The organism is Kitasatospora sp. RG8, assembly GCF_017813315.1.
GTDB lineage: Bacteria > Actinomycetota > Actinomycetes > Streptomycetales > Streptomycetaceae > Kitasatospora.
In genome coordinates, this window is sequence record NZ_JAGIYX010000002.1 from 225955 (window position 1) to 341297 (window position 115343).

88 protein-coding genes and 3 pseudogenes (2 of these 91 only partly in view) are annotated in these 115343 nt (G+C 73.9%); 57 read left to right on the top strand and 34 right to left on the bottom strand.

Annotated elements, in window-relative coordinates; translation table 11 throughout:
* Both J5Y04_RS03955 and bfr read left to right on the top strand, forming a co-directional pair.
* Positions 1 to 481, top strand: the 3' portion of a protein-coding gene (locus J5Y04_RS03955; protein WP_209410358.1) for a DUF3105 domain-containing protein. The gene continues 152 nt to the left of window position 1, outside the view; only the last 481 of its 633 coding nucleotides appear in the window; its start codon lies beyond the left edge, outside the window; its stop codon occupies positions 479 to 481.
* 148 nt (positions 482 to 629) lie between these two features.
* A complete protein-coding gene (gene bfr / locus J5Y04_RS03960) occupies positions 630 to 1109 on the top strand; it encodes a bacterioferritin (RefSeq protein WP_209410359.1) in 480 nt (159 codons plus the stop codon).
* 34 nt (positions 1110 to 1143) lie between these two features.
* Here the strand turns inward: bfr and J5Y04_RS03965 are convergent, their stop codons facing one another.
* Entirely contained in the window at positions 1144 to 1977 is an 834-nt protein-coding gene (locus tag J5Y04_RS03965; RefSeq protein WP_209410360.1) for a ZIP family metal transporter, read from the bottom strand.
* A gap of 590 nt (positions 1978 to 2567) precedes the next feature.
* Between J5Y04_RS03965 and J5Y04_RS03970 the strand changes: the two genes are divergently transcribed.
* From J5Y04_RS03970 to J5Y04_RS03990, 5 genes are all read left to right on the top strand, one after another.
* Positions 2568 to 2849 (top strand): hypothetical protein, encoded by a 282-nt coding sequence (locus J5Y04_RS03970; protein WP_209410361.1) that lies wholly within the window; start codon positions 2568 to 2570, stop codon positions 2847 to 2849.
* Positions 2801 to 4321, top strand: coding sequence for an Ig-like domain-containing protein (locus J5Y04_RS03975; protein ID WP_209410362.1), 1521 nt, complete (start codon positions 2801 to 2803; stop codon positions 4319 to 4321). Before J5Y04_RS03970 ends, J5Y04_RS03975 begins: the two co-directional genes overlap by 49 nt.
* A gap of 254 nt (positions 4322 to 4575) precedes the next feature.
* Positions 4576 to 7257, top strand: coding sequence for a glycosyl hydrolase (locus J5Y04_RS03980; protein ID WP_209410610.1), 2682 nt, complete (start codon positions 4576 to 4578; stop codon positions 7255 to 7257).
* Positions 7258 to 7776: 519 nt separating this feature from the next.
* The gene (locus J5Y04_RS03985; RefSeq protein WP_209410363.1) at positions 7777 to 8355 is read left to right on the top strand and encodes a sigma-70 family RNA polymerase sigma factor; all 579 of its coding nucleotides are present in this window, start codon (positions 7777 to 7779) and stop codon (positions 8353 to 8355) included.
* Between the two features lie 112 nt (positions 8356 to 8467).
* A complete protein-coding gene (locus J5Y04_RS03990) occupies positions 8468 to 10678 on the top strand; it encodes an MMPL family transporter (RefSeq protein ID WP_209410364.1) in 2211 nt (736 codons plus the stop codon).
* Positions 10679 to 10831: 153 nt separating this feature from the next.
* Here the strand turns inward: J5Y04_RS03990 and J5Y04_RS03995 are convergent, their stop codons facing one another.
* A complete protein-coding gene (locus tag J5Y04_RS03995) occupies positions 10832 to 13666 on the bottom strand; it encodes an AAA family ATPase (RefSeq protein WP_209410365.1) in 2835 nt (944 codons plus the stop codon).
* 211 nt (positions 13667 to 13877) lie between these two features.
* Between J5Y04_RS03995 and J5Y04_RS43145 the strand changes: the two genes are divergently transcribed.
* The 5 genes from J5Y04_RS43145 to J5Y04_RS04020 all read left to right on the top strand — a co-directional run bounded on the left by J5Y04_RS43145 (position 13878) and on the right by J5Y04_RS04020 (position 20933).
* A complete protein-coding gene (locus J5Y04_RS43145; protein ID WP_209410366.1) occupies positions 13878 to 16748 on the top strand; it encodes a helix-turn-helix transcriptional regulator in 2871 nt (956 codons plus the stop codon).
* A 245-nt stretch (positions 16749 to 16993) separates the two neighbouring features.
* Positions 16994 to 18697: an aminotransferase class V-fold PLP-dependent enzyme gene (locus J5Y04_RS04005; RefSeq protein WP_209410367.1), complete on the top strand. Its 1704-nt coding sequence runs from the start codon at positions 16994 to 16996 to the stop codon at positions 18695 to 18697.
* Between the two features lie 370 nt (positions 18698 to 19067).
* On the top strand, positions 19068 to 19610 hold the full coding sequence (locus J5Y04_RS04010; RefSeq protein WP_209410368.1) for a hypothetical protein: 543 nt from the start codon (positions 19068 to 19070) through the stop codon (positions 19608 to 19610).
* 86 nt (positions 19611 to 19696) lie between these two features.
* Positions 19697 to 19993 (top strand): tail fiber domain-containing protein, encoded by a 297-nt coding sequence (locus J5Y04_RS04015; protein ID WP_245204218.1) that lies wholly within the window; start codon positions 19697 to 19699, stop codon positions 19991 to 19993.
* A 286-nt stretch (positions 19994 to 20279) separates the two neighbouring features.
* On the top strand, positions 20280 to 20933 hold the full coding sequence (locus tag J5Y04_RS04020) for a 2OG-Fe(II) oxygenase (RefSeq protein WP_307852910.1): 654 nt from the start codon (positions 20280 to 20282) through the stop codon (positions 20931 to 20933).
* A gap of 591 nt (positions 20934 to 21524) precedes the next feature.
* On the opposite strand, the gene J5Y04_RS04025 is transcribed toward J5Y04_RS04020, so the two are convergent.
* On the bottom strand, positions 21525 to 22499 hold the full coding sequence (locus J5Y04_RS04025) for a YafY family protein (RefSeq protein WP_209410370.1): 975 nt from the start codon (positions 22497 to 22499) through the stop codon (positions 21525 to 21527).
* A gap of 94 nt (positions 22500 to 22593) precedes the next feature.
* Between J5Y04_RS04025 and J5Y04_RS04030 the strand changes: the two genes are divergently transcribed.
* A complete protein-coding gene (locus J5Y04_RS04030; protein ID WP_209410371.1) occupies positions 22594 to 22995 on the top strand; it encodes a RidA family protein in 402 nt (133 codons plus the stop codon).
* Positions 22996 to 23423: 428 nt separating this feature from the next.
* Positions 23424 to 23672 carry a hypothetical protein gene (locus J5Y04_RS04035; RefSeq protein WP_209410372.1) on the top strand — a complete coding sequence of 83 codons (249 nt, stop codon included), beginning with the start codon at positions 23424 to 23426 and terminating at the stop codon, positions 23670 to 23672.
* A gap of 86 nt (positions 23673 to 23758) precedes the next feature.
* Here the strand turns inward: J5Y04_RS04035 and J5Y04_RS04040 are convergent, their stop codons facing one another.
* Complete coding sequence (locus J5Y04_RS04040) at positions 23759 to 26008, bottom strand: M48 family metalloprotease (protein WP_209410373.1); 2250 nt, start codon at positions 26006 to 26008, stop codon at positions 23759 to 23761.
* Entirely contained in the window at positions 26005 to 26496 is a 492-nt protein-coding gene (locus tag J5Y04_RS04045) for a hypothetical protein (RefSeq protein ID WP_209410374.1), read from the bottom strand. The genes J5Y04_RS04040 and J5Y04_RS04045 overlap by 4 nt, the downstream gene beginning before the upstream one ends.
* 283 nt (positions 26497 to 26779) lie before the next feature.
* On the opposite strand from J5Y04_RS04045, the gene J5Y04_RS04050 reads away from it, so the two are divergent.
* The gene (locus J5Y04_RS04050; protein ID WP_245204219.1) at positions 26780 to 27148 is read left to right on the top strand and encodes a hypothetical protein; all 369 of its coding nucleotides are present in this window, start codon (positions 26780 to 26782) and stop codon (positions 27146 to 27148) included.
* A 271-nt stretch (positions 27149 to 27419) separates the two neighbouring features.
* On the top strand, positions 27420 to 27893 hold the full coding sequence (locus tag J5Y04_RS04055; RefSeq protein WP_209410376.1) for a hypothetical protein: 474 nt from the start codon (positions 27420 to 27422) through the stop codon (positions 27891 to 27893).
* A gap of 40 nt (positions 27894 to 27933) precedes the next feature.
* Here J5Y04_RS04055 and J5Y04_RS04060 read toward each other — a convergent pair whose 3' ends face one another.
* Positions 27934 to 29352: a BTAD domain-containing putative transcriptional regulator gene (locus J5Y04_RS04060; protein ID WP_209410377.1), complete on the bottom strand. Its 1419-nt coding sequence runs from the start codon at positions 29350 to 29352 to the stop codon at positions 27934 to 27936.
* Positions 29353 to 29484: 132 nt separating this feature from the next.
* On the opposite strand from J5Y04_RS04060, the gene J5Y04_RS04065 reads away from it, so the two are divergent.
* The 3 genes from J5Y04_RS04065 (at position 29485) to J5Y04_RS04075 (ending at position 34241) form a co-directional block, all read left to right on the top strand.
* On the top strand, positions 29485 to 32490 hold the full coding sequence (locus J5Y04_RS04065; RefSeq protein ID WP_209410378.1) for a BTAD domain-containing putative transcriptional regulator: 3006 nt from the start codon (positions 29485 to 29487) through the stop codon (positions 32488 to 32490).
* Positions 32491 to 32796: 306 nt separating this feature from the next.
* The gene (locus tag J5Y04_RS04070; RefSeq protein WP_209410379.1) at positions 32797 to 33669 is read left to right on the top strand and encodes a BTAD domain-containing putative transcriptional regulator; all 873 of its coding nucleotides are present in this window, start codon (positions 32797 to 32799) and stop codon (positions 33667 to 33669) included.
* A 110-nt stretch (positions 33670 to 33779) separates the two neighbouring features.
* Entirely contained in the window at positions 33780 to 34241 is a 462-nt protein-coding gene (locus J5Y04_RS04075; protein WP_209410380.1) for a hypothetical protein, read from the top strand.
* A 208-nt stretch (positions 34242 to 34449) separates the two neighbouring features.
* On the opposite strand, the gene J5Y04_RS04080 is transcribed toward J5Y04_RS04075, so the two are convergent.
* Positions 34450 to 35541 (bottom strand): vWA domain-containing protein, encoded by a 1092-nt coding sequence (locus tag J5Y04_RS04080; RefSeq protein WP_209410381.1) that lies wholly within the window; start codon positions 35539 to 35541, stop codon positions 34450 to 34452.
* 328 nt (positions 35542 to 35869) lie between these two features.
* On the opposite strand from J5Y04_RS04080, the gene J5Y04_RS04085 reads away from it, so the two are divergent.
* From J5Y04_RS04085 to J5Y04_RS04095, 3 genes and pseudogenes are all read left to right on the top strand, one after another.
* Positions 35870 to 36058: a hypothetical protein gene (locus J5Y04_RS04085; RefSeq protein ID WP_209410382.1), complete on the top strand. Its 189-nt coding sequence runs from the start codon at positions 35870 to 35872 to the stop codon at positions 36056 to 36058.
* 104 nt (positions 36059 to 36162) lie between these two features.
* Positions 36163 to 36987 (top strand): xanthine dehydrogenase family protein subunit M, encoded by an 825-nt coding sequence (locus J5Y04_RS04090; protein ID WP_209410383.1) that lies wholly within the window; start codon positions 36163 to 36165, stop codon positions 36985 to 36987.
* Positions 36984 to 39783: pseudogene (locus tag J5Y04_RS04095) on the top strand (molybdopterin-dependent oxidoreductase). The gene J5Y04_RS04090 and the pseudogene J5Y04_RS04095 overlap by 4 nt, the downstream one beginning before the upstream one ends.
* A gap of 113 nt (positions 39784 to 39896) precedes the next feature.
* Here the strand turns inward: J5Y04_RS04095 and J5Y04_RS04100 are convergent.
* Positions 39897 to 41240 (bottom strand): NAD(P)/FAD-dependent oxidoreductase, encoded by a 1344-nt coding sequence (locus J5Y04_RS04100; protein ID WP_209410384.1) that lies wholly within the window; start codon positions 41238 to 41240, stop codon positions 39897 to 39899.
* A 350-nt stretch (positions 41241 to 41590) separates the two neighbouring features.
* On the opposite strand from J5Y04_RS04100, the gene J5Y04_RS04105 reads away from it, so the two are divergent.
* Positions 41591 to 41842 (top strand): hypothetical protein, encoded by a 252-nt coding sequence (locus J5Y04_RS04105; RefSeq protein WP_209410385.1) that lies wholly within the window; start codon positions 41591 to 41593, stop codon positions 41840 to 41842.
* A 166-nt stretch (positions 41843 to 42008) separates the two neighbouring features.
* Here J5Y04_RS04105 and J5Y04_RS04110 read toward each other — a convergent pair whose 3' ends face one another.
* Positions 42009 to 42956, bottom strand: coding sequence for a helix-turn-helix domain-containing protein (locus tag J5Y04_RS04110; protein WP_209410386.1), 948 nt, complete (start codon positions 42954 to 42956; stop codon positions 42009 to 42011).
* Positions 42957 to 43053: 97 nt separating this feature from the next.
* On the opposite strand from J5Y04_RS04110, the gene J5Y04_RS04115 reads away from it, so the two are divergent.
* Positions 43054 to 44085: a trans-acting enoyl reductase family protein gene (locus tag J5Y04_RS04115; RefSeq protein WP_209410387.1), complete on the top strand. Its 1032-nt coding sequence runs from the start codon at positions 43054 to 43056 to the stop codon at positions 44083 to 44085.
* A 103-nt stretch (positions 44086 to 44188) separates the two neighbouring features.
* Here the strand turns inward: J5Y04_RS04115 and dnaE are convergent, their stop codons facing one another.
* Complete coding sequence (dnaE, locus tag J5Y04_RS04120) at positions 44189 to 47746, bottom strand: DNA polymerase III subunit alpha (RefSeq protein WP_209410388.1); 3558 nt, start codon at positions 47744 to 47746, stop codon at positions 44189 to 44191.
* Between the two features lie 369 nt (positions 47747 to 48115).
* Between dnaE and J5Y04_RS04125 the strand changes: the two genes are divergently transcribed.
* Genes J5Y04_RS04125 through J5Y04_RS04135 form a run of 3 tightly spaced genes read left to right on the top strand, consistent with a single transcriptional unit; the run spans position 48116 to position 50746 of the window.
* The gene (locus J5Y04_RS04125) at positions 48116 to 49078 is read left to right on the top strand and encodes a hypothetical protein (RefSeq protein ID WP_307852911.1); all 963 of its coding nucleotides are present in this window, start codon (positions 48116 to 48118) and stop codon (positions 49076 to 49078) included.
* Between the two features lie 20 nt (positions 49079 to 49098).
* A complete protein-coding gene (locus J5Y04_RS04130) occupies positions 49099 to 49866 on the top strand; it encodes a hypothetical protein (protein WP_245204220.1) in 768 nt (255 codons plus the stop codon).
* Positions 49844 to 50746 (top strand): inositol monophosphatase, encoded by a 903-nt coding sequence (locus J5Y04_RS04135; protein ID WP_209410390.1) that lies wholly within the window; start codon positions 49844 to 49846, stop codon positions 50744 to 50746. Before J5Y04_RS04130 ends, J5Y04_RS04135 begins: the two co-directional genes overlap by 23 nt.
* 154 nt (positions 50747 to 50900) lie before the next feature.
* Here J5Y04_RS04135 and J5Y04_RS04140 read toward each other — a convergent pair whose 3' ends face one another.
* Positions 50901 to 52103 (bottom strand): SLC13 family permease, encoded by a 1203-nt coding sequence (locus J5Y04_RS04140; RefSeq protein WP_307852912.1) that lies wholly within the window; start codon positions 52101 to 52103, stop codon positions 50901 to 50903.
* A 289-nt stretch (positions 52104 to 52392) separates the two neighbouring features.
* On the opposite strand from J5Y04_RS04140, the gene J5Y04_RS04145 reads away from it, so the two are divergent.
* A complete protein-coding gene (locus J5Y04_RS04145; protein ID WP_209410391.1) occupies positions 52393 to 58320 on the top strand; it encodes a TIR domain-containing protein in 5928 nt (1975 codons plus the stop codon).
* Between the two features lie 103 nt (positions 58321 to 58423).
* Here J5Y04_RS04145 and J5Y04_RS04150 read toward each other — a convergent pair whose 3' ends face one another.
* The 6 genes from J5Y04_RS04150 to J5Y04_RS04175 form a co-directional block, all read right to left on the bottom strand.
* Positions 58424 to 59608: an ABC transporter permease gene (locus J5Y04_RS04150; RefSeq protein WP_245204311.1), complete on the bottom strand. Its 1185-nt coding sequence runs from the start codon at positions 59606 to 59608 to the stop codon at positions 58424 to 58426.
* A 64-nt stretch (positions 59609 to 59672) separates the two neighbouring features.
* Positions 59673 to 60485: an ABC transporter ATP-binding protein gene (locus J5Y04_RS04155; RefSeq protein ID WP_209410392.1), complete on the bottom strand. Its 813-nt coding sequence runs from the start codon at positions 60483 to 60485 to the stop codon at positions 59673 to 59675.
* Positions 60482 to 62221: a peptidoglycan-binding domain-containing protein gene (locus J5Y04_RS43150; RefSeq protein WP_209410393.1), complete on the bottom strand. Its 1740-nt coding sequence runs from the start codon at positions 62219 to 62221 to the stop codon at positions 60482 to 60484. The genes J5Y04_RS04155 and J5Y04_RS43150 overlap by 4 nt, the downstream gene beginning before the upstream one ends.
* Positions 62222 to 62341: 120 nt before the next feature.
* Entirely contained in the window at positions 62342 to 63007 is a 666-nt protein-coding gene (locus tag J5Y04_RS04165; RefSeq protein WP_209410394.1) for a hypothetical protein, read from the bottom strand.
* Positions 63007 to 63924, bottom strand: a complete 918-nt coding sequence (locus J5Y04_RS04170; protein WP_209410395.1) for a hypothetical protein — start codon at positions 63922 to 63924, stop codon at positions 63007 to 63009. Before J5Y04_RS04170 ends, J5Y04_RS04165 begins: the two co-directional genes overlap by 1 nt.
* A gap of 127 nt (positions 63925 to 64051) precedes the next feature.
* The gene (locus J5Y04_RS04175) at positions 64052 to 64387 is read right to left on the bottom strand and encodes a hypothetical protein (RefSeq protein ID WP_209410396.1); all 336 of its coding nucleotides are present in this window, start codon (positions 64385 to 64387) and stop codon (positions 64052 to 64054) included.
* A 736-nt stretch (positions 64388 to 65123) separates the two neighbouring features.
* Here J5Y04_RS04175 and J5Y04_RS43885 point away from each other — a divergent pair.
* Positions 65124 to 65318: pseudogene (locus J5Y04_RS43885) on the top strand (helix-turn-helix domain-containing protein); the annotation flags it as partial.
* A 264-nt stretch (positions 65319 to 65582) separates the two neighbouring features.
* The gene (locus J5Y04_RS41360; RefSeq protein ID WP_245204221.1) at positions 65583 to 66239 is read left to right on the top strand and encodes a helix-turn-helix domain-containing protein; all 657 of its coding nucleotides are present in this window, start codon (positions 65583 to 65585) and stop codon (positions 66237 to 66239) included.
* 228 nt (positions 66240 to 66467) lie between these two features.
* On the opposite strand, the gene J5Y04_RS04185 is transcribed toward J5Y04_RS41360, so the two are convergent.
* Both J5Y04_RS04185 and J5Y04_RS04190 read right to left on the bottom strand, forming a co-directional pair.
* On the bottom strand, positions 66468 to 69221 hold the full coding sequence (locus tag J5Y04_RS04185) for an FtsX-like permease family protein (RefSeq protein ID WP_209410398.1): 2754 nt from the start codon (positions 69219 to 69221) through the stop codon (positions 66468 to 66470).
* A complete protein-coding gene (locus J5Y04_RS04190; RefSeq protein ID WP_209410399.1) occupies positions 69218 to 70006 on the bottom strand; it encodes an ABC transporter ATP-binding protein in 789 nt (262 codons plus the stop codon). The genes J5Y04_RS04185 and J5Y04_RS04190 overlap by 4 nt, the downstream gene beginning before the upstream one ends.
* 386 nt (positions 70007 to 70392) lie before the next feature.
* Between J5Y04_RS04190 and J5Y04_RS04195 the strand changes: the two genes are divergently transcribed.
* From J5Y04_RS04195 to J5Y04_RS04235, 9 genes and pseudogenes are all read left to right on the top strand, one after another.
* The gene (locus tag J5Y04_RS04195) at positions 70393 to 71259 is read left to right on the top strand and encodes an S-methyl-5'-thioadenosine phosphorylase (RefSeq protein ID WP_209410400.1); all 867 of its coding nucleotides are present in this window, start codon (positions 70393 to 70395) and stop codon (positions 71257 to 71259) included.
* Between the two features lie 26 nt (positions 71260 to 71285).
* Positions 71286 to 71594, top strand: a pseudogene (locus tag J5Y04_RS04200) (DUF664 domain-containing protein); the annotation flags it as partial.
* A 329-nt stretch (positions 71595 to 71923) separates the two neighbouring features.
* Positions 71924 to 72661: a two-component system response regulator CseB gene (gene cseB, locus J5Y04_RS04205; RefSeq protein WP_307852914.1), complete on the top strand. Its 738-nt coding sequence runs from the start codon at positions 71924 to 71926 to the stop codon at positions 72659 to 72661.
* Between the two features lie 5 nt (positions 72662 to 72666).
* On the top strand, positions 72667 to 73992 hold the full coding sequence (locus tag J5Y04_RS04210) for a HAMP domain-containing sensor histidine kinase (RefSeq protein ID WP_209410401.1): 1326 nt from the start codon (positions 72667 to 72669) through the stop codon (positions 73990 to 73992).
* A 177-nt stretch (positions 73993 to 74169) separates the two neighbouring features.
* Positions 74170 to 74967 (top strand): ABC transporter ATP-binding protein, encoded by a 798-nt coding sequence (locus tag J5Y04_RS04215; protein ID WP_307852915.1) that lies wholly within the window; start codon positions 74170 to 74172, stop codon positions 74965 to 74967.
* A 109-nt stretch (positions 74968 to 75076) separates the two neighbouring features.
* On the top strand, positions 75077 to 77647 hold the full coding sequence (locus J5Y04_RS04220; protein WP_209410402.1) for an ABC transporter permease: 2571 nt from the start codon (positions 75077 to 75079) through the stop codon (positions 77645 to 77647).
* A gap of 304 nt (positions 77648 to 77951) precedes the next feature.
* Positions 77952 to 78824, top strand: a complete 873-nt coding sequence (locus J5Y04_RS04225) for a heavy metal-binding domain-containing protein (RefSeq protein ID WP_209410403.1) — start codon at positions 77952 to 77954, stop codon at positions 78822 to 78824.
* 1 nt (position 78825) lies between these two features.
* Positions 78826 to 79689 (top strand): heavy metal-binding domain-containing protein, encoded by an 864-nt coding sequence (locus tag J5Y04_RS04230; protein WP_209410404.1) that lies wholly within the window; start codon positions 78826 to 78828, stop codon positions 79687 to 79689.
* Positions 79682 to 80074: a hypothetical protein gene (locus J5Y04_RS04235; RefSeq protein ID WP_209410405.1), complete on the top strand. Its 393-nt coding sequence runs from the start codon at positions 79682 to 79684 to the stop codon at positions 80072 to 80074. The genes J5Y04_RS04230 and J5Y04_RS04235 overlap by 8 nt, the downstream gene beginning before the upstream one ends.
* A gap of 200 nt (positions 80075 to 80274) precedes the next feature.
* Here the strand turns inward: J5Y04_RS04235 and J5Y04_RS04240 are convergent, their stop codons facing one another.
* Positions 80275 to 81099 (bottom strand): TIGR03619 family F420-dependent LLM class oxidoreductase, encoded by an 825-nt coding sequence (locus tag J5Y04_RS04240; protein WP_307852916.1) that lies wholly within the window; start codon positions 81097 to 81099, stop codon positions 80275 to 80277.
* A 400-nt stretch (positions 81100 to 81499) separates the two neighbouring features.
* Positions 81500 to 81913 carry a VOC family protein gene (locus J5Y04_RS04245; protein ID WP_209410406.1) on the bottom strand — a complete coding sequence of 138 codons (414 nt, stop codon included), beginning with the start codon at positions 81911 to 81913 and terminating at the stop codon, positions 81500 to 81502.
* A gap of 262 nt (positions 81914 to 82175) precedes the next feature.
* On the opposite strand from J5Y04_RS04245, the gene J5Y04_RS42800 reads away from it, so the two are divergent.
* On the top strand, positions 82176 to 82607 hold the full coding sequence (locus tag J5Y04_RS42800; RefSeq protein ID WP_307852917.1) for a DUF397 domain-containing protein: 432 nt from the start codon (positions 82176 to 82178) through the stop codon (positions 82605 to 82607).
* A 222-nt stretch (positions 82608 to 82829) separates the two neighbouring features.
* Here J5Y04_RS42800 and J5Y04_RS04255 read toward each other — a convergent pair whose 3' ends face one another.
* Entirely contained in the window at positions 82830 to 83693 is an 864-nt protein-coding gene (locus tag J5Y04_RS04255; protein WP_209410407.1) for an alpha/beta fold hydrolase, read from the bottom strand.
* A gap of 44 nt (positions 83694 to 83737) precedes the next feature.
* Positions 83738 to 85027 (bottom strand): MFS transporter, encoded by a 1290-nt coding sequence (locus J5Y04_RS04260; RefSeq protein ID WP_209410408.1) that lies wholly within the window; start codon positions 85025 to 85027, stop codon positions 83738 to 83740.
* Between the two features lie 283 nt (positions 85028 to 85310).
* On the opposite strand from J5Y04_RS04260, the gene J5Y04_RS04265 reads away from it, so the two are divergent.
* Both J5Y04_RS04265 and rox read left to right on the top strand, forming a co-directional pair.
* Entirely contained in the window at positions 85311 to 86096 is a 786-nt protein-coding gene (locus J5Y04_RS04265) for a phosphotransferase enzyme family protein (RefSeq protein WP_245204223.1), read from the top strand.
* A gap of 187 nt (positions 86097 to 86283) precedes the next feature.
* Entirely contained in the window at positions 86284 to 87711 is a 1428-nt protein-coding gene (gene rox / locus J5Y04_RS04270; RefSeq protein WP_209410409.1) for a rifampin monooxygenase, read from the top strand.
* A 28-nt stretch (positions 87712 to 87739) separates the two neighbouring features.
* Here the strand turns inward: rox and J5Y04_RS04275 are convergent, their stop codons facing one another.
* Positions 87740 to 88489 carry a bifunctional 2-polyprenyl-6-hydroxyphenol methylase/3-demethylubiquinol 3-O-methyltransferase UbiG gene (locus tag J5Y04_RS04275; RefSeq protein WP_209410410.1) on the bottom strand — a complete coding sequence of 250 codons (750 nt, stop codon included), beginning with the start codon at positions 88487 to 88489 and terminating at the stop codon, positions 87740 to 87742.
* A gap of 175 nt (positions 88490 to 88664) precedes the next feature.
* On the opposite strand from J5Y04_RS04275, the gene J5Y04_RS04280 reads away from it, so the two are divergent.
* Positions 88665 to 89234 carry a GNAT family N-acetyltransferase gene (locus J5Y04_RS04280; RefSeq protein WP_209410411.1) on the top strand — a complete coding sequence of 190 codons (570 nt, stop codon included), beginning with the start codon at positions 88665 to 88667 and terminating at the stop codon, positions 89232 to 89234.
* Positions 89235 to 89334: 100 nt separating this feature from the next.
* A complete protein-coding gene (locus tag J5Y04_RS04285; protein WP_209410412.1) occupies positions 89335 to 89733 on the top strand; it encodes a nuclear transport factor 2 family protein in 399 nt (132 codons plus the stop codon).
* A gap of 115 nt (positions 89734 to 89848) precedes the next feature.
* On the opposite strand, the gene J5Y04_RS04290 is transcribed toward J5Y04_RS04285, so the two are convergent.
* Both J5Y04_RS04290 and J5Y04_RS43890 read right to left on the bottom strand, forming a co-directional pair.
* Positions 89849 to 90895, bottom strand: coding sequence for a cytochrome P450 (locus J5Y04_RS04290; RefSeq protein ID WP_148646527.1), 1047 nt, complete (start codon positions 90893 to 90895; stop codon positions 89849 to 89851).
* Between the two features lie 79 nt (positions 90896 to 90974).
* Positions 90975 to 91052 (bottom strand): tryptorubin family RiPP precursor, encoded by a 78-nt coding sequence (locus J5Y04_RS43890; RefSeq protein WP_350540985.1) that lies wholly within the window; start codon positions 91050 to 91052, stop codon positions 90975 to 90977.
* Positions 91053 to 91832: 780 nt separating this feature from the next.
* Here J5Y04_RS43890 and J5Y04_RS04295 point away from each other — a divergent pair.
* Together J5Y04_RS04295 and J5Y04_RS04300 are read left to right on the top strand one after the other, a co-directional pair.
* Positions 91833 to 93593 carry a hypothetical protein gene (locus J5Y04_RS04295; protein ID WP_209410413.1) on the top strand — a complete coding sequence of 587 codons (1761 nt, stop codon included), beginning with the start codon at positions 91833 to 91835 and terminating at the stop codon, positions 93591 to 93593.
* 136 nt (positions 93594 to 93729) lie between these two features.
* Positions 93730 to 95382: a hypothetical protein gene (locus J5Y04_RS04300; protein WP_209410414.1), complete on the top strand. Its 1653-nt coding sequence runs from the start codon at positions 93730 to 93732 to the stop codon at positions 95380 to 95382.
* 125 nt (positions 95383 to 95507) lie between these two features.
* Here the strand turns inward: J5Y04_RS04300 and J5Y04_RS42805 are convergent, their stop codons facing one another.
* The 3 genes from J5Y04_RS42805 to J5Y04_RS04310 all read right to left on the bottom strand — a co-directional run bounded on the left by J5Y04_RS42805 (position 95508) and on the right by J5Y04_RS04310 (position 96643).
* Complete coding sequence (locus J5Y04_RS42805; RefSeq protein ID WP_256463452.1) at positions 95508 to 95630, bottom strand: hypothetical protein; 123 nt, start codon at positions 95628 to 95630, stop codon at positions 95508 to 95510.
* Positions 95627 to 96055 (bottom strand): hypothetical protein, encoded by a 429-nt coding sequence (locus J5Y04_RS04305; RefSeq protein ID WP_209410415.1) that lies wholly within the window; start codon positions 96053 to 96055, stop codon positions 95627 to 95629. Before J5Y04_RS04305 ends, J5Y04_RS42805 begins: the two co-directional genes overlap by 4 nt.
* Before the next feature lie 150 nt (positions 96056 to 96205).
* Positions 96206 to 96643 (bottom strand): DUF5997 family protein, encoded by a 438-nt coding sequence (locus J5Y04_RS04310; protein WP_209410416.1) that lies wholly within the window; start codon positions 96641 to 96643, stop codon positions 96206 to 96208.
* Positions 96644 to 96700: 57 nt separating this feature from the next.
* On the opposite strand from J5Y04_RS04310, the gene J5Y04_RS04315 reads away from it, so the two are divergent.
* Together J5Y04_RS04315 and J5Y04_RS04320 are read left to right on the top strand one after the other, a co-directional pair.
* Positions 96701 to 97552 (top strand): LysR family substrate-binding domain-containing protein, encoded by an 852-nt coding sequence (locus J5Y04_RS04315; protein WP_209410417.1) that lies wholly within the window; start codon positions 96701 to 96703, stop codon positions 97550 to 97552.
* 26 nt (positions 97553 to 97578) lie between these two features.
* Entirely contained in the window at positions 97579 to 98571 is a 993-nt protein-coding gene (locus J5Y04_RS04320; RefSeq protein WP_209410418.1) for a phosphotransferase family protein, read from the top strand.
* A gap of 103 nt (positions 98572 to 98674) precedes the next feature.
* On the opposite strand, the gene J5Y04_RS04325 is transcribed toward J5Y04_RS04320, so the two are convergent.
* A complete protein-coding gene (locus J5Y04_RS04325; protein ID WP_209410419.1) occupies positions 98675 to 99655 on the bottom strand; it encodes a hypothetical protein in 981 nt (326 codons plus the stop codon).
* Positions 99656 to 99770: 115 nt separating this feature from the next.
* Positions 99771 to 100124 carry a metal-sensitive transcriptional regulator gene (locus J5Y04_RS04330; protein ID WP_305852807.1) on the bottom strand — a complete coding sequence of 118 codons (354 nt, stop codon included), beginning with the start codon at positions 100122 to 100124 and terminating at the stop codon, positions 99771 to 99773.
* 170 nt (positions 100125 to 100294) lie between these two features.
* Here J5Y04_RS04330 and J5Y04_RS04335 point away from each other — a divergent pair, with 170 nt between their 5' ends.
* From J5Y04_RS04335 to J5Y04_RS04365, 7 genes are all read left to right on the top strand, one after another.
* A complete protein-coding gene (locus tag J5Y04_RS04335; protein WP_148646520.1) occupies positions 100295 to 100570 on the top strand; it encodes a heavy-metal-associated domain-containing protein in 276 nt (91 codons plus the stop codon).
* 190 nt (positions 100571 to 100760) lie between these two features.
* The gene (locus J5Y04_RS04340; RefSeq protein WP_209410420.1) at positions 100761 to 103010 is read left to right on the top strand and encodes a cation-translocating P-type ATPase; all 2250 of its coding nucleotides are present in this window, start codon (positions 100761 to 100763) and stop codon (positions 103008 to 103010) included.
* 136 nt (positions 103011 to 103146) lie between these two features.
* Entirely contained in the window at positions 103147 to 103665 is a 519-nt protein-coding gene (locus tag J5Y04_RS04345; protein WP_209410421.1) for a histidine phosphatase family protein, read from the top strand.
* Positions 103666 to 103826: 161 nt separating this feature from the next.
* On the top strand, positions 103827 to 104567 hold the full coding sequence (locus tag J5Y04_RS04350) for a Mut7-C RNAse domain-containing protein (RefSeq protein WP_209410422.1): 741 nt from the start codon (positions 103827 to 103829) through the stop codon (positions 104565 to 104567).
* A gap of 203 nt (positions 104568 to 104770) precedes the next feature.
* On the top strand, positions 104771 to 106975 hold the full coding sequence (locus J5Y04_RS04355; protein ID WP_209410423.1) for a BTAD domain-containing putative transcriptional regulator: 2205 nt from the start codon (positions 104771 to 104773) through the stop codon (positions 106973 to 106975).
* A 224-nt stretch (positions 106976 to 107199) separates the two neighbouring features.
* Positions 107200 to 108381: a sulfite oxidase gene (locus tag J5Y04_RS04360; RefSeq protein WP_209410424.1), complete on the top strand. Its 1182-nt coding sequence runs from the start codon at positions 107200 to 107202 to the stop codon at positions 108379 to 108381.
* 69 nt (positions 108382 to 108450) lie between these two features.
* Positions 108451 to 109938 carry a rhodanese-like domain-containing protein gene (locus J5Y04_RS04365; RefSeq protein WP_209410425.1) on the top strand — a complete coding sequence of 496 codons (1488 nt, stop codon included), beginning with the start codon at positions 108451 to 108453 and terminating at the stop codon, positions 109936 to 109938.
* A 247-nt stretch (positions 109939 to 110185) separates the two neighbouring features.
* On the opposite strand, the gene J5Y04_RS04370 is transcribed toward J5Y04_RS04365, so the two are convergent.
* A complete protein-coding gene (locus J5Y04_RS04370) occupies positions 110186 to 110881 on the bottom strand; it encodes a type 1 glutamine amidotransferase domain-containing protein (RefSeq protein ID WP_209410426.1) in 696 nt (231 codons plus the stop codon).
* Positions 110882 to 111129: 248 nt separating this feature from the next.
* Between J5Y04_RS04370 and J5Y04_RS04375 the strand changes: the two genes are divergently transcribed.
* Together J5Y04_RS04375 and J5Y04_RS04380 are read left to right on the top strand one after the other, a co-directional pair.
* Complete coding sequence (locus J5Y04_RS04375; RefSeq protein WP_209410620.1) at positions 111130 to 112032, top strand: LysR family transcriptional regulator; 903 nt, start codon at positions 111130 to 111132, stop codon at positions 112030 to 112032.
* Between the two features lie 242 nt (positions 112033 to 112274).
* The gene (locus J5Y04_RS04380; RefSeq protein ID WP_209410427.1) at positions 112275 to 112856 is read left to right on the top strand and encodes a hypothetical protein; all 582 of its coding nucleotides are present in this window, start codon (positions 112275 to 112277) and stop codon (positions 112854 to 112856) included.
* Positions 112857 to 113005: 149 nt separating this feature from the next.
* On the opposite strand, the gene J5Y04_RS04385 is transcribed toward J5Y04_RS04380, so the two are convergent.
* Positions 113006 to 114586 (bottom strand): hypothetical protein, encoded by a 1581-nt coding sequence (locus J5Y04_RS04385; RefSeq protein WP_209410428.1) that lies wholly within the window; start codon positions 114584 to 114586, stop codon positions 113006 to 113008.
* On the bottom strand, positions 114583 to 115343 hold the 3' portion of the coding sequence (locus tag J5Y04_RS04390; protein WP_209410429.1) for an ATP-binding cassette domain-containing protein. Its footprint extends 169 nt past the window's final position; only the last 761 of its 930 coding nucleotides appear in the window; the start codon falls outside the window, past its right edge; the stop codon is at positions 114583 to 114585. Before J5Y04_RS04390 ends, J5Y04_RS04385 begins: the two co-directional genes overlap by 4 nt.

The following is a 115343-nucleotide window of genomic DNA, read 5'->3' on the forward strand; positions in this document are numbered from 1 at the left end:
GGCCGTGACCTCGGCGTCGGACAACGCCCCCAAGGCCGCGGTCACCATCGCCGGCGTCCAGACCTTCGGCACACTGGGACGGACCCACGTCCAGACCCCGGTGAGCTACCCGCAGACACCCCCCGTCGGCGGCGACCACAACCCGCTCTGGCTCAACTGCAACGGCAACGTGTACACCAAGCCCGTACCGAACGAGAACGCCGTGCACTCCCTGGAGCACGGTGCGGTCTGGATCACCTACAACAACAAGGCCGGTCCGGCCGACGTCGCCGCTCTCGCCGCCAAGGTGGAGGGCAAGCCGTACTCGTTCATGAGCCCCTACCCGACCGAAGCGGGGACGATCACGCTCACCGCCTGGAGTACCCAGCTGGTGGTGGACAGCGCGAGCGACCCCCGCGTGGACGCCTTCCTGACCCAGTACGTCCAAGGCCCGCAGACGCCGGAGCCCGGGGCGCCGTGTACCGGGGGACTCACTCCGTAGCCGCGTCGCCTGCCGACGAGGCGTGCTCCGCCACTCACTCGCTGCGATGGTTCGGTGTGCGCCGCGCGGCGCTTGCACCGGCACGGGGCGGGCCGTTTCCTGGAATCAGGGCGGGCCGTTGCCGAGAGCAGGAGGAGGAGAGGCCGCGATGCAGGGTGACCAGGAGGTTCTCGAATTCCTCAATGAGCAGTTGACAGCTGAACTGACCGCGATCAACCAGTACTTCCTGCACGCCAAGATGCAGGAGAGCTACGGCTGGGTGGCGCTCGCCAGGCACACCCGGCACGAGTCCTTCGAGGAGATGAATCACGCCGAGAAACTGACCGACCGGATCCTCCTCCTGGACGGGCTGCCGAACTACCAGCGGCTCTTCCACGTCCGGATCGGCCAGAGCGTCAAGGAGATGTTCGAGGCGGACCGCCAGGTGGAGGTCGAGGCGATCGACCGGCTGCGGCGCGGCATCGTGGCGATGCGCACCAAGAACGACGTCACCTCGGCGAACCTCTTCGAGGCCATCCTGGCCGACGAGGAGGAGCACATCGACTACCTGGACACCCAGCTCGCACTGCTGGAGAAACTCGGGGAGCCGCTGTACGTGGCGCAGCTGATCGAGCAGCCGGGGAGCTGATCGCGGCACTGGTGGGTGGGGAGCGGTGCGGGCCTCACACACCGGCGGCGATGACGACGGCGTCGGTGGCGAAGCCGACCAGCAGGCCGAGCAGGATCATCCAGGTGACCAGCTCCTTCATGCCGACGCGCCGGGCCACGGCGAGGAGTTCGATGACCACGTAGAGGATGGACCCCGCGGCGAGTCCGAGGAAGGCGATGCCGAGGGTTTCGTTGACCACCTGCCGGCCGATGAGGGTGCCGACGAAGGTGGGACCGCCGCCGATGAGGCCGAGCAGTGCGAGGAAGCCCCAGGAAGGGCGTTCACCCTCGGCGGCGAGCGGGGCCACGATGCCGAAGCCCTCGGTCGCGTTGTGCAGCCCGAAGCCGATGACCAGCAGGAGGGCGAGGGAGATTTCGCCCTTGGCGGCGGAGTTGCCGATGGCCAGCCCCTCTGCGGCGTTGTGCAGTCCGATGCCGGTGGCGATCATCAGGGCGAGGTTCGCGGCGCGGGAGCGGGCCCGCGGGGACAGCTCCTCGGTCACGGCCGATGCGCCCGGCCCCTTGGAGAGCGGGGCGGGCGGTGCTCGGTGGCGGGCGATCCACCGGTCGTAGTACACGAGGCCGAGAAGTCCGACGGCGAGACCGGCGGCGAGCACCAGGCCGAGCTTGGCGGCGGTGAGCCAGTGACGGTCGCCGAGTGCGGCGTCGGTCGGCTCCCAGGCGGCGGTGAGGACGTCCCAGAGCAGGAAGATCAGGATGCCGATCGCGACCGCGTTGAGGCCGGCTCGCAAGCGTGGGGCGGGGTTGCGCAGGCGCCCGATCGGTAGGCCGAGGTAGATGGTGAAGCCTGCGATGGCGCCGAGTAGGGCGATCTGCGGACCGGACATGGCGGGCTCCGAGGAAGCGCTGCGGCAGGGCGGGTTCAGGCTGCTGATAAGGCTTACCTAACAAGCCTTCCCCGATCCGACCTCGGCCGCACCCCAAGGTGACCGAGGCCGAGCGCAGGACCTTGTCCGACGCGGTGAACTCGCTGGGCGAACCGCTGTCGAAGCCGGGTGCGGGGCGTGGGGTGCCGGGTGCCGTGTGCGGGGTGCCGGGCACGGGGCGTGGGGCGTGGGGTGCGGGATATGGGCCGAACGGTGCGAGTTTCGCGCGCGAACGGAGGCTCGGCGGGTGAGCCCCGTGACCGTCCCGGCCCCTGCGGTCACAGACTGTGCTCGCCCTGACGGCTGCACGAGAGGACGGACCTGTGAAACCCGCATCCCGGCGGAGACCGATCCCGCTCAGACGGCCGCTCGGCGCGGCCCTCGCCCTCTCACTGGCGATCGGTCCGCTGTTGTCGTCCGCGTACGCGTGGGCGGATGAAGGCCCGGCCGTATCCGCGAGCCGCGGCGGGAGCGACCAGCCGCGCGACCGCACGACCCGGCCGGGGCCCTCCACCCCCAGGGTGGTGCGGCCGCAGGTCAGAGCCCCCGGCGTGTACGTCATCGACGCGGACGCCGCCGCGAGCAGCTCGACCACGTTCGGCGAACCGTCCATCGCGATCAACCCGGCCAACCCCCACCAGATCGCCATCACCCGGTTCGCGTCCGCCGGATCCGCCTGGAACAACAACGCCGACCTGCTCTACTCCAGCGACGGCGGGATCACCTGGACCGACGAGGCGACCATCCCGGTGCCCCCGGGGGTCGCGAACACCTCCGGGGGCCCGTGCGACCAGACCACGGCGCGGGCAGCCTCAACGTCGGTGCCGAGGTGAACGTCTCCACCTCGACCAACGCGGCGCTGCCGTCGGTGGCCGTGCTCGGCGACGGGACGGTCGGCGTCCTCTACCTGACCTCCGACGGGAACAACACCAGCGGCTTCCCCACCTTCTCCGCACACCTCTCCCGGAGCACCGACCACGGGGTCACCTTCACCGACACCGTCCTGCAGACGTACACCACGCAGGTCGGCACCGCCGGCGCCCCCCGCGAGCGGCTGTTCGGCGACTTCCAGCAGCTCAAGGCGGTCGGCAACACCTTCTTCGGCGCGTTCATCGGCAACCTCAACGGCGTGAACCAGACCACCGCGCAGCCGACGGACACGATCTTCTTCAGCGTGCCGCAGGCCACCACGTCGACGCTGGCCTCGTCCGTCGACCCGTCCGTCTACGGGCAGCCGGTCGCGTTCACCGCCACCGTCGTCCCGCCCCCGGACGGCGGCACGGTCACGTTCAAGGTCGACGGCACCCAGCTCGGCAGCCCGGTGGCGGTCAACACCACGACCGGGGCGGCGACCTCGGCCGGCACCGCCGCCCTGGGCGTCGGCACCCACAACGTCGACGCCACCTACAACGGCGACCCCAACTACCAGGGCGACACCGCGATGACCCTGGTCCAGACGGTCAACCAGGCCTCCGTCACCACGACACTCGCCTCCTCGGCCAATCCGGCGGCGTTCGGGCAGCCGGTGACCTTCACCGACACCGTCTGCGCGGCGCCCCCGAGCACCGACCCGACCCTGCCGCCCTCCGGCACGGTCACCTTCCGGGACGGCACCACGCTGCTCGGCACCGGCACCCTCGCCCCCGGTGGCGGGGCACACTGCGCACAGGCCACGCTCACCTGGTCCAACCTGCTGCCCGGCACCCACACGATCACCGCCTCCTACGGCGGTGACGGGAACTACCTGGCCGGCCCGTTGGAGAGCCTCACCCAGACCGTGGCCTGCACCCGGACCGTCACCGGCACCACCGGCGCGGTGCTCGCCACGACCGGCAGCACCTGCGTGCTGAACGCGACGGTCAACGGCCCGGTGCTCGTCCAGCCCGGCGCGGCCGTGTTCGTCTCCAACTCCACTGTGGCGAACGGGATCAGCTCGCGCGGGGCGACCCAGTTCGGGGTCTGCGGCAGCCGGATCACCGGCGCGGTCAACGTCGCCGAGACCACCGGCTTCACCCTGATCGGGGACCCGGATGACGACGGATGCGCACCGAACCAGATCAGCGGCGGCATGTCGCTCGGCAACAACCGGGGTGGCGTCGAGCTGGTCTCGAACCAGATCGGCGGAACGGTCTCGGTGAGCGGGAACACCGGCCACGGCCCGTTCCCGGAGGACAACGGCACCGAGCTGGAGGGCAACACCATCGGTGGCACCCTCACCTGCAGCGGCAACAACCCGGCGCCCGTCAACGACGGCCACCCGAACACGGTGAGCCACGGCAAGCTGGGGCAGTGCGCCAACCTGTGATCGCGATCTGAGGAAGGGGCGTGGAAGGGGCCCGGTGCCGTCCGGGCCCCTTCCACACGTCCCGGCCCGACGCGGCCTCTCCCCAACTGGTGCTGTGGGGAGGATCTTTAACCACCCATTACGCGCAGCCCACTTCCCGCGGTGCCATGACAGGCGTCAGGCTTCACTCTGCTTCGCCGGGGCGCGCGACCGCGCGTGACCGGCCCTATGGGGAGGACCGCATCGTGCCCAAGAGGCAACGACGACGGCTGCTGATGTCCGCCGTCACGCTCACCGCGTTCGGACTGACCACCACGCAGGCCCTGGCCGCACCCGCGCCGGCGGCGCCCGGCGCCAAGCCGGTGCCCGTCCAGCGCCTGACCGAGACCGGCCAGAAGCACGCCCAGAAGATCCGGGGCGAGGCCGCCGCCGGCCAGGCGTTCACCGCCAAGCCCAAGGCCGAGGGCGGCGGCGAGGACGAGGGCGACGAGGCCGAGAACTCCGCCGAAGGCACCGCGCAGTACACCGAGGCGCGCACCGCCCCCGGCGTCGTCGCGCCCGGCGCGTACGGCGCCGCCTGGGCGCAGCTCCAGTCGATGCCGCACACCGCCGGATCCTGGGACCACGTCACCGAGAAGCCGTACAACTCGGACGATCCGCGCTACCGCGACGTCAACTCCAACTCCAGCGGCGGCTCGGGGATGGTGACGGGCCGGATCACCGGCATCGCGGCCGACAAGGACGGTTACGTCTACGCGGGCGGGGCCAACGGAGGGGTGTTCCGCTCCCGCACCGGCGGTGGCCACTGGGAGCCGATCGCCGACAGGCTGCCCACGCTGTCCACCGGCACCCTGGACCTCGACGCGGGCGGGCGGCTCTGGTACGCCACCGGCGAGTCCAACACCGGTGCCACCTCGTACGTCGGTACCGGCGTGTACGTGCTCTCCGACCCCAGGCACGGTGAGTTCCAGCCGGGCAACCGGGTGGGCGGCGCCGAGCTGGAGTCGACCATCATCCACGCACTGCGGTTCGGCGGCGGCAAGGTGTGGGCGGCCACCAGCCGGGGGGTCTGGAGTCACTCCGCCACCGCGCTGTCGGGCCCGTGGACGCTGGAGTTCGCGCCCAACCCGGAGTACCTGCCGGGTGGTTCGAAGGCCGGGGACCCGGCCGCGCCGTACAGGAACATCGCCAACGACATTGCGATCGACCCCAAGGACCCGGACAAGGTCGTCCTGGCGGTGGGCTGGCGCAGCGGCGACACCTACAACGGCTTCTACAGCAAGGCCGCGGACGGCACCTGGCAGCGCGTCGGCCCGTTCGGCGACCTGCCGACGGATGCGGCGAACGTCGGCAACGTGACCTTCGCGCGCTCGGCGGACGGCTCGCGCTACTACGCGATCGACCAGTCCCCGGCGGTCATGGCGAGCGACCCGGACACCGGACTCAAGGGCATCTACGTCTCCAAGTCCGGTTCGCCGTTCGGCCCGTGGACCCAGATCGCGGACAAGGACAAGCTGAAGAACTCCGGCTCCGCGCTGCAGGACGCCGGCTATCAGCCCGGCATCCAGGCCTGGTACAACCAGTTCCTCCAGGTCGACCCGGCCAACCCTGACCACGTCTACGCGGGCCTGGAGGAGGTCTTCGAGACCACCGACAGCGGCACCACGTGGGCCACCGTCGGGCCGTACTGGAACAACGGCTTCCCGTGCTGGAGCATCGACCCGGCCAAGCAGACCGGCGACTGCTCGCCGACCACCCACTCCGACCAGCACGCCGTCGCCTTCGGCGGCTTCCAGGGCAAGGCCACCGTCTACGTCGGCAACGACGGCGGCATCTACCGGCGCCCGACCAACGGGCAGTTGGACGCGTACGGGCACGCCAAGGACTGGACGCCGCTCAATGACGGCACCATCGACACCCTGCAGTACTACTCGGTCGGCGTCGGAAAGGACCCGGCGGACCGCTCGGGCCGGGGCGTGATCGTCAGCGGCGGCCTGCAGGACAACGGCCAGTCGATCCTGCGCGCCCACGACAAGGTGATGGGCTCCAACTTCGGCGGCGACGGCGCGGACACCCTCGTCGACCCGGCCAACGGCTGCAACATCGCCGAGGAGTACGTCTACCTCGACATGTGGGTCACCCAGAACTGCGCGGTCAACGACGGCAGTTGGACGAAGGATCCGAGCAAGGCCACCTCCTACGAGGTCGCCCCGCCGGACAAGGACACCGGCGCGGCTCGCTTCATCGCCCCGATCACCAGCGACCCGAAGGACGGCAACACCTGGATCGCCGGCGGCCGGCACGTCTGGGTGCAGCACAAGGGCTACGCGATCCGCAGCGGCAGCGAGTGGACCTCCGCCTACGACCTCGGTGACGGCCACGTCGCCACCGCCGTCGCGACGGTAGGCGGCACGGTGTACGCGGGCTGGTGCGGGCCCTGCAACAACGTCGGCTTCAGCCGCGGCATCGCCGTGGGCAGGACCGACGGCACCGGCTGGCACCAGCTCGACCTGCCCGTCGACGGCACCCTGCCGAACCGGTACATCTCCTCCTTCGCGGTGGACGAGAAGGACGCCCGCCACGTCCTGGTCGCCTTCAACGGCTTCTCGCGGACCTGGACCGAGGGCCCCGGCGCGGGCGTCGGCCACCTCTTCGAGACCCGTGACGGCGGCGCCACCTGGACCGACATCTCGGCCAACCTGCCCGACGTCCCCGCAACCTCGGTCAAGATCCTCCCCAACGACGGCCTGGCGGTGGGCACCGACCTCGCCGCCTTCTACCGCGCCCCCGGCACCGGCGAATGGCGCATCCTCGGCCGCAACCTGCCCACCACCTCGGTTCAGCAGCTGAAGACCGGCCCCGACGGCAAGCTCTACGCCGCCACCTTCGGCCGCGGCATCTGGTCCTTCGACCTGCGCCGCCTCGGCCACGGCCGCTACGACGAGACGGACGACTGATCCACTGGTCGCGGTGACCGGCCCGCTGCCCGGCCCGCTCACCGTGACCGAGCCGGGCAGCGGCGTCGGAGCCGGTTGGGCTGGGGGAGGGGAAGACCGGATGCGCCGACAGGCCGTCGGACGGCACGCCGTCGGCCTGTCGGCTGGCGCGTGGGGAGGCGGAGCGCTATGGGCCGGCGGGAAAGTTCATGGGCGGAGCGTGGACGGTAGGACCGTGCGGAACGTCACCCGGGGTCGGCACCCGCCGGAAGGAGCGGGAGCGCAGGCCTGCGGGCGCGGATGCTCCAGATATCCGCCAGTCGGCACAGAAGCGCAGGTCAAACGGCTTGTCCGGGGGAGTGGCGGGGCGCTGCCGGTGTGACCGTTGCCAAGCCGGACCACCCCGGATGTGTCTCCACCCATCCGCCGGCGGGCTACCCGAGCGTGCCTAGCCAGCGGATGTTTCCCCTTTCTCCGCCATGCAAACCTCGATCGTCGGCATGACCGGCACAGCTCCCTGATCGACACGCGAGGACCTTCATGAGAACGCTCACCCACGGCAGACCCACGCGGGTGAACGACTCCCCGGCCGTCCGGACCCGGATGCCCGAGGTCGCCTTTCGGCGGCTGAGCGCCATGCACCGCACCGCGGTCCTCACCTATCTCGCCAGGCGCACGTTCGGGGATCCTCAGCTGGCCGAGGACCTCACGCAGGAGACCTTCCTCCGCGCGTTGCACCATCCCGAGGTGCTGTCGGCCGATCATCAGAGCGCGCTGCCCTGGCTCTACCGGGTGGCCCGAAACCTGTTCATCGATCACCTGCGCTCACGCCGGTACCGGCCCGTCGAGGTCGGCTTCGACGACCCCGACACGATCTTCGACGAGAGTGCGACCGCGAACGAGATCGACCTGCTCCTGACGACCTGGTCGGTCCGCTCGGCGCTGGCGTCCCTGAGTGATCAGCACCGCGCCGTGGTCACACAGGTCTACTTCGAGAACCGCTCCATCAACGCCGCCGCCCAGATCCTCGGTGTGCCCCCCGGCACCGTCAAATCCCGCTGCCACTACGCGCTCCGCTCGCTTCGGAGGACCTTGAGAGAGCACCGGTCCGTCGCATAGCCGACCCGGCGCGATGCGTACGGCGCGCCGGTGAACACCGGGAACGCACGCCGCCGCGACGAGAACCACGCCTGCCCGCACCCCCCTTACGGCTGCCCCCACGGAGGCCCGCATGACCACGACCGACCGACCGCACGCACCGCACCACGGCCCGCTGCACCACCCTCCCCGTCCGCCGCAGGGCCGGAGTGAGCAACCTCGTCCCGCACCGGGCGGACCGCCTGGCCCCCTGGGCCGTCTCGGGCTCTGGGCCGCAGGCCACCTGCGGCTGGTCACCGCGCTCTGGCTCGTCGTGGTGGCCGGGCTCGGCGCCTTCGCCCCGCAGGTGACCTCCGCGCTGGCCGGCGCGGGCTGGCAGGCCAACGGCTCGGAGTCGGTACGCGTTCGTGATCTCGCCCAGCGGCACTTCGACGGCAACGCCTCCTCGGCTCTCCAGGTCGTCGTCGCCGCCGGCCGGCCGGTGGCCGATCCCGCCGTTCAGCTGGTCCTCGATCGGGCGATGGCGCTGCTGAGGGCCGACCCGCGCATCAGCGAGGTGGTGCCACCCCAGCCGGGCGCCACGGTCAGCCCCGACGGGCGCACCGCGGTCGTGCTGGCCGGCGCCAAGGCCGACACCAACGCCATGGTCCGTGCGGCGGACGACCTCAAGGGGCCACTCGGGGCGCTGTCCGGAGACGGAGTCCAGGTGAGCGCCACGGGTGCCTCCGTACTGTGGAGCGACTTCAACGCCGCCAACCACGACGCGATGATGCGCTCGGAGATGCTGTCGTGGCCGGTGACCCTCGCGATCCTGGTGCTGGCCTTCGGCTCGCTGATCGCCGCCGGGCTGCCGCTGCTCCTGACCATGGCGGGACTGGCGGCCTCTGCGGGTGCGCTGGTGCTGCTCAACCACCTGACACCGACGTCCATCTGGGCGATGAACTTCGCGATGATGTTCGCCCTCGCCCTGGGCATCGACTACGCCCTGTTCATCGTCGTGCGGTTCCGTGGGGCGCTCGCCCGGCGCGGCGCCGCCCGGCACGCCGTCGGCGAGACCATGGACACCGCCGGCAAGGCCGTCGCGCTGTCCGGCGCCACCGTCCTGGTGAGCCTCTCCGCGGTCCTGCTCGTCCCGTCACCCGCCTTCCGGTCCATGGCACTGGGAATCATGATCGCGGTCGCGTTCGTCCTGGCCGCGACCCTGACGCTGCTGCCCGCGGTCCTCGGAAGCCTCGGCGTCCGGGTCAACGCCGCACCGCTGCCGTTCACCCGCCCCACGGACGCCACCGGCTCGCCCCGCTTCGGCCGCTGGGCCGTACGTCTGTGGGCACACCCCCTGCGGTACGGCGTCCCCGCCCTGATCGCGCTGGTGGCACTCGCCCTGCCGGTGGCCGGGCTGCGGACCGCCATGCCGTCCGTCACCGTCATCCCCGCCGACTCCTCCGCGCGAACGGGCTACGCCGCCGTTCAGAAGGCGTTCGGCCCCGGGGCTCCGGGCACCCTGCAAGTCGTGACGCCGCTCTCCCGGGCCGAGACCGCCGCCGCCGTCCTCAGGAGCACCCCGGGGATCGCGGCCGTCATGCCGACCACGATCGCGGCCGACCGGTCCGACCTCGCGCTCGTCCAGGCCGTCCCGGCCGTCGACCCCGCGGACCCCGCTCTTCGGACGACCGTCGCCGAACTGCGCGAGCACCTGCCCGAGCACAGCCTGGTCGGCGGGGCCGCGGTCGAGAACCTCGACCTGCAGGACGTCCTGGACGCCAGGACCCCCCTGGTCGTCGGAGTCATTCTGGCGCTCGGTTTCGTCCTGCTCCTGGTCGCCCTGCAGGCGCCCCTGGTCGCGCTGATCGGTACGGTCACCAACCTGCTCGCCACCGCGGCCGCCTTCGGTGCCGCCCGTCTCGTCTTCCAGGACGGGCACGGGGCCGGGCTGATCGGGTTCACCCCGCAGGGCTTCCTCGACGGATGGGCACCGGTCTTCTTCTTCGCCATGATCTTCGCGATCGCGATGGACTACACCGTCTTCCTCCTCGCCTCGGCCAAGGAGCACTACGAGCGCGGCGGTGATCCCCGCACAGCCGTGGTCGCCTCGCTGACCCACTCGGGCCGGGTCGTCTTCGCGGCCGCCGCCGTGATGGTCGCGGTCTTCTTCACCTTCGCCCTCTCCGGCCCGCTGCCCCCGAAGGAGATGGGCATCGTCCTGGGCCTGGCCGTCCTGTTCGACGCGGCCCTCGTCCGCCTGGTCCTGCTGCCCGTGCTGCTCCGGCTGACCGGCCGCGCCGCGTGGTGGACCCCGGCCTGGCTCGGCAGGATCCTGCCGACCGTCCGGTTCTCCCACGAGTAGGCTCCTTCCTCTCGGATCACGCCCCGCGCGGCATGATCCGAGAGGGCCGGCCCGGCGCGGATCAGGGCCGCGACCGAAGGCCGGGCCGGGACGCGATGGCGATTCCCCGCGTTCCACGGTGCAGCGCCGGTGCGCCGCGCTGCACACCGCCGCTCACCGAGGCTGTCGCAGGGCCGCAGTCACGGCGAGCCCCACTCGCGAGGACTCGCCGAGCTTCGCCATGACACGAGACACGTGCAACTGGACCGTCCGCCGGGACATGTAGAGACGCTCGGCGATCTGCGGGTTGGAGCAGCCCTCCGCGACCAGGGCCAGCACGGCGCGCTCGGTCGCGCTCAGGGCCTCCCAGCCCGTCCCGCACCCGGCGACGGCCTGCCGGCTCCTGACGGTCAGCCCTTCCGCCCGCAGGCGCTGCCGCGTACGCCGGGCGTCCCAGGTGGCACCGAGGGCGAGGTAGCCGTCGACGGCTTCGGCCATGGCGGTGCCGGCTCGGTCCGGCAGGCCGGCGCGGGCCAGCAGGACGGCCTCGTTCTCGCGGGCGAACGCTGCGAACAGCGGGCGCCCCGCGGCGTGGTAGGCCGTGGCGGACTCGGCCAACAGCGAGTTGTCCGCCTCGGCCAGCCCGCGGCAGAGCGCGGCGGTGCCGAGCTTGTTCGGGGACGGCTGGAAGTCGGCGGCCTCCTGGGCGGACTCGGCGAGCGCGGCCAGCCGGTCCGCGCGGCCCAGGCAGAAGGCCATCCGGGCGGCGTCCGGGAAGAGGTGATCGAGGGTCACCACCTTGCGCAGCACCCCTGAGGCCCACAGGTACGACTCGAGGAGCTCGAAGGCCCGTACGCAGTCGCCTTCGGCGTCCTTCACCAGGGCCCGTGCCCACCAGTGCAGGTACGCCGTGTGGGAGCGCGCGGGCCGGCCCTCGGACGCGTTCACGACGGCGTCGGTGTGTTCGGACCGCTGGTCGCGCCGCACCTCGATCAACGCCGCGACCGCGTGCAGATCGGGACCGATGTTCAGGGGGTCGATGGTGTCCAACCCGCTCTGGACGGCGACCAGGGCGTCGTCCCAGTTTCCGCGCAGGAACTCGACCTTGGCGATGGCGGACTGGTACCCGGTCAGCAGCGCCACGCCGGCCCGCTCGCTCTCGCGTGCGCCCGTGCGCAGGTGCGCGTGGGCCTCCGCCAGGCGGTCGAGGTCGGCCAGGCAGTAGCCCCGGGCCAGGTGCGGGGAGAGCTGGAAATCGGAGGAGATCCCCGTTGCCCCGAGACTGTCGAGGGCTTCGGTGGTGAGGGCGAGGGCCTCGTCAACCCGCCCGGTGACCACCAGGACCGCCGCCTGGGTCGTGAGACCGTACGCCGTCGCGAAGGTGTCGCCGCTCTCCCGCCCGTGCCGCACCGCCAGGAGAGCGGCGGCCTCCGACTCCTCCATGCGGCTCATGAAGTGGAGCGCCTGTGCCTGAACGGCGTGGAGGCGGGCCGCCTGGTTCTGCGGGAGGCCCTCCAGGGCGAGCGCCGAGCGGACCTCGGCCACCGTGTCCTCCAAGCGTCCCTGCTCCAGGACCGCCTGCGCGAGCCACCCGCGCACCGTACCCTCACGGTCGATCGGGAGGGGCCGAGCGAGTGCGGCTCCGGCGGCTCGTTCGGCCTCCGCAGGCAGACCTGCCCAGAGCAGCGCCCTGACGAGTTCGAAGTCCAGGTCCCGGCAGCCGTGGCCCGCAGTGGCAGTGGCAGTGGCAGTGGCAGTGGCGTCGGCATCGGCGGTGGCGCGCCGCAGCAGCTCGACCGCCAGCGCCGGGGCACGTACCAGGAGCGGATCGAGTGACGCACGCAACCAGGCCACGTCCCACCGCCCCAATCGCCCGGCCTCCAGCACGTGCTCCGCGACACGCTCGACGGGCGCACCCGCCTCTGCCAGCGAGGCTCCGATCTGCTCGTGGAGAGCCGTCCGGACCGCCTGGGAATGGCTCTGCACCACCGCCCGTCGTATGAGATCGTGCCGGAACGCCAGCCTGCTTCCGCGCTCCTCCAGTACTCCCGCTGCGAGCGCCTCCACCACCGGCTCCACCAGGTCGGTGGCCGGGAGCCGGAGGACGGCGGTCATCTCGGCCGCACTGAAGGCGCGGCCGAGGAGCGCCACCACGCGGAGCATCTCGCGAGTCGGCACGCTCAGGGTGTCGAGGCGGTGGAGGATCGTGGAGCTCAGTGTGGCCGGGACGAGGGACATCTCCGCGCTGATCTCGGCGGTCGCTCCGCGGAGCTCGATGCGGCCCGCATCCGACAGGTCCCTGATCAGCTCCGCCACGTAGAGCGGATTGCCGGCCGCGCCTGCGACCAGGGACCGCAGCCGTTCGCCCGGGAGGCCGCCGGTGAGGTCGGCGACCAGGGCGGCGACCCCGGCCTCGGCCAGCGGGCCGAGATCGGTCGTCCGGACTCCGGACTCCTCCAGGTCGCGCAGCAGCCCGGCGATGGCGGCGCCTTCCGGTGCGGGACGGTACGCGACCACCAGGAGCAGGGGCAGCTGGTCCAACGCCCGTGCCAGTCGGCGGATGACGGCGAGGCTGGCCGGGTCGGCCCAGTGCAGGTCGTCGACCAGCAGCGCCAGCGGCTCGGCCGAGCACCAGTCGTCCAGTGTCGAAAGGATGGCCTCGGCGACCAGGAACTCCTGGCCGACGGCCCCCGCCGGTGCGCTGACCCGCTCATCGCCACGCAGCAGACCACGGATCCGTGCCACCCCCGGGTGTTCCGCGGGACTCGCGTCGAGGCACTCGCTCAGCACGGCGAAAGGAAGCGACTGGTCGATCTCACCGGCCTCGCCACGCAGGACCGTGATCCCGGCGGCCCGGCAGAGGCTGTCGACGAGGTCGAGCACGGCCGACTTCCCGATGCCCGGCTCACCGCGGAGTACCACCGCCTGGCCCGTGCCCGCCGCCAACTGTCGAACCATGAGTTCGATGCGCGTCCGCTCGGTCTCACGGCCCTGCACCGTCACTGCCATCCAGATCCACTTTCCCCGTCGCCCGACCATCACAGCTGCTCGGCACCTCGGGCCCGCGCTCGCCGGGTCGCCCCGGCCCGGCCAAGTCTCCCAGGCCGTCACGGCTGCCGGGTCTCCGGTCCGGCACCAGGGCCTCCGGGTACGGGCGATCCGGGCCGGACGGCATCGCGCCGGTACAGCGCCGATGATCGCTGATGCGATAATCCTGCGAATGAGAACCACTCGGCCGGGAGCGGCCCCGATCGGTCGGACGACCGAGTCGTTGCAGCTCGCCGAGGTACTGTCCGGAGCCGCGGACGGCCGGGGACGCGCCGTCCTGCTCCGGGGCGAAGCCGGGATCGGAAAGTCCACCCTGCTGAGGGCCTGCGCCGATCGCGCCCGGGAGACGGGCTTCGCGGTGCTGCGGGGCACGGCGAACGAGTCGGAGCAGCGCCTCCCCCTGGGCACGTTCCTGGACGTCCTGGAACGGGACCAGCCGTACTCCGGGGAACTGCGGGCGGAGTACCGGGCTGCGGTGGCGACATCGGCACGGCACACGGCCACCGGGATGACGGACCCGGTGTCGGCTGCGGTGGAGAGGCTGTTCCACGTGGTGGCACGGCAGTGTTCGACGAGCCCGGTCCTCGTCGTGGTGGACGACCTCCAGTGGGCGGACGAGATCTCGGCGACGCTCTGGACACGCCTGGCGCACCACGCCGAACGGCTCCCGCTCATGGTGGCGGCAGCCGTCACGCCCGGCACCGGCGGGGAGGCCGAAGCCCCCGCCGCGAAGGCGATGCGAAGCTGCGGCGGTCTCATCGTGGACCTGGGGCCGCTGGCCCCGGACGACGCGGCGGCCCTTGCGACCCGTCAGCTGGGCGGCCCGGCGGGCCCGACCCTGCTGGCGGCACTCGGCCGGGCCGGTGGCAATCCGCTCCACCTCACCGAGCTGACAGCCCTGCTCCACCGCCAGGGCGCGTTGGCGATGGGAGTGCACGGGTTCGAGATCTCACCCGACCGCCGCGACCTCTCGCTCGAGGCGGCGATCACCGACCGTCTCCAGCGGCTGTCGACCGAGCTGCGCGCGGCCCTGCGGATCGCCGCCCTCCTGGGCGCCGAGTTCCGGCCGGCCGATCTCGCCGCGGTGTCACGCCGTCCGCTCGTCGCCCTCCTTCCGGTGCTCGAGGAAGCCCTCGCCGCAGCGGTGCTGGACCCGGCCGGAGAGCGGCTCAGGTTCCGTCACCAGCTGATCCGGCAAGCGCTCGTGACGAGCGTCCCGACGGCCCTGCGCGGGGCGCTGCACCGCCAGACGGCGGAGGCGCTCGACCTGACCGGTGCACCCCTCGACCAGGTGGCCGGCCACCTGGTCCAGGCCACCTCCGTGGCCGCGGACGCCTGGCTGCACGGATGGGTGGCGTGCCACGCCCGCGAGCTGGTCACGCGCTCGCCGGCCACCGCGCTGGAGCTCCTGACCCGAGCGGATGCCGGGACCGGCCGGGAGGCCGACCGGACCGGTCGGCAGCTGCGCATGGCCGAGGCACTGACCGCGCTGGGCCGGCCGCACGAGGCCGAGGTGATCGTACGACGGCTGCTCGCCGCACCGTCCGTCGAACCCGAGGTCGCGGCCGAGGCCTCCTGGCTGCTCGGCGAGGCGCTGTACGCCCGGTCGCCCGGAACCGGAGCCCTGGAGGCCGCGGCACTGCTGGCTTCCGCCTCCAGGACCGACGGCATCAGCGAGCGGTCCAGGGCGCGGCTGCGGGCCGAGGGCTCCTTCTATCTGCTCCGGTCGGACCGGCTCGACGAGGCCGCCGAGGCGGCGGTCGGCGCGGTGGCCATGGGCGGCCGCTCGGGGGAGACGTTCGCCGTCGCCTACGCCACCTGGATCCAGACGGTGATCGCCAGAGTCCGGGACGGCGACCTCAGCGGCGCCGTGGAACTCAGCGAGCGTGGCCTGGCCCTGTGCGTGGACGGCGCGCATCCCCGGGCCGAGCGGCTGCTCCGGACCCAACGACTCGTGATCGCCGGGCTCCACGACCGGATCTCCGAGGCCGACACGGAGATCACGCGGCTCCGCCGCCTCGGCGCAAGCCCCCGGACGCACGGTCAGCACACGGCGGTCGCGATCGCCGCGCATCTCTTCCGCACCGGGCAGTGGGACGAGGCACTCGCCGAGATCGAGCACCTGGCCGAGTCCGAGGACCTTGCCGGGGAGGAGCTCCCGCCCGTGGCCGTTCAGGTGCACGGCCTGGCCGCGCTGGTGGCCGGCCTCCGGGACGACACGTCCACGTGCGAAGCACGGTTGCGGCTCGTGCGGGACCATCCGCTGCACACTCTCGCTGACCCCGGAGCCCCGCAGTGGCTCGTGATGGCGCGTTCGATCGCCGCCGAACGAGCCGGGCGGCCGGACCGGGCACTGGCCGCCCTCCTGCCCGTCCTCGACCGGGAGGTCGCGACGGGACCGGTTGGCCGGTCCTCCTGGCTGCCGGCCGTCGTCCGGTTGGCGCTGGCGGTCGGTGACCGCGCGACCGCCGAGACCGCCGCCGCGGCCGCGGGCACCGGCACCGTTTCGTCCGGGGCGCCCGGCATCGCCTACTGGCAGCACACCGCCCGGCACGCCGCCGGACTGCTTGAGGCCGATCCGGCGCCCTTGTTGGAGGCCGCCGGCTACTACGCGGCGTCCTCCCGGCCGCTGCGACGGGCGAACGCCCTGGAAGACGCGGCCGAACTGCTGGCCCGGCAGGGGTGTCCGGCGGAGGCCAGGCGCCGACTGGACGAGGCGGTGGCCGTCTACACCGGGCTCGGCGCCGCCTGGGGGATCCGGCGCGCCCAGGCCCGGCTGCGCGCGGCCGGGCTGCACCTCGGCGCGCGCGGCCCCCGGCCGCGGGCCGCCTCGGGCTGGCAGAGCCTGACGCCGACGGAGCTGCGCGTCGCCCAGGGGATTGCCGACAGCCGCTCCAACCCGGAGATCGCCGCCGAGTTGATGCTTTCCACCCGGACGGTCCAGACCCACGTCTCCCACATCCTCGCCAAGCTCTCCTTCCGCTCGCGGGTCGAGATCGCCGCCGAGGCCGCCCGGCAGAGCCGCGTCCGTCGGAAGGCCTGACGCACGCGGGGGAGCCGCTCGCGCCGTCCGTGACCAGCGTCACGTTGAACCTTCGGTCGAAAGCCGTCGTAAGGCCTTCCGTGGAAGAGAACGCTGTCATCACGACCCTCAGGAAACCGTTCGGGCTGATCGGTCGGTCCCGCCGTAACGCGCCGGGCGTACGTCCGGACGGCTCGGGCCGGAAGCCGGCGACGGGATGCCCGGCTCCCGAGCGGTCCGGCACAGCGGAACCGCCGGAGGCCGGCGTGGCGCTGCTGACCCGGATCCGGTGCGGCCTCATCGGTGACGGCGACGTGCTGCCGGGCCCCTACGGTCCCCGACGCATCACCTACGCCGACTACACGGCCTCCGGACGTTCGCTGGACTTCGTCGAGGACTGGCTGCGTGCCGCAGTCCTTCCGCGGTACGCCAACACCCATACCGAGAGCTCCGCCACAGGGCTGCAGACCTCCCGCCTGCGCGAGGACGCCCGGCAGCTGATCCACCGCGCGGTCGGCGGCACCGACGACCACGTCGTGCTGTTCTGCGGGTCGGGGACCACGGCTGCCGTGAACAAGCTCGTCGGCATCCTGGAGCTGCAGAGCCCGGCCGGGCGGCACGACCCCGTGCAAGCCGTCCCGCCGCACCGTCGCCCGGTCGTCTTCGTGGGGCCCTACGAACACCACTCGAACGAGCTGCCCTGGCGGGAGTCGGTCGCCGACGTCGTGGTCATCGGGCTGGACGCGGACGGCCGGATCGACGAGGACGACCTGCGCGCCCAGCTCGTCCGCCACGCGGACCGGCCGCTCCGGATCGGCAGCTTCTCGGCCGCCTCCAACGTGACCGGCATCCTCACCGACACCGACCGCATCGCCGCCCTGCTGCACGCGCATGGAGCGCTGTCCTTCTGGGACTTCGCCACGGCCGGGCCGTACCTGCCGATCCGGGTCGCCGAGTCGGCACCTGGTCGCGGCGACCACAAGGACGCCGTCTTCCTGTCACCCCACAAGTTCGTCGGGGGCCCTCAGTCCCCGGGGGTGCTCGTCGTCCGGCGGGACCTCGTCCGCAACCGCGTTCCCACCATGCCGGGCGGCGGTACCGTCGCCTTCGTCGACCCCGTGCACCAGTACTACCTCGACGACGTGGTCGCCCGGGAGGAGGGCGGCACCCCTGCCATCGTCGAGTCGATCCGCGCCGGCCTCGCCTTCGAGGTCAAGGAGGCGGTCGGTGCCGAGCTGATCCACGCCAGGGAGGAGCGGGCCTGGCAAGCGGTCCTGGACCGCTGGCAGCGCAACCCGAACATCGTCATCCTCGGTGCCACGCACGTACGGCGCCTGCCGGTCGTCTCGTTCCTTGTCCGGCACGAGGACCGCTACCTGCACCACAACTTCGTGGTCGCGCTGCTCAACGACCTGTTCGGCATCCAGGCTCGCGGCGGCTGTTCGTGCGCCGGCCCCTACGGGCACCGGCTGCTCGGGATCGGGGAGGACCACTCGGCGGCGTTGCGCGACGAGATCGTCGCCCGGGGCCACGAGGGCATCAAGCCCGGCTGGACACGCGTGAGCTTCCCGTACTTCATGTCCGACACCGTCCGGGACCACATCGTCGACGCGGTCGACCTCATAGCCACGGACGGACACCGTCTGCTTCCCGACTACCGGTTCACGCCCGGCGCAGGCCTCTGGCGCCACCGGGACGCCCCGCTGGAACCCCCGCTGAGCCTGGCCGACTTCCGTCTCGACACCCCGGGCTCCGGCCGGAAGCCCGCCGACACACCGGTCCGCCACGGCGAGGAGCACCTGGCCGGCTACCTCGCGCACGCACGTCGGCTGGTGGCCGGCCGTCCCGAGCGCCGCGACCGTCCGGCCGAGGGTCGCCTCGACCTGCCCGAGGGTTTCGAGGCCCTGCGGCACTTCGCCATCGCCGAAGCCTGCCTGCGGCCGCACCCTGACGGACCCGCAGGCCACTGACCGTTGCGGAACGAGGACACCGGTACCTGCGACGGGGCGTCCTGCTGGTCGAACTCCCCTGCAAGCGTGGCTCGCACGGACGTCCGACCGGTGATCGACGGACGGTTCTGCGGTGGTGAGCCGGTGGCGGCGTGGTATTCGGCGGTTGCTCGGCTCGTATTGCGTCGATCGTGTTCGTCACCGTCGTGCCGGCGGTTCATCAGATGGTGCGAACTCGCGCTTGTCAGCTGGTTGGGCCAGACGGGCGTGGATACGCTCGGCCGCGCCGTCCGAAGGGGGCGGCACCCGTCGCGTCCTGCACGCGCCCAGGCCGTCCCGGCCGTGAGGGGCCGGCACGGATCACGCTCGGGCAGTTCCCGCGGGAGTGGACATGACTTCTGTAAGCCGTAAGACCGTCGCGGTGATGGCCGCGGCTCTGGCATCACTGGGCGCGGGCAGCGGTGTCACCGCCTCCGCGGCCACCCCGTCGCCCGCGTCGTGCAGCAGCGGGGCGGAATGCCCCAGCCTGAAGCCGACCAGGCTCACGGCCAGCCAGGCCACCTTGAACGTCACCCAGTTGCAACTGGAGAACATCAATGCGATGGCGTCCGACGCGGTGACCGGGGAGCCCATCCGCGGTGCGAAGATCGTGTTCGCCACGATGGGCGGCAGGACGCTGGGAACGGCCTACACGGACTACGACGGCATCGCAGCGATCTCCGCTCCGGAGAACCTGGGCCCCGGAACCCTCCAGGAGCTGCTGGGCGGCTACGAAGCCGCGATGGTCGGCGACGGCGTTCACACCCCGGCCGGGGCCCACGGAGCGATCACGATCGGCACGGACCAGGGGCCGGGGCTCCCGGGCAATCCATGCTCCGTCTGCAGTGACCGCGGGCTCAAGCAGGACGTGGTCCCGGTCGACTGGAGCCGGTAGCGATGCGGATCTTCGGCCGGCGGTGCCGCGCGGCTGACCGCGGTGCCCCGGCCCGTCGTCCGCCCGGGGCGCGGGAGAGCGGCGCTGTGGCTCCGGTCGGTGCGGTCAACGGTTACGCGGTTCTGGAGACCGTGGCCGCGCTGCCCGTCAGTACCTGGCGCTACCTCTGGGAGCCCGAAGACGTGCGCCACCTCGGGCCGATGGCCCAGGACTGGCACGCCGCCTTCGGCTTCAACCAGGACGACACCAGGATCCCCGTCGTCGACGGCCTCGGCGTCGCCCTGGTGTGCGTCCAGGCATTGCACCGCCGCGTGGCAGAGCTCACGGCCGAAGTGGATCGGCTACGAGAAGCAGCGGTTGGGAACAAGCCCGAGGCCGTGTGACGGCGCTGGGCGTCCTGCGGTGATGCTCCGGCCGTCGCAGGGTCGTCGCAGGGTCGTCGCATGGCCGTCGCAGAGCTGTCGCAGGGTCGACGGTCAGCGGCCGAGGGCGCGTTCCGGCCCGAGCGCGGGCCACGGTCGCCGCCCACTCCCGGTGCGGGCTTGGGGGAGTCGGCCTGCGGAACACTCATCGCGATCCAGAAGGCAGGACACCATGACGAGGCAGGACACCGTGGCACGACACGACACCCTGACGGGCCCCTCCGAGGCGATGGATCGGCGGTCGCAGGTGTCTACGGACGCGATCTGGCGGCTTCCGGTGACGGTCTGCCGCATCACCCAGTTCCTGGGCGAGCAGACGGCCGGCGCCTTGCTGGAGCGCGCCATCGCCTCCGCCGACGACACGTTGAAGCCCTCCACGATTCGAGACCGGGAGCTGGTCCCCGACTTTCGCCGGTCCCGGTCGCGAGGAGACTTCGCCGCGCCCGAACTGATGGCAGCCATCGACGAGGTACTGGAGGCGGTCGAGCACACTCTTGGAGTCTCCTGTCGGCACACGGAACCCGAATACGGCCTCAACGTGCACAACGACGGCGACTTCTATCGGCCGCACCAGGACACCGATGTGAGGTTGGCCCCCCGGCGTCTGCTCACGTTCGTGTACTACCTGCATCGCACGCCCCGGCCGTTCGGTGGTGGAGAGCTGCGCGTGTTCGACGCCGCCCTGCCCCTGCACACCGACACGGCCGGAAAGTGGCAGGAGCGCACCTGGCGGGACTGGGAGCCCGAGCACGACAGCATCGTGTTCTTCCGGCCCACCGCCTGGCACGAGGTGCGGCCGGTCAACTGCCCGGGCAAGCAGCACGCGGACAGCCGCTTCGCCGTCAACGGCTGGCTGTGCAGCCCCGACCCCGCGAACCGCGGGAACGACGTGAGCCGGTGAGAGGCTGCCCGGGCGGGGCCTGTCCCGTATGAGTTCGGGCGGGGTCGGAACGGAAGCCGTAGTTCAGGATGGCCGAGGTGCAGGCCTGGACCAGGCGGCGACGAGCCCCGGGCGCCGGCGTCGTGGTGCCGGCCAGGAGGACCGCGGTGAACCTGCTGTTGCGCAAGGAGGTTTCTCCGAATCGACTGGCGGGGAGGGCGGCGATGAGCGATGACCAGTGGCTCCGGGACGTGACCCGCCGTGCCGCTGCTTCCCACGGTCAACGCGGGTGCACAGCAGCAGGTCCGTGGACGCGCAGGCTGCGGCGGAGCAGGCCGAGGGCCTTGGCGGGTCTGTCCGCGATGTGGAACCGGTTCGCCACCGGATTCGGAGACTGGTGGCGAGCCGTGTCGGATCCACCGGGCGGTGCCCGGAGCGCGGTAGTTGCCGATCACGGTCGGTCGCGCTCCCGAGGTCGCGTAGGTGCGGCGGCGGCGCAGGACGGAGGCGTGCAGCAGGCGGTCGGCCGAGGAGTTCGAGGAGGCCATGGCGGCCATGGCGGCTGGATCCGGGGTTCTTGACGGGCAGTCGGCGGGGTGTCGGCCCCCGGCCTCAGGATGACACCTCGTAGCAGGTCGCGATCGCGGTGGCGCGGTTGTGCAGGGAGTCCCGCAGCCACTGCGGGGCCAGGGCCTCTGCGTTCGTGGCGAGCTGCCACAGTGCCCATTCGGCGTGTCGCGCGTCCTGGAAGGTCACCTCCAGCCGCAGCCGGCCGTCCGGGTCGGCCTCCTCGGCGAGGACGGCCAGCGCGGTGCCCACCAGGTCCTCCCGCCGCGCCGGGTCCACCCGTACCAGCACGGTGACCTGGTCGCCGCCGGTCCGGAACCGCCTGCTGCGTTCCTGCCAGGCCCGGTCCAGGTCGACCCGTTCCGGTCGCTGTGCCGGTTCGTCGAGTTCCTCGGCGGCCAGGATGCGGGACAGCCGGTAGGTGCGGTCCGCGCCGCACCTCGTGGCCAGCAGGTAGCCCTGGTCGCGCACGGTGACCAGGCCGATCGGGTCCACCGTGCGCCACTGCGGGGGCTGGTCGACGGCCGCGTAGTGGATGTGCAGCCTGCGCCCGGCGAACACCGCGCGCAGGACCGCGGCCACGATGGCGTCGGGCACCTCCTCGACGACCAGCCGACGCGAGAGGAGGTCGGTCTCCGGGTCGATGAGCAGTCGCTGAGCCGCGCCGGCCGCGGTGTCCCGATAGCCGGCGGGCAGCGCGTCAACCACCTTGAGCATCGCCGAGGCGAGCGCCGAACCGAGGCCGAACGCCTGTGCGCCGCGCCGCGATCCGGCGACCAGCAGAGCAAGGGCCTCGTCGTGGTTCAGTCCGGTGAGCTCGGTCCGGAAACCGGGCAGCAACGCGAAACCGCCGTGCCGGCCGCGTTCGGCGTAGACCGGGACACCGGCTGCGGACAGCGCGTCGATGTCGCGCAGCACGGTGCGGGTGGACACCTCCAGTTCGCGGGCCAGCGTGGCCGCGGACAGCCGGCCGTGCTGCCGCAGCAGCAGTACCAGGGAGACCAACCGATCGGCGCGCACGCGAAAACGCTACCGGAATACACGACACCACGATGTCGTGAATCGTTGCGAGGCTTCAGCACAACAGGCCCATCGCACACGAGAGGTGACCCGCATGGCACACGCCATCGTCAATCCGGACGGCTTGCACGACCCGGTCCCGTTCGGCTACAGCCACACCGCCACCGTCCCCGCAGGTACGGAACTCGTGCTTGTCGCGGGCCAGTACGGATCGGGCCCGGACGGCGCCGTCGTCTCCACCGACTTCGCCGAGCAGGTGAAGCAGGCGTTCCGCAACGTCGGCGTCGCTCTTGCCGCCCACGGGCTCGACCTCAGCCACGTCGTGCAGCTCAGGACGTACGTGGTGGACCACGACGTCAGTAAGCTCGGACCGATCGCCGGGGCCGTGCAGGAGGGTTGGGGCACGAAGCCGCCCGCGCAGACGCTCATCGGCGTCGCGAGCCTGGCCGCGCCTGACGTGCTGTTCGAGGTGGAGGCCGTCGCCGCCCGGCGCTGACGTCGCCGCCCGGCGCTGACGTCGCCGCCCGGCGCTGACGTCGCCGCCCGGCGCTGACGTCGCCGCCCGGCGCCGACCGGCGCTGCAGCGTCGGGGCCAACGTCGGGGCCGTTGCACCCGTCGTGGGGGCGGCGGCTCGGCGCCGGGGTGGTGCGGCAAGGTGAACGGGCGTCATCGGGCGCGAAGCTCCGGAGTGGCGCGTCGCTCTGGTGAGAAGGCGTCCCGTAGGCGAGCGCACGCGGCTCGCCTACGGGCGTCGGTGGCGAAGGGGTTGGCGCTCCATCCGAGTCGGGCAGGCCGCGGTGATCGACTGTTTCCTGCCAAATTGGTCTCTACCATTGCTTCGAATCCGGGATTCCGGAAGGCTCGCAGCCGAACGCCGGGACGCGGACTCCGGCGTGCTCGCCCAAGGGGAGGAAGACAGCGACATGGCACTGCGCAAAGCGGTTTCCACCATGGCCCTGGCCGGACTGCTGACGGTTGCGGGCGGCCTGATGGCCGCCCCCGCCGCCCAGGCGTCCACCACGAGGACGACCGGATACACCTACATCGGCATGTACCCGAGCGGCGCCGCGTGCGACGCCGCCGGCCAGGCCTACGTGACCCGGGGGGAGGCGGTCACCTACTTCTGTGACGTCGCCCCGAACACCGCCCGCCTCTCCGTCCTGTTCTACTGACCGGCCGGGTGGACGCCGGGTGGCTCTGCCCGGCGTCACCCCGGCGCTCACCTGGGTGTCCACGCCGAGACCGTCGGCCTGGAACGTCAAGGGCGCAGGTCGGGGCGGTGGGGAAGGAGCGGAGCCGGCGCCGGCTGACGGGAGGCACGTGCTCGCCACCGGCCGAGACCTGCCGCCGCCGCGATGGTGAAGGGCAGGCAGACCTTGTAGAGCGCCACGCCGGTCAACATCTCGGCGGCACCGGGCGCGCTCGCGCAGAGCTCGATGGAGGCCGTGCAGTTCACGAACCTGGCGCCCAGCGTCCCGGCCACGAGCACCACGGCCAGCGCGGTGATCTGACCGAGCGCGGCGTGCGCCACCCGGAGCTCGGGCGCCCGCAGCCCGGCGCCGATGCCTGCGATCACCTGCGCCAGTGCCGCGCAGAGGTAGACGGCGCCGCCACCCGCGGCGGCACCGTCCTCGGTGCCGTTCACCGCCATGACCTGGAGCACCGCGGTGAGCGCGGACGCCGACAACCCGACGAGCAGTCCGAAGCCGACCGCCGTGGCGGGTTCGGCGGCGGGCAGGCTCGGCTGCCGGTAGGGCGCGGCCACGTCGAGCACCACAGGCGCCCGGCGCGAACCCCGTCTGACGAACAGTCGTCCAAGGGTCGGGGTGACCACCGGAGTCAGCGCGAGCCCGAGAACGAGCAACACCATCCGGACCGACGCCAGATCGGTGACGACGGTCATGACGACGGTGGCCAGCAGGACCACCACCGCTGAGGCGCCGGGCAGGACCAGGGCTTCGATGAAGCTGGCCCATATGGGCACTTGCAGAACGATCTTCAGCCATACGGTGACCACCACGCTGCCTGCCGCGGCGCCGACCGCGAACGTCGCCAACGGTCGCCGGCTCGCGGCGCCGACCGGCAGCCAGGTCCTGGCGATCAGGGCGAGCCACCGGACCACCAGCCAGCCACTGAGCGCGACCAGCACCATCCAGAGCACGACAACCGCGGAGACCGGCCCGCGCAGCGCCACGTCGGCGTCCGCGCTCTGCCGCCTCGACGTGGTGAAGCCGAGGACGAGGCCGCACGCGAGGCCCCATCCGACGGCTGCGGACCGCATCGGCAGGCCGTCGACGAAGGTTCGTACGGCGTCCCGCCACAGGCTCGCGCTGAGGCCGGTGGCGAGAAGTACTCCGCTCAGGGCCGCTGCCACCGGGGTCGCGGTGGAGATGCCGAGCAGGCCGACGCTGAGTGCGATGAGCGCGTCGTAGGCGAGCGTGACGGCCAGGCCCATCCCCAGGGCCTCCCAGAACCCCGTCCGGACCAGTACGCGCGAGTCCTCCACGGCTGCCAGTCGCGCCTGCACCGGGGGGTGTACGGCGAGCAGCTGCCGGAGCCGGCCGCCCGGCGGCCGGCTCACAGGCCGTCTGAACACCTGGGCCAGTTCGGCCCGGCCGGTCTCGCTCCCGGCGGCCCGCGCGTCCGCGTGCAGTTCGCGGCTGCGGAGCACGGCGTTGCGGGTGAATGGGATCAGCGCCCCCAGCAGCAGCAGTTGCCCGAGCTCCTGCGTGGCTCTCGCCCGGTCGATCCCCCCGGCCGGCCCGAGAGCGAGGACGAACACCAGCATCGGGATGAGCGGCAGCAGTACGGTCGCCGCGAACACCCGCCACACGGCCACCGTGACGAAGGTGATGTCCAGGTCGCGGTTGCGCAGGTGCGCAAGTTCGTGTCGGACGACACTGCGAAAGGCCTGCGGGTCCCGGGAGAACAGCGCGAGCATGCCGCCGCTGAGCACGATGTACCGTCGGCCCGGGCGGCCGAAGGCGAGGCCGGAGGCCGTCGGGTCGAGGGCGTCCACCAGGTAGTGGACGTGTTCCCCGACCCCGGCCAGGCGGCGCAGTTCGTCCAGGCAGGCGCCCAGGCCGGCCAGCCGCGCGTCGGGGAGCGGCCGCAGGTGGCGGCGGCGGATCCGCCAGAGCGGTGTCCACCAGTAGCAGGCCAGCACCAGCAGCCAGAACACCGCCAGGGCCGCGAGACCGGCCCAGGGGGAGAACCCGTCGGGGGAGTGCGGGCAGCTCTCCAGCTGCCAACGGTCCGCGTCGAAGATGCCGGAGCCCGAGGAGCCGGCGCGTTGCGCGGCCTCGGCGGCCTGACGGCGGGTGCAGTCGTCGGTCGCGGTCGATTGCCCGTCCTCCCCACCGAGCCCGAGCAGGTGGCCCGTCAGCAGCGGGCCGAAATCGGTCACGGCGGCGGACGCCGAGACGATGAGCAGGGCGAACCGGGAGACCGTGCCGGAGGGCACGGCGAACGGGTTGGGACGCGGGTGGGGGCCGGGCCCTGCCGTCATTGTTGCTCGTCGTGCGCCTCGGACCGGGTGACGATGCCGCCGACGATCGCGTCGGCGATCAGGGCCGCCGAAGCGTCCGGCACCTGCGCGTCCTTGGCGCGACGGTAGGCCAGTTCGCGCAGCTCGGCGATCTGGTCCGCCGACAGCCGTGGCAGCGGTACACCGGCCGGCGCGGCGGCGGAGCGGCGCCTGAACCACCCCCGGGTCCGACGAGCCGCACCCTGGACCAAGCGCTCGGAGTAGTACTGGCTGAGTTGCTTGAGGACGTCGATGGTGACGGTCAGGGCGGCTGTGCTGATCAGGACCAGCGCGGCGTCGCCACCGAAGCCGAGTGGCTCGTCCTTCCTGGCGGTGCGACGGGCGCGCTCCGAGCCGGCGAGGAAACCGGCGGCCGTGAGCTCGAAGAAGGGGAGTTCGTCGGCTGCGGTCCGGGCGACGGCGGAGCGTGCCAGCGATGCGACGAGCTCGTGATCGTCTTCCCAGTCCATGGCACCCCAGTTCGACGAATCTCCACGGCCCGCCCAGTATGCCGAATGGATCGGGAGGCCGAGAAGGTTTCTGACAACACGTCAATTGGAATGCGCACCACCGGCCGACACCGAAACGTCAGGTCCGGGCGTCGTCCTCCGTCCCGCTCCGCGCGCCCTCCGCGTACCGCCGGGTCGGGGCCCGGACCGTGCCCCGTGACGGTGTTGTCGGCGGATCGGACGGCACGGCGACCTCGTCACGGCGAACGGGGCCCTGCGGGGGTGCGGTGCGATGATGTCCGGCATGACGGACTCGGGCACCGCCGGTGACGGCGTGATTCTGGACGACCTGTTGCGCGACGCCGCTGCCGACGCGGCCGGAGCGTTGTGGCGGCTGACCGGTGAACAGCGCCAGCTCGATGCCAATGTGGTGCGACTGCGGCCGGACGCCACCGTCCCCGAGCACGTCGAGCCCGATCTGGACGTCCTGGCCGTGGGACTCGCCGGCGAGGGGACGCTGCGCTGCGCGGGCGCCGACCACGACCTGCGGTCCGGTGTCGTGCTCCTGCTGCCGCGCGGCGCGGTGCGCGGCGTCTCGGCGAGCCCGGACGGCGTCGTCTACCTGACGGTGCACCGCCGCCGCCCAGGCATGACCGTCCGTACTCGCCCCTGATCAGGGGGCTCTGCCCGGCCGCGCGCCAGGGTGGTCGCCGCGTCGGGGCCCCGAGGGCGACGGACCTCCCGGCCGCCACCACCTCGTGGAGCGCCTCCATCGTCTCGTCGACCGGAGTGCCCTCCCGGTCCGCCGGCGGCGCCCGGTGCCCCGTCGTCCGTCCGATTGACGGAGGCGTTCATCGTTTGTCTACCGCGCTCGCCCATGATCGGTTGCACGGGGCGCCCCGCACGTTCACGGGCGCGAGACCACGAGAGAGGTACACGGGGACATGAAGGCGACGAAGGTGCTGCGGCACATGGCCATCGGCATGGCGACCGGCGCGCTGGCGCTGGCCGGAACGCTGGCGGGGGCGGGGAGCGCGCAGGCGGCGTACAACCCGACCACCCACACCATCTGGGACGACGAGCCGCTCTACCCGGGCTGGCACGTCGACTCGTACACCACCCAGCTGGTCATGCAGTCCGACGGCAACCTGGTCATCTACCAGAACGGCAAGGGTGCGGTCTGGGCCAGCTACACCGTCGGCTGCGGCTACAAGGCCGTCATGCAGACCGACGGGAACCTCGTCGTCTACGCCGCCGACGGTCACCCCTGCTGGAACCTCGGAACGTACGGGCACCCGCACGCCAAGCTGACGGTCAACGACGCGGGCAGCGTCGTCGTCTACTGGGACGGCGACAGCGGCCGGACCCCCCACTCCAACACGCCCACCTCCGTGGCCCTGTCGTCCGACCTGTACTAGCCACGGGCGCGTCCCCGCGCCGCGTTCCGGCCGGCCGGGGTCATCCGCGGGCGAGCCACCCGACCAGGTCGGCCACCGACCACTGCGGCCGGGCCGCGAGGCGGGTGGCCGCCGTGCGCAGCAGGACGGGCAGGTGGCCGCAGAGGCCGGCCACCTCGGCCACCGCGGCGGGATCCTGACGGATCCGGTCGCCGCCCGCGATCCGGGCCAGCAGCTCGTAGGCGTCGTGCGGCTCCAGCGGTCCCACCACCAGCCGCACGGCGTCCGCGGGCAGCGTCCCCGGCTCCGGTCCGGCCACCGCCGCCGCGCAGCCCGGGACCCCGGGCAGCAGCGGCGCGGGGTCGGGCACGCCGTCGAGCACGACCAGCACCCGCCGCCCGGTGAGCGCGGCCCGGTAGCGCGCGGACAGCTCGTCGGGGCCGGCGCCCTCCGCCGGCCACTCCCCGAGCGCCCGCAGGAACCCCGCCAGCGCCGGGCCGGGTTCGCCGCCGCTCGCGTACAACTGCCCGTCCGGGAAGGCGTCCTGGACGGCGTGGGCGACGTGCACCGCCAGTGCCGACGTGCCGCTGCCCGCCGGGCCCGACAGGCCCAGGACCGGCGCGCCGTCGCCCCGCAGTACCCGCTCCGCCTCCCGCACCAGCGCCGCCCGCCCGACCAGGTCGGGGATGTCCGGCGGCAGTTGGCACGGCCGCGGCAGCCGCCGCGCCGGTACCGGCGCCTCCCCGCGACGGATCCGGCCGGCCAGCTCGACGAGCGCGGGCGCCGGTTCCAGCCCCAGCTCGCGGTCCAGCCGCTCGCACAGAGCCCCGTAGGCCGCCAGCGCCTCAGCCGTGCGGCCGCAGCGATGCAGTGCCAGCAGGTGCAGCCGCTGCACCTCCTCGTCGTGCAGGTGACCGGCCGCCAACGCGTCCAGCGCGGGCAGTGCCTCGGTGTGCCGTCCGAGCGCCAGGTCCAGGTCGTGCAGCGCCTTCACCGCCGCGAACCGCCCCGCCGCCAGCCGCCCCCGGGCGCGCTCGGCGAAGACGCCCGGCACGCCGTCCAGCGCGCAGCGCCCCTCCCACGCCCCGAGCGCCTCCGCCAGCCGGGCGCGTGCCCGCACCGGGTCCCGCTGACGCAGCGCGCTCGCCTGCGCCACTCCGTCCTCGTAGCGGAAGAGGTCGACGGTGCCGCGCTCCACCCCCAGCCGGTAGCCGCCCGCCGCCGCCACCAGCAGCCCCGGCTCGCCAAGGGCGCGGCGCAGCCGGTGCGCGTGGGTGCCGATCTGGCCCGCCGGGTCCTTCGGCCAGCGGGCGTCGTCCTCGCCCCACAGCCCCTCGACCAGCCGTTCCGTGGGCACCAGTTGGCCCGGGGCGAGCAGCAGGGCGGCGAGCACGGCCCGCTGCTGCGGCCTGCCGAGATCGAGCTCACGGCCGTCGCGCCGGGCCCGCAGCGACCCCAGCACCCGGAAATCGAACCCCATGCCCCCACCCCCGAAGCCATGAGCCGTCGGTGCACAATCTGTGCGAAGCATAGGTGACCGGGGTATGGGGGCGTCACTGGCCGTACACACATGGCGGGATCCCGGCGCCGGACGACTCTTGAGGGACGGTAGATGGCTGACATGGGGGGCTCCGGGCTGCGGTTCGGACTGCTGGGACCGGTGCGTGCCTGGTACGGGGAACGGGAGCTGGAGCTGGGCCGGCCCCAGCAGCGGGCCGTGCTCGCCGTCCTGCTGGACGCCGGCGGGCGGACGGTCGCGACCTCGGTCCTGGTCGAGGGCGTGTGGGGCGGCGCCGAGCCGGCTGACCCGCGCAAGGCCGTCCAGCTGGCCGTCTCACGGTTGCGCGCCGCGTTCCGGCCGTACGCGGGGGACGATCCTCAGCGGATGCCCCTGGCACGGGTCGGCGACGGTTACGCCCTGCGGGTGCCGGAGGCCGAGGTGGACGCGGCCGCCTGGGAGGCGCTGCTGGCCGAGGCCGAACGGCTGCGGGAGGCGGACGCGCCGCCGCAGGAGGTGCGGGAGGTGCTGCGGCGCGCCCAGCGGCTGTGGACCGGCGAACCGCTGGCGGGACTGCCCGGGCCGCACGCCGAGGCGGTCCGGGCCCGTCTGGCCGAGCAGCGGATCTCGGTCAAGGAGGCGCAGCTCGGGCTGGACGCCGAACTCGGCGACCGCACCGACCTGACGGCGGAGGCCGCCGCGCTGGCCCTGGAGCACCCGGGCCGCCCCCGGCTCACCGCCGTCCTGATGCGCGCCCTCTACCAGGCGGGCCGCAAGACGGAGGCGCTCGCGGTGTACGAGGACGCCCGTGCCGCACTCCCGCCCGGCCCTCCTCGCCCGCCCGGCCCGCCCGGCCCGCCCGGCCCGCCCGGCCTTCCTGGCCTTCCTGGCCTTCCCGGCGAGGACGGCCCGGCGGCGTTGCAGCTGCGCATCCTGCGCGAGGACCCCGCCCTGCTGCCCACGGCTGCCGCCACCGGCGCCGACGCCGCCGATCCGGCCGCCGACAACTGGCAGATTCCCGACCAACTCCCCTCCGGAATCGCCGACTTCACCGGACGCTCAGAAGAGGCCGAGGTCCTCGCCGACCGCCTCGCCGCCGCCGGCGGGCGGGCCGTCGTGGTCTCCGCCCTGGACGGCATGGGCGGCGTCGGCAAGACCACCCTCGCCGTCCACGTGGCCCGCCGGATGCGCGGCCGCTTCCCCGACGGGCAGCTCTTCGCCGACCTGCGCGGCGCCGACGACACCCCGCCCGACCCGGGCACCGTGCTCGCCGGCTTTCTGCGCGCCCTCGGCGTGGCACCCGCCGAGATCCCGCCGGACACCCGGGAGCGCAGCGCCCTCTACCGCTCGTCGCTCGCCGGGCGGCGGGTCCTGGTCGTCCTCGACAACGCCGCCACCCCCGGCCACGTCGAACCGCTGCTGCCCGGCTCGGCGGGCTGCGCCGTCCTCATCACCAGCCGCCACCGGCTCGGCGGCCTCGCCGGCGCGCACCACATGCGGCTGGACACCCTGCCGCCCGGGCAGGCGCTCGAACTGCTCACCCGCATCGTCGGAGCCGAGCGCACCGCCGCCGAACCCGAGGCCGCCGAGGAGATCGTCCGGGCCTGCGGGCTGCTGCCGCTCGCCGTCCGCATCGTCGCCTCCCGGCTCGCCGCCGACCCCTCGCTCACCCTGGCGGCCCTCGCCGAAGGGCTGCGCCGGGAACACCGGCTGGCCGAACTCAGCGACGGCGAACGGACCGTGGAGGCCAGCTTCGCCCTCTCCTACCACCGCCTCGACGCCGAACTCGCCCGTGCCTTCCGGCTGCTGGCCCTGTCCGACGCCCCCGACGTCCCGCTGGCCTGCGCCGCCGCGCTGCTCGACCGCCCCGAGTCCGAGACCGGCGAGCTGCTCGAAACCCTCGTCGACCTCAACCTCCTGCACTCCCCGCGCTTCGACCGCTACGGCTTCCACGACCTCGTCCGCGCCTACGCCCGCGGCCGGCTCGCCGCCGAGGACGGCGCCGCCGAACGCACCGCCGCCGCCGGCCGGCTCACCGACTTCTGCCTCGCCACCGCCCGCAACGCCGACCGCGCCGCCCGCAAGGCCGACCCGGTCGAGCTCAGCCTGCTCGGCGTGACCGTCCACGCCCCGGGGCGGGACTTCGCCGACGGCGCCGAGGCGGTCCGCTGGATGCGCGAACAGGCCGAGGTGCACGCCGCCGCCATCGCCCTGAGCTGCGCGGACCCGGAGCTGCCGCTCGACCGCGCCGCCGAACTCGCCGACCGGATGGGCGCGGTCCTCGCCGAACGCACCCAGACCACGGTCATCGCCGACCTCGCCGAGCGGCTGGCCCGGGAGGCCGCCGCGCGCGGTGACCACGGCGCACTCGCCCTCGCCCGGTACCTGCGCGGCGCCATGCTCTGGCACGTCAACCGCTACGCCGAGTCGGAGGAGGAGGTCCGCCGGGCCGTCGAGCTCTGCACGTCCGAGGCGACCGAGCGGGTGCTCGCCAAGTCCCTGCTCACCCTCGGCGGCAACGCCCGCATCCACGGCCGCTACGCCGAGGCCGCCGAGCACGCCGGCCGCGCCGCGCACCTGTTCCGCCGGCTCGGCGCCGAACGCTCCGAAGGCAGCGCGCTCGGCGAGTTCGCGTTCAGCTGCGCCCACACCGGCCGGCTCACCGAGGCCCGGGAGGCGGCCGAGCGCTGCGCCCGCCTGATGAGCGGCTCCGGACCGGTCTCCGCCGCGACCGGCCGCTACTACCTCGCCAGGGTGCTGCGGCTGTGCGGCGACCCGGAGGAGGCGCTCGCCCATGCCGCCGGTGCGCGCGAGGAGTTCGCCGCCCTCCAGGTCACCGTGTTCGAGGCCGCGGCCGGCGACCTCGCCGCCCGCATCCACGCCGAGGCCGGCCGCTGGCTGCTCGCCCTCGACGCCGCCGAGGCGGTCCTCCCGCTCGCCCGCCGCACCAGCGCCGCCCTGGAGGCCGCCCTGCTGCGCACGCTCGGCACCGCGCTCACCAGTCTCGGCCGCCCGCGCCAGGCCCGGGCCTGCCTGGCGGAGGGACTGGAGGTGTACGGGCGGCTGGGCCTCGACGACGAGGCGGCGCAGGTCAGAGAGCTGTTGGCGGCCCTGGAGTAGGGCGCCGGGGGCGGGCGGGGGCGCTGGCGGGGGCGCTGGAGGGGGTGAGGGCGAGGGCGTACGCCCGGCGCGCGGCAGGGTGCGGGCAGGACGCGCGGCAGGACGCGACGGCGGCCCCGCCCCCGCCGCCGCGCCCGTCCATCGCTTGTCCACCGGGCGTCCATAGCGTGGTGTCCAGAGGGGCCGACCGGTGCGGTACCAGGCCGGTCGGCCCCGACGGAGGACGGGGGAACCGGCGTCGCCCACCCGGGCGGCGCGCACACGGTCCAGCCTCCGACGTTCGACACGACGGGAGAACACGAAGTCATGCTGGACACCTTGATGACGGGTCGGCCGGTCTCGGCGGACCCCTGGTCCGTTCCGACGCCGCCGCGGGCGCCGTCCCTGCCGCCCGCGGGCTCCGCCGAACACCGGGACGGCCCGAGGTTCTCCGTCCTCGGCCCGCTCACCGCCTGGAACGGGGACGCCGAGGCGGATCTCGGCCAGCCCCAGCAGCGGGCGCTGCTGGCCGCCCTGCTGATGCAGGAGGGGTCCTACATCGCCACCGGCCGGCTGGTGGACGCCATCTGGGGGGACGGCGCACCGGTCACGGCGGAGACCATCGTCCGCACGTACGTCTACCGGTTGCGCCGGGCGCTGGCCTCGCCGGGCGGCGAGCCACGTTCCGTCATCGGCTCGGTGACCGGGGGATACGTCCTCAGGCTCCCGTCGGCCGCGCTGGACCTCGGCGCCTTCCGCCGGTCGCTGGAACTCGCCCGCGCGGCCAGGGAATCGGGCGACCGGGCCGCCGAGGTCCGGCACCTGCGCGAAGGGCTCGGCCTGTGGCGGGACACGATGCCGCTGGGCGGCGTGCCGGGCGAGCACGCCGAGCGCTACCGCACCCACCTGAGCGACCTGCGGCTCTCGGCCCTGGTCATGCGCCTCGCCGCCGAACTGGCCCTCGGCAGGCTCGATCCGGCGGTGGCCGAGCTGTCCGGCCTGGTCGCCGAGCACCCGCTGGACGAGCGCCTCCGCGCGCTCTTCATGACCGGCCTGCACCAGAGCGGCCGACGCGCTGAAGCGCTGTCCACCTACCACGAGGCCCGGGCGGTCCTGCGGGACAGGCTCGGGATCGACCCGGGCGGACACCTGCGGCGGGCCCACGCGGAGGTCCTGCGCGACGATCCGGCGCCGCGGTGAGCGAGCTGCTGCGCCGGGGTCCCGGTGAGCGCCCCGGCCGGGGAACCGGGGCCCGCCGCGCCCGGAGGCCCGCCTGACCTCGGGTGATCGCCGCCCGCTACTCTGCCGCGGTGACAGAGATACTGATGAACCGTTATCGCCCCGCCCTGGACCCGCTGCTGGAGCCCGGCGAGCAGTTGCTCGACGTCGCGACGGTGGTACCCGTGGCGGGCGCCAAGGGCGTCGGGCACGGTGTGGGTGCAAAGGTCGGCAACGCGCTGGGGCAGCTGGGAGGGGTGACGGGAGGCGCCGGCAGCCTGGCGGACGGCTTCCCCACCACGCAGGGCGGCACGATGGTCAGGCTGCTGGTGGTCACCGACCGCCGGACCGCAGTCGTTGCGACGCTGGACGTCCGCAAGCCCGGCCGGCTGCTGTGGCACGTGCCCCGGAACTTCGTCGCCCGGATCGAGCGCCGCCCGAGGTGGCAGGCGATGGCCCGGTTCCGGCTGCACTTCGTCGACGGCTCGGCGGCCTCGATGTACACCGCGCGGCGCCGCACCATCGAGTCCCTGGCCGACCACCTCGGACGGTGACCGGAGGCTCGCCGGGCGTCCGGGCCCTGCCGAGGCCGGGCGTACTCCCTCGGAGGGGGTGCCCCGGGCGGCGTGGCACGGATGCCGCCGGTGGGCTGGAGCCGAGCCGGCGGGGCCCCGGTGCTGAGGCGTGTGCCCGGATGGTGGTGATGGTGCTCGGGCAGGGGCTCGGCCGGAGCGCGGACCCCGGTTACAGCGCGGATCCCGGTTACAGGAGGACGAGCAGCTTGGTGTCCGGTACCAGCTTCCGGTTGACGGAGGTCGACTGGACGAACACGGTGTACGACGGGTTGTCGCCCGGCTTCACGGTGGCCTCCGACTTCGGCAGGCCGAGGAGCTGGCGGGCGGCCGGGCCCGAGAACACCCTGCCGGTCATCCGGCCGGTGGCCGGGTCCTTCTCGGCCACGGCGAGCTGCTTGTTGCCCTGGATCTTCTCGCGCTTGGACAGCTCGTAGAAGGCGCAGCCGGTCTTGTACGGGTGGCCGGCGCTGGTGACGAATTCGCGGATCGGCAGCTGCTGGTCGACCGGGATCAGGATGTACTTGCCGGCGTCCAGGGCGTCGAGGTTGGCCTTCACCTCGGTGGCGCTGAGGTCCTGGCCCATGGTGAACAGGTTCCTGGTGCCGCGCACGCCCTGTTCGCGGCCCCGGAGGAAGCTCGTCGCGGCCGTCTTGACGGTGCCGATGGCCTCCTCGACGCCCTTGCTGGAGTCCGCGTCCCAGATCGCGATGTTGCCCGCGGGGAAGCCGTACTCCTGGGCGGTGCGCTTGGCCAGGGAGTTCGGGACGAGGATCGCCGAGGTCCAGTGGTCGGGGAGGTCGTCCATGGCGCCCTGGATGCGGTCCATCCACGTGCGCAGCACGGTGCTGCCCTTGCGGGAGGCCATGCGGGTGTGCATCTGGCCGGTCTCGGAGTAGCCGGAGGCGTTCTCCTCGCCGTCGGTGACGACGACCTGGAGGAAGGAGTGCTCCCCGTACCCTTCCCAGATGTTCTTGAGGTCGTCGATGGACTTCACGGCCGACTCGATCAGCGCCGTGGCGCCGTTGTCGACCCCGTAGAGGCCCCGCAGGGACGGCAGGTGCTTGACGTCCATGTCCCAGACCAGGTTCTGCACCTGGTGGTCGAAGGCGTAGAGGCTGATGCGGGTCTCGTGGCCGAGCCGGTCGGACTCCTCCTGGAGGCCCTTCACGAACTCGTCCACCACGCGGACGAGCTGGGCCTCGTGCTGGCGCATCGAGCCGGACTTGTCGACCACGAGCGAGACGTGGTTGACCTTGTGCTTGATCCTGTTCGAAGACATGGTTCCACCCTTTTCCAGCGCTTTTTCGACGCCGTTTCCGACGCCTTTTCCGGCGCCCCCTCCAACGATGTCTCCACACTACGGTGAGGCACTGACAGTCCGTCCGACCTGCGGCTTCATGGATGCCGACCGTCGCCGACCGCCGCCGACCGTCCATTTGGCAAGACGACGGGTGCTGACGGACGGACAGTCGGCGGTGCGGGTCGGACAGCGCCTTCTCCTGGGGTTTCTCCGGGGAGCGGGAATTTGCGACGGGCGCCGGAATTCCGAATACCGCGCGCTCGGAACGACACCCCCCGCCGGACGGTTCTTCGACGCCTTCCGGGAGGTGGACGTCGACGGCCTGCGGGAGCTGCTCGCGGCCGACGTCCAGCTCGTCGCGGACGGTGGCGGCAAGGCGCCGCAGTGGGCCGGCGGCCTCCACGGCTCGGACCAGGTGGCCGGGGTGCTCGCCGCCGTCCGCGGGCGGTGCGGGCCAGGCGCCGTCGCGGACGGGCCGGGCGCCCGCCCTGGCTGATCCTCCAGTTCGGGCGGGGAGGAGTGGTGCCCGAACCCACTCGTCCCCGCCTGCGGGCGTTGCTTCAATCGCCGTACTGAACGGTCTCGGGACGGTGGTTGCAGGTGGACCTGAACACGGTGGTGGAGATGCGCGACGCGCGGCGTCGCGGCACATGGCGGCCCGGGGACGCCTGGCTCGGCGGCGGGACGTACCTGTTCTCGGAGCCGCAGCCGCACATCCGCCGGCTGATCGACCTGAGCCGGATGGGCTGGGAGCCGGTCCGGATGACCGCGAACGGCGATCTGGAGATCGCCGCGACCTGCACCATCGCCCAGCTCTCCCGCTTCGCCCAGGGGGCGGACTGGCCGGCGGCACCCCTGTTCGAGCAGTGCTGCCGGGCCTTCCTGGCCTCCTGGAAGATCTGGAACATGGCCACGGTCGGCGGCAACCTGTGCAACGGGCTGCCGGCCGGGCCGATGATCTCGCTGACCGCCGCCCTCGACGGCGTCTGCCTGCTGCTCGCGCAGAGCGGGGAGGTGCGCGAGGTGCCGGTGAAGGACTTCGTGGTCGGCGCCGGCGTGAAGGACCTGCGGCCCGGTGAGCTGCTGCGTTCGATCACCGTGCCCGCCCGGGCGCTGGCGAGCCGCACCGCCTTCCGGCAGGCCTCGCTGTACGGGCTGGGCCGCTCCGGGGCGCTGCTGATCGGAGCCCGCGACCCGATCGACGGTGAACTGGCGCTCACGGTGACCGCCTCGACGGTGCGGCCGGTCCAGCTGCGCTTCGCCGTGCCGCCGAACGCCGAGGCGGTGCGGGAGGCGGTCACCCACGGGGTGCGGCCCGAGGAGTACTTCGACGACATCCACGGACTCCCGGCCTGGCGGCGGCACATGACGTACCGCTTCGCCGAGGAGATCCGCCGCGAGCTGGTCGAGGAGGCCGGGCGATGAGCTTCTCCATCCGCGTCAACGACGAGGACTTCGACGCCGAACCGAGGGCCGGGCAGTGCCTGCGCACCTACCTGCGCGAGCGCGGCTGGTTCGGGGTGAAGAAGGGCTGCGACGCGGGCGACTGCGGCGCCTGCACCGTCCAGGTCGACGGCGAGCCGGTGCACAGCTGCCTCTACCCGGCGTTGCGCGCCGAGGGGCGCTCGGTCACCACCGTCGAGGGCCTGGCGAAGGACGGCGAACTGCACCCGATGCAGCAGAGGTTCCTCGACGCCCAGGGCTTCCAGTGCGGCTTCTGCACGGCCGGCATGCTGATGACCACCTCCGCCGCCGCCTTCGACGAGGACAAACTCGTGGACCTGCCCAGGGGGTTGAAAGGCAACCTGTGCCGCTGCACCGGCTACCGGGCGATCGAGGACGCGATCCGCGGGGTGCGGCACACCGAGCGGCCGTGTGCCGGGCAGGCCGTCGGCCGCAGCCTCGGCGCGCCGGCCGGGCCGCAGGTGGTCACCGGCACCGCCCGCTACACCTTCGACCTCGACGTCGCAGGGCTGCTGCACATGAAGCTGCTGCGCTCGCCGCACCCTCACGCCCGGATCGTCTCGATCGACACCTCGGCGGCGCTGCGGGTGCCCGGGGTGGTCGCCGTGTTCACGCACGAGGACGCACCGGACAAGCTCTACTCCTCGGCCCGGCACGAGCACCCCACCGAGGACCCGGACGACACCCGGGTCCTGGACGACGTGGTCCGTTTCGTCGGGCAGCGGGTCGCCGCGGTGGTCGCCGAGAGCGAGGGCGCCGCCGAGGAGGGCTGCCGCAGGATCGTCGTCGGGTACGAGGAACTCCCGTACGTCCTCGACCCCGAGGAGGCGATGCTGCCGGGCGCCCCGGTGATCCACCCCAAGGGGCCGGAGAGCCGCATCGCCCGCGCCGGGAACAACGTCTGCGGCGAGGCCCACGGCGAGCTGGGCGACGTCGAACAGGGTTACCGCGAGGCCGACCTGGTCTACGAGGAGACCTTCCGGACCCAGCGGGTGCAGCACGCCAGCCTGGAGACGCACGGTTGCGTCGTCTACTTCGAGGAGATCCCCGACGGGAGCGGGGAGAGCTGCGCGAGCGGGGAGAGCGTTCAGGGGGGGAGGGGAGCGGATCGTGGTCCGTTCGTCCACCCAGGTGCCGTTCCTGACCCGGCGCGCCCTCTGCGACCTGTACGACCTGCCGATGGAGAAGGTCCGCGTGGTGGCGGGCCGGGTGGGCGGCGGGTTCGGTGGCAAGCAGGAGATGCTCACCGAGGACATCGCGGTCCTCGCGGCGATGAGGCTGCACCGTCCGGTGAAGCTGGAGTTCACCCGCGGCGAGCAGTTCTACGGCGCCACCACCCGGCACCCGTTCGGGATCACCGTGAAGCTCGGCGCCAAGCGGGACGGCACTCTGACGGCCGTGCAGTTCAGGGTGGTCGCCAACACCGGTGCGTACGGCAACCACGGGCCGGCGGTGATGTTCCACAGCGTCGGCGAGTCGATGGGCGTCTACCGCGCTCCGCACAAGAAGGTCGACGCCTACTCCGTCTACACCAACGGCGTGCCCGCCGGCGCCTTCCGCGGCTACGGGCTCGGCCAGGTGACCTTCGCCGTCGAGTCGGCCATGGACGAACTCGCCCGGCGGCTGGGCGTCGACCCGCTGGTGCTGCGCGAGAGGAACGTCATCGGGCCCGGCGAGCACATGGAGGGCCCGCTCGGCGAGGAGGAGGACCTCCACATCGCCAGCTACGGACTCGACCAGTGCCTCGGTGTGGTCCGGGACGCCCTCGCGAACGACACCAGTGCCGAACTCGCCCCCGAGGGCTGGCTGGTGGGCCAGGGGTTCGCCATGGCGGCGATCGCCTGCGGTCCGCCCGGCGGCCACATCGCCGACGCCACGGTGAAGCTGCTGGAGGACGGCACGTACGACATCGCCGTCGGCACCGCGGAGTTCGGCAACGGCACCACCACCGTGCACAAGCAGATCACCGCAGGGGCGCTGGGCACCACCGTCGACCGGATCGCCGTCCGTCAGTCCGACACCGACGTGGTCCGCCACGACACCGGTGCCTTCGGCTCGGCCGGCACGGTGGTCGCGGGCAAGGCGGTGATGAAGGCGGCCAACGCGCTGGCCGAGCAGATCCTCTCCTTCACCGCGGAGTACGCCCGCACCCCGCGGAGCCTGCTGCGGCTCGCCGCCGACTCGGTGGAGTGCGACGGCCGGACGGTCGCGCTCAAGGAGGTCTTCGAGGCCGCGCGCGGCAAGGGCGTCGAGCTTTCGGCCGACGGCCACTTCGGCGGCTCGCCGCGCTCGGTCGCCTTCAACTCCCAGTGGTTCCGGATCGCCGTCGACCCGGACACCGGCGAGATCCGCATCCTGCGCAGCGTCCACGGCGCCGACGCCGGCAAGGTGATGAACCCGCTCCAGTGCCGCGGCCAGGTCGAGGGCGGTGTCGCGCAGGCCCTGGGCGCCACCCTGTTCGAGCAGGTCCTCGTCGACGGCCGCGGCGAGGTCACCACCGCGGCCTTCCGCCGCTACCGGCTGCCCGCGTTCGCGGACGTGCCGCGCACCGAGGTGCACTTCTCGGAGACCTCGGACGCCATCGGCCCGCTCGGCGCCAAGTCGATGTCCGAGAGCCCGTTCAACCCGGTGCCGCCCGCCTTCGCCAACGCCCTGCGCGACGCCACCGGCATCCGCTTCACCGAGGCGCCGTTCCTGCGCGACAAGGTCTGGCGGGCCCTCGACGAGCACCGCAGACGCCCGGGCACCGCTCGTTGACGGTGCCCTCGTGGGCGGCGGCCCGACGTCCGGTCCGTCGCCCCGGCCGCCGTCTACAAGGAGCGCCGTCAACGAGCGCCGTCAACGAGCGTTGCCGTCGGGGCCGCACCGCCTCACGGCCGGGCGCGGGTGGTCGTCGCGGTGAGGACCTTCAGTGCGACGGACGGGTGGAAGAGCGTGGCGGGGGAGGCGGTCATGTTGACGACCCGGACGAAACGCGCCCAGACGCCCGCGTCCCTCACGGCGACGCGGAACAGGCGGTCGTTGTACCAGTGCGCGATCCGCGCGCTGAGCGGCTGGTTGGTGGGGTTCCACATCAGGTCGGAGTTGGTGGACAACGTCCACGGCGGGAGCAGGAGCCGGCCCAGCCGCTTCTGGTAGGCCGGGCCGAGACCGTCCAGCCCCTCCCCGGGCCCGCGCTGAGCGAGCATCCCGCGCAGGAGGTCGGCCTCCAGCGCGGCCACCGTCAGGCCCTGGCCGTACACGGGGTTGAAGACGCAGACGGCGTCGCCGAGGGCGATGAGCCGCTCGGGCCAGTTCCTGACGGCGTGGAACTGCCGCCACTGGTTGTCGAGGTTGGTGTAGCGGTGAACGGCCTCCTGGACGGTGCGCCGCCCGATCTGCTCGGCCAGCCGGGGGTTCTTCAGACCCTTGGCGAAGCCGAGGTAGCCGTCGTCGTCGGTGGGCGGCTCGTCGTCGAAGGCGAAGAGGGAGCACGTCCAGCGGTTGCGCTCGACGGCCAGCAGGACGCCGGCCTGCCGCACCCGGGGGGCGGACAGCATCTGGTAGGCGACGTGGAAGTCGGCGGGGTCGTCTTCGGACCGGTCGAAGTTCATCGACGTGTAGGTGATCTTGGCTTTGACCACCTTCTTCGGCGGCACCGTGACCCCGGACGCGGCCAGCCACGCCTCCAGCTTGCTGGTGCGGCCGGAGGCGTCGACCACCAGGTCCGCGGTGAGGTCTTCGGGATCGGCTCCCTGCGTGCCGCAGCGCACCCCGGTGACCCGGCCCGACGCGGCCCGCAGGAGCCCGTCGCACCGGGTGGAGGGCAGCAGCCTGACCTCGGGGAGGGCGAGCACCCGGCGCCGGATCCGCCGTTCCAGCTCGTCGCGGGTGAAGGTCTGGATCATGACCCCGGTCCGCTCGCGCGGGGCGAACCCGGTCGGGAGCAGGAAGTCGATCCCCTGCCCGTAGTCGAACACCGGCGCCCCGGCGCCGGAGAGTTCGTCGCGCAGCCCGGGGAACAGCTTCTCCAGGACCTCGCCGCCCTTGGCGAGCATGGCGTGGGCGTGATAGCCCTGCGGCGCGCTCGGGTGGGCTCCGGTGTCGTCGTCGACGGCGTCCCGCTCGACGAGGACGACCTCGCCGAAGAACTCGGCCAGGACGCGCGCGGTCACGAGCCCCGCGTAGCTGCCGCCGATGACGACGGCCCTCCCCGCTGCGTACTTCTTGCCCATGCGACCTCCGCCAACCAGTCCCTGATCCGGGTTCACCCTTGCGGCAGCCGTCCGCGCCACGCCCGGGCGGGCGGTGAGGTTCACCCGATCGAGGTACGGACGGTTGTTCGACGAGCCCGCTGTCACCGGGAAACCCGGCCAGGAGGTGCTCCGCGGGCCCGGCGCAGCCCCGGGTGCCTACCCCGCCGACCGCGCGCCCATACCGGCGGCCGGCCGTCAGGAAGCCGTCAAGGACGTGCGCCGGCGCGTAGGCCGCGCGTCAAGACCGGCGGCGGCCGGGGCGGACCGGGGGTCCACTGGAACGGCGGGTGCGGAGAGACCGCCTCCGCCGATTCGAGGGAGCCGTCCCCATGAGTGAGAGCCAGATCCTGGTGGCCGTCGAGGCCCCGCCGCGCGCCGGGGAGCAGGATGCGGGATCGGACGCGGGACCGGACGGGGAGCCGGCCGTCGGTCCGTCGGTCTACCGCGGCCGGCCGGAGGGCCCCGATGTGCGGCCGGTCGCCGCCGCACTCCGGTCGGTCCCGGGCGACCGGCCCTCCTCCTCCGGGCAGCCACGCGCCCGGGCGGCGCACTGCCGGATCGCGATGCAGTACCTCGACTGACGCGGCCGCCGAGCCGCCGAGCCGCCGGGCCGCCGGGCCGTCGGGCCGCCGTGCCGCCAGGCCGCCGAGCCGTCGGGCCGCCGAGCCGCCGGGCCGTGCCGGCCGCCGCTGCACCAGCGCGTGCCGGCAGCCGCCCGTCCCGGGGGACGCCGGGCCTCCGGCGCCGTCAGGCGGGCCTGGCGCTGCGGAACGAGCGCCGGTAGGTGTCGGGCGGGACGCCGACGACCCGCTTGAACTGCCGGCGCAGCGTCGTGGCCGTCCCCATGCCGGTCGCGACGGCGACCGACTCGACGCTCTGGTCGGTGGCCTCCAGCAACTCCTGGGCACGGCGCACGCGTTGGGTCAGGAGCCACTGGAGCGGCGGCTGCCCGGTCACCGACCGGAACTGCCGGCCGAGGTGGCGCGGGCTGGTGTTCGCCCGCCGTGCCATGTCGGCCACCGTGAGCGGCCGGTCGAGCCGCTGCAGGACCCAGGCGAGCAGGTCGGCGAGGACGTGCTCGCCGGTGACCTGCACCGGCGTCGCCACGAACTGCGCCTGGCCGCCGGGCCGGTGCGGCGGCATGACGAGACGGCGGGCGACGGAGTTGGCGACGGCCGCGCCGTGGTCGAGGTGGACGAGGTGCAGGCAGAGGTCCACGGCGGCGGCCTTGCCCGCAGCCGTGAGGACGCTGCCGTTGTCCGTGTAGAGCACGTCGGGGTCGACCAGGGCCAGCGGGTGGCGTGCGCCCAGCTCCGCGGCGTGGGCCCAGTGCGTGGTGGCCCGCCGGCCGTCCAGCAGGCCCGCGGCCCCGAGCACGAACGCCCCGGTGCAGAGCGAGGCGACCCGGGCGCCCGCCGCGTGGGCGGAGCGCACGGCTTCGACGAGCTCGGCCGGCGGCGGCTCGTCGATGTCGGCGCACGCGGGCACGATCACGGTGTCCGCCCCGGCCGCGCGTTCCAGTCCGTGGTCGGGCTCGACCGTGAACGGGCCGACCCGCACCGGCCCGGGCCCGCAGAGCAGGACGTCGTACCAGCCCTCCGTGACCTCGCGCGGGGGGTTGCCGAAGATCTCGTGGGCCACGGCCAGTTCGAAGTGCAGCAGGTGACCGACGGTCAGCAGCGCGACGGTGGGCATGTCCGAAAGTGTACGGGTGGCGTCCTTCCGGACCATCACGCTCCGGTCCGGCCGGCGGCCAGACTGAATCCGTCAGCACGGCGAGAGCGGGGGAACGATGAGTACGACGGCGGCAGTGGTGGTTTACGGGGCGACGGGGCACACCGGCCGGTTCGTGGTGGCCGAACTGCGCAGGCGCGGCCTGGCCGTCGTGGTCTCCGGCCGTGACGCGGCCCGGCTGGAGGCGCTGGCCGCCGAGTGGGGCGACGTGGTGGTGCGGCCCGCAGCCGTCGACGACCCGGACGCGCTGGACCGGGCCCTCGCGGGTGCGGCGGCCGTCGTCAACTGCGCCGGGCCGTTCGCGGTGACGGGAGGGCCGGTCGTCGAGGCGGCCCTGCGTGCGGGGATCCCGTACGTCGACGTCGCGGCGGAGATCGAGGCGAACGCCGCGATGTTCGCCGACCACGCGGAGGCGGCCCGGCGGACGGGCACGCCCGTGGTGCCGGCGATGGCCTTCTACGGCGGGCTGGGTGACCTCCTGGTCACCGCGGCGATGGGGGAGTGGACGGCGGCGGACACGGTGGAGGTCGCGTACGGGCTGAGCGGCTGGCACCCCACGCCGGGCACCCGGACGGCCGGCGAGGTGTCCCACCGGCGTCGCGCGGGCCGCCGGGTGCGGTTCGCGGACGGCGCGCTGCAGTACCACGACGACAAGGCGTCGGAGCGGGAGTGGCACTTCCCGGAGCCGCTGGGCCGGCGCGCCGTGGTCGCGGAGTTCACCATGGCCGACGTCGTCACCGTGCCCAGCCACCTGGCCGTGCCGGACGTCCGCACCCACATGACCGTCGAGGCCGCGCGGGACCTGGCCGGGGAGGACACGCCGGCGCCGGAGGCGGTCGACGACCTGGGGCGGTCGGACCAGACCTTCGTCGTCGACGTGCTGGTCCGCGCGGGCGGCGTCGAGCGCCGCGCCACCGCCCGCGGCCGGGACATCTACGCGATCACCGCGCCGCTCGCGGTGGAGGCCGTCCGCCGGATCCTGGCGGGGCGGACCCGGACCACGGGCCTGGCCTCGGCCGGCGCGATGTTCGACGCCGCGGACTTCCTCCGGTCGCTGGCCCCGCACCTGGCGGTCGAGCTCCCGCACTGACGGGCCGCCCGCGGACGGTCGGCGCCCGCGGACAAGTGGACCGTGCCCGTCCGCGGACGGGTGGACTGTCCCCGTGCCCGCCCGCGGACGGGCACGGGGGCGCCTAGACCGTGCCCGCCCAGGAGTTCGTGCCGAGGAGCGTCTTGATGTCCGAGGCGAGGCCGTTGTCGGGGTTCACCAGGAAGCCGAGCTCGTAGAGGGTGTCCTTGTCCCAGTTGGTGGTCAGCAGGCGGACGGGGACGTCGCCGGGGTGGGCCTGGAGGGCGAGCTTGAGTTCGGCGACCGTGTTGGCGGTGATCTTGCCGAGCGGCATGTTGATCTGGACCGGCGGCTTGGTGCCGAGCTCGGCGGAGGAGACGTCGAGGGTGGTGATCTCCTGGCCGAAGATGCTCAGCGAGCCGTCCCGCTCGTTGAGGCGCCCGCGGGCCGAGATGACGTTGTCCTCGACCATCTGGTCGGCCATCAGGTTGTAGGTGGCGGGGAAGAACAGCACCTCGACCGAGCCGTCGCGGTCGGCGAGGGTGATGATCGCCCAGGCGTTGCCGGCCTTGTTGATCCGGCGGTCGACGGCGGTGATCAGGCCGGACAGCCGGACCTCGCCCTCGGTCCGGCCGGAGCCGAGGAGTTCGGCGATGGAGGTGTCGCGGTTCTTGGAGAGGATGTGCTCGGCGCCGTCGAGCGGGTGGCTGGAGACGTAGAGGCCGAGCATCTCGCGTTCCAGGCTGAGCAGTTGGCGGCGCGGCCACTCGCGGTCGGTGAGCTCGAAGTCGAGCCCGATGGCCGGGCCGGAGCCCTCCGCGCCGTCGAGGGCGCCGAAGAGGTCGTCCTGGCCGATCGCCTGCTGCTTCTTCAGCCCGGTCACGGCGTCGATCGCGGTCTCGTGGACGGTGCTGAGCGAGAGCCGGGTGTGTCCGAGGGAGTCGAAGGCGCCGGCCTTGACCAGGGAGTCGATGGTCCGCTTGTTGCAGACCACCAGCTCGACCTTGTCGAGGAAGTCGGCGAAGGAGGTGTACTTGCCCTTCTCCTTCCGGGTCTTCACCAGCGACTCGATGACCGGCACGCCGACGTTGCGGACGGCCTTCAGGCCGAAGCGGACGTCGCTGCCGACGGCGGTGAAGTCGACCACGGACTCGTTGACGTCGGGGGAGAGGATCTTGATGCCCATCTGGCGGCACTCCGCCAGGTAGACGGCCATCTTGTCCTTGTCGTCGGCGACCGAGGTGAGCAGGGCGGCCATGTACTCGGCGGGGTAGTTGGCCTTGAGGTAGGCGGTCTGGTACGAGACCAGGCCGTACGCGGCGGAGTGCGATTTGTTGAAGGCGTAGCCGGCGAAGGGGACGAGGACGTCCCACACGGCCTGGATGGCCTCGTCGGAGTAGCCGCGCTCCTTGCAGCCCGCGTGGAAGGGGACGAACTCCTTCTCCAGCACCTCCTTCTTCTTCTTGCCCATCGCGCGGCGGAGCAGGTCGGCCTGGCCGAGCGAGTAGCCGGCCAGCACCTGGGCGGCGCGCTGCACCTGCTCCTGGTAGACGATCAGGCCGTAGGTGGGGCCGAGGACCTCCTTGAGGGGCTCCTCCAGCTCGGGGTGGATCGGGACGATCTCCTGCTGGGCGTTCTTGCGCAGGGCGTAGTTGGTGTGCGAGTTCATGCCCATCGGGCCGGGCCGGTAGAGCGCGGACACGGCGGAGATGTCGGCGAACTCGGTGGGCTTCATCAGCTTGAGCAGGGCGCGCATGGGGCCGCCGTCGAGCTGGAACACGCCCAGGGTGTCGCCGCGGGCGAGCAGCTGGTACGTGGTGGGGTCGTCGATCGGGATCTTCTCGATGTCGACGTCGACGCCCCGGTTGGCCTTCACGATCTTGATGCAGTGGTCGATGATGCCCAGGTTCCGCAGACCCAGGAAGTCCATCTTGATCAGGCCCATGGCTTCGCACGACGGGTAGTCGAAGCCGGTGATGATGGTGCCGTCCTTGTCCCGCATGTGCAGCGGGATCAGCTCCAGCAGCGGGGTGGAGGAGAGGATGACGGCGGCGGCGTGCACGCCGGTGCCGCGGATCAGGCCCTCGATGCCGCGTCCGGTGTCGATGATCTTCTTGACGTCGGGCTCGTTGTCGTACAGCGCCCGGATCTCGGTGCCCTCGTTGTACCGAGGGTGCTTGTCGTTGAAGAGGTCGGCCAGCGGGACGCCCTTGCCCATGACGTCCGGCGGCATCGCCTTGGTGATCCGGTCGCCCATCGCGAAGGGGTAGCCGAGGATGCGGTTGGCGTCCTTGACGGCGGCCTTGGCCTTGATCGTGCCGAAGGTGTTGACCTGGGCGGTGTAGGCGGAGCCGTACTTCTCGGTGACGTAGCGCACCATCTGGTCGCGCTGGCGGTCGTCGAAGTCGATGTCGACGTCCGGGGGGTTGATGCGCTCGGGGTTGAGGAACCGCTCGAACAGCAGGTCGTGCTCCAGCGGGTCCAGCTGGGTGATGCCGGTCAGGTAGGCGACCATCGAGCCGGCCGCGGAGCCACGGCCCGGGCCGACCGGGATGCCGTTGTCCCGCCCGTACTGGCAGATGTCGGCGACCACGAGGAAGTAGGCGTCGAACCCCATCGGGGTGATCACGCCCATCTCCAGCTCGACCCGGTCCAGCACCTCCTGGCTCGGGTTGTCGCCGTAGCGGTGCTGGAGCCCGGCGGCGATCTTCTGGCGCAGGTACGAGGCCTGGGTCTCGCCCTCGGGCACGTCGAACTGCGGCATCCGGTCGACGTAGGTGAAGACCTCCTCGTACGACTCGACCCGCTCGGCGATCGCCAGCGTGTTGTCGCAGGCCTCCGGCAGATCGCGGAAGAGCTCGCGCATCTCCTCGGCGGTCTTGACGTAGTAGCCGGAGCCGTTGAACTTGAAGCGGTTCGGGTCGTCCTTGTTCTTGCCCACGCCGACGCAGAGCAGGCTGTCGTGGGCGTCCGCCTGGTCGGCGGTGACGTAGTGCGAGTCGTTGGTGGCGAGCAGCGGGATGTTCAGCTGCTTGGCCAGGCGCAGCAGGTCCGCGCGGACGTCCTGCTCGATGGAGAGGCCGTGGTCCATCAGCTCCAGGAAGTAGTTCTCCTTGCCGAAGATGTCCTGGTAGGCGCCGGCGGCCTTGACCGCCTCGTCGTACTGCCCGAGCCGCAGCCGGGTCTGCACCTCGCCGGAGGGGCAGCCGGTGGTGGCGATGATGCCGGTCGCGTTGGCGGCGATCAGCTCGCGGTCCATCCGGGGCTTCATGTAGTAGCCCTCCATCGACGCGAGCGAGGAGAGCTTGAAGAGGTTCCGCAGGCCGGTGGCGTTCTGTGCCCACATGGTCATGTGGGTGTAGCGGCCGCCACCGGAGACGTCCTTGCCGCCCTCCCCGTCCGAACTGGCCGGGCGCTGGCCGCCGGGGGACCAGAACACCTGCTTCTTCAGGAAGCGCGAGCCCGGGGCGACGTACGCCTCGATGCCGATGATCGGCTTCACGCCGGTCTTGGCGGCGGCGTGGAAGAACTCGTACGCGCCGAACATGTTGCCGTGGTCGCTCATCGCGATGGCCGGCATGCCCTGCCGCTCGGCCTCCGCGAACAGCTTGCCGTTCTTCGCGGCCCCGTCCAGCATCGAGTACTCGGTGTGGACGTGCAGGTGCGCGAAACTGTCGGACACGTCGGCGGGCTCCTTGTCGGCGGGGCTGGCGTCCGGGGCGGGCACCCCGGGGCGGAGCCCTCCAGGCTAGCCGGTCGGCGCGGACGACTCGCCCGGGCGGGCACCACGGCGGCGGTCCTTGGCGTGATCCTTCCGGTCCTCCTGCGGGCTCCGTGCGGGCTCCGCACGGCCTCCTCACGGCCTTGTCGTGGCCTTCCCGCAGCCTCCTGCGGCCTGAGTGAACGGCCTCCCCGCGGTCGCCGTGCGCCCTCCAGCCCGGCCCCCGCAGGGAGGGCACCACCAACGGGAGGCGAGCCGGAAGATTCGCCGTCTGGTCGTCAATTGCCTGCGAGACTTACCATGTTGGCCGACGAACGAGGGGGGTGCGGGGTGACGCAGGGGGGTGCGGAGCCCGGGCGGCGGCTGGAGAGCGCGATCGCCTGGGCGCTGCGGAACTCGGACGGCGTCGTCGCCTTCTGCGGCGCGCTGGCCGTCGGGCTGCTCGACCTGTTCGGCGGCGGGCTCGGGGACAACGTCGTCTCGGGCGCGACCCTGCTGGTGCTGGCGGCGGTCGTGTACGGGTCGCTGGCCGAGCGCCGGCGCCGGATCAGCGACATCCGGGAGGCGACGGCCGGTGCCCGGCAGGCGCTGGACAACCTGACCTCGGTGCGGGAGCTGGCCGGGGTGGAGCTGGAACGGGCGCTGGAGCGGGCGCGCCAGGACACCGACCGGTGGGTGTTCAAGGGCGGCACCGGCACCTACCTGCGGGCGGTCACCCTGCCCGAGTGCGTCCGGGAGGCGCAGCGCCGCCGCCGCTCGCTCACCGTCAAGATCGACATCGTGCACCCGGGGGACGAGCGGGCCTGTGCGGCGTACTCGCGGTTCCGGGAGACCTTCGGCAGCCGCCCGGACGGCGCGCAGCCCGGCGGGTGGAGCGTGGAGCGCACCCGCCGGGAGTCCTACGCCACGGTGTTCGCCGCCGCCTGGTACCGCCAGCGGCTCGACACCCTGGAGATCGACGTCCACCTCTCGTCCGTCGTCCCGACGCTCCGCTTCGACCTCTCGGCGTCGTGCCTGGTCATCACCCAGGACGACCCGCGGAGGGTCAGCCTCTACGTCGAGCGCGGGCGCCCGCTCTACGACTACTACGTCACGGAGCTGCACCACTACCGGGAGCAGGCGGTCAAGCTCGACCTGCGGGACACCGAGCCGCTCGGTGACGACCCGACCGTCGACGAGGCCCGGCGCCTCTTCGACCAGCTGGGAATCCGGCTGCCCGCCTCCTTCTCGGACGCGGACGTCGCCGACATCATCGACAGGGCGCTGCACGCGGAGAACCCGTACCGCAGGTAGCCGCCGGAGGGAGGAGACGTATGGACCCCTTCACGGACCCCGACCCGGACCCCTTCACGGGCCCCGGTACGGATCGCAGCCCGGATCGCGGCCCGGGCCCCGGTACGGGCTCCCGCGCGGGCCTCTTCGCCTCGCTCGACCTGGCCGCCGGGGAGGCCGAGGCCTCGCCCGCGCTGGACGGGCTGGTCGGCGGGATCCTGGCGGAGGTCGCCTCGGGCGCGAGAGCCGTGCGGGCCGTCGCCCACCCCCTCGGCTTCTTCTGCCTGCCGGTGCTGCGCGACGGCGCGCTCGGCGTCTGCGTGCACGTCTTCGGGCCGGACGCCGCCGGCCCGCGCCCGGCCCGCGCCGTGCGGGAGATCCACTGCCACAGCTGGGAGCTGAAGAGCAGCGTGCTGTACGGGCGGGTCGGCAACCTGCGCGTCGGGGTCCACGACGAGCCGGTCCGCCCGACCCACCGCGCGTACGAGGTGCACAGCGCGGCGGGCACGGACGAGATCCGGCCGACCGCCCGGCTGGTGCGCTGGGAGCCGCTCGGCGAGCGGACCAGCGCGCGCGGCGAGACGTACACCCTGGCGGCCGGCGAGTTCCACGCGACCGTCCTGCCGGGCGGCGCACCGGCCGCGACGGTGGTGCTGGGGCGCTCGGTGCCCGGCCCGGTGGACGTCGTCCTCGGGCCGCTCCACGGCCGTGCCCGCCGGGTGGTGCGGCGGCAGTGCGACGCGGCCCGGACCGCCCGGATCGCCGAAGCGGCAGCCAGGAGGCTCAGTGAACCCCCGTCCGAAGACTGACCCCGGAGACCCCGGAGGCCCCGGAGGCCCCGGCTTCGAGGCCGAGTGCCAGGCCGCGGTCGACATCGCCGAGGAGGCGGGCGGGCTGCTGCGCTCCCGTTTCCGGCGCGCCTTCCGGATCCACCCGAAGGGCGAGGACGGCGACGTGGTCACCGAGCTGGACCTGCTGGCCGAGGAGCTGGTCACCCGGCGGCTCGCCGAGCGCTTCCCGTCCGACCGCGTCGTCGCGGAGGAGGGTGGCGGGACCGGGCCCGGTGCGGGCGGCGGGAACGGACCCTCCGGGCGGACCTGGCTGGTGGACCCGCTCGACGGCAGCAACAACGTGGTGGTCGGCCTGCCCGTCTACGTGGTGGGCATCGCGCTCTGCGTCGGTGACGAGCCGGTCCTCGGGGTCGTCCACGACCCGGTGACCGGCCGGACGTGGCGGGCGGTGCGCGGCGGCGGCGCCTTCGGACCGCGCGGGCGGCTGCGCCGTCCGTCCGGCCCGCCGGCCCCCGCCGGACCGGTGCTCGCCTGGACGCAGGGGCACGGGGTGCCGGCCGGCGACCCGGTGTGCCGGGCGCTGAAGGAGGGGCTGGAGGCCGGCTCGCGGCGGCTGCTCCAGCTCTGGGCGCCCCTGCTCACCTGGTCGATGCTGGCCCGGGGCGACATCGACGGCTTCGTCGGCTACCGGGCGGAGGAGATCGACCTGCCCGCCGGGTGTCTGCTCGCGGCCGAGGCGGGCCTGGAGATCCGCCGGCTGGACGGCGGCCGGTTCAGCGGGCGGATCGGGCAGCCGGACACCGCACGGAGCTTCGTCGCGGGGCGCCCGGAGGTGCTGCCCCACCTGCTGGACCTGGTCGCCCGGGCCGCCAAGCCCGACGACGGCTTCCGGCCGTGAGGCGCCGGGCCCGTCCGCGTGCCGGGCCCGTTTGCGCCTGCCGGGCCCGTCCGCGCGCCACCCCGGGCCCGTACGCGCGTGCGGCGCCCGTACGTGCGGGCCGGACCCGGGCCGGGGCGAACCCGGGCCGGGCCGGATCCGCCACGGCCCCCGGCTAGGAGGTCAGCGCGAGCGCCGACGTGGCCAGCAGCACGCCGCCCACCGCGAGCACCGCGCTGGTCCCGGCGACGCCCCGCAGCGGCACCCGCAGGCCGGCCGAGCGGCACCGCTCGTACCAGAGCAGGGTGGCGAGCGAGGCCCACGGCGTGATCAGCGGGCCGATGTTGGTGCCGATCAGCAGCGAGAGCAGCTGCTGGTGGTTGGCGACCGGCACCGCGGCCTCCCCGGCCAGGTACACGGGCAGGTTGTTGAGCAGGTTGGACAGGCCCGCGCCGACGGCCGAGGCCCGGAACATCCCGAGCACCCCGCCGTCCGTCCCGATCGCCGAGGCCAGCACCCGGTGCAGTCCGTGCGCGTCGACGGTCTGCACCACGAGGAACATCCCCGGCACCATGACCAGCAGCCGCCACGGGACGAGCGAGGTCCGCAGCGCCTCCGGCCGTCGGACGGCGAAGGCCGCCACCGCGACCAGGGCGGCCGCGCCCGAGGCCACCCAGAGCGGGAGACCGCTCAGCAGGGTCGCCAGCAGGAAGCCGGCACAGGCCAGCCCGCAGACCCGGAACAGCACCGGGTCGCCGGGCCGGTGGGCCGGCGGCGGCGTGTAGCCGTCGGCGCCCCGGCGGCCGCGCCGCCAGTAGAACCCCCAGAGGCAGGCCATCGTCGCCAGCAGGGCGGCCAGCTGCGGCGCCCACATCACCCGGGCCAGCCCGGCGGGGGAGAGCGCGACCCGTTCGGCGGCCAGCAGGTTGGTCAGGTTGGACACGGGCAGCAGCAGGCTCGCGGTGTTGGCCAGCCAGACCGTGGTCATCGCCAGCGGCAGCGGCGCGATGCCCACCCGGGTGGCGAGGGCCAGCATCACCGGGGTGAGCAGGACGGCCGTGGTGTCCAGGTTGAGGGTCATCGTGGTGACGGCGGCGAAGGCCACGCAGAGCAGGAACAGCACCGGGTAGCTGCCCCGCCCGGCTCGCGCCACACCCGCCGCCACCACGTCGAACACCTCGGCCGCGCTGGTGAGTTCGGCCAGCACGATGACCGTGCCGAGGAACGCCAGCAGCGGCGCGATCCGGGAGAACGCGGCTCCGGCCGAGGCGGTCGGCAGCAGACCGGTGGCGAGGAGGAGCAGTCCGCAGGCGAGCAGCGCCGCGGCCACCCAGTCCAGGGGGTGGAGGCGCCTGACGGTGGGCCAGTAGGCAAGCACGCCCGCCAGGGTCGCACACGGTTGTTCTCACGTCGAGACCGGGGCCGGGCGCGGGCGAGGCCCGGGCGCGACGGGGGCGCGGGACGGGCGCGACGAGAGTGCGGGGCGGGCCGCACCACGGGCGGGAGCAGGGCGGGTCGCGGGCGGGAACGGGGCGCGCCGGGGACGGGACACCGGCCGGGCGTGGCCGCGGCACAAGCGGCACACGGGCGGGACGCGGGCGAAGCAAGGCCAACCAGCCGGGCCGAACCGGGTTTACCGGCCCCCGATCGGTCATAAGCTCTCCCCCATGGGGGCTTTGGACGCGACCCCGGGTGGCCCCGGGCCGATCGACTTCTTCATCAGCTACTCACCGGCGGACGAGCGGTGGGCGGCCTGGATCGCCTGGACGCTGGAGGAGGCGGGCTACCGCGCCTTCCTCCAGGCCTGGGACTTCGTCCCCGGGACCAACTTCGTGGACTTCATGGACCGGGGCGTCACCGAGTCCGCCGCCACCATCGCCCTGCTCTCCCGCCACTACGAGCGCTCCCGCTACGGGCGGATGGAGTGGCAGGCCGCCCTGCGCTCCGACCCGGACGCCCCGGACCGCCGGCTGCTGACCGTCCGCATCGAGGACATCCCGGTGGACGGACTGCTCGCCACCCTCACCTACATCGACCTGGTGGGCGTCGACGAGCCCGCGCACGCCCGCCGGCTGCTGCTGGCCCGGGTCGGCCAGGCGATGGACGGGCGGGCCCGGCCCGAACTGCGGCCCGGTTACCCGGGCGGGTCCGCCGGCGTGCCCGCCGCACCGGCGCAGCCGCAGGTGCCCGAGCCCCGGCCGGTCGGCGGGACGGGCTGGGCCGGCCGCCGCAGGCCGTCCGTCCCGCCCGAGTACCCGTCGGCGCCGGAGCGGACGGGCGAGCGCGAGGGCGTCTCGGTGCTGCACCTGGCAGGCCCCTCCTTCGGCCGCGGCAGCGACCCGGTGGACCTCCAGGCCGCCATCTGGGGCGACCTCGTGGAGCTGGCCGACGCCGGCGCCCCGGCACCCGAACTGGTCGTCGTCACCGGCGACCTGACCGCCTCCGGCAGCCCCCGCGAGTGCGAACAGGCGCTCGCCTTCCTCACCGGGATCCGCTCCCTGCTCGGCCTGGAACCCCACCGGGTGGCCGTCGTGCCCGGCGGGCAGGACGTCAGCCAGGCCGCCTCGCGCGCCTACTTCAGCACCTGCGAGGCCGACGAACTGCGCCCCACCCCGCCGTACTGGCCCAAGTGGCGCCACTACGCACGGCTGTTCCAGGAGTTCTACCAGGGCCTGGACGTCGTCTTCGACAGCGCCCAGCCGTGGACGCTCTTCCCCGTGCCCGAGCTCGGCACCGTCGTCGCCGGCCTCAACTCCTCGATGGCGTACAGCCACCGCGCCGACGACCGGTACGGCTGGCTCGGCCCCGAGCAGGCCGCCTGGTTCGCCCAGGCGCTGCGCCCGTACGAGAGCGACGGCTGGCTGCGGATCGGCGCGCTGCGCCACCCGGTCACGGCCCGGCCCGCCGGCGCCCGGTCGGCCCGGGCGGGCCAGGACGCCGAACCGCTGCGCGACCTCGACCGGTTCACCCGGCTCACCGCGCCGCGGCTGCACCTGCTGCTGCACGGACCGGCCGACTCCCGGACGGCGGTCCGGACGCTGTCCACCGCCGCCGGCGAGGTCGGCGTGGTGGGTGCCGGCGGCCCCGGCACCCACCAGCTGCTCCGGCTCACCCGCGACGGGCTCACCCGCTGGCCCGCCCCGGGCGCCGAGCTCCAGCAGACGCCCGCCGTCTGGCGCCGGGCCCACCGGGCCTTCCCGCCGCCGCCCGACGCGGCCGCGCCGCCCGCCCCGCCGCAACCGCAGGCCGCCACCGTCCCGCCGCCCGCCGAACCCGAACGCGAGGCCCGGGAACTGGCCTCCCCCGCCGACACCCTGCTGGCCCGGGTCGCCGAGGTCTGCCGGACCCGCCACGAGGGCGCCCAGATCCGCGTCGTCGCGGGCGCGCCGCCCCAGCTCCTCGTCACCTGGACCGAGTCCGGCTTCGTCCGCCAGCAGCGCGTCGCCGCCTGCGTCTCCACCCCCACCGCCGAGGACGTCGACCACTTCGTCGACGCCGTGCACGCCGCCGGCACCGCACCCGACGCCGAACTCGTCCACGACGGCCCGCCGCCACCGCGCGAGCTGCGCGACCGCGCCCGGCGGCGCGGCGTCCGGCTGCGCAGCTTCGTCGAGTTCCAGGGCCTGCTCGACCTGCGCGGTTACGTGGCCGCGCAGAGCGAGCGGCTCAGCACCGACGGCCAGTACCAGCCCGGCCTCTACCTCCCGCAGCGCTACCGCGACGCCGAACGCCCCGGCGGCGCCGAACGCGACGGCCTGGTCGACGAGATGCTCCGGCTGCTGGAGTCCGACCACGGCCGGTTCCTGCTGCTGCTCGGCGACTTCGGCCGCGGCAAGACCTTCGCGCTGCGCGAGCTGGCCCGCCGCATCCCCACCGAACTCCCGCACCTGACCCCGCTGTTCATCGAGCTCAGCGCGCTCGACAAGGCGCACTCCTTCGACGGCCTGGTGGCCGCCCACCTGACCGCCCACGGCATCGACACCATCGACCTGCGGGCCTTCCGCTACATGCTCCGCCAGGGCCGCATCGTGCTGCTCTTCGACGGCTTCGACGAGCTCCTCAACCGGGTCAGCTACGAGCGGGCCGCCGACCACCTCCAGGTGCTGCTGGACGCCGCCGTCGACAACGCCAAGATCGTGGTCAGCAGCCGCACCCAGCACTTCAGCTCCCAGGAGCAGGTGCTCACCGCGCTCGGCGAGCGGGTCGGCCTGCTGCCGCAGCGGCGGCTGCTCGCCGTCCAGGACTTCACCACCGCGCAGATCCGCGGCTACCTGGTCAACCGCTACGGCGACGAGACCGCCGCCGACCGCCGGATGCGCCTGCTGGAGGCCATCCCCGACCTGCTCGCGCTCTGCCGCAACCCCCGGCTGCTCAGCTTCGTCGCCGACCTCGACCACGACGGGCTGCGGGCCGTCGCCGGCGCCGGCCGGGCGCTCAGCGCCGCCGGCCTCTACCAGGAGGTCTTCACCGCCTGGCTGCGGTTCGAGGAGCGGCGCGGCCACGGCGGGCCGGGCGCCGCGCCCGGCCTCGGCCTGGACCAGCTCTGGGAGGCCGTCACCCTGCTCGCGCTGCGGCTCTGGGAGAGCGGCCGCAACGCCATGCCGTACGACGAACTGGTCGACATCGCGGGCGTGCTGACCGGTCTGGCGGAGACCAGCCTGCCCACCCCGCAGGTCGCCCACGCGGTCGGCTCGGGCTCGCTCCTGGTCCGCTCCGACGAGGGCATGTTCCAGTTCATCCACGGCTCGGTGGTCGAATGGCTGGTCGCCCGCGCGGCCGCGGCCGGCCTCGGCCGGGGCGAGCCCGACCTGCTCACCCGGCGGCCGCTCAGCCGGCTGGCGGTCGAGTTCCTCTGCGACCTCGCCGACCACCAGGTCTGCCAGGAGTGGGCCGGGTCCGTCCTGGACGGCGCGGCGGACTCCCCGGGCGCCGACGAGACCGCCCGGTCCAACGCCGTCAAGGTGCTGGCCAGGCTGCGCGTCCCCGCCCACACCGACCTGCGCGGCGCCGCCCTGGCCGGCGAGGACCTCTCCCACCGGGACCTCTCCGGCGTCGACCTCGCCCGGGCCGACCTCACGGACGCCCGGCTGCTCGGCGCCAACCTCGCCGGGGCCTCGCTGCGCGGCGCCCGCCTGGTCGGCGCCCGCCTCGACGCGGCCGACCTCACCGGCGCCGACCTGAGCGACGCCGACCTGCGCGGAGCCCGGCTCATCCGCACCGACCTGCGCGGCGCCCGCCTGAGCGGCAGCCGCTGGCAGCGCGCGGCCCTGATCTCCGCGGTCACCGACGCCCGGGTGCTCGCCGCCCCCGAGCTCCGCGCCGCCGCCGTCGCCCCCGGCCTGCCCGTCGAGGCCGGGTTCCGCCCCTCCGAGGTCGGCGTCCCCTACGGCTTCGACGTCCGCACCACCCGGCTGCCCGAGCCCGTCGCCTTCAGCGTCGACGGCCAACTGCTCGCCGTCGGCAGCGACGACGGCTCGGTCCTGATCTGCGACGCCGTCACCGGTGTGGCGCTGCGCACCCTCAAGGACCACATCGGCCGGGTCTACGCGGTCAAGTTCGCCGGCGACGTGCTCGCCACCGGCAGCGCCGACGGCACCGTCCGGCTCTGGGACCCGGTCTCCGGCGAATGCCGCCACCGCCTCGACGTCCACCCCGGCGGCGTCTGGCCGGTCTCGCTCGGCCCCGGCGGCGCCCTGCTCGCCACCGGCGACGCCGAGGGCACCGTCACCCTCTGGGACACCGCCGCCGGCCGGCTGCTGCGTAGCCTCCCCGGCCACGCCGCGCCCGTCTACACCGCGGTGTTCAGCCCCGACGGCTCGCGGCTCGTCACCGGCGACCTGGCCGGCGCGGTCCGCGTCTGGTCCACCCGCAGCGGCCGCCTGACCGCCGAACTGCCCGGCCACCGCGGATCGGTGTACCGCGCCCGGTTCAGCCCGGACGGCACCCTCCTGGCCACCGGCGACGGTGGTGCGGACGGGGTGGCCGGCGGCACCGTACGGCTCTGGGACATCGCCCGGGGACGGCTCCTGCACACCTTCGACGGACACCTCGGGCGGGTCTACACCCTGGCCTTCCACCCCGACGGCGACCTGCTCGCGAGCGGTGACACCGCGGGCCGGGTCCGGCTCTGGAACCCCCTCGACGGGACGGCCGCCGGGGAGCTGGAAGGCTGCACCGGGGCGGTCTACCAGGTGGCCTTCGACGCCGACGGCACCCGGCTCGCGGCCGGCGACAGCGACGGCGTGGTCCGGGTCTGGCGGGTCGGCCCCGCCGCCAGGCGCGGCGGCGCCGCTGCCGGTGGCGGCGATGGAGGCGGCGGTGGCCGGGAGGTGGTGCCGCTGCGCCGTCAGCCGCCCGAGCACCGGGGTTCGGTCTGGGCCTGCCGGTTCCGCCCGGCCGACCGCCCGGCCGCCGGACCGGTCGGCGAGGCGGCCGGCGGCCCGGCCGGGGCGGACGCGGAGGCGCTGCTGGTGACGGGCGGCAACGACGGCGCCGTCCGGCTCTGGGAGCCCGGCTCCGGCCGCAGCAGGCAGCTGCTGCGCGGCCACGGCCGGCGCATCGGCTCGCTCTCCTTCAACGGCGACGGCACGCTGCTCGCGGCCGGCGGCAACGACGGCGTGGTCCGGCTCTGGGAGCCCGCCACCGGCCGCCGGGCCAGGGAACTCGCGGCCCGCAGCAGCCGGCTGGTCTCCGCGCAGTTCGGCCCGGAGGGCCCGCTGATCGCGACCGCCAGCAACGACGGCGACCTCTACCTGTGGAACGCCCTGAGCGGCGAGTACCTCCGCGAGATGGACGTCGAGACCGAACACATCTGGGCGGAGGCCTTCAGCGCCGACGGCGTCTTCGTCGCCACCGCCAACGACGACGACACCGTCCGCATCTGGTACCGCAGCACCGGAGCCCACGTCGCGACCCTGCGGGAGCACCGCGGCCGGGTCCGCTCCATCGCCTTCAGCGCGGACGGGCGGCGGCTGGCCACCGGCTGCGACGACAGCCGGGTCCGGATCTGGGACATCGCGACCGGCCGGATCGAGACCCAGCTCGAAGGCCACCACGACCGGGTGTACGCGGTCGCGTTCGCGGCCGACGGCCGTTGGCTGACCAGCGCCTCCTGGGACGGCGACGCCGTGGTCTGGGCCGACGGCGCCGTCCGGCACCGCCTCGGCGGCCACGTCGGCCGGCTCTGGACCGCGGCCGTCCACCCCCGCCGGCCGCTCCTCGCCACCGCCGGCGACGACCGCGTCGTCCGCCTCTGGGACCCGCACACCGGCCACGACCTCGGCCGGCTCCGCGGCCACACCGGCCGGATCCTCGCCGTGACCTTCAGCCCCGACGGCTCGCTACTGGCCAGCGGCGGCGAGGACGGCACCGTCCGCCTCTGGAACGTCCCCGCCACCGGCGTCCCCACCCCGCGCGCCACCCTCCTCGGTGCGCCCGACGGCTGGGCCGCGCTGCTGCCGTCCGGCGCCTACAAGTACGAGGGCGACGTGGTCGGCGAGTTCTGGCACGCCGTCGGCATGTGCCGGTTCGAGCCGGGCGAGCTGGACACCCACCTCCCGGGCGTGCACCGGCTGCCCCCGGAGGCGGAGCTGTGAGGGCTGCCGCCGGCTCCGGCGCTGCCTCCGCCTCCGGCCGGCGGTGCGCGGGCCGCGGCGTGCGGGCCGGGGGCCGCGCCGACAGGGCCCCGGGCCGTGCGGCTCAGGCCGTGCGGAGGGCCTTGAGGGGGTCGGTGCGGGCGGCACGCAGGGCCGGGTAGAGGCCGGCCAGGAGACCGACGACCGTGCCGATCAGCGGCGCGGGGAGGGTGGCGGCCGGTTGCAGCACCGCGGTCCAGTCGCGGGCCGCGGCCGTCCCGAGGACCACCAGGACGCCGATGCCGGTACCGATCAGGCCGCCGAGGGTGCCGAGCACGGTGGACTCGGTGAGGAACTGCCCGGCGATGTGCCAGGTGCGGGCGCCGAGGGAGCGGCGCAGGCCGATCTCCTGGGTGCGTTCCAGCACGGCGACCAGCGTCGTGTTGGCGATCCCGACGGCGCCGACGACCAGGCAGATCCCGGCGAGCGCGAGGAACAGGCCGGTGAGGTCGGAGGTGACCTTGTCCTGGAGGCTGTGCGGGTCCGGCGGCGGGACGACGGTGAACCGTTCGGGCGCGTCCGGCCGCAGGGCGACGGCGAGTTGGCGGGCCACGACGGGGGCCGCGCCCATCCGGGTGGCCACCAGGAGCTGGGCCTCCTGGTCCTTGCCCGTACCGGGGTTGCCGAACCGGTCCAGCGCGGTGCTGGTCGGGATGACGATGCCCAGCAGGCTGTCCGGCAGGCGCTGGACCTCGGAGTAGACGCCGATCACCGTGAACGGCAGACCGTCGACGAAGACCGCGGGCTGGGCGTCCAGCCGGTTGACACCCAGCCGCTTCGCGGCGGCCGAGCTGAGCAGCGCGACCGGCAGCCGTTCACGCTGCGCGAAGGCGTCCAGGGTGGTGCCGGCGGCCAGCGTCGGCTGCATCGCGGCGACCGCGCCGGGGGTGGCGGCGAGCAGCGAGAGGCCCTGGCCGGCGGAGTCCCCGGTGGGCGTGGCGGAGATCCGCACGTCGGCCTTGGGGACCCGCCACCAGACCCCGGCCGCGGCCACGCCGTTGATCCGGCCGGCCCGGGTGTCCGCGTCCTCGGGGAACCCCGTCGGCGGGTTGGCGCCGGGGGCGAGGCCCTCGGTGGAGGGGTGGTCGGAGACGGTGACGGTGGTGGCCTTGGTGAGGCTGAACTGCTCGCCGATCTGGCCGGAGGCGGTCGCGGTGAGGCCGAGCACGGCGACGAAGGCGCCGATGCCGAGGACGGTGCCGAGCATGGTGAGGGCCGAGCGGCCGGGCCGCTGGAGGGTGCCGGACATGGCCTCCGCGAGGAGGTCGCGCAGGCCGAGGCGGGAGGCGGGGTCGGACAGGACGCTGCGCACCTCAGGCCTCCCTGCTGCCGGCCGGGCGGGAAACGGACGGGCCGGGGACGGCCGCGCCGCGGCCGGTCGGGCCGCTGCCGGTCGGGCCGACGACCGCCGGTTCGCGCCCGGGTTCGGTGAGGCGGCCGTCGGCGATCCGGACGGTGCGCTGGGCACGGGCGGCGACGGCGGGGTCGTGGGTGATGACGAGCAGGGTGAAGCCCTGGTCGTGGAGCTCGTCGAACTGGGCGAGCACGGCGGTCGCGTTGGCCGAGTCGAGGTTGCCGGTGGGTTCGTCGCAGAGCAGCAGGCTGGGCCGGTTGACCAGGGCACGGGCGATGGCGACGCGCTGGCGCTCGCCGCCGGACAGCGTGCTGGGCAGCGCGTGGGTGCGGTGGACGAGGCCGACCTGGGCGAGGGCGGCGCGGGCGGCCGCGCCGCGTTCGGTGCGCGGGGTGCGGTTGTAGACCTGGGCGAGCTGCACGTTCTCCTCGGCGGTGCGGTGGGCGAGCAGGTGGAAGGACTGGAAGACGAAGCCGATCCGGCGGCCGCGCAGGGTGGAGCGGTCGCGGTCGGAGAGCCGGGCGGTGTCGATGCCGTCGAGTTCGTAGCTGCCGGTGGTGGGGGTGTCGAGCAGGCCGAGCAGGTGCAGCAGGGTGGACTTGCCGGAGCCGGAGGGGCCGGTGATGGCGACGTACTCGCCCGAGTGGACGGCCAGGTCCGCGGGGTGGAGGGCGGTGACGGGCGGCGGGCCGGGGAAGCTGCGGCCGAGGCCGCGCAGCCGGATGACCGGCGCCGCAGCGGTGGGGGCGGGCGTCGTGGCGGGGGCGGTCACCGGCCGACCACCACCTGGTCGCCGGCGGCGAGCGTGCCGCCCTCGGTCGCGGTGACGGCCACGAACCCCTGGTCGGCGACGCCGGTGGTGACGGTGACGTTGGTCCGGGCGCCGGCGGCGTCGACCTTGGTGACGGCGGTGCGCCCGGCCGAGGTGGTGAACACCGCGGCGACCGGGACGGCCAGCACCGGCGCGGTCGAGTCGCCCTTGAGCACGGTGATCTTGACGTTCTGGCCGTTCAGCTCCGCCGGGATCGGGCCCTGGGTGGTGATGGTCACCGGGATGTACGCGGCGACGCCTCCGCCCCCGGCGGTCGACTGGGAGCCGCCCGACCCGCCCGCACCTCCGGTACCGCCCGAACCGCCCGATCCGCCGGTGCCGCCGCTGCCGCCCGAGGAGCCACCGCCCCCCGGCCTGCCGGCCCCGCCGCCGCCGATCGGGACGACCCTGCCGGAGAGCGCGGCGGTGGTCTGCGCACCGAGCCCGGCGACCGTGCCGGTCAGCTTGGCGCCGCCGCCCGCCTCGGCGAGGATCTCGACGGTCATCCCGGGCTTCACCCCGGCGGCCTGGCCGGGCGTGAGCTGCCCCACGAGCCCGAGCTGACCGCTCATCAGGGAGAGCAGCACGCCGGTGGCGGGGGAGCCGACGGCGGCGTTGACGGCCGTCACGGTGGCCGGGACGGTGGGCAGGACGACCGCCTCGGCGGCCGGCAGCATCGGACCGTTCACCGCCTCGGCCTTGGCGAGGGTGTCCCGTTCGGCGGCGAGCTGCTTCTTCGCGGCGTCGAGCTGCTGGTCGACGGTCAGCCCGCCCGTGCCGCTGACAGCGCCCGGGCCGCCCGGGCCGCCGCTGCCGCCGGGCGTGCCCGTGCCCTGCGCGGAGGCGGTCGTGCCGGTGGGCGTCGTGCCGCTGGGGGTCGTGCCGGTCGAGGGGGTGCCCGTGGGCGTCGTACCGGTGCCGGTGGATCCGCCCGTGGCGCCCGCCGACTTCTGGGCGGTGAGCGCGTCCACCGTCTGCTTCGCGGCGTCCACCGCCTTGCGCGCCGTGTCCACGGCCTGCTGGGTGGCCGTTCCGGTGGTCGGCACCGGGTAGCCCAGGTGCTCGTAGTACGCCTTGACGGCCTGCTTGGTGCCGGCGCCGAAGGTGCCCGAGGCGTCGGCTCCGGTCCGGTAGCCGAGCCCGGCGAGGGCGGCCTGCACCTCGGCGACGTCCGGGCCGGTGTCGCCGGGCCGGACGTCCCGGTAGGCGGGGACGGGCCCGGGCAGGACGAACAGCGGCCGGCCGGAGACCTCGGCCAGTTGCTGCCCGGCGGCGACCTGGTCCCCGGCCTTCACCCGCAGGCCGGACACGTAGAGCTGTTTCACGTCGGCCGAGGAGGCCGAGGGCAGCACGTCGTACTGGGTCGGCGGGAAGACCATGCCGCGCAGCACGACCGAGGGGTTCAGCACCTGCATCGCGGCGGTGGCCGTGATCAGGGTCGCGGGCGGCGGGTCGGTGGCGGCGGCCCGGTCGGCGGGGGACCTGACCAGCGAGGCGGCGCCGAGCCCCCCGACGGCCACCACCGCGGCCACCGCCGCGACCAGGAGGAACGCCCGCCGCCGCCGGACCAGCCGGGACCGGCCGGGCGGCCCGGCGCCCTCCGGCACCTCGTTGCCGACTACCGCGTCCGGCCCCTCGCCGCCGAGTACCGCGTCCTGTCCCGCGCCCCCGTCGGCGCTCTCCTCGACCGGCCCCACCGAGCCGGAACCGTTCCTGCCGCGCCCGAACAACCCACCGTCTCCCAACGACCTGGTCTCCCCGCTGGACCTGGTGGTCCGGTCGGCGGGCCCCGGGGAGACGGGGGCCCGCCGACCGGGTCAACAGGGACCGAGGACCTGACTGTCCGTCACCAGCCAGCGGCCGTCCCGCTGGGCCAGCGTGTAGTGCGCCAGCTGGTTGGGCCGGTCGACCAGCTGGCCCGGGTCCTGCTGCCCGGACGTGGCGTCGTACTGGAGCCACTTCCGGACGGCGACGCAGTCCTCCAGCGCGGCGGTCTGCGCCCGGACCTCGATGCCGCGCACCGTGTGGTCCACCGGGCCCTTGGCGACCAGGTTGCGGGTGCCGAGGGCCTGGAGGTTCTGCCGCAGCTGGGCCAGCTGGTTGCCGGCCGCGCGCTCCGGGAGGCCGGCACCGTCCGCGCCGGAGCCGTCCTTGCCGGGGTTGGCGTTGGCCTGCAACAGGCTGTCCCAGTAGGCGAGGTAGTCCTTCCGGACGGTGTCCTGCTCGGCCGTCCACTTCGGCTGCCCGCCCGCGGCCGCGTCCTGGCCGGAGTCCTTGCCGCAGCCCGACGCCCCGGCGGCCACGAGGACGGCCGCGACGAGCGGCAGGGCCACCGCGCGCAGCCCGCGGGCCCGCGTCGGAGCGGCCTGTGCCGCGCGGGCCTGCACCGGAGCGGCCTGTGCCGCATGGGCCTGTGCCGGGCGGGTGGCTGCCGCGCGGGTGGCTGCGGGTCCGGTCCCGGCCGGTCCGCCGGAGGTGGCCATCAGCCGCCCCCCAGCGCCTTCTTGACGACCGCCATTCGCTGGGCGGCGGCGTCCTTGACGGCCTGGAGCCCGGACTCGTTCCGCGCGATGAGCGCCTTCTGGTAGCCCTCCTCGACCGCGTACCAGGTGGCGAGCAGCTTGGCCTGCGTCTTGCAGCCCATGTCGGCGGTGGCGGTGTCCCGCTCCTTCTGGCCGACCGGGTCGGGCCAGGCGGCCGCGCTGGCGTCCACCGGGGTCTGGTACTGGTAGCCGAGCCCCTTCATGCAGCTGCTCCAGGCGTCCAGCGCGGCCCGGACCCGGGTGTCCTCACCGGTGAGGCCGTGCGCCTGCGCCCGCAGGTCGCCGACCAGGTCGCTCTTGGCCTCCGGGATCTTGGCGTCGGCGAGCTGCCGGTCCATTGCCGCGTGGCAGCCCCGGTCCGCCGTCGTGCCGTTGGTGGGCCCGCCGGGGCGCATGTCCCCGTTGAGCGCCTTGCCGTACTCGGGCGACTCGTTGGGCCGGCCCTCGGCGGTCGGCACCGAGCCGCCGCCCGCGGCCGGCGGCGGCCGGTGGTAGCCGGTCTGCTTGGCCGCGGTCAGCGAGAGGATGCCCAGCCGCTCGGAGTCGATCGGCGCGGGCGGCGGCTTCTGCCCGGCCGCCGCGGGCGTGTAGTCGAAGCCCTTGGCCTGCATGCAGGTCCGGGTCGCCTGCTCCCGGGCCTGGACGAACAGGAGGCTGTCGCCGGAGCTGATGCCGTAGCCGTCGAGCGGCAGTGCCACCTCGGCGCCGTCGGCCGGTTCGGTGAGGACGGCGGGGATGGCCGGCGCCGGGATCTTCTCGGTCGCCGAGCCGCCGTCCTTCGAACTGCTGCACGCCGCCGCCAGGAGCACCGCGCTCGCGGCCAGGCAGAGGCGGCCGAGTCGCGCACCACGGAACATGATCGGTCTCCGTCCTTACATCTCGTTCGTGTCCGGGCCCGGACGACCGGCCAGGGGCCACCGCGGGTGCTCGCCCCGCGGTGGCCCCTGGCTGCTAAGCCCCTGTGCCGTCAGCGACCGGGGGTGATCAGCAGTGGTACGTCGTGTTGTAGGCCCACATGTAGCTGTTGGCGCTGTAGTTGGTGGCCCAGAAGGACCCGTTCGCCAGGTAGTGGTCCTTGTAGGACCAGCCCGTGTTGCCGTTGATGTTCTGACCGGTCACGTAGCAGTAGATCCAGGCGGACTGGTCGGAGTAGCCGCGGCCCTGAAGCGTGCAGCTGGTGTTGGCGCAGGTGCGCAGGGCCACGCCGCCGTCGCGGGTGTCGTACCCGCCCCAGCTGCCGGCCGAGGCCACGCCCGCACCGGCGCCGACGGCGCCGAGGCTCAGCAGTCCGGCGGCGGCCGCCGTCGCGATCTTCCGCATTGCTCCTCCTGATGGTTACGAGAGAATCCGCCGCCCTGGCCGGACGGCGGGTCGAACCTTTCAGGCGGACGGCTCCGCCGATCGAATTGCCCGTGATCAGCAGCCGTTCGCACGGCACTGATCCTGCCGGGCATTCAAGCACAGGAACAGGAACCACCTCCAGAAGTTGACCGGAAGAGCGGCCCGGACCGGTGAAAATTCGGGGAAACTTCCGGTGCAGTACCGGAATCCGGCTTCGCAGAATTCCGGGCCGGCGGAAATTCCGGACAGTGCGGGGCGATCCGTCCGGAACGAGGGTCCGTGGGGCCCCGTGGCCGGCCGCGCGCCGGCGTTCCCGGACGGGTCCCGGCAGCCCTCCCACCGGGTCCGCGGGCCGGTGGTTCGTGGGCGCCGGCCCCGGCGTGATGCCGGATCGTCCTTCACTGACGGGTCCTCATACGGCAGAATCGGTCCGCCGGTACCATCGCCGGCACCCTGATCCCGCTCCGCCGCAGGCCCCGCACCGAGGTGGCCGTCCGTGCGGTCGCACGTCCACGAGCCCTACCGGGCCCGGCGGGCGAGAGGCGGACCGGCCGGCGAACGGTCGGCCTCCGGAGCGGTGGAGCACGGGCGCGTCCCGCGGGATCGCGGTGCAGAGTTGCGTACGTATGCCGTGCGGCGGGGTCGGACGGGGAATCCGGCCGACAGTTCGCGCGCGTTCACGGCAATTTTCACGGGGGAGTACGGGGGAACTTCTATGAGTCGAAGAGCGGATAAATTCGGTCCATTGCTGCGATCGGAGCGCAGGCGGGCGGCGTTGAGCCAGGAGGAACTCGCCGACCGCTCGGGGGTCACCGCCAGGGCGATTAGCAACCTGGAACGCTGTTGTTGTCGCCCGAGGGGGCAGACCGTCCGAAGACTGGTCGAGGCGCTGGAATTGCCGGAATCCGAGGCCGCCGCACTGCACCGCGCGGCGCGCGGGGTCGAGGCCTCCGGCGGCCCGGCAGCGGGGCTGGATCCGGGGCCGGAGCCGGGGCTGCCGTCCTGGGGGGAATCGGAGGCCGGTCGGGAGGTGGTGCAGGGCGTGGAACCCCCGGCGGAGCCCGGCGTTTCCGCGGAGTCGGAGTCGGAGCCGGAGTCGGAGCCGGAGTCGGAGTCGGAATCGGAGCCGGAGTCACCGGGGGAGCCGGCCCTTCGCCCTTTGACGGAGGCCGAGTTGAACCGGTTGCTGGCCGGCCTCGCCCTCCTGGATCCGGCCGCGACGGCGGGTTCCGCCGGGCCGGTCGGCTTCGGCCGCCTGCTGCGGCTCCAGCGCCGGCGCGCCGGGCTGAGCCAGGAGGAACTGGCCGGCCGTTCGGGGCTGACCGCCCGTGCGATCAGCAACCTGGAACGCCACCGCAGCCGGCCCCGCGGGCAGACCGTCCGGCGGCTGGTCGAGGCCCTGCAGCTCCAGGGTGCGGAGGCCTCGGCCCTGCACGCCGCGGCCTCCGCGGCCGAGGCGGCCGCGACCGCTGCCACGCCCGCCCCGCTGCCGGTCCGCCCGCCCGGCCGGCCCGGGGTCTCCTGGGCCGGGCCGCCCACGCGGCAGCCGCCGCCGTACGCGGATCCGACGCTCCCGGACGTGGCGGCCGCGCTGCGCCGGCTCCGCGTCGGCCTCGGCCGGTGGAGCACACCGGGAACCGGTGCGGGGGTGCCGACAGGGCCGGTGGGGCCGGAGCCCGGAGCCTTGGAGATGCCGGCCGACGCCCTGGCCGGTCTGCGGCCCGCGCTGCGGCTGGCCACGACCGTGATGCTGGCCCGCCCCGAGCTGTACCGCGACACCATCTCCGAGTGCCTGAACCTGCTGTACGGCCTGACCGAGGCCACTCCGTGACGTGACCTGATGTGACGTCACGCCAGGTTGTGGCGGCGCGTGGTGAACGGTCTTCTCCGCTGTACGTCAGGGGGGTTCGCGCCGCACGCGCCGATCCGTACCACCCGCACCACCCGCACCAGTCCCAACCACCCTGCCCGGGCACGGCTTCGGCCCGGTGGCGCTCCCGGGAATCCCCGGGAGCGCCACCGGGCCTGACGGGCCTCGGCCGCCGTCCCACTCGCCGTCTCAGCCGAGGCGGCGGGTGAGCGGGGCCCGGGAGCGGGTGAACAGGCCGGTGAGCAGGCCCGCGAGGAGCGGGACGGCCAGCGCGGTGAGCGCCATCTCGCCCCAGGGGACGACGACCGGGTTGGTCGCGCCCGGGTAGTCGATGGCCCGGGTCCTGAGCAGGGCGAGTGCCGGGACGAACCCGTTGACGGTGCCGAGTGCCGCGCCCAGTACGGCGATCACCGCGCACTGCACGCCGGAGAGTCGGCGGCGGATCCCCGGCGGTGCCCCGATGGCGGCCAGGGTGGCCTGGTCGCGCCGGGAGTCGGCGGCGGCGAGGCCGGTGGCGATGCAGGCGGCGCCGAGGACGACCAGCGCGGCGAAGCCGGTGAGGGCGAGGGTGGGCAGGTCGCCCTTGGGCTGGAAGCCGCGTTCGACGCTGAGCTGGGCCAGCGGCGCGAGCCGGTCGGTGGTGGCCTCCGCGCGCTGCTGCGAGCGGTGGTCGGGTGCGGTGGCGGGCAGCCAGACCGCGCCGACGGGCCTGACGGTCACGCCCTGGCCCAGGCCCTCGACCGTCCTGGCGCCGACGACGCCGGCCCCGTAGCGGGCGGCCGCCGGGTTGTCGACCAGGACGGCGTCGACAGCGATCTCCTTGATGTCCTGCCTCGGGGTGGAGCCCGGCTGGGGGGCGCTGGTGAACCCGCCGGTGAGCTGGAGCAGCACCTTGCCGTCGTGGATCCGGGAGGCGTCGAAGACGACGGCCTTGCCCGCGGCGAGTGCCTGGTCGGCGGCCGGGTCGCGGAGGTCGAAGGCGTTGTGCAGGACGGCCGCGTCGCCGACGACGAGGGTGTTGAGGCCGGGCACGCCCAGCCGGGGGGCGCCGCCCTTGACGGTCACCTCGCTGGAGCAGCCCTGGCACCAGGAGTACAACGCCTGGGAGAGGTCGGCCCGTTCGCCGAGGCCGGGCATGTCCTGTTCGACGGCCGACCGCAGCCGGGGGAGCTGCGGGTCGCCGGGGGTGACGGCGAGGGTGACGGCGTTGACCGGGGTGTGCGGGCGGTAGGTCTCGCGGTCCCGCGCCTCGGTGCTGGCCGTGTAGAGCCCGACGGCCACCGAGCCGGCGACGGCGGCCATGACGGCGGCGATGGCCGGGGCGGTGCGCCCGCGGTGGCGGGCGGAGTCGCGCAGGGCCAGCCGGCCGCTGAGCGGCAGGAAGCGGGCGAGCCGGCCGCAGAGCGAGACCAGCAGCGGGGTGAGGGCGAGCAGGCCGAGTTCGGCGGTGACCGAGCCGGCCAGCACCATCAGGGTCATCCGGTCGAGGCCGGCGAAGACGGCGATGCCACGGCCGGTCCCGTCGTTGGTGCCCACGGCGAGGAGCGCGGTGGCCGCACCGGTGACGAAGAGCACGGCACCGAGGGCGGTGGTCCAGCGGCTCGGCGGCTTGACGGTGTCGCGGCCGGTGAGCCCGGCGGTGACGCTCTGCCGGGCGGCCTGGAGAGCGGGCAGAGCGGCGGCGAGCAGCGCGGTGACCAGGCCGACGAGACCGATCGCCGCGAGGTCGGTGGCCCGGAGGCCGAAGTGGCCGAACCGGTTGCCGGCGGTCTCCTCGATCCACGGCCGGAGTGCGGCGACCAGGCCGGTGCCGCCGACGACACCGAGGGCCGCGCCGGCCACGCCGAGCACCAGGCCGCCGCCGAGGACGACGGCCGCGACGTGCCCGCGGTCGCCGCCGCCGGCCGCGAGCAGGGCCAGCTGCCGACGGGAGCGGCGGGCGCCGACGGCGAAGGCGGGCCCGGCGAGCAGGGCCACTTCGAGCAGAGCCATGCCGGCGACGGTGGCCGCCACCACGGCGGCGTTCTTCCGGGGGGAGTCGTCGAGGCTGAACCTCTGGGGGCGGTACGACAGTTCCGCGTCGGCGGGCGGGTGGAGCACGGCGGTGCGCGCGGTGGCGGTGAACCCGTACTGGTTGAGCCGCTGGACGCCGGCCCAGTCGAGCGGCTTGCCCGCCTCGGCCTTGACCAGCCAGGACGCCTTCGCCGTGGCCTGCTCGGAGAGCCCGGTCGGGGCCTTGGCGGCGGGGGCCAGGGCCGTGAGCGCCTCGACGACCTCGCCGGGGCGGCCGACGAACTCGACCTTGCCGAGGTCACCGGGGTGCTCCACCACGCCGGTCAGGGTGAACGGCGTCTTCTCCAGCCCCTTGAGGGTGGTGGTCGAGCCGATGCCCAGCCCGGACTCGTCGAGGAAGGCCCGGGTGACGGCGGCCTCGTGCGGGGCCTTCGGCGCGCGGCCCTCGACCAGGGTGATCCGGCCCTTCCAGACGGGGTCGGTGAGGTCGGCCTCGGCGGTGTCGGTCTGGAGCAGGCCGTGCCGGGACGCGGCGCTCGCGGTGGGCCCGGGGCCGGCCGGCAGCAGGGTGGCGCCGGGCAGCAGTTCCCGGAGCAGGTCGGCGGGGACGGTGCCGGCGCCGCGGGCCTGCTCCGGCGTCGGGGCCTGGCCCTCCCGGGGAGCGACGGCGTAGGCGCCGTCGTCGGCGAACGGGAGCTGGTGCACGGTGCTGCCGGGGGCGTAGGCGGTGAGGTACGCGTCGGCCCCGCCGAGCAGCCGTTCGGTCCGTTCGGCCGGGGTGAGCTGGCCGCTGCGGTGGACGATGTCGGCGCCGGTGACGCCGAGGACGGGAAGCGCGATCATGGCGACGACGAGGGCGCTGCGGCCCTTGGCGCGCAGGGCGTCGCGGCGGGCGATGCGCAGGGTGGCCCCGAGTGAGCGCAGCTTCATCGGGCCTCGATCCCCTCGTGCCGGTGGGAGCGGCCGTGGCGGGCGGCGGTCCGCACCAGGGAGTCGGCGTTGCGGCCGACGGTCTCGTCCACGATCCGGCCGTCGCTGAGGAAGACGACGCGGTCGGCCCAGGTGGCGTGGCGGGGCTCGTGGGTGACCATCATGGCGGCGGCGCCGGCGTCGCAGCGGGCGCGCAGGACGGTGAGGACGGCCTCGCCGGTGGCGGAGTCGAGGGCGCCGGTGGGTTCGTCGGCGAGGACGAGGCGGCGGTCGCCGATCAGGGCGCGGGCGATGGCGACGCGCTGCTGCTGGCCGCCGGACATGTCGTCGGGGAAGCGGTCGGCGAGCTCGGGGATGCCCATCTCCTCCAGCGCGGCGACGGCCCTGCGCCGGGTTGTCCGCCCTGCGGCGCCGTCGAGTTCGAGGGGCAGGGCGATGTTCTCGGCGGCGGTGAGCGCCGGGATCAGGTTGTAGTCCTGGAAGACGTAGCCGACCGAACGGCGGCGGACCTCGGCGAGCCGCTTGCGGCCGAGCCCGCCGAGGGCGACGCCCTCGACCAGGACCTGACCCTCGGTCGGGCTGTCCAGGCCGCCCGCGAGGGAGAGCAGGGTGGACTTGCCGGAGCCGGACGGGCCCATCACGGCGACGAACTCGCCGGGGTGGACCTTCAGGTCGACCCCGCGCAGCGCCTGCACCTCGGCCGCGCCCCGGCCGTGGACCCGGGTGATGTGGTCGAGGTGGAGCACGGGCGTGGTGGCGCTCCTGCTGGGACTGGTCTGAGGCATGGGTGTTCCCCCTCTGGAGGTGGCACGGCGCCAGGTGGCACGGCGCTTCTGATGCGTGGCACGGCGATGTGGCACGGCGGTGTGGCACGGAGTGGTGCGCACGCCGACGTGACACGCCGACGTGGCGCGGTGGTGTGTGGCACGGCGAGGTGGCACGGCGGTGTGGCGCGCCGCCCGGCCGTGGACCGGGTGCGACGGCGGAAGGGCCCGTGGACCGGCCGGGCGGGGTTCGCCGTGACCGGGTCGGACCTGCATACCCAGTATGTATACCGCACCCGCCGGGGAAAAGTATATGCAGTCCGCCGACATATCAGTCGAGGGGTCCGCCGCGCCCGTCGTGCGCCTACGCTGGCCGGGCCGGTACAGCTGAGGAAAGGTTGATCGACATGGCGGACGTGACGGCCCATCACACCGGGCCCGGCCAGGCCCCGCGCGCGGAGCTGGGCGTGATCGGCGGCTCCGGCCTGTACGCGCTGCTCGACGACGTCACCGAGGTCGCCGTCGACACCCCGTACGGCCCGCCCAGCGACTCGCTGTTCCTCGGCGACGTGGCCGGCCGCACCGTCGCCTTCCTGCCCCGGCACGGCCGCGGCCACCGGATCCCCCCGCACCGGATCAACTACCGCGCCAACCTCTGGGCGCTGCACGCCCTCGGCGTCCGGCAGGTGATCGGGCCCTGCGCGGCCGGCGGGCTGCGCCCCGAGTACGGCCCCGGCACGCTGCTCGTCCCGGACCAGTTCGTCGACCGCACCTCGGGCCGCGCGCAGACGTTCTACGACGGTCTCCCGCTGCCCGACGGCTCGCTGCCCGAGGTGGTCCACGTCCCGATGGCCGACCCGTACTGCCCCGTCGGCCGGAACGCCGCCCTGGCCGCCGCCCGCGGCGCCGCCTGGGAGCCGGTCGACGGCGGCACCCTGGTGGTGATCGAGGGCCCGCGCTTCTCCACCCGCGCCGAGTCCCGCTGGTTCACCGCCAACGGCTGGTCGGTGGTCGGCATGACCGGCCACCCGGAGGCCGCCCTCGCCCGTGAACTCGGCCTTTGCTACACCTCGATGGCCCTGGTCACCGACCTCGACGCGGGGGTGGAGAGCGGCGAGGGCGTCACCCACGCCGAGGTGCTGGAGGTCTTCGGGCGCAACGTGGACCGACTGCGCACCGTGCTGTTCAAGGTGCTGGAGGGCCTGCCCGCCACCCGGGACTGCATCTGCTCGCACACCCTGGACGGCCTCACGACGGGCCTGCCCGGCGTCTGACGCCCGCCCGCCGGCCGCCACCGGGCGTCAGGCGGGACCGGCACAACCGGCTCGGCCACGGCGAACCGCTGCCGGAGCTGTACGGCGAGCGCGACGCGGACTTCGACGGCGTCGTCGCCGACCGGGCCGCGGTGGACGCCGCCTTCGCCGACCTGGAGCGCGAGCAGGCCGCGACCGACGCCGCGCCGGCCGCCCACCCGGACCTGGGCGAGCGCGTGGGGAAGGACGCGATCGCGGTGCGGGAGCTGATGGTGCACCGGATCGACGAGTACGCCCGCCACTGCGGGCACGCCGACCTGCTGCGCGAGTGCGTCGACGGAAGGGTCGGCCAGTGAGGCCCGCCGCCCGACGGGTTTGTATCCGGCGGGTATCAGGGAGCGCTCGGCCTGCCGTCGATCCGGTGCGCAGGGCCCGCGGCGGAGGGGGCCCGGGCGCGGCAGCGCCCGGTCTGCCCGGGCCGTCGCCGACCGGGCTGACCTGGGAGTTCGCGGGCGGGTGAGGGGCACGGGCGGGGCCGGGCCCCCTCCGGGCGGCCGGGTCACCGTGCCCGGTGTCTGCCGTATCGTTCCTTTCGTGTCGCCGGACGCCCACCGGGCCGCGTACCAGTCGTGCGTGCGGCCGGGCGGCGCCCCACCCGAACGGTCCGAACAGGAGCACCCTGCCCGTGTCCTCGTCCGCCCCGGCCGGGGCCGCCCCACGCCCCGTCCGCGTCCTGCTGGTGGAGGACGACGACCTGATGCGCCACTCCTTCACCGTCGCCCTGGAACGCTACGGCTACGAGATGCGGGCCGCGGCCGACGGGCTCACCGGGCTCGAACACTTCCGGGACGAGCCCTTCGACCTGCTGATCCTGGACGTGATGCTCCCCGGGCTGGACGGGATCGGCCTCTGCCGCAGGGTCCGGGAGACCAGTCTGGTGCCCGTGCTGATGATGTCCGCGCGCGGCGACGGCCTCGACGTCGTCGCCGGGCTGGAGGCCGGGGCGGACGACTACGTGGTCAAGCCCGTGGACACCTACGTGCTCGTGGCCCGCATCCGTTCGCTGCTGCGGCGGGCGACCTACGCGCCCGCCCCCGTACCCGGGCAGGCCCCGGGCGGGCCGCCGCCGTCCGCGCAGGAAGTGCTCGTCTTCGGGGACCTGGTCATCGACACCGCCGGCATGGAGGTGTCCCTCGCCGGAAGCCCCGTGGCGCTGACCCCGACCGAACTCAAGCTGCTGCTGGAGTTCGCCGCCCACCCGGGCGTCGTGCTGGAACGGCACACCCTGCTGCGTGACGTCTGGGAGTACGGCTGGGACGGCGACAGCCGGGTCGTGGACCTGTGCGTGCAGCGGCTGCGCAGGAAGCTGGGCCGCGAGTGGATCGAGACGGTCCGCGGTTTCGGCTACAAGTTCAGGCGCTGACGCCGGTGCGAACGTTCCGCCGGCTGCGGCCGGTCCGCGCCTCCCTGCGGTGGAAGATCGCCGCGCTGGCCGCGGTCACGGCCTGCCTGGTCGCGGCCGCGGTGGGCGCGCTGGTCCACCTGTGGACCGCGCACGACATCCGGGACCGGGCCGAGGCCCGGGCGTTCAACACCGTGTACTCGGCCATGGACGTCTACCGGCGTACCGGGGCGCTGGCCGACGGCGCCGAGCTCGACCCGGCCGCACTGCCGGCCCCGCTGCGCCACCCCGCCGACGGCGACCGGCACACGGCCTACGACGGAAGCGTCGAGGGGAACCTGGGGCCGAGCTACTGGGCCGCCCAGCGGACCGGCGGCCCGGGCAGCCCGGTGCTGGCCGTTCGGGTCAACACGAGTCCGGAGCTCTACGGGCTGCACCGGCTCGACGTGACCATGACCGTCGCCTCGCTGGCCGCACTCGCGGCCGCCGTGCCGCTGGCGGTCTACGGGGCCGGACTGGTCGCCCGCCGGCTGCGGCGGGTCTCCGAGACCGCGGCCCGGATCAGCGCCGGGGACCTCGACGCCCGCACCGGGCCCACCGACGGCCACGACGAGGTGGCCGACATCGCCGCCACCGTCGACCTCATGGCCGACAGCCTCGGCCGGCGCCTGCACGCCGAACGCCGGTTCACCGCGGACGTGGCCCACGAGCTGCGCACCCCCGTCGGCGGTCTGCTGGCCGCCGCCGACCTGCTGCCGCCCGGTGAGACGGAGGACCTGCTCCGGGCCCGGGTCCGTGATCTGCGCGGCCTGGTCGAGGACCTGCTGGAGATCTCCCGCCTGGACGCCGGGGCCGAGCAGCCCGTCCGCGCCCGGGTGCCGCTCGGCGCCGTGGTTGCCGAGGCCGTGGCACGGACGGGCCTCGCCACCGAGGTCACCGTCGTGCAGGTGGCGGAGGCAGAGACCCTGGAGGCCGCGGAGGCCGCGGAGGCGGCGGAGGCCGCCGACGCACGGCGTGGCGCACGGGACGCCACGACCGTGGAGACCGACCCGCGCCGCCTGGAACGGATCGTCGGCAACCTCGTGATCAACGCCCACCGGCACGGGGCGGCCCCGGTGCAGGTCACCGTCGACGGCCCCACGGTCGTCGTGCGCGACCACGGCCCCGGCTTCCCGGCGGACCTGCTGCTGCACGGCCCGCGCCGCTTCCACACCGGCGCCACCGGGCGCGGCACCGGCCACGGGCTGGGCCTCACCATCGCCCTGGGGCAGGCCCGGCTGCTCGGCGCCGAGCTGCGACTGGACAACGCCCCGGACGGCGGCGCCGTCGCCACCCTGCGCCTGCCGGCCTGACCGCCGCGGTCCGACCGCCGGCCCGACCGTCGGCGGTGCCCCCCGTGGGCCCACCGGCCGTCCCCCTACAGAACTGCTACGAAGCGGCGCGGACGCCGATACACGCCGGCCCAGGCCCCGATACGTTCCCCGGACACCCTTCGAAGTGCACCTTCCCGCACCCGAAGAGGAGTCCCCGTGCTCACCGACCCCCTTGCCCCGTACACGCCGCACACGGCGCCCGGGATCGCCGCCGCCACCACGGACCTGACCAAGGTCTACGGCAGCGGCGACACCCGGGTGGTGGCCCTGGACCGGGTCAGCATCGGCTTCCGGGAGGGCGAGTTCACCGCGATCATGGGCCCCTCCGGCTGCGGCAAGTCGACCCTGATGCACTGCGCCGCCGGCCTCGACTCGCCCACCGCCGGCTCGGTGCGCATCGGCACCACCGAGCTGGGCACGCTGGGCGACCGGCAGCTGACCCAGCTGCGCCGTGACCGGGTCGGCTTCGTTTTCCAGGCGTTCAACCTGCTGCCGACCCTGACGGCGCTGGAGAACATCACGCTCCCGCTGGCCATCGCCGGACGCCGCCCCGACCGGCAGTGGCTGGACCGCGTGGTCTCGATGGTCGGCCTCTCGCAGCGCCTCGACCACCGGCCCGCCCAGCTGTCCGGCGGGCAGCAGCAGCGCGTCGCGGTCGCCCGCGCCCTGGCCTCGCGGCCCGCGATCGTCTTCGGCGACGAACCGACCGGCAACCTCGACTCCCGCGCCGGGGCCGAGGTCCTGGGATTCCTGCGCGACTCGGTGCGCGAGCTGGGCCAGACCGTGGTGATGGTCACCCACGACCCCGTCGCCGCCGGGTTCGCCGACCGCGTGGTCTTCCTCTCCGACGGCCGCCTGGTCGACGAGATGACGCGCCCCACGCCGGACCGGGTCCTCGACGTCATGCTGCGCCTCTCCGGGGGGAGCCCCGAGGCCGCCGCAATCACCGGCTGAGCCCCGCGGAGCGCCCCGCGGCCCCAGCCGCGGCCCCACCCGTAGCCCCTCCCGGACCTCGCTCCGCGGATCCACCTTCCGGACCTCCTCACCTCCTCGAAAGCCGCCCATGCTGAGAACAGCCCTGCGCAACGTCCTGGCGCACAAGGCCCGTCTGGTCATGACCGTCCTCGCGGTCTGCCTCGGGGTCGCGTTCGTCTGCGGCACCCTCGTCTTCGCGGACTCGACCGCCGCGGCCTACCGCGCCGCCGCGTCGAGAAGCTTCGCCGACGTCGCGGTCACCGTGACGGCGAAGACGCCCCCGCCGGGCACGGCCGCCGACCAGCGGGACGACGCGCTCGACAGCGCGCTCGACGACGAGCTCGTACGGAAACTGGCCGCCGTGCCCGGCGTCGCCGCCGTACGGCCCTCCGCCGACGGCCGGGCCGCCCTGAACGCGGCGGACGGCAGCCCGTTGCGCGTAAGGCCCGGGGCGAACCCGGCCGCCGCCTACCTGCCCGGCAAGGACGGCAAGGACGCCCGCCACCCCCTGGTCGAGGGCCGCGCCCCGTCCGGCGGCGACGAGATCGCCGTGGACAGCGGCACCGCCGCCGCCGGCCACTACCGCATCGGCGACACGATCACCCTGGCCACCGACGGCCCGGCCATGACCAAGCGGCTCGTCGGCATCGTCACCACCGAGGACACCCGCGTCACCGCGGCCGGGACCCTCACGCTCTTCGACAGGGCCACCGCCCAGCAGCTGTTCGCCACCCCCGGCCACTACACCGCGATCGACCTCTCCGCCGCACCCGGCACCGACCAGTACGCGCTCGCCCGCCGGGTCACCGAGCTGCTCCCGGCCGGTCGGGCCGAGGCCACCACCGGTGCGGCGCAGGCCGCCCAGCAGGCCGTCTACGTCGACACCCTGACCCGCGGTTACCGCAAGACGCCGCTGGTCTTCGCCGGGGTCTCGCTCTTCATCGGCTCGTTCCTGGTCGTCAACACCTTCGCCATGCTCGTCACCCGGCGCACCCGCGAGATCGCGCTGCTGCGGGCGATCGGCGCCTCCCGCCGCCAGGTGGTGCGCTCCGTCCTCGCCGAGGCCTTCCTGGTCGGCCTCGCCTCCTCGGCGGCCGGCTTCCTGCTCGGCCTCGGCGTCGCCTCCGTCCTGCCGGACGTCCTGGGCGCCGACGGCAACGCCCTGCCCGACGGCCCCCTGGTCATCGGCGCCCGGTCGGTCGCGGCCGCGCTGTTCGTCGGGGTCGGGGTGACCGTGCTCGCCGCCTGGCTGCCCTCCCGCAGGGCGGCGAAGGTCGCGCCGATCGAGGCGCTGCGGACCGCCCAGCAGCCGGCGACCGGCCGGTTCCGCACCCGCGCCGCGGCCGGCCTGGGCCTGCTCGCCGTCGCCGTCGGCCTGCTGGTCCCGGTCACGGGGGCGAAGGACGCCTCCGAGGAGAACCTGCGGAGCGCGATGCTCGGCTGCGGCGCCCTCGTCGTCGCCCTGACCGTGCTGGCGCCGATCCTCGCCGTCCCGGTGCTCCGGCTGACCGGCCGGCCGGCCGGGCGCATGGGCATCACCGGCCACCTCGCCCGGCAGAACGCGCTGCGCGACGCCCGGCGCACCGCCGCCACCGCCGCCACCCTGCTGATCAGCACCGCACTGGTCACCGGCCTCGCCGTCATCGGCGAATCCACCGGACGGGCCCTCGACCGCCAGGCCGCGGCCGGCCTCGGCGCCGACTACGTGATCAGCACCGGCACCACCACGACCGGCATCGACCCGGCCGCGGTGCAGCGGGTGGCCGGCACCCCCGGCGTGCGGACGGCGAGCGCCGTCGCGGACTCCGCCCTGTTCATCGGCGGCGGCGTCCGGGACGTCTCCGGCGTCGACCCCGGCACCGTGGACGACGTCATGACGCTCGACTTCGTCAGCGGCTCCGCCAAGGACCTCGGGCCCGGCCGGATCGCCCTGTCCAGCACCGTCGCCCGGGAGAACGGCGTGACCACCGGCGGCCGGGTCAACGCCCGCCTCGGTTGGGACCAGGACTTCGCCGGGTACACGGTGGTCGGCGTCTACCGGGACAACCCGACCGCGCACGACGCGCTCGGCGCCCGCGGCGACGTCCAGCGCAGCGCCTTCAAGCCCGGCTCCGTCCAGCGGGTCCTCGTCCGCACCGAACCAGGTGCGGCCTCCGCGGCCACCCGGGACCGGCTGCGCGCCGCCGTCGGCAACAACCCGCTGGTCAAGGTGCAGGACCGGCCCGAGCTCGTCCACGAGGCCGCGGGCGCGATGGGCAACCTGCTGACCCTGATGTACGGGCTGCTCGCCATCGGCGTCGTGATCGCCGCGCTCGGCATCGCGAACACCCTGGCCATGTCGGTCGCCGAACGCACCCGCGAGATCGGCGTCCTGCGCGCCGTCGGCATGGACCGTGCCGGCGTCCGGCGGATGATCCGGCTGGAGGCGGTGACGGTCGCAGCGTTCGGCACCCTCCTGGGCCTGGCCGGCGGACTGTTCGGTGCCTGGGCGGTCGGCGCGCTCGCCAACGGCGCGATGAAGCAGTACGCGTTGGTGCTGCCCTGGGGGACGCTGCTCCTCGTGTGCGCGCTCTCCCTGGCGGTCGGCGCGGCGGCCGCCGCCGTCCCGGCCCGCCGGGCGGCCGCGCTGAGCCCGCTGGAGGCCGTCGCGGAGGTGTGACGCCCGGCCGGAGGCCATCTCCCGTGCAGTCCCGCCGTCCCCGGCGGGGCTGCACGGGCGTCAGGGCCCGCGCCCGGTCCTGGAGTGCCCTGCAACCGTGGGCCCGGTGAGACGGCCCTTCGCTGCAGGCCGCGGCCGCCCCGCCCGCCGACGCCCGAAGGCGACGGACGCGTCCTCAGGAGTCGGCACGGGGCGGGCCGTTGGAGTTCGTGATCACCGTTCCGCCGATCACTTCGATGACATAAGCTGCCGAACGGCGACGCGATCCGCGCGGTGAGCCGGGAGCACGTTGGTACAGGAGTCGATGACACACCGACGAGACGCCGGTCGGCCGGGGGCCGCTGCCGACGGGACGGCAGAGTCCCGGGCCGGCAACCCCTGGGACTCGACGCTGTCGTCCGAGGAGTTCGCGGCGGTCAAGGGCGTCGGGTTCGATCCGGTCGGGCAGGTCCTGGGCACGGCCGTCTTCAACATCGGGTACACCGGCGTCTGGGGCTGTCCCGGCGCGTGGTCGGCCGTAGACGGCGTGAAGGCGCCGTCCTCGGCGTGGGAGTCGTCCTTCGAGCCGTTGGTGAGGACGCTGTACGGGGCGCGCAGGCTGGCGCTGGCCCGCGCGGTCGCCGAGTGCCGCGCGCTCGGCGGCGACGGGATCGTCGGGGTGAGGCTGCGGATCGAGGCGTTCCCGGCGGGGGGTCTGGAGTTCACCGCGTGGGGCACCGCCGTCCGGGCCCGCTCGCGGATCCGGCCGCACCTGCCCTTCACGTCGCACCTGGGCGGCCAGGACTTCGCCAAGCTCATCCACACCGGATGGGTTCCCACCGGACTCGCCTTCGGCATCGCCCTCGCGATCCGGCACGACGACTGGCGCACCTCCCGCCGGATCCGGTGGACGGCCGGGAACCAGGAGGTCGACGGCTACACCCAGCTGATCAACCACGTCCGCCACGACGCCCGGAACCGGCTGGCCCTCGACGCCGCGAAGCACGGCGGCGACGGGGTGGTGGTGGACGAGGTGGAGTTGACGGTGAGCGAGAGCGAGTGCCCCGGGTTCGGGTACTCGCGCGACCTCAGCGCGGAGGCGGTCCTCATCGGCACCTCCATCGCCCGGTTCGGCCGCTCCGGGCGGCCCGCCGGGCCCAGGCCACTGACCATCATGAGACTGGAGCGCGAGCGCTGACATGACCGAGCGAACGGGGCGGGAACTGACCGGGGGTGCCGCGCAGCCGGCTGCGGAGGGCGTACCCGAGGACGCGATGCGGCGGCTTGCGCAGCTCCGGCCGGGGGAGAAGGGCTCGCTCTTCACCTCGGACCTGACGGTGAACGAGTTCCTGCTGGTGCGCGAGGCCGGCTTCCGCCCGCTCGGCCTGGTCCTCGGCTCCTCGGTCTACCACGTCGGCATCCAGCTCGGCCGGTGGTCGAAGAACCAGGAACTGACCAAGCTGTCACAGGCCATGTACCACGCGCGCGAGCTGGCGATGGGCCGGATGGAGGCGGAGGCGAGCGCCCTGGGGGCGGACGGGATCGTGGGGGTGCGGCTGGACATCGAGTTCAAGGAGTTCGGCTCGGACATCGCCGAGTTCATCGCGGTCGGCACGGCGGTCAAGGCGGACGGCGCGGACCCGGGGCCGGGCGGGACCTGGCTCAACAACAAGAGCAAGCCGTTCACCTCGGACCTGTCCGGTCAGGACTTCTGGACGCTGATCCGGGCCGGATACGCGCCGCTGGACATGGTCATGGGGTCCTGCGTCTACCACGTGGCGCACCAGGGCTTCACCCAGGCGCTGGGCAACGCGGGCCGCAACGTCGAGGTCGAGCAGTTCACCCAGGCGCTCTACGACGCACGCGAGCTCGCGATGAGCCGCATGCAGGCGGAGGGGAAGGCCCTGGAGGCCGAGGGGATCGTGGCGGTCCAGCTGCGGCAGCACTCGCACACCTGGGGGTCGCACACCACCGAGTTCTTCGCCATCGGGACGGCGGTGCGCCCGCTTCGCGACGACCACGTCATCGACCGGCCGACCATGGTGCTGAGCCTCGATGCCTGAGACCGAGGTGGAACTGCTGGCCGCGGCGCTGCGCCGGGACAGCGCGGACCTGAACCTCTACGCCGAAGTGCTGTCGGCGAACCTCGCGGACTCCCTGCCGCCCGGCGCGGTGCAGGTCAGGCGCAGGCGTTCCGTCACGGAACGGATGGCCGGGCGCGCGGGATCGGTCACCGAACTGGACGTCGCGCTCGGGGAGCAGCGGCTCTCGCTGCGGATGGACCGGGGCCGGGTGTCCGGGGAGATCTGCCACGAGGTGCGGGGCATCGTGCTCTCGCGGCGCCAGGTGGGCCTGGACGAGTGGATCGACGCCCTGGCCCGGTCGCTGGCCGAGGTCGCGGCCTCGAACGCCCGTGCCCGCGAGGCCATCGAGCGCTTCCTGCTCTGACCGGTCCGGCTGGTCCGACCGCCGCCGACCCCCGCGTCCGGGGGTCGGCCGTCGCCGCCGGCCGAAGGCGGCCGGGCCGGTGTTGTGGCAGCACCAACTCGGTGCGCCACCGGCGCGGCGGCGCCACGAGGGCGCCGCCAACGCCTGGCAGCCCTGAAGTCGGCAGCTCGATCAACCCGGCGGCCTCCCCGGCCACGGCATCAGGTGAGTCGCGGGGCGACCTCGGCTGCAACCCACTCCATCGCCTCTCCGACATGCTCGGCCGCGACAGGCAGCCACAGGGTGCAAGCGGAAAGCCCTGCCTCGGCGAGCTCCCTGAGGTCGGCGGCGACGCTCGCCGCGGTGGGTGCAGCACCACCGAGTGGTCGTCCCGGTGGCGGAACCACCGCGGGGATGCCGGGCGGAGTGAGGAACGCGGCTGAAGCGAGCGTCAGGCGGCTGGCGTTCCCGGTGTCGCCGGCGAGGCCGTGCAGGCGGCGCCGGACGTCACCGACCTCCGCGGCGTCGGCGCCGGTGCCGTACCAACCGTCGCCGAACCGCAGCGCACGGCGCAGGGCGGCGTCGCTGTGGCCGCCGACCCACACGGGCGGACCGCCGGCCGTGACCGGAGGCACTCCCAGGCGCGCCCCGTGCAGTGTCGTGAACGGCCCCTCGAAGTCTGCGGGGCGCCTGGTCCACAGGGCCTTGGCGGCGGCGAGGTGGTCGTCGGTCCGCGCACCACGTTCACGGGCGGGTACGCCGACGGCAGCGAACTCGTCCGGGTTCCAGCCGGTGCCGACGCCCAGGACCAGGCGGCCGCCGGAGACGACGTCCAGAGTGGCCGCTTGGTTGGCGAGCACCAGCGCCGGGTAGTACGGCGCGACGAGTACGGACGTCAGCAGCCTCAGACGCGTCGTCGCCCCTGCAACGGCCGACAGCAGAACAAGCGGGTCCGTGTCGAGGCCGAACCCGCTGTCCAGGAGGCGGTTGCCGACCGCGACGTGATCGAAGCCCAGGTCTTCGGCGTGGCGGGCGGCGTGGAGCACGCCGGTTCCGTCGTCAAGCGGCCAGCGCGGTTGAAGGGAGACGCCGAGGCGCAGCGGGGGCATGAGGTTGCCTTTCGGTGGCAGTCCGGTGGCAGTCCGGTGGCAGTCCGGTGGCAGTCCGGTGGCGACACGACGACCGCCCGACCGCCCTGTCGCCACACCCAACCCCGCACCGCCTCCGTTTCATCCCGGCCGGGACGCAGCGGATCACCTATTGCTCCGCGCGGTGCTCGCCGGCCAACTCCGGGGACCCCGCCGACCGGTGACCTTCCCGGTCGGGGCGCCACGGTGGCCACGAGGTCTCCGGTGTCGGGTTCTTCCGGGCCGTCGAGCCCTCACCGGAGACCTCGCGCCGTCTCGATCAGGACGCGTCGGCGCTCAGCTCACTTCGAAGCACGGCCTACTGGTCGTGCTCGGGCCAGACGGGGCCCTGATCGGTCCAGACGACACCCTTGTTGCGGCAGAGGCAGAAGGGGTGGCCGATGGGGTCGGTGTAGACGCGGAAGCCGTAGCCGTCGGGTTCGATGCAGTCCCGCTGCAGGGTCGCGCCGAGAGCAAGGACGCGGCGCTGTTCGGCCTCGATGTCGTCGACCTCGAAGTCGAGGTGGAACTGCTTGGGGTGCTCGCTGTCGGGCCACTGCGGGGCGCGGTAGTCCTCCACCTGGATGAAGGCCAGTTCGATCCCGCCGAACTGGATGCCGGCCCAGTGCTCGTTACTGCTCTCCTTGACCGGGAGCCCCGTCACCTCGGAGTAGAAGGCTGCCAGCTTCATCGTGTCCGGGCAGTCGATAATGAAGTCGGTGAGTCGTAGCATCCCGCGATCTTGCCACAGGGCCACCTGAGCTGGACCTCGAGGAGGCCCTGGCTGGCGCCGCATCAGGCGTCGTTCGCCTTGGCGACGACTTCGCGCAGCCGTTCGTCGGCGGCGGGTCGGGTTCACACGGCGTCGTGCGCGCGGGGCCTGCCGGGCTGCTGGACGGTGACGTCGTGAGGGTGGTCGAGCCGCTGGACGGTGACGTCGTGAGGGTGGTCGAGCCGCTGGACGTGCTCGGGCTTGGTGGTCCACTCTGCAGCGAGTGGAGTTCCTGGCTGCGCGTCAGCGCGTGCTCGACAGGAAGAAGCCTCCGCTGATCCATGCCGTGCTGGACGAAAGCTGCCTGGTCCGGCCCATCGGCGGACAGGCCGTCATGCTCGAACAGTTGGAACACATCGCGGACCTGGCGGCCCGTCCGAACGTCACCATCCAGGTGGCGCCGTTCCATCTGGGGGAGAACCTGCCGTTCACGATGCCGGTGACCCTGGTGGATCTTCCGGGGTCCGGCGCGTCCTGGGCCAAGTCGTCGTACTCCGACAACGGCGGTCAGTGCGTGGAGGTCTCCGCGAGTTTCCCGGGTGCCGTCCCCGTCCGCGACTCCAAGGATCCCGAGGGCCCCGCACTCGTCTTCCCCCGCGCCGCCTGGCAGTCGTTCGTCGCCGGCGTCCAGGCCGGCGAGTTCGGCACTGTCTGACCCGGCCCGCACATGAGGACCCCCGACCGGCATACCGGGCGGGGGTCCTTTCGTCAGGACGGGGCGGGGCACCGTCGCGAGATGGTGATCCGGCCCAGGAGGGTGGCGAGTTGCCGGGAGACGATCCTCTCGCGCCCGCACGCCCGGCGTCAGGGACGCGGTGGCGCCCATCCGCACCGGGGTTCACGCGGCGGTCGGCCTCCGGGCCTCATCCGGCTCCGGTCACGATCCGGCGGGCAGGAGCGCGGCGATCTCACCCAGGACCCGGGCCGCCGGTGCCGGGTCGACCAGCCACTTCAGGTGGCTGCTGGTGAGCGTGCGGACGTCGTACGGGTTCTCCGGCGTCAGTGCGTCGCCCTCGTGGATCATCCGGTCCTGCATGGCGAGCGGCACGCTGGTGTCCTCGGTCAGCCGGACGTACGACCTGGGGATCCGCCCCCAGCTGTCGGCCTGCGCCCGGTCGTCGGAGGTGCCGGCGTCGAGGTTCTCGTCGGGCTGGAGGGTGTTGAGGAAGACCAGCAACTCCTCGTCCGTCCCGTCGGCGAGGAAGGCCGCCTTGAAGGCCGCGAGGACGCCGGGGTCGGCGGTGCGGAAGTTGGAGCGCAGCAGCCCGAGTTCGGCGGGGTTCGCGACCATCGCCGAGGCCAGCCCCGCGGCGTCGACCGTGGCCATCTCGGGCTCGGCGTAGTAGGCGCCGACGTCGAGGGTGACGGGGCACCAGGAGGAGACGTAGACGATGTGGTCGATCAGGTCGGGCCGCCGGTTGGCCGCGACCGTGGCCGTGATGCCGCCGCGGCTGTGCGAGACGAGGACGACCGGCCCGTTCCGCTTGGCCCGCTCCAGTATCCCGATGAGGTGCGCGGCGTTGTCGGCGAGCGTCACGCCCTTGATGGCCCCGGGCTCCGTGGCGAGCCCGCCGAGGTCCTGCGGCGCCTGGTAGGCCCGGGGGTACGTCGCGGCGAACCCGTGCCCCGGCAGGTCGACGGCGACCGAGCGGTGGCTGAGGAGGCCGAGTTCGGCCTGGAGCGGCGCGAAGGAGAAGGAGTTCGCGAAGGCTCCGTGGACCAGTACGAACGTCGGTTGCATCTGCACTCACTTTCTGCGGCGTGGAGCCGGAGGCCCACGGAGGACTACGCGGTCTCGGGAAGCGGGGCCTCGTCGGGCCGGCCGTCTGCCGTGCCGGCCGTGTCGCCGCCCGGGCGCCGGGTGCGCTCCGCCCATGCGGTCACCGGCGGGCCTGCCGCGCCCACGGCCGCGAAGAACGCGCCGAGCAGCAGCCAGCCCGCGTGTCCGAGCCCGAGGACCGCCGTCGTGAGGACCACCGGGGCCAGGGCCTGGCCGGCGTTGAAGCCGACGCCGAAGAAGCCCTGGTACTGCCCCTGGGCGTGGTCGGGGGCGAGACCGAAGCCGAGCGCGTAGCCGCCCGAGGACTCCCACACCTCTCCGAGACTGTGCACGCAGACGGCGAGGACGGCGAGCCCCGGCGCGACCCAGGCCGGAACGTCCGCGGTCAGGGCCATCAAGGGGCAGCTGACCAGGAAGAGCAGCCCCGCGAGGCGGAACGCCCGGCCGCCCTGGCGCGGTGTCTCCACCCGGGAGCCGATCCTGCTCTGGAGCAGCACGCAGACCCCGCTGTTGACCGCGGAGACCGCCGCCACGGTCCAGCGGGGCGCGTCGGTGTGGGCGGACAGCCAGATCGGCAGGAGCAGGGAGACGGTCTGGTACTGCAGGCCCATCGCGCCGTAGAGCGCGACGAAGGACACGTACGGCCGGTCGGCGAGGACGGCCCAGCGGTGGTGCTCCTCCGGCCGGGGCAGGGGCCGGTAGTTCGGGACGCCGCCCAGGGCGATCAGGCCGGCGCAGGCGAAGCTGGCGGCGTTGGCGAGGATGAGCACGGTGTACGCCGCGCGGGTGTCGACCGCGACGGCGAAGGCTGCGCCGCCGGTGCCCAGGACCACGCCGAGGTTGACGAACGTGCGGAGCTTCGCCATGAAGGCGGCCGGGCGTTCACCGCCGGCACGGGCGATGAGCGCACCGCCCGCGGCACCGCCCGCTGTTGCCGCCAGCCGGTCCAGGGTGGCGATGAGCGTGAACGTGACCCAGTCGTCGATGAAGACGAAGGCGGTCATCGCCGCGGCCTGCGTCGCGAAGGCCGTCAGCCAGACCGTGCGCGGCCCGTACCGGTCGGCCAGGTTCCCGGCCGGGATCCCGGCCAGCAGCCCGACCAGGCCGGCGACCGTGAGGCCGACCCCGACCCGCGCGGCGGGCAGGTGCACCACCAGCGTGAAGTAGAGCACCGAAGCGGTGTTGAACAGCCCGTTGCCCACCCGGTTGACGAAGCTCGCGAGGATGAGGGCACGCTGGGGGCCGCTGGGCGCCAGGAGGTCGGATATCCGTGGTCCGAAGCTCTTCCCGATCATGGGGAACAGGTTAACAGCGCCCCCCACGGGCACCCTCGGCACGTGCCGGGCCGTCCTCCCGCCCTGGACGGTTCCGCCGGTGCACACGGTGCCCGGCCCCCGTGCAGCGAGCGGACAACGGGCCGCCGATCCGGTTCCACCGTTCTGAACACCACTGCCGGGGAAGCGAACTGGCGACCGTTCAGAAACAGGAAGCATGCGGGAGACGCCTGCTGCGCACAGGAGGTCGGAGTGCCCGAGCTCCTGCGCGCGGTGGGCGTGGTGGGGCCGTTACCCTGCCCCGATGGAAGATCGCGAAGTGTTCGCCGGGGGAGTCAACCACGTGGTCCGGGAAGGGGATCGGGTGCGCCGCCCGGCCGGACCGTGGAGCGGGACGGTGCAGCGGCTGCTCGCGCATCTGGCCGACACGGGGTTCACGGGCGCACCGAAGCCGTACGGGGTGGCCGCGGACGGTGCGGAGGAGATCGTCGGGTACCTGCCCGGCGAGGTCGGGCACGACTTCGCCGCCCCCCAAGTACGCAGCGACGCCTCGCTGGTGGCGGTGGCCCGGCTGCTGCGCCGGCTCCACGACGCCACCGCGGACTTCGCGCGCGAGCCGGGCGATGTGTGGTACTTCCCGGCCCGCGAGCCGGCGGAGGTGATCTGCCACGGCGACGCGGCCACCTACAACACGGTGTTCCGCGACGAACTCCCGGTCGCCTTCATCGACTTCGACACCGCACATCCGGCTCCGCGACTCTGGGACGCGGCCTACACGGCGTACCGTTTCGTGCCGCTCTACGCTCCGGACGAGGTGGAGCTCACGCTGGAGGTACCGGAGGCCCTGCGCCGCCTGGCCCTGTTCGCGGACGGCTACGGGCTGTCCGGTGCGGAGCGGGCCGAGCTGCCCCGGGTCGCGGCCGAGCGCCTACGGGCACTGGTGGCGTGGATGCACGAGCAGGCGGAGGCCGGTCACCCCGCGTTCGCGCGGCACGTCACGGAGGGTCACGACCGCCGCTACCTGACCGACGCGGACTGGATCGAAGGCACCTTCGCGGCGCCCGCCGGGCCCGTTCACGACGGACACTGAAGGGCGGGACGAATTCCGGGACGGAACGGGAGGAGATTCGGGGCGGGAGGAACACCCACTCTCCGCCACTCTCAACTTATAGCGTACGGGGGGCCTTGCGGCAAGGCCCCCTTCGTGGCGCAGAATTGCCGACCGTTGCCAGGACCTGCGGAAATCCAGGGCCTGCGGAAATCAATGGGGGCTTTTGATGTTCGACGTGATCGTCGTCGGCGGTGGACCGACCGGGATGATGCTGGCCGCCGAGCTGCGGCTGTCCGGGGTGAGCACGGTGGTGCTCGACAGGATGGCCGAGCCGTTCGAGTTCGTCCGGGCGCTGGGCCTGCACGCGCGCAGCATCGAGGTGATGGACCAGCGCGGCCTGCTGGACCAGTTCCTCGCGCTCGGCCAACAGCACAGGGTCGGCGGTTTCTTCGCCGGGCTCGGCACCTCGTGGCCCGAGGGGCTGGACACCGCCCACTCGTACGTCCTCGGTATTCCGCAGCCCGTCACCGAGCGCCTGCTGACCGAGCACGCCGTCCGGCTCGGCGCCGAGATCCGGCGCGGCTGCGAACTGGTCGGGCTGAGCCAGGACGAGGACGGGGTGACAGCCGAGCTGGCCGACGGCACGCGGCTGCGCTCGCGCTACCTGGTCGGCTGCGACGGCGGCCGCAGCACGGTGCGCAAGCTGCTCGGCGTGGACTTCCCGGGCGAGCCCAGCAGGGTCGAGACGCTGCTGGGGGAGATGCAGGTCACGGCGGACCCGGAGACCCTGGCCGCGGTGTCGGCCGAGGTCCGCAAGACCCAGACCCGCTTCGGCTTCATGCCTCTCGGGGACGGGTTCTACCGCGTGATCGTGCCAGCCGAGGGGGTGGTCGAGGACCGCGGGGCCGAGACGACCCTCGACGAGTTCAAGGAGCAGCTGCGGGCGTACGCCGGCACCGACTTCGGCGTGCACTCGCCGCGCCGGCTCTCCCGCTTCGGTGACGCCACCCGGCTGGCCGAGCGCTACCGCGTCGGCCGGGTATTGCTGGCCGGCGACGCCGCGCACATCCACCCGCCGACCGGCGGGCAGGGCCTCAACCTCGGCATCCAGGACGCGTTCAACCTCGGTTGGAAGCTGGCCGCCGAGGTCAACGGCTGGGCACCGGAGGGGCTGCTGGACACCTACCACACCGAGCGGCACCCGGTGGCCGCCGACGTGCTGGACAACACCCGCGCACAGATCCAGCTGATGTCCGCCGAACCCGGCCCCCAGGCCGTGCGCCGGCTGCTGTCGGAGCTGATGGACATCGAGGAGGTGAACCGGCGACTGATCGAGAAGCTCATCGCGATCGGCCTCCGCTACGACTTCGGCGAGGGGCACGAGCTGCTCGGCCGGCGGATGCGGGACATCGGGCTGAAGCGGAGCCGCCTCTACGGGCTGATGCACGGCGGCCGAGGCCTGCTGCTCGACCAGACCGGCCGGCTCTCGGTGGCCGGCTGGGAGGACCGGGTCGACCACGTGGTCGACGTCAGCGACGAGCTGGACGTGCCCGCGGTGCTGCTGCGGCCGGACGGCCACGTGGCGTGGGTCGGCGAGGACCAGCAGGAGCTGCTCGGCGCGCTGCCGACGTGGTTCGGCGCCGCCGCCGGCTGAGCGTGCGGCCGTGCAGGGCCCCGGAGTCCTACCGCTCCGGGGGCGGCGGGAGGCGGTACACCGAGACGTGGGAGCGGGAGTCGGCGGTGAAGTCGGAGCCCTCCCAGTCCGCGTGCCTGCTCTCCAGTGCGAAGCCGGCGAGTTGGGCCATGAGGTCGAGTTCGGCGGGCCAGACGTAGCGGTGCGGGCTGCGGAGGAGTTCGGCCTGCCGGCTGTCGTCGAACCTGAAGTGGTGGGAGACGACGTGCTGTTGCAGGACGTCGTACGTGTCGAGGCCGATGTACCCGGGCTCGGAGTGGAAGACCGTCGCCGGTTGGCCCGGTGGGAGCCTGCGCAGCTCGGGTACCCAGAGCTCGATCACGAACCTGCCGCCGGGCACGAGGTGGCGGGCGGCGTTGCGGAAGCACGCGACCTGTTCGGACTGGGTGAGCAGGTTGGAGATCGTGTTGTAGACGAGGTAGACGAGCGTGTACGCCCCCGGGGCCCGTGCCGTCGCCATGTCGCCGACGACCACCGGGATTTCCGCCTCGTCCGCCTTCGTGCGGAGTCGGCCGATCATCGGGAGCGAGAGCTCGATGCCGGTCACGGGCACACCGCGCCCGGCGAGCGGAACGGCCACCCGGCCGGTGCCGATGGCGAACTCCAGCGCCCGTCCGCCGTCGGCGAGTTCGGCGAGGCGGTCCACGGCCGGCTCCAGGACCTCGGGGGCGAACATGCCCGTGCCCGGCGTGTCGTAGTTCCGTGCGGCGTGGTCGTCCCAGACCTGTTCCTGTTCCATTCCCTCAACGATGTTCAACGGCAGGCGAGTTGTCCACCGTTTTTGCGACCCCGGGGGTGGTCCGGAGGGTGGTCCGGGGGGTGGTCCGGGGGTGATCCGGGGCGGTCCGGGGCGTCAACGGCCCGCGGCCGGGCGGGCCGTGGATCGCGCGGGTGCGGGTGGGTATCGTCGCCGTATGCCCGAACTGATAGCGCCCACCGTCCGCCTCCACGCCGCCTGGACCCGGGCGCACGAGGAGTGGGGGCCCGGCCACCACGAGGACGGGTTCGGGCTGTTGCCGTCCGACGAGACCGCGTCGTCCGAGGGGTTCGCCGCCTGGGTGGCCCGGCTGGCCGACGCGTCGGGTGGTCCGGCACAAGATGACCAGGCGCAAGGTGACCAGGCGGAGGGTGACCCGGCGGTCCGGGCGGCGTCCGACCGGGCGCGGTGCACCTACCGTTGGATCGTCGAGGGTGACGAGGTCCTCGGCGGGATCGCGCTGCGGCACGGAAACGGCGATCGGGTACCGGAGTTCGGCCACATCGGCTACGGCATCCGGCCGTCCGCGCGTCGGCGCGGACTGGCGACCTGGGCGCTGGGCCGGATGCTGGAGGAGGCGCGGGGGCTGGGTCTGGACCGGGTGCTGCTCACCTGCGCGGTCGGGAACACCGCCTCGGCGAGGACGATCACGCGTCACGGCGGCGTGTTCGAGGGCATCCGGGAGACGAGGTTCGGTGCGGTGCGGCGCTACTGGATCGAGGTCTGACGGAGGGGCCGAGATCTGACGTATGGATCGAGGCTTGACGGACGGATCGAGGCCTGACGGACCTGGGCCTCGGTGACATTGCAGTGTTACTGTTTCGCTCATGTCCAAGGTCGAGATTGACGCACTGACCGCCGAGTTCTTCGGCGCCTTCGACAACCGGGGTGGCAAGCCCGCCGACGTCGCCCGGCTCCGCCGGCTGATCGTGCCGGGGGGAGTGATCGTCAACACCGGCCCGAGTCTGACCGTCTACACCGTGGACGAGTTCATCGAGCCCCGCGAGCAGCTGCTGAGCGACGGCCGGCTGGTCGAGTTCTCCGAGTGGGAGACGGCCGAGCGCACCGAGATCGTCGGCGACCTCGCGACGCGCTTCGGCGAGTACGGCAAGTCCGGGATCATGAACGGCGAGCCGTACGAGGGTGGCGGGACCAAGGCCTTCCAGTTCGTCCGGACCCCCGAGGGCTGGCGGATCGTCTCCTTCTACTGGTCCGACCACATCTGACGGAGCGTCAGGTGCCGGGCGCCGTTGGGCTCCCCGGGCTGGAACCACGGCCGGGGAGCCCCTGCGTCGGCGGCGCCTCCGCGTCCGGCTCGTCAGCCGGTGGCGCCGCCCCCGGTCAACGCCGGACCATCCGCACCCCGGCGACCTCCAGCAGGCCGTCGAGCTCGACCTTCCCGACGGTCTGCTGCGGGCTCACCACGAGTCCGTCGCGGCGCACGATGTCGAGGAGCCGCTCGGCCAGCGGCATGACCATGTGCCGCCCCCAGCAGCGTTCGCTGGCGTGGCCGAAGGGGAGGTAGCCGGGCTGGTCGTCGGGGTCGAGGCCGGCCCACCGTTCGGGGCGGAAGGTGTCCGGGTCGTCCCAGAGCCGCGGATCCCGGTGGGTCAGCAGCGGGAGCATCAGGATGTCGTCCTTCGGGCCGATCCGGTCGTCCACGGCGAGGTACTCCGGGGAGGCCATCCGCAGGATGTTCCAGGACGGGGGCAGCAGCCGCAGCGCCTCCAGCAGGATGTCCCGGTTCGGCACGCCCTCGTCGAAGGGCGAGCCCAGCCAGAGCGCGTTGGTGACGAGCGCGGACACGGTGAAGCAGACCGGCGCGGCCACCCGCCGGTACAGGTACATCGCGTACCGGCGGTCGTCATAGGTTTCCGCATTCAGCACGCGGGCCGCCAGATTGGACAGCGGAATTTCCGTCCCCGGCTTTCCGAGCATGGCCGTGCCGGCCGCCACGGCCATCCAGGTCAATTTCGGGGTGAGTTCCAGCCGGCGGTCCACGAGGACGCGGAACCGGAAACTCTCGCGGCCGAAGACGAGATCCCGGAGATAGACGTGGGCGACGTGCGGCCATTTCCCGGTGAGGTCGACCGAATCGCCCAGGGGCTTTTTCAGCGCGGCCCGGACGTCGGCCGAGACGGCCTGCATGAGCGCGGACGCGTCGGTCCGGGGGACGGACCTCCCCTGGACGGGCTTGAAGGTCGGCCGCTCCTCGTCGTTGGCGGGCCTGCTGAGGAGCAGGCTGTCCATCAGGTCGACGCCGGCGACCCCGATGGTGTCGTCCTCCAGGCGGAAGAGGTCCGACCCGCGGTACGTGCGAAGAAGCGCGTCGATCCGCGGCGCGAAGACGGTGGCCCGGGTGTTCCCGCCGGTCCTGGACAGAGACATCGGTGAACTCCAAGGGTGAGCGGCCCGTGCCCGGGTGGACCGATTCCACCGGGCACGGGCCTGGCAGCGAACTGCCCGATTAGATCCAGCCGTACCAGGCGTAGGCCTTCAGGCTCTTCTCCGGCATGACCTTCTTCACGAAATGCACGAGCTTCATGACAGTACCTCCGTCTGAGAGTGAACCGGACGAATCATGCAACAGGCCGACGGGGGGCGGTGGGTAAGTCCGCAGAATTCTGCGTTCCGCTTCTCGTCGCCGCAAAAAGTGAAGCCCAGCCCGAAATAAGCGTCAAGTGACGTAGTTCACACGCCGATCGGCGGTGCCGGCGGGTTTCACGTTTCCCGGTGCCCGATTCGACCGCCTGGGGTGCGAAATGGACGGCCCTGGGTGCATCGTGCCCATCGGGGCGGTTGTGAGGGGCCGGGGGTGCGCGACGGCGCTGGTCAGCGCCTCGCCCCGGATGGCGGCCGCATGAACGACACGCGTCCGCGGGCCGGCGGCGGGACGTCCTGACGGGATTCCGGGAGGTGCGGCACGGGCCGACGGAACGTTCGGTCTGCCCTTTCGGGCATGTCAGCGCCGGACGGGGCCGGGCAGGGGCGGCCGGGGCCGCTTGCCGGCCGGTGCCGGGGGTGGGGTTGCCGGCCGGGAGTCGTGGACGGATCAGGTCACGGCCGTTTGTGTCCACCCGAACGGCCTTCCGGGCGGACCGGTGGCAGACGAAGCTTGTCATCGCCGACGGGAGCGCCGAGCGGCTCTCGGAATCACCAGAACTGACGTTCCATCAGGACTACCCGTGCCACCGGAGTCACGCGCTCCACCGGCGTCACCCCGTCGCCCGGGCGGCATGCCCTGCCGCCGCGCGCCGGTGCCTGCCCTCACGCAGCCCTTCACCTCCGGCCGCCCAGGCCACCCGACATCTTCCTGGAGACATCCATGTCCGCCGTCCGTCCCACCGTCCTGCCCGCCGTCCGCGCGGCCTCCGTCGTCCTGGCCGCCGGCCTCTGCACCCTCGCCCTCGGTGCCGCCCCGGTGCACGCCCGGCCGGTGCCGGTCGCGGGTCCGTCCGCAGGGTCGGGCGCGTCAGGCGTCCTGGGCGGCGACAAGGGCAGCCCGGGGCAGGGCTCGCCCGCCCTGGGCAAGGCGGCGGGCTCACCCGCGGCGGGCCTGTCGGCGTTGGCGGCGGCGCCCCAGCTCAGCCGCTCCGAGGCGATCGCCCGGGCGCAGTCGTGGGTGGGGATCGGGCTCCAGTACACGATGGACGGCTCCACCTACCAGGGTTACCGCCGCGACTGCTCGGGCTACGTCTCGATGTCGTGGAAGCTCGGCACCCCGGGCCTGGACACCACCAGCTTCATCCCCGCCGGTGTCGCCTCGAGGATCGCCAAGGACGACCTGAAGCCGGGGGACGCCCTGTTGAACGACGCGGCGGGCGCCAAGGGCCACGTCGTCCTCTTCGACCGCTGGGCCGATGCCGCCCACACCTCCTACGTGGGCTTCGAGTTCAGCGGCAGCGGCGTCCACCACCGGACGATCCCGTACCCCTACTTCCCCGACTACATCCCGGCCGGCACCAGTTACAAGCCCGTCCGCAACAACAGCATCGTCGACGACACCACGCCCCCGCCCACTCCGCCGACGCCCGCCCCCTCCGGCACCTCCCAGTCCGCGGCGACGGTGTACAACCCGGACACGGGGACGGCCGAGGCGTTCGCGATCGGTGCGGACGGGGCGATGGCGCACGCCTACAGCACCAACGGCGGTGCCTGGACGGACTGGTCGACGCTGGACCCGTCGTTCCGGTTCACCGGCAGTCCGGCGGTGGTCTACAACCCGGTGAACAAGGTGACGGAGGTCTTCGCGACCGGCACCGACGGCGTGGTCTCGCACAACTACCTGTTCAACGGCGGCCAGTGGAGCGGCTGGTCCACCCTCGGGTCCTCGTTCCGGTTCAGCGGCAGCCCGACCGCTGTCTACAACGAGGCGACCAACGCGGTCGAGCTGTTCGGTGTCGGCACCGACGGCGTCATCAACCACACCTACAACATCAACGCCGGTCCCTGGGCGGGCTGGGACCCGCTCGACAGGGGTTACAAGTTCACCGGCCGCCCGGCCGCCGTCTACAACCCCGACAGCAGGACGGCCGAGGTGTTCGCCACCGGCACCGACGGCATCGTGTCGCACGCCTACAGCACCGGCGGCAGCTCCTGGACGGGCTGGACCACCCTCGGCCCGGACTTCCACTTCGCCTCGAACCCGGCCGTGGTCTACAACCCGGTGAACAAGGTGACGGAGGTCTTCGCCACCGGCACCGACGGTGTGATCTCGCACGACTACCTGTTCAACGGCGGCCAGTGGAGCGGCTGGTCCACCCTCGGGTCCTCGTTCCGGTTCAGCGGCAGCCCGGCCGCGGTCTACAACGCCTCGACCAATGCGATCGAGCTGTTCGGCATCGGCCCCGACGGTGTGCTCAACCACACCTACAACATCAACGCCGGTCCCTGGGCCGGGTGGGAGTCCCTCGACACCGGCTACAAGTTCGCCGGGACCCCGAGCGCGGTCTACGAGTCCGGCTCCAACGCCGCGGAGGTCTTCGCGATCGGCGCCGACGGTGTGATCTCGCACGCCTACAACGCCAACGGCAGCCCCTGGAGCCAGTGGACGGCCCTCGGCAACTGGAAGTTCAGGACCAGCTGAACCAGCTGAGCACGGTTCGCCCGGCGGTGCCGGCCGGCCTCGGCCGCCCGGCGCCGCCCCCTCCCAGCCTCCCGAGCTCCAGCCCTCCCGAGCTCCCAGCCCTCCCGAGCCCGTCCTCCCAGGAGAGAGACCTCCCGTGAACCGCCGTCGTCTCCAGCACAGCCTGTCCGCGCTCACCATGGCCGCCGCGACCGCCGTCGGCGCCGCCACGGTCGGAGCCTCACCGGCCCACGCCGCGCTGTCCAACCGCTCCTGCGGGACGGTGACCGACGCCGACGCCGCGGCCGCCGCACAGCTGAACCGGGTGCTCACCGGCAAGCTGGCGCACGCCATGACCCCGTACCGGGCATCCTGCGCCCGGGCCGTCATCACCACCGTCCGCGGCCTGGGACTCCCGGACCGGGCCGCCGTGATCGCCGTGACCACCGCGATCGTCGAGAGCGCCCTGGAGAACAACCCCAACATGGTGGACCACACCAGCCTGGGCCTCTTCCAGCAACAGAACTTCTGGGGCACCGACGAGCAGCGGCTCAACCCGGCCTGGTCGACGACCGCGTTCATCAACGCGATGCTGCGGACCTACCCCGACAACTCGTGGCAGACCCAGGACATCGGCACCGTCTGCCAGAAGGTCCAGGTGTCGGCGTACCCCGACCGCTACGGGGCCCAGGCCTCCGACGCGCAGAAGGTCGTCGACGCGATCGGCGCCGCCACCCCGCCGTCGGGGCCGGCCCCGACGCCCGCCACCGCACTGCCCTCGGCGGCGACGGTGTACAACCCGGACACGGGGACGGCCGAGGCCTTCGCGATCGGTGCGGACGGGGCGATGGCGCACGCCTACAGCACCAACGGCGGTGCCTGGACGGACTGGTCGACGCTGGACCCGTCGTTCCGGTTCACCGGCAGTCCGGCGGTGGTCTACAACCCGGTGAACAAGGTGACGGAGGTCTTCGCGACCGGCACCGACGGCGTGGTCTCGCACAACTACCTGTTCAACGGCGGCCAGTGGAGCGGCTGGTCCACCCTCGGGTCCTCGTTCCGGTTCAGCGGCAGCCCGACCGCTGTCTACAACGAGGCGACCAACGCGGTCGAGCTGTTCGGTGTCGGCACCGACGGCGTCATCAACCACACCTACAACATCAACGCCGGTCCCTGGGCGGGCTGGGACCCGCTCGACAGGGGTTACAAGTTCACCGGCCGCCCGGCCGCCGTCTACAACCCCGACAGCAGGACGGCCGAGGTGTTCGCCACCGGCACCGACGGCATCGTGTCGCACGCCTACAGCACCGGCGGCAGCTCCTGGACGGGCTGGACCACCCTCGGCCCGGACTTCCACTTCGCCTCGAACCCGGCCGTGGTCTACAACCCGGTGAACAAGGTCACCGAGGTCTTCGCCACCGGCTTCGACGGCATCATGTCCCACAAGTACCTGTTCAACGGCGGCCAGTGGAGCGGTTGGGAGGTCCTCGGCCCGGACTTCCGCTTCGGCAGCAGCCCGGCCGCGGTCTACAACGCCTCGACCAACGCGATCGAGCTGTTCGGCATCGGCCCCGACGGTGTGCTCAACCACACCTACAACCTGAACGCCGGTCCCTGGGCGGGCTGGGAGTCGCTCAGCACCAACTACAAGTTCGCCGGGACCCCGTCCGTGGTCTACGAGTCCGGCGTCAACGCGGCCGAGGCCTTCGGGATCGGCGCCGACGGTGTGATCTCGCACGCCTACAACGCCAACGGCAGCCCCTGGAGCCAGTGGACGGCCCTCGGCAACTGGAAGTTCAAGACCGGCTGACCCCCGCAGGGTCCCGGGCCGGCCGGCCGACACCTCGTCGGGCGGCCGGCCCGTCCGCGCTTCGGCGGGAGCCGCCGGACGCGCCCTGTCCTACGGCTGCCGGGGTAGCCGGTCGGGGTGGGGCGTCACGGAGCCAGGGCGGTCAGCCGCAGCAGCCGGTACCAGTGGCTGGTCGCGAGGTCCTCGGGCCCGAGTCCGGCCAGGTCGCGGAAGCCGGGGGCGGCCACCCAGGCGGTGAAGAAGGTCACGACGTCGTTCGTGAGCCGTTCCAGCCGGCAGCCGGTGTACCAGACGAAGCCGTCGTCGGGCACCCGCCAGACGCTCCCGTCGCGGTCGACCAGCAGCGGGTTCCCGCGGGCCCGGCCGAAGAAGTGGAACCGCGAGGCGTCATCGAGTGGTGCCCGCCGGGCAGCTCGGCACCGACCAGGCCTTCGGAGAACTGCTGCCCGTCGAGCTCCTCCGCGGCGAAGAGCCGGGTGGAGTGGTTCGGGTAGACGCCGTCGGAGGCGGCCAGCAGGTCCGCCACGCCGACGGGCGTCCCGGCGGGGATGCGGCTGCGCTCGGCGCCGGCGGGGACGTCGCAGTCCCAGAGCTCCAGCCGGTGGCGGTGATCGGCATGCGCTGCGCGCAGCAGCGCCGTGAGGCCGGCCAGGCCGGCGCGGTCCTTCGTCATGCGGATCCCCCTGCGGACGTGTGCGCCGCCGCCCGGGCGTCGGCCCTGGGCGCCCCGGGGCACCGGCCCTCCGTCGCCCCGGCCCCCGTCGTCCCGGTCAGCCCCGGCCCGGCGGTCCGGTGCCCGCCGGAGCCGGCCGACCGGTGTGCGTCAGCGCTTCTTGGCCGACTTGGCCGGCGTGGCCTGGGGGGCCGCCTGCTTCTGCTGCTCCTTCTCGTGCTTCTCCTTGACCCGCACGGCCTCCCGGCGGACCTCGGCCTGGATGGTGCGCTCGCGCGCGAGCCAGTCCGGGTTGGACTCCTTCAGGGCGTCGATCTGCTCCGTGGTGAGGGCCTCGGAGACCCCGCCGCGGGCCAGGCCGGAGACGGAGACGCCGAGCCTGGCCGCGACGACCGGGCGCGGGTGCGGGCCGTTGCGGCGCAGGTCCTGGAGCCACTGCGGCGGCTCGGCCTGCAGGGCGTTCAGCTCCTCGCGGGAGACCACGCCCTCCTGGAAGTCGGCGGGGGCGGCGTCGAGGTAGATGCCCAGTTTCTTGGCCGCCGTGGCCGGCTTCATGGTCTGGGTGGTCTTCGGCTTGAGCGATGTCATGGTCACTAGGGTAAGCGAGTGAGTGGCGGCCCCGATCACGGTCGGTAGCCTTGCTGCGTGACAGAGATGCAGGCGAACCCCTCGTTCCGGCTGGTTTACGTTCCCGGCGTGACGCCCGGTAAGTGGGTGCGCGTCTGGGAGCAGCGGCTGCCGGACGTCCCGCTCACCTTGCTCGCCGTGCCGGTGGAGGACGGCGAGCCCACGCTGCTGGGCGGCGGTGCGGACGCCGGGCTCGTCCGGCTGCCGGTCGACCGCGGCAGCCTCAGCGCGATCCCCCTCTACACCGAGACCACCGTGGTCGTCTTCCCGAAGGACCACTGGCTGGCGGCGGCCGAGGAGGTGCCGGTGGCGGACCTGGCCGACGAGGTCGTCTTCCACCCCGTCGACGACTCCCTCGGCTGGCAGGAGCTCCCCGGGCGGCCCGCGATCGAGCGTCCGGCGACCACGGCGGACGCGATCGAGCTGGTCGCGGCGAACGTCGGCGTCCTACTCGTGCCGCAGTCGCTCGCCCGGCTGCACCACCGCCGGGATCTCACCTACCGGCCCGTCCCGGACGCGCCGCAGTCCCAGGTGGCGCTCTCCTGGCCGGAGGACCGGACGACCGACCTGGTGGAGGAGTTCATCGGCATCGTCCGAGGCCGGACGGTCAACAGCTCCCGCGGCCGCGCGGGCACCGCCCAGTCCGAGGAGAAGCCCGCGGCGTCGGGCTCCCGGCCGCGCGGTGGCGGTGCGGGCAAGCCGGCCGCCGGGAAGTCGGGCGGCGGCAGGACAGCCGGTGGCAAGGCATCGGGAGGCAGGACGGCCGGCGGCAAGGCGTCGGGCGGGAAGTCCGGCGGGGGCAGGCCGGGTACCGGCAAGGCGTCGGGCGGGAAGTCCGGCGGAGCCCGCCGGGGCCGGCCGGGGAGGTAGCCGGGCCTCGCCTAGGCTCGACGGCCATGAGCGAATTAGTGGCGCACGACGATGCGCAGCGGGACCAGGACCGGGACCGGGCCCGGACGTGGGCATGGGTCGAGGGGCGGCTGGCCGACGGCAGCAGGGTGACCGGGAGCAGTCGGCTGCGGGGCGGGTTCACCTCGGAGATGCGCCGGCTGCGCGTCGAAGGCCCGGAGGGCGCAGAGGAGTTGGTGCTCCGGTCGTTCGTCGCGCCGTTCTACCTCCGGCATGCCGAAGGCCTGCTCACCAGGGAGGCCGACATCCTCACCCTGCTCGGCGCGGACGGCGGCGGCGTACCGGTGGCCACGCTGCGCGGGGTGGATGCGACGGGGGAGTTCTGCGCGTACCCGTCGCTGCTGATGACGCTGCTGCCGGGCACCGTCCGGGTGGACGAGGAGGAGCTGGACCGGCGCTGCCGGCTGCTCGCCCGGCAACTGGTCCGGATCCACCGCGTCGACGTGCCGGAGGACGCGCGGCCGCGGGACTACCAGGCGTGGGTGACCCCGGAGGGCGTGCGGCGTCCGGCGGGGAGCGCGCGTCCGGAGGTGTGGGAGCGGGCGGTGGAGGTGATCCGCCGCCCGGCGCCGTCGTTCCCGGGCCGCTTCCTGCACCGGGACTACCACCCGGGCAACGTGCTGTTCAGCGGCGGCGGGAGTACGGGCGAGCTGCGGATCACCGGTGTGGTGGACTGGGTGGAGACCTCCTGGGGCCCCGCCGACCTTGACGTCGCGCACTGCTCCACCGCGTTGGCCCTGCTGTACGGAGTGCCGGCCGGGATGGCGTTCGCCGGCCGCTACCTGGAGGCCGGCGGGGACCTCGCGGCGGAGCCGGCCGACCATCTGTACTGGCGCCTGCTCGACGCCCTCGCCTTCGCCCCCGACGCGGAGAAGGTGGGGGTGAGCTGGCGCGAGCTCGGCCGGACCGACCTGACCCCCGCGCTCCTCGCCGGGCGGCTGGAGGAGTACGTCGAGGAGTTGCTGAAGCGCTTCGGGTGAGCTGCTCCGGGTGAAGCGGCTCACCCGGCAGAGGTACCCCGGCGGCGGTTTCTCTGCGGAGGCGCCTCCGGAAGAGGTGCCCCGGCCGAGGTGCTCCGGTCGTTCAGTGCTGGTGAGCCCCTGCCGCAGCGGTCGACGGGGCCGCAGCGGTCGACGGGGCCGCAGCCGTCGACGGGGCTGCGGTGGCCGGGGCGCCGTCCCCGGTGGCGACGGTGAAGGCCGCCGTGCGGACGGTGTCCCCGTGCTTGAAGTCGAGGAAGAGACGGTAGGCGCCCGGGCTGGGCGCGGTCGCGGTGAAGGCGACCTCCGGCCCGGGCGTCGTGCTCTCCGGGTGGACGTGGAGGTAGGCGAGGTCTCCGGCGCGCAGGGCGACCAGGTGGCCGTAGGCGCCGAGGTAGGGCTGGAGGTCGGTGACCGGCCGGCCGTCCTTGGTGACGGTGAGGGTGAGCCGGGCGGGCCGGCCGGGGGTGAGGTCGCCGCCGAGGGTGACGGTGTAGCCGTCGACGGCGACGCTGCGTCCGGTCTCCGGCAGGGGCGCGGGGCGCAGGTCGCCGGCTGCGTGGAGGTCGGCGCCGAGGGTGAGCCCCTCGGCGGCGCCGGCCGGGGTGAAGTCGGCGAAGACCCGGTACTCGCCCGCGGCCGGCAGGGCGGCGGCCGCGCTCCAGGTGCCGTCGGCGGCCCGCGTCGGGTGCAGGTGCTGGAAGGTGGCGAGGTCGCGCGGGGCGACGATCAGGTGCAGCTCCTTCTCGTGCTCCGGGCGGTAGTCGGTGACCGGGCGGCCGTCCGCGCCGAGGATGCGGAACCGCAGGTCGGTCGGGGCGCCGGCGGTGACGAAGGGGCTGTCGAGGCTGAGCGTGTAGCCGCGTTCGGAGACCTGGAGACCGCCGGGCAGGTGGTCGCCCGCAGCCTCGGCCCCGGCCGGGGCCTCCGCGGCGTGGCCGGTCTGGCCGGTGTGACCGGCGTGGGCGGCCGCGGCCGGGCGCGGTGCCGGGCCGGTACCGGTGGCGTGGCCGACCCCGTACGCGGCGCCGAACGCGGTGGTGAGGCCGGTGGCGAAGGCGGCGATCTTCAGTGCGGTGTTCATGGCGGAGCTCCTTCGGGTGCGGGCGGGGTGCGGGCGTGGGTGCGGGCGTGCGCGGGGGAGTGGCGGGGATCGGCCGGGGGCGTGGGGCGCCGGGCGGGCAGTGCTCAGGCGGACATCAGGCGCGCATCAGGCGGGCGATGGCGTTCGAGGCCTCGGCGACCTTGGCGTCGGCCTCGCCGCCGCCCCGGGCGATGGCGTCCTGGACGCAGTGGCCGAGGTGACTGTCGAGCAGTTGCAGGGCGACCGACTGGAGGGCCTTGGTGGTCGCCGAGACCTGGGTGAGGACGTCGATGCAGTAGTCGTCGGCGTCGACCATCCGCTGTAGCCCGCGCACCTGGCCCTCGATCCGGCGCAGCCTGCGCATCACCTGGTCCTTGTCGTCGTGGTAGCCGGCCATGCGGGCCTCCTCCGGTAGTCGGGTGGGCGCTTCGGTGTCTGCAGTAGATACCCCTAGGGGGTATCGAGTCAAGCGGGATCGACTCTTCTCTTGGATACCCCTGGGGAGTATTTGGTGCGGCAGGTTCGCGCCGGTCGGCGGGGGTTGCCAGTGATACCCCCCAGGGGTATAAAGGAGCCATGCGCCGACCGATACCCCCACTGGGTATCGGAGAACGACACTGCTACCACCGGAGGAATCCCATGTCCTGCTGCTCCGAGAACGGCACCTGCTCCACCACCGCCACGGTCGAGGCGCCCGCCGCCGCCGTCACCACCGTTTACGCGGTCGCCGGGATGACCTGCGGCCACTGCGAGCAGGCGGTCGGCAAGGCGGTTTCCGCCCTGGCCGGCGTCACCGCCGTGAGCGTCGACGTCCAGGCCGGCCTGGTCACCGTCTCGGCCGAGGCCGAGCCGGACGAGGCGGCCCTGCGCGCCGCGATCGACGACGCGGGCTACGAGCTGACCGGCCGCGCCTGAGCCCGCCGCCCGCCCCGGCCTTCGGGTCCGGGAAACCCCTGGGGGGTATCCAGGGGTGAACCGGACCCGGCCGGGAGCAGGCCCGGGAGGCCGTCCCCGGATTCCGGGCCCCGACCCCCGATTCCGGCCGCGATTCCGGCCCCGGCCCCGGACCTGAACCACTCCGATCCACGACCCACGAGGAGCCCAGATGACCACCCAGGCACCCGCCTCCACCGAGGTGGAACTCCAGATCGGCGGCATGACCTGCGCCTCGTGCGCCGCCCGGATCGAGAAGAAGCTCAACCGCATGGACGGGGTCGAGGCCACCGTCAACTACGCCACCGAGAAGGCCAAGGTCGTCGTGGCGGGCGGAGTCGAGGTGGCGGACCTGATCGCCACCGTCGAGGCCACCGGCTACACCGCCGTGCTGCCCCGCCCCGCCGCCGCCGCCGAGCCCGCCGACGCCGCGGCCGGGGCCGGGGAGGCTGACGAACTCGCCCTGCTGCGGCAGCGGCTGATCACCGCGCTGGCCCTCGCCGTCCCCGTCATCGCGATGGCCATGGTGCCGGCCCTCCAGTTCGACAACTGGCAGTGGCTCTCGCTCACCCTGGCCGCGCCCGTCGTCACCTACGCCGCCTGGCCGTTCCACCGGGCCGCCTGGACCAACGCCCGGCACGGCGCGGCGACCATGGACACCCTGGTCTCGCTCGGCACCGGCGCCGCGTTCCTCTGGTCGCTCTGGGCCCTGTTCCTCGGCAACGCCGGAATGCCCGGGATGCGGCACGGCTTCGAGCTCACCATCGCCCGCAGCGACGGCTCCTCCAACATCTACCTGGAGGCCGCGGCCGGCGTGACCGCGTTCATCCTGGCCGGCCGCTACTTCGAGGCGCGGTCCAAGCGCACCGCCGGCGCCGCGCTGAAGGCGCTGCTCGAACTCGGCGCCAAGGACGTCACCGTGCTGCGCGGCGGCGCCGAGGTCCGCATCCCGACCGCCGAACTGGCCGTCGGCGAGCTGTTCGTGGTCCGCCCCGGCGAGAAGATCGCCACCGACGGAGTGGTCGACCAGGGCGCCTCCGCCGTGGACGCGTCGATGCTGACCGGCGAGTCCGTGCCGGTCGAGGTCGCCGTCGGCGACGCCGTCACCGGCGCCACCGTCAACGCCGGCGGCCGGCTCGTCGTCCGCGCCACCCGGGTCGGTGCCGACACCCAACTGGCCCGGATGGCCAAGCTGGTGGAGGACGCCCAGAACGGCAAGGCCGCCGCCCAGCGGCTGGCCGACCGGATCTCCGCCGTCTTCGTGCCGATCGTCATCACCCTGGCCCTGGCCACCCTCGGCTACTGGCTCGGCACCGGCGAGGGCTGGGCCGCCGCCTTCACCGCCGCCGTCGCCGTGCTGATCATCGCCTGCCCGTGCGCCCTGGGCCTCGCCACCCCGACCGCACTGCTGGTCGGCACCGGCCGCGGTGCCCAGCTCGGCATCCTGATCAAGGGCCCCGAGGTCCTGGAGTCGACCCGCCGGGTGGACACCATCGTCCTGGACAAGACCGGCACCGTCACCACCGGTCAGATGACCCTGATCGCCGTCCACACCGCCGAGGGCGTCACCGAGGCCGAGGCGCTGCGCCTGGCCGGCGCCCTGGAACACGCCTCCGAGCACCCGATCGCCCGCGCCGTCGCCACCGCCGCCCAGAAGGCGGGCGAGCTGCCCGCCGTGGAGGGCTTCGAGAACGTCCCCGGACTCGGCGTCCAGGGTGTCGTGGACGGACACGCGGTGCTGGTCGGCCGCGAGCAGCTGCTCGCCGACTGGTCGCAGTACCTGCCGGCGCCGCTGGCCGAGGCCAAGCGCCGGGCCGAGGCCGCGGGACGGACCGCCATCGCCGTCGGCTGGGACGGCGAGGCCCGGGCCGTGCTGGAGGTCGCCGACGCGGTCAAGCCCACCAGCGCCGAGGCCATCGCCCGGCTGCGCGGCCTCGGACTGACCCCGATGCTGCTCACCGGTGACAACGCCGCCGTGGCCGCGACCGTGGCGGCCGAGGTCGGCATCAGGCCGGAGGACGTGATCGCCGAGGTGCTGCCGCAGGACAAGGTCGCCACCGTGCAGCGCCTCCAGGCCGAGGGCCGGGTCGTCGCCATGGTCGGCGACGGCGTCAACGACGCGGCCGCCCTCGCCCAAGCCGACCTGGGCCTCGCCATGGGCACCGGCACCGACGCCGCCATCGAGGCCGGCGACCTCACCCTCGTCCGGGGCGACCTGCTGGCCGCCGCCGACGCCATCCGGCTCTCCCGCCGGACCCTGGCCACCATCAAGGGCAACCTCTTCTGGGCCTTCGGCTACAACGTCGCCGCCCTGCCCCTGGCCGCCGCCGGGCTGCTCAACCCGATGATCGCGGGGGCGGCGATGGCCTTCTCCTCGGTCTTCGTGGTCGGCAACAGCCTCCGGCTCCGCACCTTCCGCTGATCCTGATCCTGATCCTGATCCCGCGGCCCGCCGCCCCTCACCTCTTCGGGTGAGGGGCGGCTGTCGTGCCGGTGACCGGAGGACCCGGTGGGTAGCGTCGGCCGGGCACCGATCCCCGTACGAAGAGGAGACCGTCGTGAGCGCCGAACCGACCCGCAGGATCGTCGTGGTCCGGCACGCCAAGGCCGAGTGGAGCGACGTCGACGACCACGAACGCCCGCTGGCCGACCAGGGCCGCAAGGACGCACCCGTCGCCGGCCGCTGGCTGGCCGGTGCGGGCATCGGGCCCGACCTCGCACTCGTCTCCACCTCGGTCCGGACCCGGGAGACCTGGAAGCTGATGGTCCCCGAGCTGCCCCAGCGGCCCAGGACCGTCTTCGAGGACCGGCTCTACGAGGCGAGCCTCGGCGAAATCATCGCCCTGCTCAACGAGGTGTCCGACGAGGTGGCCGACGTCGTCCTCGTCGGCCACAACCCGGGCGCCCACGCCCTGGCCGACGCCCTCGCCGGCGAGGCCGAGGGCGATCTGCTCGCCCGGATGAACCGCTCCGGCTTCCCCACCTCCGCCGTCGCGGTGCTCACCTTCACCGGCTCCTGGAAGAGCGTCGAGCACGGTGTCGGCCGCCTGGTCGCCTTCTGGGCGCCGCACGCCTGACCGTGCGGGACCGCCTGACCGCCGGACCGTGCAGGACCGCCGGACCGCCGGACCGCCGGACGTCGGCCCCTTCGCGTCCCGTGTGCGGACGGGGCCGGCGGACTGACCGGCGGCGGGAAAAGCGCTGGCCGCCGACGGCCGCCCGCTGGCATGCTGGCCAGGTGGAGAGACCGGAGATCTGGCTCAGCTTCGCCCCCGAGCTGCACCTCTTTGTCGCCTCGGCGCGGCGGGGGGCGCCCACGGCGCTGCGAACCGACGGAGCCTCGACGCTCGGGCACGTGGTCGAGTCGCTCGGCGTCCCGCTCACCGAGGTCGGTGCCCTGGCCGCGGACGGCCGCCCGGTGGGCGTCGGGTACGTTCCCGTCGGCGGCGAGCGGATCTCGGTGGAGGCGGTACCCAGGCCGCAGCCCGCGGCCGCCCCCGTCCGGTTCCTGCTCGACGTCCACCTCGGCACGCTGACGCGCCGACTGCGGCTGCTGGGCATCGACGCCGCCTACGAGAACCCGGACATCGGCGACGCCGCGCTCGCCGCCCGCTCGGCCGCCGAACAGCGTGTCATGCTCTCGCGCGACCGTGGCCTGCTGCGCCGCCGCGAACTCTGGGCCGGCGCCTACATCTACAGCCACCGGCCCGCCGAACAGCTGCGGGACGTCCTCTCCCGGTTCGCGCCGCCGCTCGCCCCCTGGAGCCGGTGCACCACCTGCAACGGGGTACTGCGCACCGTCACCAAGTCGACGGTGCAGGACCAGCTCCGGGACGGCACCGAGCGCTCGTACGACGCGTTCGCGCAGTGCACCGAATGCGGGCAGGCGTACTGGCGGGGCGCGCACCACGCCAGCCTGGACGCCATCGTGGCCGACGCGGTGCGCGAGTTCGGGGCGTCGGCGCTGTCCGAGGCGTGACGCCGTGTCGTGAACCCGTGACGTGACGCGGTGGCGTGAACCGGCGGCGTGCAGCCGAGTCCGGCATGCGAAGGCCTGACGTGCGCAGGGCCTGACGTGCGGTGCTCCGGCGTGCGGTGCTCCGGCGTGGTGCCGCGCCCGGACTCGCCCGTGGAGCGTTGCCGACGTAGGTTCGTAGTGTCCGTACGGAAGGCGTCCGGCGCATGCTCGAACTGCGTATCCGTCTCCTCGGCGGTTTCCGGGTGCGGGTGGGCCCGCGCGAGATCGCCGCCGAGGCGTGGCGCCTGCGGAAGTCCCGGAACCTGGTCAAGGTGCTCGCGCTCGCCCCCGGCCAGCGGCTGCACCACGGACAGGTGCTCGCCGCGCTCTGGCCCGAGCTGCCGCCCGAGGCCGGTGCCGAGCAGCTGCGCGAGGCCCTGCACGAGGTCCGGCACACCCTCGACCCGGACCGGGCCGCCCGCCACCGCTACCTGGAGTCGGGCGAGAACCTCGCCCTGCACGGCGGTCCGCTGGGGGTCGACGTCCAGGAGTTCGAGCAGGCCGCGCTGCACGCCCGCCGCAGCCGGGACCTGGACGCGTACGAGCGGGCCGTCGCCCGGTACGGCGGCGACCTGCTGCCCGAGGACCGCTACGAGGAGTGGGCGGTCGAGCGCGAACAGGCCCTGCACGCCGAGTACCTGGCACTCCTGGTCGAGCTCGGCAGCCTGCGCGAGGCACACGCCGACCTGGACGGCGCCGCGGCGGCGCTGCGCCGGGCCGTGGCCGCCGACCCGCTGCACGAGGACGCCTCCCTCGCACTGATGCGGGTGCACGCGCTGGCCGGGCGGCGGCACGAGGCGCTGCGCGAGTACGACCGGCTGGCCGCCGCACTGGAACGCGCCCCGGGCCGCGAGCGCCCCGGGCCCGCCGCCCGGCGGCTCCGGGAACAGGTCCGGACCGGTGGCGACGTCCGGGCCGAACTCACCGGCGAACTCTGGGAAGACGTCGGAGACCTCCGGATGATGGCCGGCGACACCGCGGGCGCCGCCGCCGCGTACGGCTCCGCCCTCGCCCCGGCCGTGGTGGACCTGCCCGCCTCGCCGGGCGTCCTCACCGGGCGGGCGGCCGACGGCACCGGCCTGCGGGCCGCGCGGCTGCACCGCAAGGCGGCCACCGCCCACCTCGCCGGCGAGTCGGTGGCCGACGCCGAACCCCACCTGGAAGCCGCCGGGACGGCGCTGGTCGAGGCCGGCGGCGATCCGGCCGAGACCGGCCGGCTGCTCGGCCTGCGCGCCAACTGGCTCTGGGAGTCCGGCCGTTACGCGGAGGCCCAGCAGGCCGCCGAGGCCGGGATGGCCCTCGTCGGGGAGCACGGCACCGCCGACGACCTGGCCGCCGTCCACGAGACGCTCGCCCTCGTCCAGCACTCCCGGGGCGACTGGCGGGAGGGCCTGCGGCGCGAGATCGACCGGCTCGGAGCCACCGCCGACGACGACGAGCGGCTGGCCCGGACCTTCGACATCCACTGCTGCCTCGGCGAGTACGACCTCTACGGGGACGGCCTGAGCGACAGCGTCGAGGAGTACGCCCGGCACACCCTCGACCTGGCGATCGCCCGCGGTGCGCGACGGGCGGAGGCCTTCGCCTGGTGCCTGCTCGGGGAGTCGCTGCTGCTGCGCGGCCACTGGGACGAGGCGCCCGGCTGCCTCGAACGCAGCGCCCACCTCTACGAGGAGATCGGCGGCCGCGCCGACGCACTGCCCTGGCAGCGGCTCGCCGAGTTCGCGGCCGGGCGCGGCGACAGTGCCGAGGCGGCCGACCACCTGCGGCGCGGCATGGCCGCGGCCGCCGTCTCCCCGCTCTCCCGGCACGCCTTCGGACGGCTCTGCGCGACCGCCGCGCTGGACGCCCTCGAGCGCGGCGAGCCGGGCGAGGCCGTCCGCGCGGCGCGGTCCGCCGCGGTGTACGCGGCCCGGCACGGCGAGTGCCCGAGCTGTACGGCGCTGCTCCACCCGGTGGCGGCGGAGGCGTTCGCGGCGCTGGGGGACGCGGACGGCGCGGCCGAGCACGCCGAGGCGGCGCAGCGGGTGGCCGCCCGGTTCGACAGCTCGGCCTGGCGGGCGATGGCGCAGTCCGCGCACGGCTCGCTGGGCTCGGCCCGTGGTGACCCGGAGGGCGCCCGGGCACACCACCTGGCGGCGGCCGGTCTGTACGGCCGGGCCGGGCAGCCCTTCTGGGCGGCGCGCGCCAAGGCCCAGGCGGTGGCGGTGGCCGTCGGGGCGGGGACCAGGGCCGGGGCGGAGGAGGCGGACCGGCGGCTGCGGGCGGAGGCCGCGGCGGTCTTCGAGATGCTCGGCGCCCGCCCTGCGCTGGCCCGGGTACGGGAGCCGGGGCGGGTGGCGGTCGGAGGCGGAGGTGGGCCGGGGTGAGGGCGACGGGGTGCCGGCGACGGGGTGCGGTGGGTGGCGGGCCGGTGGGCCGGTGGGCCGGCACGGGGCTTCGGGCACGGGGGCTTCAGGCGCAGGGCTCCCGGCGCGCTGGGCTTCGCACGGGGACAGGCGTGGGGTTCGGGTACGGGGGCAGGCGCCGGGAACACGCACGGAGGCAGGCACGGGGGACACACACGACGGACGCACACAGGTGGTGAGCCGGGATGACGACGACAGCCCGCAAGGGGACGACCGCCCCACGCTGGGCGCCCGAGACGGTCACCACCGAGCCGTACAACGCGCAGACGCCGGCGGCGGCGCTGGCCGAGCCGCTCACGCCCACCCGCGCGTTCTTCGTCCGTGACCACTTCGGCGCTCCGCACCTGCGCCGAGCCGGCTGGCGGTTGCGGGTGAGCGGGTTGGTGGACACCGAACTCGACCTCGGGTACGAGGAGTTGCTGGCCCTTCCGGGGCGCGAGCTGGAGGTGGTGGTGGAGTGCGCCGGGAACGGCCGCAGCCTGATGGAGCCCCGCCCGCCCGGCCTGCCGTGGGCGCAGCGGGCCGTGGGGTGCGCCCGCTTCACCGGGGTCCCGCTGCGGACGGTGCTGGCGTCGGCCGGTCTGCGGCCGGAGACGGTGGAGCTGGTGTTCACCGGCGCGGACGAGGGCGAGCTGAACGGCCACCGCACCGCCTTCGCGCGGAGCCTGCCGGCCGGCCTGGCCCTCCACACCGACACCCTGCTCGCCACACACATGAACGGCGCACCGCTCACGCCCGGCCACGGTGCGCCCGTCCGGCTGCTGGTGCCCGGCCACTACGGGGTGGCGGACGTGAAGTGGCTGGTCGGGGTGGAGGCGGTGGCCCGGCCGTTCACCGGACCGTTCCAGGCCGAGGAGTACGTCTACCGGCGCTCGCGCGGCGTCCGTGACGGGACGCCCGAGGGCCCGGTGAGGGAGATCCGGGTGAAGTCTCTGATCACGGGACCGGCGCCCGGGGCACGGCTGCCGCTGGGCCTCCTCTGCACGGTGCGCGGGCGGGCCTGGTCGGGCGGGGTTCCGGTGCGCCGGGTGGAGGTGCGGGTCGGCAGCGGCGGGTGGCGACCGGCCGAACTGGCACCTGCCGCAGGACCGTACGCCTGGGCGGAATGGGCGTACCGGTGGACGCCGCGGGTGCCGGGACCACGGCTCCTGCTGGCGCGGGCGACCGACGCCGAGGGGCGCACCCAGCCGCTGCGGACGCCGTGGAACGAGCAGGGGTACGGGTGCAACCCGGTGGCCGGGGTGGAGGTCGTGGTCGTCGGCGGTCCGGGCCGCGCGCGGGAACGGCGGGGGAGCGGCACGGGAAAGGCCCCGGAGGAGGGCGGTCCCCGGACGGGGCGGCACCGGCACGAGGAGGCGCCGGCATGACGAGGCGTCGGCGCGAGGCGGTGTCACCGGCATGACTGGGCGGCACCGGCACGAGGAGGTGGCAGCGACATGAGGAGCGGCACGGGCGGGAACGCCATCGAACCCGTCACCACGGCGGCCCTCGGCGACACCAGCTACCTGCTGACCTCCGGCGACGAGGCCCTGGTGGTGGACCCCCAGCGGGACTGCTGGCCCCTGCTCGCCTCCTGTGAGGCGCGCGGGCTGCGGATCCGGTACGTCCTGGACACCCACGTCCACAACGACTACCTCTCCGGCGCCCTGGAGGTCCGGGCCGCCACCGGGGCGACGGTCGCGGGGCCGGCCCGGGCCGGGTACGACTTCGACCACCTGCCGTTGGCGGAGGGCGACGAGATCACCCTCGGCGGGTTGTGCGTCCAGGCGCTGGAGACACCCGGCCACACCGCCGAGCACACCGCCTACCTGGTTCTCGACGGCGGGTCGGGGGAGGAGCTGCCGACGGCGGTGTTCACCGGGGGCAGCCTGCTGGTCGGCAGTGCGGGCCGGACCGACCTCTCCGGCGCCGCCCGGACGGAGCAACTGGCCCGCGCCCAGTACCGCTCGCTCCGCCGCCTCGCCCAACTCCCCTCCGGCACAAGGGTGCTGCCCACGCACGGGGCCGGCAGCTCGTGCTCGATCGGTGCGGTGACCGGCGAGCGGACCAGTACGGTCGGCGACCAGCGGCTTGCCAACCCGGCACTGCTGATCGCCGACGAGGACGCGTTCGTGGCCACCCGCATGCTCGGCCTGCCGCCGGCGCCCGCCTACTACCGGCAGATGGGGCCGCTGAACCGGGCCGGCCCGGCTGTCCTCGGCGGCCCGCCCGAGCTGTTGGCGCTGACGCCCCAGGAGGTCCAACTGGCCCTCGGGCGCGGCGCGCTGGTGGTCGATGCGCGGGACCGCCGGGCGTTCGCCGACGCCCACCTGCCGGGGTCGCTCGGCGACGAGCTGGACGGCTCCTTCGCGGCACTGGTCGGTGAAGTGGTGCCGTTGGACAGGCCGCTGGTCCTGGTGCTGCCGGAGCCGGTCGCCGACGCGGCCCGCGAAGCCGTCCTCCAGCTGCTCCGGATCGGCTACGACGCCAGACTGGTGGGGCAGTTGGACGGAGGTGTGGAACGCTGGCGGGCGAGCGGGCGCCCGTTGGCCGCGATCAGGACGGCGGACGTCTCCGAGGTGCGACGGGCTTTGGCGGGTGGGGGCGTTGCGAGCCCGGCCCTCGCGAGACCGGCTGTTGCGGGCCCGGCCGTCGCGGGTGGGGCTGTTGCGGGTGGGGCTGCCGGGCCGCAGGGAGGGCTGCCGGTCCAGGTGCTCGACGTGCGGCCCGCCGCCGACCCGCCGGTGCCCGGTGCTCTCGCCATCCCGCTCACCGAACTGCCCGGCCGGATCGACGGGTTGCCGCCCGGCCGGGAGTTCTGGACGGTCTGCGGCCGGGGCCGCCGGGCCACCGTCGCGGCCAGCCTGCTCGCCGCAGCGGGCCTCCCGGTGACGGCCGTGGTCAGCGGCGGCGCGCAGGACCTGGTGCGTGAGTTCCGGCGGTGACGCCGCCGGCGTTCACACCCGGTGCCGGGGTGCCGGGGTGCCGGGGTGCCGGGGTGCCTGGGTGCCTGGTGTCCGGCGCCCACTGCCCGGCGCCCACTGCCCGGTGTCCGCTGCCCGGTGTCCGGCGCCCGGTGACCGCGCGGGGCCGAGCGGTCGGGGGCTGCCGATCGGGCGTTCCGGCCGACAGTGGCTGTCGGCAGCGGCAGCCGTCATCGGAGGCCGTCATCTGCGGTCGGAGCTTCGGGTCTCAGGCCAGCTTCTTGAGCAGTTCGGCCGCGAGCGGGGCGGAGGAGGCAGGGTTCTGCCCGGTCACCAGGTTGCGGTCGACGACCACGTGCGGGGCCCACGGCTCGCCCTCCTGGAAGTCGGCACCCGCCTCCACCAGCCGGCTCTGGAGCAGCCACTTCGCCTTGTCGGCGAGGCCGGCCTGGGTCTCCTCGGCGTCGGTGAAGCCGGTCAGCCGGTAGCCGGCGAAGACGTTGGTGCCGTCGGCGCGGGTGGCGGCCAGCAGAGCGGCCGGGCCGTGGCAGACCACGCCGAGCGGCTTGCCCGAGGCCAGGGTGTCGGCGAGCAGCCGGCCGGAGACCGGGTCGACGGCGAGGTCCTCCATCGGGCCGTGGCCACCGGGGTAGAACACGGCGTCGTAGTCGGCGAGGTCCACGTCCTCCAGCTTGACCGGCAGCCGCAGACCGGTGAAGGCCTCCAGGCCGGCCGTGATCCGCTCGGCGCCCTCCGGCCCGCCGTTGACCTCGGGGGCCAGGCTGCCCTGGTCGACCGTCGGGACCACGCCGCCGGGGGTGGCGACGGTGACCTCGTGACCGGCGGCCGTGAACGCCTCGTAAGGGGTGACGGCCTCCTCGGCCCAGAAGCCCGTGGGGTGCCGGGTTCCGTCGGCGAGCGTCCAGTAGGTGGCGCCGGTGACGACGAACAGGATCTTCGACATGCGGGGAGCTCTTCTCTGAAGGCGGGCCCGGCGGGGCCCGGAGGTTGAATCCGACCATAGGCCGGTCGATCCGCAGCTCACCAATGGCAGAGCCGATGGCTGCCATAGGAATGCCTATGGGTGTCCGGTCGTAGGCTGGCCGGGTGAACGACCGCGACCACACCGCGCCCGGCCTGCCCGCAGGGCCGCCGCCCGGGCCTGCCGCGCCGACGACGGCGTCCGCCGGGCCCGCCGCCCGGCCGACGGCGCTGGCCGGGCAGACCGACCTCAACCTGTTGCGGACCTTCCTGGCCGTCTACCGGGCCGGCTCGTTCACGGCCGCCGCCCAGGTACTCGGACTGTCGCAGCCGACCGTGACCACCCAGATCCGCGCGCTGGAACGGCAGGGCGGGCGCGAGCTGTTCGAGCGGAGGCCGCGCGGAGTGGCCCCCACGCCCGTCGCCGACGAGCTGGCCGCCCGGATCTCCGCACCGCTCGACGCGCTCGCGGCCGCCGCCGGGCCGGGCGCCCGGGCCGAGACGGGGGCGGAACCGGTCCACCTGGCCGGCCCCGCCGAACTGCTCTGCACCCTCGTCCTGCCCGCCCTCGCCCCGCTGGTCGCCGACGGGGTCCGGCTGCGGGTGACCGCCGGGCTGACCGACCCGCTGTTGGAGGAGCTGCGAGCGGGCCGCCACGACCTGGTGATCGCCACCACCCGCCCGCGCGGCCGTACCCTGACTGCCGTTCCGCTGGGCGACGAGGAGTTCGTCCTCGTCGCCGCCCCCGTCTGGGCCGACCGCCTGCACGGCCGGCTCGCCGCCGAGGGCCCGGCCGCGTTGCACGAGGTGCCGCTCGTCGCGTACGCCGAGGACCTGCCCATCGTGCGCCGCTACTGGCGCCACGTGTTCGGCCGGCGCCTCAACTGTCGTGCCGCGCTCACCGTGCCCGACCTGCGAGGGGTCGTCTCCGCGGTGGCCGCCGGAGCCGGTTTCGCGGTCGTCCCGCGCTACCTCTGCGCACCCCTGCTCGACTCCGGCGCCCTCGTGCAGCTGGACGACCCCGAGGACCCGCCGATCAACACCGGCTACCTCGTCCAACGCCCCGGTACCCCCGCCAACCCGCACCTTCCCCGCGTCCGTGACCACCTCCTGGCGGCCGCCCGCACCTGGTGACCCGTCACCCGGTGCCCGGAACGTGCCTGCACGCGTGTGCCCGGCACCCGTGTGTCCAACCAGGAGCGGCCCGGGCGGCGGCAGCGCCGGCTTCCGTGTCCTGCCGGGGCCGCCGGCCCGCGAGGGAGACGTCCCCGCGGAGCCGTGCCGACCGACCCCGGTGCGGACCGCGCGGAATGCCGTGCCATGCTGACCGCCACAGGCGACCAAGATCACCATCAGCGTGAGCGGAGCAGAGCACCATGCGAATCCCCTGGCGACGACGGCCGGCCGGGCGGTCACGGCGGCTCCTCGACATGGCGGCCGTCGAGCCCGGAACGGTCGACGCCACCGACGAGCTCGACGTCTGCCGACAGGTCGCCTTCCGGGTCGCCCGGCGGGACCACGGCGCGACCGCCGAGGTACTGGCGGTCGTCGAGGAACTGCTGGCGGACGAGACCGAGTACGAGTTCGTCGTCACCTTCCTGGAGAACCTCCAGAACGTCGTGTCCCACGGTCTCGACACGTTTCGGTCTCCCGACGAGATACGCCTGCTGCTCGGACCCCGAAGCGCGGTCTGCTGGGACACCGTGACCGGTTTCTGGGCCGCGGTGGCCGACTGGCGTCTTCGCACCGGCGTCTCGCTGGAGCCCGTCGCCCCGCTGCTCGACGTCGAGAATGAACAGCTGCGCACGCTCCTGTGGACGGCGAACAGAACGCTCGCCACGGGCGAGAAGCTCGGAATCGCCGACGCCGTGCGCTACGAGAAGGCCGTCGGGTCGCCCGTGCCCGGGTACAGCCACATCGCGGTCGCGCTGCGCATCACGGGGCAGCGCGGTTCCTGACCCGGTACCGGAGGAGGACGCAAGCACACTGCGGCGGCCCGACGACGAGACGCGCCTCCCGTCGTACTCCGGGGAGGCCCCGGACGCCGGCCGGCGCGGCCGGGGCCGAGCGGGCGGCGTCGGCCCCGGCCGCGCCGCTCCCTGACGCCTCACCTCGTTGCCCTCACCTCCCGGCGGGCCGCGCCGGCCACGAAGGCGGTGGCCAGCAGGGCCAGGGCGGCGGCGAGGACGAGCAGGGGACCGGGCCCGGCAAGGTGGCCGGCCGTGCGCACGGCGCCCATGTAGTCGAGGGCGGCGACCTGGTTGACCACCAGGTACCAGAGCGGGAGGTAGAGGGCCTGGAACACCAGGTGGGTGCGGGAGAGGACGCCGAGTGCCATCGCCAGTGAGGGGACGAAGAGCGCTCCGGCGGCCCACGCGGCCAGGCCGGCGGCGTCCCCGGCGACGGCGAGGCGTATGAGCGGGGCCGCGCCCGTCACGGCGGCCAGCACCACGCCGGACGCCCACTCGGCGAGCAGCCTTCGGCGGGCGGCCGGGTAGGCGCCCACCAGGACCTCCAGGTCGTTCTCGGCCTGCCGGCTGCCCAGGCCGGACCAGATCAGTACCGGCCAGACCCAGAGGGCGGGCAGGACGAACCCGGTGACCGCGCCGATCGGGACGGTCAGGCCGGCCACCGTGAGCCCGGCCGTGACCAGCCACCACCAGGGCGACACCCCGCCGGCCAGGATGCGCACCTCGCCGGCGAGCAGCCGCCCGAAGGTGCCGCCGAACGCGGGGGCCGTCCGGGGCAGGGCGACGGGGGCCGGAGGGGCGGCGGGCGCGGCGGCCTCCGCGGCGGCCGGGTGGACGGAGGCGCCCGCCGGACGGCCGCGGGCGGGATCGAAGCGGCCGAACCACAGCGCCGGGAGCACGACCAGCGCCACCGAGAGCAGCACCAGCAGCAGCCGCTGGAGGGCGAATCCGCCGTCGAAGCCGGCACCCGCCCAGGGGAACGGGGCCAGCGGGGTGTCCACCTTGGTCAGCCCGAGGCTGAACTCCTGGCCCTCGACCGGCCCGGCCCCGGCGGCCAGGGCGGCCGCGCGCAGCGACCCGGCGGCCTGGCCGACGCCCAGCCCGCCGAACGGCGCACCCGGGGACTGCCCGCCGACCACGACGACCAGGGAGACGAGGAACCAGGCCACGTTTCCCGCTCCGCCGCGCAACAGCGGCAGCGTCTCGAAGAGGACGGCTGCCGCGGCGGTCACCGCGAGCAGCGGGAGGGCCGTCACCACGAAGGGTGTCAGCAGCGCCACCGGGTCGATCGCGCGGTGCTCGCCGCGGACCAGCTGCATGGCGGCCGCGGTGAGTGCCAGGACGCCCAGCATCGAGCCGAGCACCAGCAGGTTGCCGAGGAACTTCGCCACCAGGTAGGCGGAGGTACGCAGCGGGGTGGCGGCGAGGATCTGGCCGACCCTGGTCTCCTCGTCCCGGCCGATGCCCTTGCGGACGACGTAGAACCCGCCGACGGTGAGCCAGAGCGCACCTGCGAGGGCCGTCGCCAGCCCGACGTACGCGCTGTTGTACTCGCCGCGGTGACGGCCGACCGCGAGGATCACCCAGTGCCCGCCGGCTGGCGGGACGGCCAGGTAGCCGAGGCCGACGGCGGCGAGCAGCGTGACCGTGTAGACGGGGCGCCGTACCCGGTCGCGGAAGTCTCCGGCCGCCAGGCCGGCCAGGGCGCGCGCCGTCATCGCCGCACCGCCTGCCGACGCAGCGGGCCGTCCGGCGTGCCCCCGCCGGACGGGGCCGCCGGAGCCGCCTGCCGGACGATGCCCAGGTAGGCGTCCTCCAAGTCCGGTGCGACCGGGACGGCGTCGCCGGAGGGTGCCCGGTCGGCGAGCACCCGGAGCCGGACGCCGTCCGCCGTCCGCACCATCCGGCTGACCGGGTACCGGCCCTGCAGCGCGGTGACGGCGCCCGGCTCGACGAGCAACTCCCAAACCTGCCCGGACAGCTCTCCGGCCAGTTGCTCGGGCGTGCCGCGCCGCAGCAGCCGGCCGCCGGCGACGACGGCGATGTCGGAGGCGACGGACTCGATGTCCGGGACGATGTGGGTGGAGAGCAGGACCGCGCGTTCCGCGGAGAGCTCGCTGAGCAGGTTGCGGAACCGCACCCGCTCCTCCGGGTCGAGGCCGGCGGTGGGTTCGTCGACCACGATGACCTGCGGGTCGGCCAACAGTGCCTGGGCGATGCCGACCCGGCGCAGCATGCCGCCCGAGTACGCGCCGAGCGGCCGCTTCACCGCCTCGGTCAGGTTGACCAGGGCGAGCAGTTCCTCGATCCGGGCCCGCGCCGAACGGGCGGAGAGCCCCTTGGCGGCGGCGAGGTAGCCGAGGAACTCGCGCGAGGTCAGGTTGGGGTAGACGCCGAAGTCCTGGGGGAGGTACCCGAGATGGCGGCGGAGCAGCTCGGGCCGGGCGAGTACGTCGGCGCCCCGGTAGTGCAGCC

Excerpts from the sequence above, each read along its gene's own strand:
- J5Y04_RS04290 (WP_148646527.1), bottom strand. The coding sequence starts at position 90,895 with ATGTCTCTGTCCAGGACCGGCGGGAACACCCGGGCCACCGTCTTCGCG.
- J5Y04_RS03995 (WP_209410365.1), bottom strand. The coding sequence starts at position 13,666 with ATGGCAGTGACGGTGCAGGGCCGTGAGACCGAGCGGACGCGCATCGAA.
- J5Y04_RS04255 (WP_209410407.1), bottom strand. The coding sequence starts at position 83,693 with ATGCAACCGACGTTCGTACTGGTCCACGGAGCCTTCGCGAACTCCTTC.
- J5Y04_RS04235 (WP_209410405.1), top strand. The coding sequence starts at position 79,682 with ATGCCTGAGACCGAGGTGGAACTGCTGGCCGCGGCGCTGCGCCGGGAC.
- J5Y04_RS03990 (WP_209410364.1), top strand. The coding sequence starts at position 8,468 with ATGACCACGACCGACCGACCGCACGCACCGCACCACGGCCCGCTGCAC.
- J5Y04_RS04130 (WP_245204220.1), top strand. The coding sequence starts at position 49,099 with ATGGACCCCTTCACGGACCCCGACCCGGACCCCTTCACGGGCCCCGGT.
- J5Y04_RS04115 (WP_209410387.1), top strand. The coding sequence starts at position 43,054 with ATGAGTACGACGGCGGCAGTGGTGGTTTACGGGGCGACGGGGCACACC.
- J5Y04_RS04190 (WP_209410399.1), bottom strand. The coding sequence starts at position 70,006 with ATGCCTCAGACCAGTCCCAGCAGGAGCGCCACCACGCCCGTGCTCCAC.
- J5Y04_RS04110 (WP_209410386.1), bottom strand. The coding sequence starts at position 42,956 with ATGCCCACCGTCGCGCTGCTGACCGTCGGTCACCTGCTGCACTTCGAA.
- J5Y04_RS04080 (WP_209410381.1), bottom strand. The coding sequence starts at position 35,541 with ATGTCTTCGAACAGGATCAAGCACAAGGTCAACCACGTCTCGCTCGTG.
- J5Y04_RS04070 (WP_209410379.1), top strand. The coding sequence starts at position 32,797 with ATGCTGGACACCTTGATGACGGGTCGGCCGGTCTCGGCGGACCCCTGG.
- J5Y04_RS04040 (WP_209410373.1), bottom strand. The coding sequence starts at position 26,008 with ATGACGGCAGGGCCCGGCCCCCACCCGCGTCCCAACCCGTTCGCCGTG.
- J5Y04_RS04355 (WP_209410423.1), top strand. The coding sequence starts at position 104,771 with ATGCTCGAACTGCGTATCCGTCTCCTCGGCGGTTTCCGGGTGCGGGTG.
- J5Y04_RS04145 (WP_209410391.1), top strand. The coding sequence starts at position 52,393 with ATGGGGGCTTTGGACGCGACCCCGGGTGGCCCCGGGCCGATCGACTTC.
- J5Y04_RS04175 (WP_209410396.1), bottom strand. The coding sequence starts at position 64,387 with ATGCGGAAGATCGCGACGGCGGCCGCCGCCGGACTGCTGAGCCTCGGC.
- J5Y04_RS04260 (WP_209410408.1), bottom strand. The coding sequence starts at position 85,027 with ATGATCGGGAAGAGCTTCGGACCACGGATATCCGACCTCCTGGCGCCC.
- J5Y04_RS04220 (WP_209410402.1), top strand. The coding sequence starts at position 75,077 with ATGCTGAGAACAGCCCTGCGCAACGTCCTGGCGCACAAGGCCCGTCTG.
- J5Y04_RS04295 (WP_209410413.1), top strand. The coding sequence starts at position 91,833 with ATGTCCGCCGTCCGTCCCACCGTCCTGCCCGCCGTCCGCGCGGCCTCC.
- J5Y04_RS04340 (WP_209410420.1), top strand. The coding sequence starts at position 100,761 with ATGACCACCCAGGCACCCGCCTCCACCGAGGTGGAACTCCAGATCGGC.
- J5Y04_RS04265 (WP_245204223.1), top strand. The coding sequence starts at position 85,311 with ATGGAAGATCGCGAAGTGTTCGCCGGGGGAGTCAACCACGTGGTCCGG.
- J5Y04_RS04305 (WP_209410415.1), bottom strand. The coding sequence starts at position 96,055 with ATGACGAAGGACCGCGCCGGCCTGGCCGGCCTCACGGCGCTGCTGCGC.
- J5Y04_RS04320 (WP_209410418.1), top strand. The coding sequence starts at position 97,579 with ATGAGCGAATTAGTGGCGCACGACGATGCGCAGCGGGACCAGGACCGG.
- J5Y04_RS43890 (WP_350540985.1), bottom strand. The coding sequence starts at position 91,052 with ATGAAGCTCGTGCATTTCGTGAAGAAGGTCATGCCGGAGAAGAGCCTG.
- J5Y04_RS04100 (WP_209410384.1), bottom strand. The coding sequence starts at position 41,240 with ATGGGCAAGAAGTACGCAGCGGGGAGGGCCGTCGTCATCGGCGGCAGC.
- J5Y04_RS03980 (WP_209410610.1), top strand. The coding sequence starts at position 4,576 with ATGTCCGCCGTCACGCTCACCGCGTTCGGACTGACCACCACGCAGGCC.
- J5Y04_RS04170 (WP_209410395.1), bottom strand. The coding sequence starts at position 63,924 with ATGTTCCGTGGTGCGCGACTCGGCCGCCTCTGCCTGGCCGCGAGCGCG.
- J5Y04_RS04360 (WP_209410424.1), top strand. The coding sequence starts at position 107,200 with ATGACGACGACAGCCCGCAAGGGGACGACCGCCCCACGCTGGGCGCCC.
- J5Y04_RS04010 (WP_209410368.1), top strand. The coding sequence starts at position 19,068 with ATGACTTCTGTAAGCCGTAAGACCGTCGCGGTGATGGCCGCGGCTCTG.
- J5Y04_RS04245 (WP_209410406.1), bottom strand. The coding sequence starts at position 81,913 with ATGCTACGACTCACCGACTTCATTATCGACTGCCCGGACACGATGAAG.
- J5Y04_RS04365 (WP_209410425.1), top strand. The coding sequence starts at position 108,451 with ATGAGGAGCGGCACGGGCGGGAACGCCATCGAACCCGTCACCACGGCG.
- J5Y04_RS04310 (WP_209410416.1), bottom strand. The coding sequence starts at position 96,643 with ATGACATCGCTCAAGCCGAAGACCACCCAGACCATGAAGCCGGCCACG.
- bfr (WP_209410359.1), top strand. The coding sequence starts at position 630 with ATGCAGGGTGACCAGGAGGTTCTCGAATTCCTCAATGAGCAGTTGACA.
- J5Y04_RS04060 (WP_209410377.1), bottom strand. The coding sequence starts at position 29,352 with ATGGGGTTCGATTTCCGGGTGCTGGGGTCGCTGCGGGCCCGGCGCGAC.
- J5Y04_RS04050 (WP_245204219.1), top strand. The coding sequence starts at position 26,780 with ATGACGGACTCGGGCACCGCCGGTGACGGCGTGATTCTGGACGACCTG.
- J5Y04_RS04105 (WP_209410385.1), top strand. The coding sequence starts at position 41,591 with ATGAGTGAGAGCCAGATCCTGGTGGCCGTCGAGGCCCCGCCGCGCGCC.
- J5Y04_RS43145 (WP_209410366.1), top strand. The coding sequence starts at position 13,878 with ATGAGAACCACTCGGCCGGGAGCGGCCCCGATCGGTCGGACGACCGAG.
- J5Y04_RS04275 (WP_209410410.1), bottom strand. The coding sequence starts at position 88,489 with ATGGAACAGGAACAGGTCTGGGACGACCACGCCGCACGGAACTACGAC.
- J5Y04_RS04185 (WP_209410398.1), bottom strand. The coding sequence starts at position 69,221 with ATGAAGCTGCGCTCACTCGGGGCCACCCTGCGCATCGCCCGCCGCGAC.
- J5Y04_RS04150 (WP_245204311.1), bottom strand. The coding sequence starts at position 59,608 with ATGTCCGGCACCCTCCAGCGGCCCGGCCGCTCGGCCCTCACCATGCTC.
- J5Y04_RS04325 (WP_209410419.1), bottom strand. The coding sequence starts at position 99,655 with ATGAACACCGCACTGAAGATCGCCGCCTTCGCCACCGGCCTCACCACC.
- J5Y04_RS04230 (WP_209410404.1), top strand. The coding sequence starts at position 78,826 with ATGACCGAGCGAACGGGGCGGGAACTGACCGGGGGTGCCGCGCAGCCG.
- J5Y04_RS04195 (WP_209410400.1), top strand. The coding sequence starts at position 70,393 with ATGGCGGACGTGACGGCCCATCACACCGGGCCCGGCCAGGCCCCGCGC.
- J5Y04_RS04225 (WP_209410403.1), top strand. The coding sequence starts at position 77,952 with ATGACACACCGACGAGACGCCGGTCGGCCGGGGGCCGCTGCCGACGGG.
- J5Y04_RS04065 (WP_209410378.1), top strand. The coding sequence starts at position 29,485 with ATGGCTGACATGGGGGGCTCCGGGCTGCGGTTCGGACTGCTGGGACCG.
- J5Y04_RS04030 (WP_209410371.1), top strand. The coding sequence starts at position 22,594 with ATGGCACACGCCATCGTCAATCCGGACGGCTTGCACGACCCGGTCCCG.
- J5Y04_RS04165 (WP_209410394.1), bottom strand. The coding sequence starts at position 63,007 with ATGGCCACCTCCGGCGGACCGGCCGGGACCGGACCCGCAGCCACCCGC.
- J5Y04_RS04380 (WP_209410427.1), top strand. The coding sequence starts at position 112,275 with ATGCGAATCCCCTGGCGACGACGGCCGGCCGGGCGGTCACGGCGGCTC.
- J5Y04_RS04385 (WP_209410428.1), bottom strand. The coding sequence starts at position 114,586 with ATGACGGCGCGCGCCCTGGCCGGCCTGGCGGCCGGAGACTTCCGCGAC.
- rox (WP_209410409.1), top strand. The coding sequence starts at position 86,284 with ATGTTCGACGTGATCGTCGTCGGCGGTGGACCGACCGGGATGATGCTG.
- J5Y04_RS03965 (WP_209410360.1), bottom strand. The coding sequence starts at position 1,977 with ATGTCCGGTCCGCAGATCGCCCTACTCGGCGCCATCGCAGGCTTCACC.
- J5Y04_RS04335 (WP_148646520.1), top strand. The coding sequence starts at position 100,295 with ATGTCCTGCTGCTCCGAGAACGGCACCTGCTCCACCACCGCCACGGTC.
- J5Y04_RS04285 (WP_209410412.1), top strand. The coding sequence starts at position 89,335 with ATGTCCAAGGTCGAGATTGACGCACTGACCGCCGAGTTCTTCGGCGCC.
- J5Y04_RS04055 (WP_209410376.1), top strand. The coding sequence starts at position 27,420 with ATGAAGGCGACGAAGGTGCTGCGGCACATGGCCATCGGCATGGCGACC.
- J5Y04_RS04035 (WP_209410372.1), top strand. The coding sequence starts at position 23,424 with ATGGCACTGCGCAAAGCGGTTTCCACCATGGCCCTGGCCGGACTGCTG.
- J5Y04_RS04280 (WP_209410411.1), top strand. The coding sequence starts at position 88,665 with ATGCCCGAACTGATAGCGCCCACCGTCCGCCTCCACGCCGCCTGGACC.
- J5Y04_RS04370 (WP_209410426.1), bottom strand. The coding sequence starts at position 110,881 with ATGTCGAAGATCCTGTTCGTCGTCACCGGCGCCACCTACTGGACGCTC.
- J5Y04_RS04045 (WP_209410374.1), bottom strand. The coding sequence starts at position 26,496 with ATGGACTGGGAAGACGATCACGAGCTCGTCGCATCGCTGGCACGCTCC.
- J5Y04_RS03985 (WP_209410363.1), top strand. The coding sequence starts at position 7,777 with ATGAGAACGCTCACCCACGGCAGACCCACGCGGGTGAACGACTCCCCG.